The organism is Sphingomonas sp. PP-CC-1A-547 (assembly GCF_003610375.1).
Taxonomy (GTDB): domain Bacteria; phylum Pseudomonadota; class Alphaproteobacteria; order Sphingomonadales; family Sphingomonadaceae; genus Sphingomonas.
This window is the reverse complement of sequence record NZ_RAPZ01000011.1, coordinates 850,377-965,719: the sequence shown is the minus strand read 5'-3', so window position 1 is coordinate 965,719 and position 115,343 is coordinate 850,377. Positions and strand designations below refer to the sequence as shown.

Genomic DNA, 115,343 nt, shown 5'->3' with positions numbered 1-115,343 from the left:
CGGCTTGTCCAATAGTCGCCGGACAGGAACAGGTTCTCGTCGCGGTCCAGCCCCAACAGGGCATAGGCCTGCAATCCCTCGTCACGGCGGCGGAATATGATGGCGAATTCGCGCTGCACCTCCTCGAACTCCGCGGGGAATATCAGCGTCTGATTGGCCGCGTCGCCGAACGCGGCGCCCGCCCGCGGGCTTACGCGTAGATCGGCATGGTCGATATTGTTGATCTGTACGGGGTTCATCCGCTCCGGTCCTGTTGTTGCTTCACGCTTATCAGCGGGATGGCGACCGACAAAGGAAAAGGCCGCTGCACGGCACGGCGGCGGCCTTCTTAGTGGGGTCGGGAGTGGACCAAGATCCACTCCCGTCGTCATCAGAAACGATAGCGCGCGCCGAGATAATAGCGTGGCTTGAGTTCCTGCACATATACCAGGTTCGTCTCGGTGCGGGCATATTGGCGGAACGGCTCGCTGGTCAGGTTGACCGCTTCGAGCGAGACCGAGAACGCCTTCGTGACATCGTAGCTTATGCTGCCGTCCAACGTACCGAACGCGGCCGTGAACAGCGGGTTGCGATTGCCGCCCTGGTTCGTAGCCGCAAGATACTTGTCACGCCAGTTGTACGAGACGCGTGCCGAGATACCGCCCTTGTCGTAGATTGCCGTCAAGTTGGCGCTGTCGCCCAAACCGCTCAGCGCGAAGATGTTGACGTTCGGATCGGCATAGGGGTCCACGTTCACGTCTCCGCTCACCTTCGTGTACGAAACCGCGAAACCGAAGCCGGTCTGACCGAAGAAATTGGTCCAGGCGACTTCGAAGCCGTGAATATTGCCTTCCTTGTTGTTGACCGGCCCGCTGATTGCGAAGTTCACGAGCGGATCATTGGCGTCCCCGACGAGATCGACCGCAAGGGCGAGGGGATTGTAGACAGCATCGCTGATTTCACCCGTGGCGGGATTGAGCGCACCGCGGAAGGCCGCAGTCGTCGCCGCCTGGTTTCCGCCATTCTGTTGCAGAAGCGCGGCGTAGGCGAACAGGTTCCTATCCGTCTGGGTAATGCCGTTGTTTCTGAGAAACGCCTGCGCAATACCCGAACGCGACCCTGGCGCGCCTGAACCCGGGTCGCGCAGCCCGAACAGGTTACCGTTGGTTATCTGGTTGCCGACGAAGTTGCGCACGTTCTTGTTGAAGAAGCCGACCGAGACGAAACTCGTAGGCTTGTAATACCACTCCAGCGACACGTCGAAATTGTCCGAGATCAGCGGCAACAGCGCTGGATCCTGCCGCGTGGCGGGAGCCGGGGCCGCACCGAGTGCTGTCGGACGGTTTGGAGCGTTTGCCGTCACGGATGCGAACAAATTGCCGTAGTCTGCCCGGGCCAGCGTACGGCTGAACGAGGTGCGCGCCATGACGTTGTCGAGCACTTCGATATTGAAGTCGAGTGACGGCAGCAGGTTGTCGTACTTCGACTTCGCGATAACAGCGGCGCCTGGAGGTCCGCCGATCACGGTGAAGTCATTATCCGATTGCCAGGCCAAAGCCGTCGGTATCGACTGAAGACTGACCGACTTGACGCGGGTCCGTTCGTAGCGAACGCCGATCAGCGCGTTTGCACGGCGTCCGCCAATGTCACCGCCCCAAGCCATCTGGCCGTAGACCGCCAAGTTCTTCTCGCCCACGGTGTCGTCCGACGAACCCTGCAAAGCGTCGGGGCGGCCCAGCTTCGCATAATAGGGTGAGAAGATGTCCAGCAGTTCGACCGCATCCCCACGAAATGCGACCAGCGCCGATCCGGTCGAGTTCGGGTTATACTTGTCGAACTTGCAGGTCATGCAATAGGTTTTCACGAGATCGCCGGCGAGTTCCTGGACACGGCCAGTGTCCGTGATGCTCCAGTCGCCAAGAATCTGCTGGTTATTGGAACTGGCCGAGCGCGTCGTTGCATCCACATAGTTGCTGCCGACCACGAAACGGCTATCGTTGCCGAGATCCCAGCCCAGCTCGCCACTGAACTGGTTGACCCTCGATTCTTGCTTGGAGAAGATCCGACGCGCGACCTGCGTGCCCAAGTCGCCGATGTCGAGGATATTGTTGCAATTGCCGCCGCGGCCGCCGTTGGTCGCGTTGCAATCGTTGAGCGTTTCCGACTGCTGTGGGAAGCCGCTGCTGAAGTCGACTTTGTGCGTAGCACGAACCGGAGCGCCGATCGAGATCGTCGTCGCCGACGTGCCGTTCGCATTGTCCGGATTCGTGGTCGACTTCGAATGGTTTGCATCAAGCTTCAGCGACAGCACATCGGTGAAGTTCCACTTGAGGTTGCCGCCAACCGAGTACAATTCGGTCTTCGTGGCGAACCGCTGCTGCTCGTATCCCTTATCCGCCTGCTTAGCCTCGGCCAGGATGATCGCAGTCTGCATCTTCTTGTTGTCGTCGAAGGTAACGTCGCTGAACGGCCGCTGGAACCAGTTGGTCTGCTCGCTACGCTCGTCGCTCAACTTGTTGCGCGCATACAGGCCATCGATCGTGATCTCCAGCCGATCCGTAGGCTTGAACTGGATGTTGGCCTGACCGTTGATGCGCTCGCGGCGGTTCTCAGAGAACTGATAGCGGCTGTCGTTCGGGATTTGCACGTACTGCGTCGTAGGACGGTTCGTAATATTCGTCGTCGGCGTGATGTACGCACCCGCCGTATTCAAGAAATCAGCCAGCGGAACGATATTCCAATAGTTCGGGTTCGACTGGATCGATGTCGACTCGCGTAACTGATAGCTGCCGAAGACGTTGACGCCAAAGGTTTCGCTGGGGTTTTTCCAGTTGATCAGGCCAGATAGTTCGGGCGTGACCTTCTTCAGATTGGCCTCCGCATTCTCGACCGAGCTGTCGTACAGTGCCTTGGCGCCAATCGATCCCGACAGGCCGTCTTCGCGCGCGTCGAGCGGCCGGCGGGTGATGACGTTGATCGCAGCGCCGATGCCGCCCGTCGGAATGTTCGCCCGGCCGGTCTTGTAGACTTCCAATGTGGCGACGCCTTCGGACGCGAGATTCTGGAAGTCGAACGAGCGGCCGGTGCCGACCGCGAAGGCGTTGCCCGTGCTGGTATCAATGCTGGTCGACGCCAGCTGGCGGCCGTTCAGCGTCACGAGGTTGAAGCCGCCGCTGAAGCCGCGGACCGCGACCTGGGAGCCTTCGCCATTGGCGCGGGTGATCGACACGCCGGTGATCCGCTGCAGCGATTCCGCTAGGTTGGTGTCGGGAAACTTGCCGATATCCTCGGCCGAGATGGCGTCGACAACGCCCGCCGAATTACGCTTGATGTCGATCGCGCGATTGAGACTGGCGCGGATGCCGGTGACGACGATTTCGTTGGCCGGACCGGCCGCCGCGTCGTCGGGTGTGCTAGCCGCGGGCACCGTGTCGGGTACCGTCTGCTGCACGGTCGTCGTCCGAGTGCTCTGGCCGGTCGCAGCGGTGGTTGTCTGCGCGATCGCAGTGCTGGAAGCGGCCAGCCCGGTCACGACCGCGATGGTCGATACCGAATGCGCGAGCGTGCGCGAAAATTTCCTCATAAATCCTCCCCCATTCCCGGCCGCCCTAATCAGGCCGGATTGCACACGGTCGTTGCCGTGTATGATAGGGCTACCATCAGGGGAGCGAGTGTCAACTGCGCGAGGGAAGTAGACCCGTACGATCGTCAGAACTTGATCGACCGACGTCGCGAACAGCCCTTACGGAATACCATGATTTACAGGGGTTTACCTGATCAGATCACCGCCGCAGGATATGATGTCTCGATTCCATCAGTATTGAACGTAATGGAATCTGTCTCAGCTGTGATAAAATAAGCACTATTATGATAGTATGAAGACAGTGTGCGGACGGCGCAGTCTGGGAATCACGACTATGCCGAAGTGTTAGCTTTAAGGTCAGTCATTGTTACCCAATAACACCGACATCGCCACAGGATACCTTGGGGAATGTGAATAGACTTCATTGTGGGCAGATGGACTTGAAGCAGTTTCGTGGCTGGATTGCGGTCACGTGATCCCCCACCGTTAGCGATACGGATCGTTGCGGCACCGGCAATCCGTAGGGACTGCCACCACGCGATTGGACCGATTTGGCAAGGGGGCGTCTCGCTTGCCCATCAGTTGCGCTCGCAGCGGCTCCGCATTTGCGCGGGTTGGCGCCTATCGGAAGCACCGCGTTGCCCGAAACGACGGGCGTGCCGATCAACGAGGTCGCGCATGACGCAGGGAAGGGTGGTCCGGCGCCGGTTCGCCAGGAGAGCTCAAACCTCACGAAGGTCCGTTCCTGCAGCTTTCGACAGCGATCCGGCTCTGTTCGGTTGTCGCACGTTGGTCGCAGTCACCGCTCGGTTCGGCGAGGCGCGCCATCGCGGCGCGCCTCCCTTGGTTTACATCCGGAACGATACCGACGCGACGTACGTGCGGCCGTTCTTGTAGAACGCGGTCGGGCGATCGCGCGAGCCGCTATACTGCGTGTAGGTCGAGTCGAGCAGGTTCTGCGCGTTGACCGTCAGCGTGATCGCCTTGGTTAGGTTGAAGCCTGCCGAGAAGTCGAGCTGGCTGTACGGCGCGACCATGTCGATCGAGTTCAGGCGACCGATCGCGCGGAAATACGACGACCTGTAGTTATAGCTCAGGCGCGCCTGGAACGGTCCGTTCTCGTAATACGGGATCACGTTGACGGTGTGCTTCGACAGATAGGGCAGGTTCAGCCCCTCGTCGGTCGAGCTCTCGGCGTAGGAGTAGTTCGCCTGCAGGCCGAAGCCGTGCCAGATCTCACCCTGTGCCGAGACCAGCGCGCCGTTGACGTTCGCCTTGCCGCCGTTGAGCGGCTGAGACACGAGATAGGACGCGTTGGTCTGCGTCAGCTCGTTGAAGAACGTCTGGCGGCTGAGGCCGTTGAGGATGTAGTCCTTCACCTCGCGGCGGAACAGCTCGAGCGACAACAGCGTCCCCTCGCGCGGATAATATTCCGCCGACAGTTCGTAGTTGGTCGACTGGTACGGCTTCAGGTTCGGATTGCCGCCGCTCGCATCGAGCGTGATGTCGTTGCGACCGACCGAACCACCGAGCTGCTCATAGCGCGGGCGCGCGATCACCTTCGCGACGCTGCCGCGGAAGATAAGGTGCGTGCCCGCTTCATACGCGACGTTCAGGCTCGGCAGGAACTTCAGATAGTCGTTCTCGACCCGCTGCGGCACGATCGTCGGCAGGCTGCCGTCGGTGCCGGAGACCTGGTCGGCATAGTTCGACACGTTCTTGGTATAGACCAGACGACCACCGATGTTGCCGCGGAAGCCGCTCTGGTCGAAGTTCAGCTGGACGTAGTTCGCCGCGACCGTCTCGTCGACGATGTACGATGCGGTGGGCTTTGCGACGGGGATGTTGATCGAGTTCGCGAGGATGTCGATCACGGTCTGCTGCGACAGGTTGATGTACTTGGTCGCGTTGCCGGTGCCGCCGGTGCCGTCGAACGTGCCGTTCGGCGTCGTCATCGTGTCGACGCCGAGGCTCGCCAGCGTGTAGTTCGACGTGGAGTAGTTGTTGAAGCCGCTCGCGTTCAGGCGGTTGCGGTGATCGGTGAACTTGCCGCCGATCCGGATTTCCTTGAACGGCCCCGCCTCGAACGGAATGACCGCGTCATAGCCCGCGTAATAATCGCGATCGATCGTCTTGGAGAAATCGATGCCGCCCGCGCGCGCCGCATTCAGCTGCGTGCCGTTGACGATGACGGGAGCGCCGTCGATCGTCTGGAGCTGCGGGCTGTTGCTGCGACGATAGTTGGCAGGATTGGTCAGGTCGCCAACGTAATCGACGTTCGCGCTGTCCGAGGTGAAGCCGTAGCTGTACGGAAGGTCGGTCCGCACATCGAGCAGATATTCGGGATTGCGCCCGCCGATCGCCTTGCTCCAGCCGCCGGTCGCCGACACGGTCGCGCCGCCGGGACCTTCCCACTCGGCGACGAAGTTGAGGTTGTCGGTGGTCAGCTTGGTCTTGCGGATCAGCAGGTCGAGCTGCGCGCTCTGGCTGTTCGCCGAGGCCGCACCGAAGCTCGCATTGGTAACGACACCGTTCGCGACCGTCGCCGACTGGAGAACGTCGCCGCTCCATGCGCCGGGGATGACGTACATCGACTGGCTGCTGTTGTTGTAGTTGCCGTCGATATGCAGGCCGTTGAGCGTCAGCGTGATGTCGTCGGTCGGCTTGGCCTGAACCGTGCCGACATAGCTGATGCGCTTACGCTCCTGCGTGAAATACGCGTAGTTGATGCCGAACGGCGACACCGCGTTGGCGAGATCCTGGCGTGTGCCGCCGCTCACGGTCGCGCCCGGGTTCTTTAGGACGGGCTGGCCGCTCGCGTCGCGGATCAGCGCGTTGTTCGCATCCTTCTGGAAAAAGCGGTCGCCGGCATTCTCGAACCCGAAGAATTCGACGCCCGACCGCGTCAGGCTCTGCTTGTCGTAGGTGACGGCGCCGAGCACGCCGAACGTGCCGCCTTCGTTGTGCCAGCTATACAAACCCGAGGCACGGACGTTACCCTTGTCGGCGCGGTCGTTGTACGAATAGCCGCCCGATGCGAAGATCGAGTTGGCGGGCGTGTCGAGCGGACGGCGCGTACGGACGATGACCGTACCGCCGATGCTGCCTTCCTCGATGCGCGGCTCGGGCGACTTGTAGACTTCGAGGCGCTCGACGAGCTCAGGCGCGAGAAGCGAATAGTTGAAGGTACGGCTGGTCGGGTCATTGTCGTTGCCGCCCCAGTCCGCCGAAGCGACCGCGTGGCCGTCGAGCAGCATGCGGTTGAGCGCGGGGTCGGTGCCGTGGATCGCGACCTTCTCGCCCTCGCCGAAGCGACGATCGATGCTGACGCCTGGAACGTGCGAGAGGGATTCGGCGACGTTGCGGTCGGGGAACTTGCCGATCGCCTCGGCGCTGATGACGTCGACGATCGCGTTGGCGTTGCGCTTCACTGCGATCGCGCTGCGCAGGCTGCCGCGGATACCGGTGACGACGATGTCCGTATCGGCGCCGTCCGCTACGGGATCAGCCTGGGTCGTGGTGGCGACGGGGGCGGACGATGGCGCGGGCGCCGACTGGGCGAGAACGGGTTGCGCGAAAACTGGTACCAGACCGAATATCGCCGCACCGGATGCGAGCAAAACCTGCTTACGAAAAACCATCGTCAAAAGCCCCTTCCCATCGACGCCGCAGCGTCACCCTTCGACACGGTCCTGCCCGTATCGCTCGACTCACCTTACTGGCCGGACCTCTAAAGGGTACTGTCATCGCAGCGTGGTAATGGTAATATATAACCAATCTAATTCCTGACGCTATCGGAAAATTACAGTTCCGTGTCGGCCGATGCGTTTGCAAAGCCCGCAAAAATCTCATGATCGTTTTGGAGCTAGTCCGTCGACAAAATGCGAAGCTGGCCGAGACGACGCTACGATCTCAAGATGCCAACGATCTAGAATGCTACCAATCTATAGCATAGTGCAAGAGGCACCCATCGTCCGCATAGTCACGACCGACCGTCGAACTCAAAGACCGCCGGGCTAGTCATCCCGCACGTATAGGCAGCTTATGGAATCGCGCCTGTTCGGCTAGATCGATTGGTCCGAAATGCGACCATCCGTGATCTGCGTATGACGATGCGCTACGGATCGCGCGCGACCTGATGCCGAAAAATCCGGGTTCGGTCCGGGTTTGGGTTGGAAGGCAGGCGAGATCCAGCGTCGCTGACCGGCAATCTATGCCGAACGATCGCGCCCGCCGTTTGTCTCCGACACGTTCGCAGGCTCGCCGATCATGTGGAGGGCCGGCAGCAGCAAACTGGCGAGGCGTTCCATCGAAACACCTCGCCAGTTGGCGATCATCCGCGCGCGTGCGCTCGGTCGACCGAGCGTTCTAACGTCTTAGAAGTTGATCCTCACGCCGACGTTGCCGGCATAGGATCGCTGTTGCGAGGACAACACGCCGGTTCCGGTGGCGTAGAGGACCAGCGCGGAGGCCAGCGGCAGTTGGAGTCCGGCCTTGCCGACGAACGCGCTTTGCGAAGGTCGAGCGCCTGCGATCGTGAACGAGGGATCGGCCAGCGCGATAAAATCGACTCCGATGTCGCGGTCGCGGCGGAACTCGTGGAGGTAGCTCGCTTCGATCATTGGCCGCAGCGCAAGGCCGTTCCCGAACGGCACGCTGCCATCCATCCGCAACCCGACATTCACCGGTAGCGACGTCGTGGTCTGTTTGCCCGCCTGCAACGCCAGCACGCTGCCGCGCTCTGCGAACGCATCGGTGTAGAGACGCGCATATTCCACCGCGACGAACGGCGTCAGGTCGAACGACTGGACTGCGATGCGCTGACCGATTTCTCCGCGCAGGCGCAACTCTGCGGCGTCGTACCGTGCGATCTCGGTTTCGCTGGCGACGCTGCCGATCCCGCCCGCAGTCCGCGTCGTACGGATCGCATAATGGCCATAGCCCAGCGACCCGCGGACATACGTTCCCGTCGGCAGCGCATACGAGGTGTAGGCCGATACGTGATAGCTCGACGCCTTGCCCTTGGTCGCGCGCGCCGCGGTGTTGAAGCGGGTGTCGAGCCCGCCCGCGACGAAACCGGCACGCCACCCGGTCGCGACTTCACCGTCGAGTCCGATCAATCCGCCCCAGCTGTTGCTGCGGCGATCGACCGTACCGTCGCCGTCCCGGCCATCAGTCCATTCCCGACCACCCAGCGGCCCGCCCCAGAGGTGCATCTGGGTGTCGGTCAGGACCGCACGCTGCTGATCGGTCACGGCATCGCCGAATACCCGCCCGGCAAACAACGCTGCGCTGTTCGCGTCGGCAAGGCCTTCACCCGAGAGGGTGTCGAGCGCTGCAGTACCCGCCGCCGCCGAGCCCTGGCCCGTGGCATAGACCGTGTTGAGCAACGTTGCCGCGCCGGCACCGCTCGCCAACGGCACCGCGCTCGTCAGCGCCGCCGCGACACGTTGCTGGTTCGCGGTGACCCCGAGTGCGCGATAGTCGATATCGGTCCGGTTGAGGTTCAGGCTTGCCGCCGTCGTCGAATAGTCGAGCACGCCGCGCAGGTTGGAGGGCACGCCCATAACGCCCGCAAAGCTGCCCGACACTCCACCGGCTGCCGTGACCAGGGCAATGCGCGTGACCGGTAGCGTGCCGACCGAGCCCTGGACGCGCACCGTGCCGTCGAGCTTAGCCGCGCCGGATACGACCGTGCGGCTGGCAAGCGTAGGCGATACCGTCTGCACCAGCGTCGCGCCGCTGGCGAGCGTCAGCGGACCGTTGATCGTCAGCGTGCCCGGCGTGGTTCCCGTGCCCGGCACCAGCGTACCACCGATGTTGACCGTGACTGCGCCGGTGCTGCCGGTGCCACCGAAGACGGCGCCGGTGTTGACGGTCGTCGCCGAGACGATTGAGCCGGTGACGGCCAGCGCGCCGCCATTGACGATCGTCGGGCCGGCATAGATGTTCTTCCCTGTCAGGGTCAGGCTGCCGCTGCCATTCTTGGTCAGCCCGCCCGGTCCGCCGATATCGTTGCCCCAGCTGTCGGCGGCTGCATAGCCACCTTGCGCGGCGTCCATCGTCACTGCGACCTGGCCGTTGAACGCGCCATAGCCGTCGTTCGCGGCATAGAGGTTCAGCTGGCCCCATCCGTCCAGCGTGTTGCCGGTGAGCACGGGATAGCCCGAGGGGAGGGCGGTGGTCGCGAGGATCTCGGTCCGTTGCGCATCGGTCAGATACCCGAACCGCGTCAGCAGCAGCACTTGCGCCTGCACCGGCACGTCCGCGGCCGTCATCGCCTTGACCGGACCGACCGACGCGAAGCCGTAGGTCATCTCGGCAAGGTACGTCGCCTTGTTCTGCGCGACGTTGGCGTACGGATCGGCGGCGGTTGCGCCGGACGCGTTGGCAGCGGCGATGCATGCCGTCACGGTCGCGGTGCCGCAGGCGGACGCTAGATACGACTGGGTCTGGGTATAGGCCTGGTAGACAGCATACGCGCTGGCGTTGGCGGGGTTGGTCCAGTCGAGGCGATTGCCCTTCGCGTCATACAAGGCAGCGTAGATATTCGTCGCCGACAGCGCCGTCGCCTCGATCCGCGCACCCATGATGTCGAGCGGCGAATGCATCCCGGCGAGGATGCGATTGGTACCCAGGTCCGCCGCGCGCGCGAGCAATTCCTGCCCTTGCTGCGGGATCAGGAACGCCGTGCCCAGCGCCTGCAGCATGCCCGAATTGGTGTGCCCGCTCGGATAGGCGCCGTCTGCATAGGGGTTGGACGAGTTGATGATCTGAAGCATCGGGGTCGGTACGTTGACGTCGGTCGTCACGCGGTATGGCCGCGGCGAGGCACCGATGCCGGGAACATATTCGCCGACCTTGAACGTCGCCGCGGTGAACTTGCCGGCGGAATCGAACGTGCCGAAATTGGGTGCGGTAATCGGCTTGCCGCCATTTGCCGCGACCATGTCCGCCGTCACGACGAACCCGCGCACCCACTGCGTCGTGGAGGCGTAGGGTGCCGGCGTGGTGAAGCTCGATAAATACGACGGCACGATGATCGCGGCTGTGTCCGCCAGCGTCAGCGCACCGCGATTGGTGTTGACGTTGTAGTTGGCGAACCGCGGATCGAGCGGATCGATCGGTGGGTTTTCGCCCTGATACCGCGCGAACGTCCGCTTGGCGGGCTCGGTCGACGAACTCGCGCGCACCGTGTTGTTGATGAAGGCGACCGCGGCGGCCAACGGCGTGGCGGTACCGTTGCCGAACTTCTCGGCGCCCGGGCTGAAGCTGTTGCCGAGATTGATGTTGGCGACATAGTCCGCGAGCGTCGCGGTCGCATAGCTGGTCGGGGTCAGCGTGTTCGGCGCCGATCCGCTGGTCGAGGCACCGGCACCCGCCATGTAAAGATTGGTCAGCGCGCCTAGGCCATTCAGGATGCTGTACGCCTGATTGGTACGATCGTCGTGGATCGCCGCCAGGGTCTGGCTCGGCGTGCGCGCGTTGGTCATCGTGACGACGGTCTTGTAGTTCTGCACCATCACTTCGGGATGGTCGCGGATCAGGTTCACATAGCTGTCGAGCAGCTTCGGAACGATGCTGCCGATCGCCGGATTGCTCTCGTTGACGTAGTTGACCGGTGGCGATGTCGGGATCGTCTGCGTCGGGATCGTCTGCGCCGCGATCGACAGCGGCGTCAGCATCGTTGCCGACGCTGCACAGACCATGAATTTACTTAAAGACACACCATTTCCCTTACGCGTTTCGAAGCGGGGCATGGCATCCGGCGGCGACGGTTTTATGCGACTTATGTTGCAGGTGCGTCATAAAGACTGGGGTCGCGGAATGATCGCTTGGGCGGTCAGGTTGCTGGACGATAAGTCCGACATAATGCAAACTGTGTCAGAGCGAGGGCCGCCAGAGTGGGTGCTTGCGGTGCTCAGTTTATCTTCCGCAGTGCAGCGAAAAAACTGTCCGATGGGCATTGGACGTCCGCATCAGACCTTCCAGTCATGGCGGGATTGGCCACGCTAGGATGCCGCGTTGGACGTGCCGCGAACGCGTTACGCCCGTCTAACCAAGACCGTCTCGCCGTTCGACGAGGGGCATCGCACCCTCGTCGAACGGCGGAGCGCCATCAGGCGGCCTTCGCTGCCATCCGTGCGGCCAGCTTTTCTTCCTCGGTCCAGACCTTCCGCTCGCGCGGTGCCTTCGCCGGCTTGACCTGCTTGACCGGGCCGCCACCCAGCACGGGCGCGCGCTTGGTCGAATGGCGCGCCACTTCGCAGTGCCATTCGTGATCGTCCTGGACGGTCAGGGTCCGACCGATCTCGCGCTCGACGTCGTGCAGCCAAGCGCGCTGTTCGGCATCGCACAGCGTGATCGCGAACCCGCTGCGACCGGCGCGACCGGTGCGGCCGATCCGGTGGACATAGCTTTCCGGGAGGCTGGGCAGGTCGTGGTTGAACACGTGCGTCACGGTGTCGACGTCGATCCCGCGCGCGGCGATATCGGTCGCGACGAGCACCTGGACGGTACCGGCGCGGAAGGCGTCGAGCGCCCGCTCGCGCTGGCCCTGCGACTTGTTGCCATGGAGCGCTTCGGCGGTGATGCCCGCCTCGCCGATGAACGCGCAGACGTCGTTGGCGATGTTCTTCTGCAACGTGAAGACGACTGCCTGGCCCATGTCGGGGGTCTTGAGCAGTGCCAGCAACGCCGCTTTCTTGTCGGTCGCATCGAGGAACATCACCGACTGGTCGATCCGGTCGACGGTGGTCGACGGCGGGGCGATCTCGACCTTCGCCGGATCACGCAACAGGCTCTCGGCCAGCGCGGCGATCGACTTCGGCATGGTCGCCGAGAACAGCAACGTGTGGCGATCCGTCGGCAGCGTCGCGACGAGCCGCTCGATCGGCTTGGCAAAGCCCATGTCGAGCATCTGGTCGGCTTCGTCGAGCACCAGCGCCTCGAGCTGCGACAGGTCGCAGAGCCCTTGATCGACCAGATCGAGCAGGCGACCCGGTGCGGCGACGATGATGTCGACCCCGGCTTCGAGCGCCTTGACCTGATGGAACTGGCTGACGCCGCCGAAGATCGTCATCACGCTCGGCTTCAGATGGCGACCAAAGCTCTCGAACCCGGCGGCGATCTGCGACACGAGTTCACGCGTCGGCGCGAGTACCAGGATGCGCGCGCCGCCCTTGGGTGCAGGGCGGGGGTCGGCAGCGAGGCGATGCAGCAACGGCAGCGCGAAGGCGGCGGTCTTGCCCGTGCCGGTCTGCGCCATGCCGAGCATATCGCGCCCCTGCAGCAGCATCGGGATCGACTGCGCCTGGATCGGGGTAGGGTGGGCATAGCCTTCCTCAGCTAGCGCCTGCAGCAAAAAGGGCGCGAGGGAGAGATCGGCAAAGGTCATGGTCATGGTCACGCGGCGCCTCCAGCGCTGAGCTAAACTGCGCCTTGTAGGCAAGCATCTTGTGAGCGCGGGCTGGTAGGTGCGATGCTGCACTGCGTCAATGTCGAAAGCGAGACGCGGGTGTTGCGGTGAAGCCCGGCCCGAACCAGACCCGAGGCTTACCGGCCGGGTTGCTGATCCCGCCAGATCCAGCGCAACACGTCAGGCAGGATCGATCCGCCGTCGGCGTCCGAATGCGTGCCCTCGGTCCAGGCATGGTTGATGGCGTACCGCGGCCCCGCGTGCTTTTCCCCGTCCGCATGCGCATTGGCCCATTCGAGCGCTTTCAGCATCTGCTGGTTGGCAAGGAACCAGTTGCCGTGTTCGTTATCCAAGTCGTTGCGTCCGTCCTGAAGAAAGATGCGCAAGGGGCGGATCGCGCTTTTCCGGATCAGGCCGGGATAGGTATCCCCGCCATAAGCCTGCGGCGTACCGTCCGGACCGAGTTTCAGGCCGATCGAAGTATAGCTGCCGATGAAGCTTATCACGTTGCCGAACGCCTCCGGATGGCGCCATGCGACCGTCCACGCGGCGATCGCACCACTCGACGTGCCGCCGATCGCGCGCCGCTTCGGATCCGTCGAAAATCGCCATCGCCGCGCCACGGCGGGCAGCAACTCGTCCAGCGTCATCCGGGCATAGGCATCGGAAAGCGCGTCATACTCCTCCGACCGATGGTCCGGGTTCTGCATGCCGGGCGTATCCGGATACCGGGCGGAGACATTCCCCGGCGTGACGAACACGCCCAGCGTCTGCGGAATGGCCTTCTGCTCGATCAACGTATCGATAACCGCGGGAAGCCTCAGCGACCCTTCCGGGTTGACCGCGCGCTGGCCATCCTGGAACAGCAGCAGATTGGGTGGCTTAAACGTGTCGTAGCCTGCTGGCACATACACCCAATAGCGCCTGACCGTGCCAGGATAGACGCGGGAATGGAGTTCGAACGGACCCTCCATCCTGCCGTGCGCCAGCGAGGTTCGCACCTCGGCGTTAGCCGTCCGAACGGTAGCGACCGGCGTCGTACCCGACTCCAGCGCCAGCAACATCGTCGCCATGATTATCGTCCGCATCGTCGTACCCCATTGTCGTAGGGGGTGTATCACAGAGGAAACGACAAGATAGACGAGGTAATCGATAGCGTGCTCCGACCACCGCCGGGCTCGTTGGGGTAGCGTAGTGTCGGCAGCCGCGTCGCTCAGCTTGGCAAAGGCCGTCTTCCCGACCGACGCGGCGCTGAGGAACGCCAGTGCAGGCACCGCATCATCCCATCAATTTCCGTCGCCGCTACGTGCAGATCGGTGCACGTACGCCAATGACAGCCACGCGAGGTTCGTGGACATACTCGACGCGATGGTAGCGAACGGGATCACGACGGTCGTCGATCGAGCCCTCGCCTTCGACGACGCGCCGGGCATCTCGGCAAGGTGATGATCGCATTCCGACCTCGCTTAGCCGTTGAAATTACGCGATCCTGTCGGCAAAGGCTTGAGGCACGCGAACGACCGTGCCGTGGCGCGCGTTCTCGGGAAACCGGATGCGCGTGCTTTCGTCGGTCCAGTGGACGAAGTCCGTGGTCGAGGCGCCACCGAAGCGATGCTGCTCGTACACATCGTAATAGACCATGTAGCGGTCGCCGAGCCGTATCGCCGTCGGTCCCTCCGTCATCGGTTTGGTGAACGGCGCGCTGACCGGCCCGAACGGACCGGTCGGCGAGGCTGCGGACCGGCTGACCAGCCACCGCCGCGTTTCGGTGTCGTGCGTCTCGTCCTTGTAGATCAGCCGCAACCCGCCGTCGGCCAGCCTCAGCCAGGTAAAGTCGATCGAGTCGGTACCCGGATCGAACAACAACTTGGTCGGCGTGAACGTACGGAAATCCTTGGTGCGCGTATAATAAGGACGCAGCTTGATCCCCGCGAACTTTTCGCCCGCAGTCGCCCCGAAACGGCCATCGATGCTGCTCGACCACATGATGACGAAATCGCCCCGCGCGCGGTCGTAGATTGCCTCGGGCGCCCAACTGTTGCGGACGCCGACAAAGCCTTTCATCACCGGAATGGTCTGTTGCGGCGACCAGTGCAACAAGTCGCGCGACGTGGCGTGGCCTATGACGGGGCCGAACCAGTCGCTCGTCCAGACGAGATGCCAGAGCCCATCCGGTCCCTGCACCAGGTTGGGATCGCGCATCAGCCTGTTCTCACCGACCATCGGCGTCAGGAAGCCACGGCCATTGCCTAGCGCGCGAAAGACATACCCATCGTCGCTGCGGGCGAGCTTGAGCCCCTCGCGCCCCTCATCTTGGTCGGTGAAGTAGCTGAGCAGAAACACGTCGTCCGGCGCCGGACGTGCGGAGACGGGCAGGGCGGCACACCCGATCGCCGCACCGATACCGGCAAGGGCCGTACGCCGGTCGATGAAGTCCATGGTCGAATGCTCCGATACGGCGCACGCGCCCGAGTTCAGCGATCAGTCTGACAGTTGGATCGGTGATGTAAAGCACGCACCACTCGGAGTACTTCCCGGCGGGCAAGACCGCTATCTCCGATCACGCCCTCATTGCGTACTGGCGGCAATGTTCCAGATACCCCGCCTCATGGCTTCCGGCCAACGACACGACGCTTTCCCACAGCCAGTTCGGCGCATCGATCGCGCCGCGACGGTCCGCATCGAGCACGCTTGCCCATTCGTGACGCGTATCCGTATCCATCTGACGCGCGTGCGCCTTGCCGACCACGAAGGCGAGATACCGCGCCGCCTTGACGGCCTGTCCCGCGCTGAACTGCTCGACCTCCAGCTTCAGGTCCTGCGGCGACAGTTCGCGAACGAACAGCGACCGATCGAGCGCACGCGCCGCGACCATCCGGCTACCGAGGTGAGGAGACAGCGCGCGTGCAGCCTCGACGACGCGCGCCGCTTGGTCGGTCGGCATCTTGGCGCCTTTAGCGGCAGGCGCGATCGGTGTCGTCGCTTCCTTCAAGTCGATCAGCGCATAGTCCGATCGCCCCTTCGCGTTCTTCAGCCCGACCAGTGCCGCAAACCGCAGCAGCCCGAGCGAACTGCATCCCTTCATCCAGTAGGCGGCGTCGACCAGTCGGACGGTCCGGTCCCGGTCCTTCGCGTCGAGCGAGAGAACCAGGGCGGCGACCTCCGACTCGGTGACCAGTTCGGCAAGCGCATCGCGTTCGGATTGCTCCAGCGGCCAGAACTTGTCGCCGAGCGGGATCATCGGCTCCTGCGTCGCGAACCGCTCCTTGGCGAGATGCCGCCAGCGCCGTCCCAGTGCGCGGCGCTTGACGCTGCGGACCGCCTCGGGCTCGGGGCCGGCATCGTTGCTCGCGGGATCGGCCATCGCGCTGGCATAGCCGGTGACCATCTCCTCGATCATGTGCGCCGTCGTCACGCCGGGCAGGTCGGAGCCGCGCGCCGCGGTCGCGAGCGACAGGCCGAGCCGGATCAGGTCGTGCGCCGGGTTGCCGATCACCGCCTGGTCGAGGTCGCGGATCTGGATCGCGATCCGCCCGCCACCATCGTTGATCGGGCCGAGGTTACCGAGATGGCAGTCGCCGCAGATCCAAATCGCCGGCCCCTGCGGAACGCGTCGCGACGCGGGTGACTCGTCGAGCCATTCGTAGAACTTGGTCGTGTTGCCCCTGACATAGGCATGGGTCGAGCGCGCCATCTTCAGCTGGCGCTTGGCGGCCAGGATAGCTGGTCGCTCGGCCAGTGTCGGTTTTGTCATTTCGGTCCTTTGTGCCGCGACGGACGGTCCGTCGGGCAGAATATGCTCGTTACGCTCGGTGGACTTGCCGCGGCCAGCTCAACGGTAGCCGGCCGCAGATCGCTTACGAAAAGCCGACGACCGCATGCGGGACATAGGGTTCCTCCAGCCGCGCGATCTCGCGATCGGTAAGACCCAATTCGAGCGCCGCGATCGCATCGTCGAGATGCGCGGTCTTCGACGCACCGATGATCGGCGCGGATACCTCCGGTTTCGCCAGTACCCAGGCGAGTGCCACCTGTGCCCTCGGCACGTCGCGCTCCTTGGCGATCGTTGCGACCGTCTCCACTACCTTGCGGTCCGCCTCGACGGTATGCGCGTACAGCGTCTTGCCGAACTCGTCGGTCTGCGACCGCCCGGTGGTCTCGTCCCAGTCGCGCGTCAGGCGCCCGCGGGCGAGCGGGCTCCAGGGGATCACGCCGACCCCTTCGGCGTCGCACAGTGGCAGCATCTCGCGCTCTTCCTCGCGGTACAGCAGGTTCAGATAATCCTGCATGGTCGCGAACCGCGTCCAGCCATTCGCCTCGCTGACGTGCAGCATCGTCGCGAACTGCCATGCGAACATCGACGACGCACCGATATACCGCGCCTTGCCTGCCTTCACGACGTCGTGCAGCGCCTCCAGCGTTTCCTCGATCGGCACGTCGTAATCGAACCGGTGGATCTGGTAGAGATCGACATAGTCGGTGCCGAGCCGCGTGAGGCTGGCATCGATCTCGGCCATGATCGCCTTCCGGCTGAGACCGGCGCCGTTCGGGCCCGGCCGCATCCGCCCGTGCACCTTGGTCGCGATCACCACTTCGTCGCGGCGCGTGAAGTCCTTCAGCGCACGACCGACAATCTCTTCCGACGTGCCATCCGAATAGACGTTGGCGGTGTCAAAGAAGTTGATCCCGGCCTCGACCGCGGCGCGTAGGATCGGCCGGCTGGTTTCCTCGTCGAGCGTCCACGCGTGATTGCCCCGATCGGGGATGCCGTAGGTCATGCAGCCCAGGCAAAGCCGCGAAACGTCCAGGCCGGTGCTGCCGAGTTTGGTATAGTCCATGATTCGTCTACCTCAGAGGTTCACGTGCCGAACGAACGGCACCGCGATGCGGTCCGGTATGATCGGCGCGATTGCGGAAACGCAGCGTCGCGGATCCCGACGTACGCGGCAAACGCGCGAAGAATGCAACGATCATGGTCGTCCGTCGTTCGCCCTGCATCCCCAAACTACACCGAAGGACCGATATGTTCGGACACAAGAAGAAGGTGCGCTATGCCGTCGTCGGCGGTGGCCAGATCTCTCAGCAGGCGTTCATGCCGGGCATCGGTCGCACCGACAATTCGGAACTCGCGGCGCTGGTCACGGGCGATCCGGTCAAGGCGGACAAGCTGGCCAAGCTCTACGGTATCAAGGCATGGTCGTACGAGCAGTATGACGAGCTGCTCAAGTCGGGCGAGATCGACGCCGTCTATGTCGCGACGCCGAACTTCCTTCATCTGCAATACGCGGTTCCCGCGCTCGAAGCAGGCATTCACGTCCTGCTCGAAAAGCCGATGGCGTCCAGCGTCGCCGAAGCCGAACAGATCATCGCCGCGCAGAAGAAGGGCGGCGCCAAGCTGATGATCGCCTATCGCCTCCACAACGAACCGGGCACGGTCGAGATGATCACCCGCGCCCGCGATGGCGAGTTCGGCGAGTTGCGCAGCTTCGTCTCGGTGTTCGCGCAGAATGTCGCTGAGGCCAACTCGCGCGGTCACAACGGTTACTGGGGCGGTCCGGTGCCGGACATGGGGACGTACCCGCTCAACGCGGTGCGCAACCTGTTCGGGCAGGAGCCCATCGCCGTGCATGCGATCGGTACGAAGACCCCCGGGCGCGGCTTCAACTTCCACGACACCGTAGCCGTGACCCTGCGCTTCCCCGACGAACGCGTCGCCCAGTTCAGCGTGAGCTACGCCACCGCATCGGCCGAGTTCTTCGAGCTCGTCGGCACCAAGGCCAGCATCCACGCGTCGCCTGCCTTCATGTTCGGGCCGAAGATCGGCATTACCTATGTCGAGAAGACCAGCGCCGGCAGCAAGACGCACAGCTTCGATCCGGTCGAACAGTTCGGCAACGAGACGCAGTATTTCTCGAACTGCATCCTCGAGAATCTCCAGCCGGAAGCCGACGGCGAGGAAGGCCTGTTCGACATGCGTGTCCTGGCCGCGATCGAGCGGTCGCTCGACACCGGCGAGACCGTGACGCTCGAACCGGCTTCGCGAAGCCGCCATGTCGAACCGGACCAGGCGCTCAAGCTCAAGCCGGCGAAGGAACCCAGCGAGGACGAGATGATCAGCATCATCCCCCAATCGGCATGATCGACTCCGGCGTCCGTCTCCTTCGCCGCGATGACCAGCGGGGCAGGGGACGGATGCCGGACGGTTGCCGTGGTGCTTCGGCGAAGGTCGTTTCCCGGTGACAGAGCCGACCTGCGTGATCGGTACCGCCGGCTGGAGCATACCGGCCGCGGATCGGCCGAACTTCCCGGAAACGGGCACCGCGCTACAGCGTTACGCGGCCGTGATGCACGGGGTCGAAGTGAACTCGTCCTTCCACCGGCCACACCGGCAATCGACCTGGGCTCGATGGGCCACCAGCGTTCCCGACGATTTTCGGTTCACGGCAAAGATACCCAAGTCGATCAGTCACGATCTTCGCCTGCACGACGCCGCCGCGCCGCTCGATCGCTTTCTCGACGAGGTGTCCGGCCTGGGTGGCAAGCTTGCGCTCCTCCTCCTGCAACTACCGCCAAGCCTCGCCTTCGATCATGCGACGGTCACCCGCTTTCTTGCGGAGGTCGGCGAACGAACCGACACCAGCATCGTGTGTGAACCGCGCCACGCCAGCTGGTTCGAGCCCGATGTCGACAGCCTGTTAGCGACCCAGAAAGTGGCGCGGGTCGCTGCCGATCCCGCGCGCATCCCGGCGGCGGCACTTCCGGGTGGCTGGCGCGGGCTCACTTATTACCGGCTGCACGGATCGCCCGACATGTACCGAACCGCGTACGGGCGCGACCGCCTACGCGACTATGCGCGCCTGATTGCCGAGGACCGCGCAGCGGGGCGCCCGGCATGGTGCATGTTCGACAACACGGCCGCCTCCGCGGCGCTGGGTGATGCGCTTCAATTGACTGATCTGATGGCCGCATCGTCGGACGACAGGGTGGCTTAAAGCCCGATCTTCGCCAGCGCGGCGGACAATTCCGCATTCGATGCAGTGTCGTCCTTGGGAGAAAGCCGGTTCAGCACGGTCTGGACGCGCGTTTGTGCGACCTGGAGCGTCTTGTGCCGCACCTCACGCGTGGCGTTGGTCCGCCAGGATGCACTCTCGCCCAGCAACGCCGCCCATTTGGCCTCTTCCGCGGCCAAGATCGCCAGCGCTAGCCGCAACCCGTCTCGCCGGCCATGCGCATACTCGTCCGACATCAAGCGGTTTTCTCCCTGCGACCCGACACCATTCACCGTCGTCGCCAACAAATAGGCCGAGCGCCCGGTTAAGGGCCACCCGATACCAATGATCAGTCCGCCTTGATGCCGTAGCGCGCATACCGCCTGTCGACGCTGGGTAGAAGCCGCCGTGCAATTGCGAATTCCTTCGTCGCTTCGGGTCGCCGGTTCGATTTCGCCAACACGATTCCGCGCATGAAATGGCTTTCCGCCTGATTGGGTGTCGACGCCAGCACCGCGTCGAGATCGGCCAGCGCCTGCTCGTACTTTCCGAGCCGGTACCGGACCATCGCCCGGCTATCGAGCGGACCACTCGTGTCGGTGCTTAACTCGATCGCCCCGGTACAGTCTTTCAACGCGCTGTCGATCATGACCATGCGCGTTCCCTTGGCCCAGCATCGTGCGTTCATCAGCGACGGCGAACCCGGCTTGTCCGCGATCAGGCTGTCGAACAACACAAGTGCTGCGGTGACGTCGCCATACTCTCCGAGCAGGCCGGCCTTGGCTTCGCGAAACGCGTTGCGCATGCTGCCGCCCAGCGCGATGCGCTGATCGAGCAGCGCAAGCGCTCCGGGCATATCGCCGCCTTCGGCCTTCAGGTCGCTGAGCTGGCCGATCGCCTGTTGCGACGAAGGGTCCAGGGCACGCGCTGCTTCCGCGTCCTTGAGCGCCGCCGCCATGTCGCCCAACTCGTGCGACTCCGTCGAGCGCTGGAGATAGAGGTCGATCGTCGGGGCGATCGCGATCGCGTGCGTCAGGTCGGCGACGGCGCCACGTCGATCGCCCACGCCGCTTCTGAGTGATGCGCGGCTGGTATAGCCGCTGGCTTCGTCGGGATCGTCGGCGATCGACTTCGCGAAGATCGCCTCGATCGCCCTCAGTTGCGTGGCACCGGGCGGGTCGCTGGCGTTGATGTCCCAGCGACGCCGCGTGTCGGCCGAGGCGACGATACGTGGCGCGCGGGCCTTCGCGGTCGTCAGGGCATCGCGCTCCGCCGGAATACGGGCAACCGCGATCTCGCCGCCGACCGTGTCGATCCGCTCGTCGAGCGTGAACATACCGTTCGCCAGGCTGGCGCTGCGAACGATGTCGTACCCGGCGATGTTCGCCTTGAGATCGGGTTCTCCCTCCAGCGCGAAGGCGCGGCCACCGTCGGGAAGGCGCAACCGCAAGCGATAGCGCATGCCGTCGGGCTGGTTGACCAGAACGGGGACGGCTGCCCAGGTCGCCCTGCTGCGGTCGGGATCGAAATTGACCTGATCGATCAGCCTGTCGACCGTGCGCTTGCGGCGACGGTCGTCGGTCGTCCAGATCGTGCTGGTAGCGCCGCGTGCCTTCAGCGTGACCGCACCGGTGATCGGATCGGACGTGATCGACGTATCGACGAATTGCCCCTCGCCCAGGAAGCCCTGCAGGAACTGCCCGACGGCCTGGCGCTGCTCCTTCTCGCCCAACTGGGTCTTGGCCATCGTCAGCATCGCCGCCGGTCGCCCGTGGACGATCGCCGTCGCCTCGAACGCGCTTGGCAGGTCGACGCTGGCGGTTTCGTCCGCCTCGACGATCAGGTCGATCACCGGACGCGCATTCGCGTGCGTAGCGATTCTGAGCAGCACGGCACCGTCGGCGCGGATCGGCAGGACATAGCCGACGTCGGGCGTGTCGTGGATATCCGCAAGCCTCGAACCGGCGCCCGTCCCATCGAGCCACAAGGTCTGCCCGCCGATCGTCGCCTTCACGAAGACGTGGTTGAAAGCCGCCGCGCTCGGCAGCCTCTCGGCCACGAAGTCCCCCGATCCGACGGCGGCGAGGACCGGCTCGGCATCGATGCCCATCGCGCGCAGCATCGACAGCAACAGTACGGTCTTCGCCTTGCAGTCGCCGTAGCGAACCTCCCACGTCCGCGCGGGTTTCTGCGGAACATAGTTCCCGCCGTCCATCCCGACGGCAAGATAGCGGATTTTGTCCTGGACGAGTTCCAGCGCGCGTTCGGCCCTGCCGATCGGCGTTGCATCCGCCTTCATGATCGCGTCGACCTCGACCCTCAGCGGCGAGCCGGGCGCGATTGCGTTAACTTCCGCGCCATATAGCGGTGCGAAGGTCTTCGAGACGTCCGCCCAGTCGGCGAACGTAGCGAATTCGATCATCGGCGGATGCCGGAACCGACTTGGCGCATCCTGCGGCATCTCGACCGGCTTTGGCGCGGGCAGGGCCAAGTCGAGCACGGTGTATTGCCCGTCGCGGATCGGCACGGCCTTGACGCCGTCGGCCTCCAGCTTCCAGCGCGGTGGCGTCGCGGTCGGCCACGATATGCGCGCGCGGGCAAAGGCAACCCGCGCGGGGAGGGCGATCATCGGAACGACGTTCTGCACGCGCCCACCCAGCGCAGCGTCTTTCGATGTCGTCGACGCCCGCAGCCGCAGGATGTCGCCGACCTGAAGACCTTCAACCGCCAGCGTCGCCGTCAGGATACCGGTCAATTCGCGCTGTTCTAGCGCCTGTTCGCGCCGCAGGACGGTGAACTTCTGACCGTTCGCCAGCAGGTCGATCCGCTGGCTCCCGCGCCAGATCGCTAGTTCGTGGACGATGATGTCGCCCTTGTCCGGCGCCCAGGGCAAGGCGAGCGACGTCGCCTGCGCTAGCATCTCCGGCGACGTGATGTGCGACGCGACATCCATGTAGGACCACAGCCGCCCGTCCTCGATCCGTTGTTGCGTATCGAATATCACCAGCGCCGGCGTATCTGTGCTCGTCTTCGCCGCGTCCGGCAGCACGGCCGGAATGACCCAACTGGGCGCGGGCTGATACAAGGGAAGGTCGCCGGCCTGCGCCGCAGACGTCGCCATGCACCCCAGCGACACCGCTGCAACCACTATACTTCGCACAATTCGGCCCCCCGATAGTCCCCGCGATAACGATATCGGCAAATTCGTTCGCAAGCCCAGAGAAATCGGAGAATGCGGGACTTCCTTGCGCGGAGGACCCGAAACGATACCGGGCGCGGCAGCAAGGTCAGCCGCGTTCGGGCTCGGCCTCCATCTCGCGTTCCACAAGCCAGGTCGCGAACCGCGTCGCTTCCATCGGGCGGGCAAACCAGAAGCCCTGCGCCTCCTCGCAACCGAGCTGCGTCAGGATCGCGGCTGCCTCGCCGGTCTCGATCCCCTCGGCCACCACGCGGTAGCCGAGCTTGTGTGCCAGCCCGATCATCGTCTCGACGAGCACGAAGTCGGGCCCGGCCGCTTCGGTGAGGTTGCGCATGAAGGCCTGGTCGATCTTCACGATCCGCGCGGGCAGGCGCTGGAGATAGGCGAGGCTGCTGTGTCCCGTCCCGAAATCGTCGATGGCCAGGCAAATACCCGCTTCCGCCAGTTCGCGCAGCATCGCCAGCGCCTGGTCGGGCTGATCCATAATGGCGCTTTCGGTCAGCTCGATTTCCAGCCGCTCGGGCCGCAGATCGCGCTTGAACAAGGCAAGTTGGATCCGGTCGATCAGATCCGCCTCGCCGAGATTGGCGGCGGAGATGTTGATCGACAGGACCGGCGCGATCCCGGCTAGATTCCAGGCGGCCATCTGATCCATCGCCGCATCGATCACCCACTGCGTCGTCGCGCGCGCCAGCGACGTCTCCTCGATGATCGGGATGAACTCGGCGGGCGATACCTCGCCCAGTCGAGGGTGCCGCCAGCGCAGCAACGCTTCCGCGCCCAAGCACCGTCCCGTCGCGAGCTCGATCCTTGGCTGGTACACCAGTCGCAGCTGGTCGCCAGCCTCGAGTGCGGCGCCGAAATCCTGCAACAGGCCGTATTGGCGGCGGTGGGCGATATCGTTGGCGGGCGAATGCAGCGCGATCGCGCCATCGGCGTTGCGCGCGTCCTGTGCAGCGCTAGCCGCCCCCCTCAGCACGTCGTCGGCCGAAACGCTGCCGATGACGAAAGACCGGACGCCGATCGCTACGTTCGTGACGAAGCGTACCGACGACGTGGCATGCATCGTCTCGAAACTCGACCGGAGCAGCGAAACATAAGCCAGCTCCTCGACACCCGGCGGCGAGATGAACGCGAACTGCGCACTACCAACCTGGTATGCGACCCTACCGGGCCCCAGCGCCACGCGCAGCGCCTGCGACGCCTCCCGGATGAAATCGTCGACGCGAGCGACGCCCAACGCACGCACGATCCGGCTGATCTGATCGTCGCGCGCCATGTCGACCACCACCGCGAACCGGTGCTCGCCCGGATGGTCCCGCTCCAGATCCATGAGGTCGTCGCGGAACTGGTTCCGGGTCGGCATGCCGGTGACCGGATCGATCCGTCCGAAGGCGTGCTGCAGCTCGATCTGCGCCATCACCATCGCCGCCAGATCGACCAGCGCGGCAAGCTCGGCCTCGGTCGCCTTGCGCGGTTCGGTCCCCAATACGCAAAGCGATCCGAGGCCGTAGCCCTCGCTGGTGACCAACGGCGCGCCGGCATAGAAGCGCGTTCCGGCACGGCCAAGCACGCTGTCGGCGTAACAAGCGTCGGCCTGGAAATCCTCGATGACGAGCGGCTGAGTCGACTCGGCGACCTGCGCGCAGGGCGCCTTATCGCGCGGGATGCTGCGATGCTCGACGCCTACGCGCGACTTGAACCATTGCCGGTCGCGATCCGTCAGCGACACCGCAGCCACCGGCAATCCGAAGATCTGGCTGGCCATCCGGGTTATCCGATCGAATCCCTCGCTGGCCGGGGTATCGAGCAACTTCAGCTGGTACAGGGCGTCCAGCCGAGCCTCTTCGTGATGGTCGCGCACACGATTCCTTTCACGTTCCCCTCTATAATCAAAACCTTAATGGTTTAATCCATGACAGACTAGAGAAATGAAACCTAAGTTTATCTAACGCTACTCGGGCGGGGCCCTGTTAAGTCTGGACTAGCGCCGCCCGGCCCCTATTCTGTTGGCGGGGAGAGCGGGCATGCGATTTGCGAGACTGTGGGCGGCGCTAGCGATCGTCGTTGCGCCGGTTGCCGCGTTCGGGGGCGACACGCCACACGTCACGCTTGCCACGCCCAACATCTCGGACGGCGCGATCACGCGCTTTACGGTGCGGTTCAGCGACGCGATCGTCCCGCTCGGTGATCCGCGCGCCGCCTCGCCGCTGAAGGTCGATTGCGCAGTGTCGGGTGAAGGGCGCTGGGTCGATCAGCAGACCTATGTCTGGGACTTCGCGCAAGGCCTGCCCGGCGGAACGCGCTGCACGCTCGCGACGCGCGAAGGGCTCAAGAGCGCGGCGGGCTACGGCGTCGATGCGGAGAGCTTCACCGTCGATGCCGGCGGTCCGATCGCGCGCGCGGTACTGCCCGGCGAGGGTGATATCGAGGAGGACCAGGTGTTCCTGGTCGCCGCGAACATGCTTGCGACCCGTGAATCGATCGCCGCCAACGCCTATTGCGCGGTCGACGGGATCGGCGAGAAGATCGCGGTTGACGTGCTCGCGCCCGACTTGCCGGGCAAGCTGCTCGCCGGGTTGGGCAACAACTACTCGGTCACCAATTTCCTCGAAAGCGCCGGGCTGCCCAAGACGGTCCCCGCCGATACCGCATCGCGCCAGCGCGCGCTGGCCGGCATTACCGCGCTGAAATGCCGCCGCCCTCTGCCGCCCGGCCGCGACATGGCGCTGGTCTGGGGGAGCAACATCGCCAGTGCCGGGGGCAAGCTCGCCGGTGCCGACCAGCGGTTCGACTTCACCGTTCGGAAACCCTTCACCGCGCGGTTCGAATGTTCGCGCGTCAACACCGCGGCGGGATGCAGCCCGGTCGAGAAGGCGTATCTGCGGTTCTCCGCGCCCGTTCCGATGAGCGCTGCGACGCAGGTCCGCCTGACGCTCGCCGACGGCAAGTCGATCGCGCCCGTGTTCAGCCATGAAGAGAAAAACCGAGCGACGATAGAACAGGTCACGTTCGCCGCCCCGTTGCCGGTCGCGACGCGCGGGACGGTGGCGATCCCCGCCGATCTCAAGGACGAGAGCGGCCGTATCCTCGCCAACCGCGAACGCTTCCCGCTTGAGGTGAAGTTCGACGAGGCGCCGCCGCTCGTCAAGTTCGCGGCCGATTTCGGCATCCTCGAGGCGAAACAGGGCGGCGTGCTGCCTGTCACCGTGCGCAACGTCGAGCCGTCGTTGCAAGGCCAGACCGCGGGTATCGGCGGCCAGCGGCTGCGCGTGGGCGGCACCGACGGGGAGATCGCCGCGTGGCTACGGCGCGTCGAGGAGGCTGGCAAGACCGACTACCAGACGATCGAGCGCATGGGTGCCGAGCCGCTCCAGATCAACCATACCAGTGAGAAGCCGCTCCTGTTCGGGAGCGGGGGCGGCGGGGCTAGTGGCGGGGCGGGCGATCCGTTCAAGCTCGACCTGCCGGGCAAGGGCAAGGACTTCGAGGTCGTCGGCCTGCCGCTCGGCAAGCCTGGTTTCTACGTGGTCGAACTCGCCAGCCCGACGCTGGGCCGCGCGCTGCTCGGTCGCGACGTCCCGCGCTATGTCGCGAGCGCCGCGCTGGTCACCGATCTCGCCGTGCATTTCGAATGGGGTCGCGATCGCTCGCTCGCCTGGGTCACGCGTCTGTCGACGGGCAAGCCGGTGGCGAACGCGGTGGTGCAGGTCAGCGACAGCTGCACCGGCAAGCCGCTCGCGCGCGGCGCGACCGACAAAAGCGGCGGGCTGATGGTCGCGCGCGGGCTTCCCGAACCCGAGACCTATGGCAGTTGTAAAGGCGAGGGTTCGCCGCACCCGCTGATGATCTCGGCGCGTACCGACGACGATTTCAGCTTCACGCTGACCGACTGGGGCGAGGGCATCCGGCCGTTCGATTTCGACCTGTCCTATGGCTATTCGGCCGCCACCGACATCATCCACACCGTGTTCGATCGCGCCCTGGTCCGCCAGGGCGAGACGATCCACATGAAGCACATCCTGCGCCGCCCCGATGCGCGCGGCTTCTCGTTGGCGCCGGGCTTTACCGGCACGCTTCGGCTGTCGCATCGCGGCTCCGACACGCAGTTCGAGATGCCCGTGACGATCGGCGCGAACGGCACCGGCGAAACCGTCTGGACCGCCCCCAAAGGCGCGCCGATGGGGGATTACGACCTCGTTTTCGTCGTCGGCGACACCACCACCGAGTCCGAGCAGTCGTTCAAGGTCGACGAATATCGCCTGCCGACGATGCGCGCCAGCGTCACCGGCCCGAAGACCGCACTGATCAAGCCACGCACGGCACAACTCGATCTGTTTGCCGGCTATCTCTCGGGCGGCGGTGCCCCCGGCTTGCCGGTCGACGTCCGCATCGGCTGGTTCGCGCACAGTGCGACGCCTGTCGGCTACGACAAGTTCAGCTTCGGCGGCGAACCGATCAGCGAGGGCGTCAAGCCGCTCGACGGCGCGGGCGAGGATGCGAAGACGCCGTTGCCCCCGACTCAGATGCTGCCCGCGACGCTCGGCAGCGACGGCACGCGCCGGATGACGGTCGACATGCCGCAAACGCTGCCTGGCACGACCGATATGCAGGTCGAGATGGATTACCGCGATGCCAATGGCGAGACGCTGACCGCCTCGAAATCGATCCCGATCTACGCCTCGGGCGTGCAGCTCGGCGTCGCCACCGATGGCTGGATGATGCGCGCGGACGATCTGCGGCTGCGCTTCGTCGCGCTGGATACCGACGGCAAGCCGATCAAGGGACAGAAGCTGTCGGTCGCGCTCTACAGCCGCCAGATCCTGACCGCGCGGCGGCGGCTGATCGGCGGGTTCTACGCCTATGACAACCGGATGCGGACGACCAAGCTGTCGGCCTCGTGCAGCGCCACCACCGACGCGCAGGGCTTCGCGCAGTGCAAGGCGGATCCGGGCGTCTCGGGCGAAATCTACGCGGTCGTCACTACCACCGACGCCGACGGCAACGTCGCGCGTGCGGTGAAGTCGGTGTGGCTCGCGGGGAACGACGACTGGTGGTTCGGCGGCGACAATGGCGACCGGATGGACGTCGTCCCCGAGAAACTCACCTATGCGTCGGGCGAGACCGCGCGGTTCCAGGTACGGATGCCGTTCCGCTCTGCTACCGCGCTGGTCAGCGTCGAGCGCGAGGGCGTGCTGTCGAGCTTCGTGACCGAATTGTCGGGCAAGGATCCGGTGATCGAGGTGCCGATGGACGCGGCCTATGCGCCCGACGTCTATGTCTCTGTGCTGGTCGTGCGCGGTCGTGTCGAGAGCGGGTTCTGGAGCTGGGTCCACCGCATCGCGCGGACGCTCGGGCTGTCGGATACGCCCGAGGACGCAGCCGAGCCGACCGCGCTGGTCGATCTCGCCAAGCCCGCCTACCGCCTCGGCATCGCCAAGGTGAAGGTCGGTTGGGAAGGGCATACGCTCGCCGTTGCGGTCAAGGCGGACCGCGAACGCTATGCGCCGCGAGGGACTGCCAACGTCGCGATCCAGGTCCGGAAGCCCGATGGCAGCCCCGCGCGCGAGGCCGATGTCGCGTTCGCCGCGGTCGACCAAGCGTTGCTGCAACTCGCGCCCAACGACAGCTGGAACATCCTAGACGCGATGATGGGCGATCGCCCTCTATCGGTGCTGACCGCGACCGCGCAGATGCAGGTCGTCGGCAAGCGGCATTATGGCCGCAAGGCGCTTGAAGCGGGTGGCGGCGGTGGCGGCGGCGACCTGTCGGGGCTCAACCGCGAGAATTTCCAGCCGGTATTGCTTTGGAAGGGTCATGTCCCGCTCGATGCGCAAGGACGTGCGCGCGTTTCCGTGCCGCTGTCCGACGCGCTGTCGTCGTTCAAGCTCGTCGCGATCGCGACCGACGGCGCGCAGGCGTTCGGTACCGGCAGCACCGACATCCGTACCGCGCAGGATCTGTCGCTCTATGCCGGGATGCCGCCGCTGGTCCGTTCGGGCGATTTCTACGGTGCGCGCTTTACGCTGCGGAACGGATCGGACCGCGCGATGACGGTCACGGCGAACGTCGACGTCTTTCCACGGATTGCACAAGGCAAGCCGCTGACGGTCACCATTCCCGCCGGTGGGGCGGCACCGGTGGCGTGGAACCTCACTGCGCCTGCGGGCGTCGATACGCTGCGCTGGACGGTGCGTGCCAGCAGCAACGACGGCCGTGCGACCGATCAGGTCACGGTGACGCAGGACGTCATCCCGGCGGTGCCGACCGAGATCTGGGCGGCGACGCTCGCGCAGGTCGGCGAGACTACGCTGATCCCGATCGCGCCGCCGATGGGGGCGCTGCCGGGTCGTGGCAGCGTCGACATCCGCCTTGCCGATACGCTGGCGCCGTCGCTTGCCGGGGTCCGTGACTATATGAGCCGCTATCCGTTCAACTGTTTCGAACAGCGGCTGTCGCGGATCGTCGTGCTTGGCGACATGGCGGGCTGGGCGGCGCTGGCGGGCGAGATTCCGACCTATCAGGCGCCCGATGGGCTGCTCCGGTATTTCCCCGGCGACAGCCTGCAGGGGTCGGAGGCGCTGACCGCCTATGTCCTGTCGATGACGGGCGCGGCGAACCTGCCACTGCCGCCGGTCCAGCGCGCGCGGATGATCGAGGCGATGAAGGCGGTGCTCGACGGGCGCTTGCGGCATGAGGATTACGGCGATGTCCGCCTGACCAAGGTCGCGGCGCTAGCGGCCTTGGCGCGGCAGGGCGAAGCAACGGCAGCGATGCTCGGCCAGATCGGCATGACGCCCGCCGAGATGCCGACCGCGAGCCTCGCCGACTATATCACCGCTCTTACCGCGATCCCCGGCGCGTCGACCGAAGCCAAGGCGCAGGCCGAGGCGGTGTTGCGCACGCGGTTGGTGTTCGAGGGCACGCGGCTCGATCTGTCGGACTCGGCCAACGCGTCGTGGTGGCTGATGTCGTCGGCGGACGAGGCGGCGAACAAGGCCACCGCGGCGGTGCTCGGACGGCCGGGTTGGCAGGACGATGCACCGCGGCTGATGGTCGGCACGGCGCTGCGCCAGTCGCGCGGGCATTGGGATACGACCACCGCCAACGCCTGGGGTGCGATCGCTGCGCGGCGTTTCGCGCAAGTGTATCCGGCGCAGGCGGTCACGGGCACGACGATCCTGTCGTATGCGGGGCGTAGCGTCGCGCGCGGCTGGCCGCTGGCGGAACCGGCGCGGACGGTGTCGTTCCCGCTGGCCGCCGCCGGGCCGCTGCGGTTGGCGCAAGGCGGCGGGGCGGGGCCGTGGGCGACCGTGTCGATCTCGGCGGCGGTGCCGCTGCGGCAACCGCTGTTCGCGGGCTATCGCCTGACGCGGAAAGTCGACGTCGTGCAGGCGCGTACGGCAGACCGGCTGACGACGGGCGATGTGCTCCGCGTGACGCTGTCGGTCGAGGCGACCGCCGAGCGCAACTGGGTCGCGATCAGCGATCCGGTGCCCGCCGGCGCGACCGTTATCGGCGATCTTGGTGGTCAGTCGCAATTGCTCCAGCAAGGCGGCGGGGCAGATGGTGAGGGCGGCGGGCCGAGCTATGTCGAACGCGGACGCGATACGTGGCGCGCCTATTTCGCGTGGCTGCCCAAGGGGACCACCACCGTTTCGTACACGCTGCGACTCAACGGTGCCGGCCGGTTCCAGATGCCGCCTAGCCGGGTCGAGGCGATGTATTCGCCCGCAATTCGCGCCGCGGTGCCGAACCAGACGATGGTCGTCGCGGATCGATGAGGCAGCGCGCGGCGCTTGCCGGACTGCTGGTGCTGATCCTCGCCGCGGTGGGGTTCGACTGGGTGACGTTCCCGCCGGCCCTGCCGGGCTATGCGCAGGTTCGCGCTGCATGGAAGCCGTCGGAGGCGTGGCTGTACGATCGCCACGGCGTGCTGATCGACAGCGCGCGCGTCAATTTCGCGGCGCGGCGGCTGGCATGGGTACCGCTCGACCAGATCGCACCGGTCGTGCCCGCCACCGTCGTTGCGGCGGAGGACGCCCGCTTCCGCAGCCACGGCGGCGTCGACTGGCTGGCGATCCTCGGGTCGGTTGGCGCGCGCGCGAAGGGCGAGCGGGGCAGGGGTGCCAGCACGCTCTCGATGCAGGTCGCCGCGTTCCTGTTGCCGACGCTGGCGATGCCCGGCGCACGCGGTTGGCGCGACAAGCTCCGTCAGATGCGCGCGGCACGATCGCTGGAGATGACGTGGAGCAAGGACCAGATCCTCGAGGCGTACCTGAACCTCGCGCCGTTCCGCGGCGAGGCGCAGGGGATCGGTGCGGCGGCGCTGTCGCTGTTCGGCAAGACCCCCGCGGCGATGGCGCGCGACGATGCGCTGCTGCTGACCGCACTGCTACCCGATCCGCAGGCCGCCGCACCGCGCATCGCCGCGCGGGCCTGCCGATTGGGGGGCGCGGGCGACTGTACGCGGTTCGCGAGCGAGGCCGCGTCGATGCTTGGCCCGGTGCGGACGCTCGCGCTAGATCCGGGGCTCGCGCCGCATCTCGCCGATCGCCTGCTGACCAAGCCCGGCCTGCGGATTACGACCACGCTCGATGCCGCGCTCCAGCGCACCGTTGCCGCCGCGCTGCGTCGCCAGCTGCTCGGGCTTGGCGGATCGCGCGCGCGCGACGGTGCCGCGGTGGTGATCGACAATGCGAGCGGCGACGTCCTCGCCTATGTCGGCGGGATCGGCGGCGCCTCGACCGCGCCGGCGGTCGATGCCGCGAACGCCTATCGCCAGGCCGGGTCGACGCTGAAACCGTTCCTCTACGCGCAGGCGATCGAGCGAGGCTACCTGACCCCGGCGTCGGTGCTGGACGACTCCCCGGTGCAGCTCGATACTGCGTCGGGGCTCTACGTACCGCAGAATTACGATCGCGGGTTCAAGGGGCGCGTGTCGGTGCGTAGCGCGCTGGCGGGGTCGCTCAACGTGCCCGCAGTACGCACGCTGCTCCTGGTCGGGGTCGAACCGTTTCGCGATCGGCTATGGGATACGGGCTATCGTGGCCTGGTCGAGGACGGCGATTATTACGGCTTCAGCCTCGCGCTCGGATCGGCGGAGGTGACGTTGCTCGAACAGGCCGACGCATACCGGTCGCTTGCGAATGGCGGCCGCTGGTCCCCGCTAAGGCTCACCGCCGACGCGCCCCACTTTGCCGCTCGTCCGGTCACGACCCCTGCCGCCGCGTGGATCGTCGCCGACATGATGGCCGACCCCAACGCCCGCGCCGCCACCTTCGGCCTCGATTCGGCACTGCGCCTGCCGTTCTGGACCGCGGTGAAGACGGGCACCTCGAAGGGCATGCGCGACAATTGGTGCGTCGGGTTCTCACGCCGCTACACCGTCGCCGTCTGGGTCGGGAACGTCGAGGGCGATCCGATGCGTGCGGTCTCGGGCACCAGCGGCGCGGCGCCGGTGTGGCGCGACGTCATGCTCGCGCTCGGACGCGACGACCATCAAGGACCGCCGATGCCGGCTGGTGTCGAGCGTCGCCGGATCGCGTTCGCCGACGCGATCGAGCAGCCCCGCATCGAGTATTTCCTTCGCGGCACCGGCCAGTCGCTGATCGCCGCCGCCCCCGCCACTGCGCGCCGCGCCCGGATCGTCAACCCCGCCTCGGGTAGCGTCTACGCGATCGACCCGGACATCCCCGCCGACCGCCAGCGCCTCGCGATCGAGACCATTGGCGACGTCCGCGCGCATCATGTGTTCCTCGACAACCGCGACCTCGGCCCCGCCGCCCAGCAACTGCTGTTCTTCGCGCCTCCGGGCCGCCATCGATTGCGGCTCGTCGACGTAGCCGGTCGCGCCACGGACCAGGTGATCGTCACGATCCGCTAAGCGGAACCGTCCGTTTTCTCCGCCAGGCAAGCGAACGGCGGTTCAGGACGGCAAGGTCCACCTCATCGGCGAGCGCAGCTTCGGCCAGCGCGATGGCCCGGTCCAGCAGCGCGCGGTCGGCGTGCGCATAGGCGGGGCGGCCCGGTATGCGGTCATACCACCCGCCGTCGCACGCAGTGTCGAGGAAGATGCGCTGGAAGCAATGATCCGCCACGACCGGCCAGCGGCGTGTACGCGCCACCGCCGGCAAGCTCTCGCGGGTGAGTTTCAGCCATCGAGCTTCGGCGGCAGAACGGTCTTCGGACTCCATCCGGTCGGAACGATCGAAACCCGAGAAGGTCGCGCCGTCCTCTACCGGATCGATCGGTCACCGCTCGACGGCGGGGGAGGCTTTTCCGGTGCGGTCGACCGCGATCAGCGTCGGCGCGTCGGCAACGAACGTGTCGAGCACGCCGTCCGCGATCTTGATCGGTCCATCGAACCGCGTTGCGCCTGGGATGCTCTGGATCGCCGCTGCTTCGGCGGCCAGTCGCTTGGCATCCGCGAAATACCGCCCCGCGGAGCTGCTGCCGTGATCGGCCGCGTCGAGGCCGGCGGCGGTCAACTGGAGCGCACGCCCCCAGCGCTGCATCGCGTCCAGCCACGGCCGCGACTGCGCCGCGAAACCGGGGTCGATGGTCCCGGACCGGATGATGTCGGGCGCATTCGTGATCTCGTCGGCACGCGTAGTCAGGTCCGCGATCGCTTCACGCCGCGCCGTCTCATCGCCGCCGGCTAGCGCCTCCCGCACGCCGTCCAGTGCCGCCTTCAATCGCGGCGCCTGCTCCTGCCAGGGCTGGCTGCCGAAGGTCGGTGCCATGTGCTGCGTATCGAAGAACGTCAGCAGCGCGGCGGTGGCGCGCTCGTCGCCGCCCGCCAGTTCCCGCGCGGAGAAATGCCACGTCCGTTGCGCATCATACGCCTTGTCGTTCCAGCCGAACGCGGCGACGCCGGTCACCGCCGGGCGGCTGGGGGCCTCCTGGTTCATCGGGTTCGACAGGATGCCAGTCAGCTCGCCCGACAGCCCTGCCTCGCGCCGCGTATAGGGCGCCATCAGCAGCCGGCCGGTGGTCTGCGCATAGTCGTTGACCGGATAATTGTCCCACAGCAGCGTCTTGCGACCGAACGCCTTGGTCGCTGCCTTGGCGTCGGGGATCGAGATCGCCGGCGGCACGACGTCGGTACCGGTCCACTGCACGACGATCCGCGGATCGAGATGCTTGCGCAGAGCCGCCTTGTACGGGGTTTCCTTCGCGTCGTAATATTCGGTCGGCACCATGATTAGCGCACGCGCCGACGGGTCCTTGGCCGCGAGGTTCGCCTGCACCGCATTTAGCAATTGCGACTGCGCGATGCCCGCTGCCTCTGCGCCCGACGGACCGAACGCCGTCTTGTCCTTCTCGCAATTCCACTTGGTGTATTCGATGTCATCGAGCGCGACATAGAAACTGCCGACGCCGATCGATCGCATAGAGTCGAACTTGCGCTCCAGCGCCTGCACGTCCGCAGGGTCGGAGAAGCAGACCGAAGGCCCTGGCGAGACCGCGTAGACGAAGTCGACATGGTTCCGCCGCGCGGTCGTCGCGAGCGTCCCCAGCGCCTTCAGCGTCGCGGCGGGATACGCTTCCCGCCAGCGATCGCGCGCATACGGATCGTCCTTCGGGCTGTAGACATAGGTGTTCGCCTTGACCGTGGCGAGGAAGTCGAGATGCCTGGTGCGGTCCGCCATCGACCACGGCGCGCCGTAGAATCCCTCGATCGTGCCGCGGATCGGCATCGCCGGATGATCTTGGATCACCATGGCCGGGATCGCCGACCGCCGGGCAAGCTGGCGAAACGTCTGGGCGGCGTGGAACAGGCCGTCCGCATCGTGACCGGCCAGCGTGACGACGCCGCCCGATGCCGAAGCAAGGCTCGCGATCGTATAGCCCTCTGCATGGCTGTCGGCCACCGCGCGGCTGCGGGCGAGCGCATCGCGGACGATCGGTGCGGCGGCGGTCCCGAGCACGACATACGTCCCGTCGATGACCGAGGACAGGCGCCGGGCGGTGGTGATCGTCTCGACGCCCGATGCCGTGAGGATGCTGCGCACGAGCGCGATCGTGTCGGCATCGACGCCGGGTGCCGCGATCAGCGATACCGAACGCCGGAGCGCGATCGTCCCCGACCCGAGCTCGATCGAGGTCGGCGTCGGGAACAGCGCGGGCATCGTCACCGGACCAGCCGAAGCTGACCCCGATGCCAGACCCGCCAGGCTCGCGGCAACCATCAGCGAGGGCACGAGGCCGAACTTGCCAATCTGTCGCGTCATGCTCGTCTCCGGTATCATAATGGTATTATGAGCCCGGGGATACGGTAGCTGCGGGACGACCGCAACCCGTTCGGAAACCCCTCAGCGGCTAGCGAGCATCGTGGCCATCTTCGGCCGGACGGCGAGCCCGTCGAGCTTGTAGCTGACCATCACGCCGATGTGGTCGGACAGCATGGTCTTGTCGCCACTAAGGCCGAACGGCGCACTCAAGGCGACCGGTTTCACCGACAACGCATCCGACGCCCGGTACATCAGCCAGTCCTTCGCGCGACCGGTCGAGGTCGCGACGTCGGCGGCTTGCGTCACCAGGCATGTCGGGGTCGACCGGCACCGCTGCTCGCCGCCCGTCAGCGGCATCGAGCCTCCGAACATGTGCTGCGCGAAATACGCGCGGCGCGCGATGTCCTGCCCGACGTTGAAGTCGCCCGCGACCAGCAGCGTCTCATGCGGCCGTTCCATTGATCCGATGAAGGCGCTCAAAAGGTCGATCTGGCGCTTATACGCGTAGAGCGCACGGGGCTCGGACACACCGGTGGCGCCGTTCGAGTTCAGATGCGTGTCGATCACCGTGACGGGTCCGGCCAGTCCGGGCACCGCGATCATCGCCGCCATCGCGCCCTTGTTGGCGAGGCAGTCATAGCCGGCGCAGACGGGATAGCTGATCCGCCGCACCGCGAGGATCGGATAGTCCGAGAAGATCGCGAGTCCGCTGTCGACATGCTTGCCGACCTGTTCGCCGCGGAGCATGCTGCCGGCCGATACGAAGCTGCGGTCGGTCGGCGTCTCGGTCGTAGCGGCGGCGTCGGCGGACGCGCCGAACGCGATGTAGCGATAGCCCGCGGCGGCACCGATCGCCTTCGCGTCGGGCACGAACGCCTCCTGCAACGCGACGATCCTCGGCTGGTGCCCGGCGGCGCGCATCGCCTTGAGCTGTGCCGCGATCGCCGACAGCGACGCCGTGCGATCCTCCGCGATCGGCCAAGGCAAGCCGTGCACATTGTAGGTCATGACCGATACCGTCGACTCCGCCCCGCTTGCGGTTGCGGGCGACGCGGCCGCTGCAAGCAGGGCGAGGGAAGCGGCAAACCGACCGAGACGACGCGAAACCATTGGCGATCCAATTCCTGTATGTGCGTGGGTGACGCCACGGTCCGGTCGGAACCGCACCTGCCCAGGCTTATTTATGCGGGCATCAGCGCTTCAGCGGCGCGAACGAGAACAGCCCGCTTCGGTAGTTCATCACTACTGTCGTCGGCGTGATTCCGGCATGCGCGACGACCCGCGCCGCCGCCGCGCTCGGTTTGGAATGGCCGAGCCGCGGGTTGCCCGCAAAACCGATCCCGTCGTGGAGCAGGCTGAACCCGTGCCCGCCGCTACGGGCATGGACGACGCTGAGCGCATACGCACCCTCGCCCGGAACGCGCAGGCACAGCCGTGCCGGACCTGAGGCCGGAACCGGGATCACCGCGCGGCGGAACGTCTTTTCCTGCGCCACCAGCACATTGTCGTCGGCCAGGAACTCGCCCTCGACCGCGGGATAGACCTCGGCGCGCAGATTGCCCGCGCGGTCCTTCAGTCCCTCGACCGTGACGACGATCGCAGGGCCGGTCTCGTGCGGCCGGCACTGCGCCGCCGCGGTCCCCAGCGCAGGGGTCGACGCGATCTGCGTTGCGGCGAGGGCCAAGAGCGCGACGATCATTGATTATGCTCCGGATTGAGAAGTTCGACCGCGGTCAGCGCCGCTCCGAGAAGGAGGTGCGTGACGAGCCACAGCGCCGCTATCATCGTCAGCATCGCGGCGACGTTGGAGGCCTGCCCTACGGTGAATGCGACGAGGCCGGCAAAGACGATGTCCTTGTTCGGCAACAACGGCAGGCGCGAGACGAGCAGCCGCAACGTCGCCAGCACCAGCCACCAGGCGAGCGGTGCCGCGGGCAGCGCGACCGCCCAGAGCGCGGCGGCGAAGACCGTTGTCGCGACGATCCGCAACAGGTGGATGACCGCGATCCGGCCGAGCTCATCGCGCGGCAGCGTGAAGAGCCGCTTGCGCATGACGAGCGCGACGACCGACGGCAACGCGATGCTCGCGGCCGATACGATCATCACCTTGGCATCGGTGCCGAGGTTCAGCGCGACCAGCGACTGCCAGCTGACCGCGGCGAGCACCAGCGTACAGACATTGGCGACCACCGCGGACAAGATCGACACGTCCTTGATCGCGCCGAACGGGGTGCCGACCAGTGACGCGTGCCGCCGAGCCCAGGCATAGAAGTACAGTTCGCCCGAATAGCCCGCGATAATCTCGTTGCTGATCCGCTTGCGCAACAGCGCGAGGAAGCCGCGCGGCGGCAGGGTCCACAGGCGGCGATAGATCATCCACTCGCTTGCCGGCAGCGCGAGATAGCCGGCGGCGAACAGCAGCCAGAACAGCGGCGAGCGCGGCACCATCGCGATCACACCGCGGACATCGAGATAGCGCAGCTGCCACAATGCCGCGATCAGGATTGCCGCGGACAACAGAGGCGTCAGGCCGCGCGCGACGATTCCCTTGCGGACGTCGATCGTTTTCAGCGGGAGCTTGGGGGCGGGCAGGGCCGCCTGGTTGAGGGCGTTGCTCATGCCGCTCTGCGCCGTACGGCGACCGGGACGGCAATCTGATTTCCATGACGCAGCGATGCCGCGACGGCGGGGGAGCCGGGATGTGTCATGGGTTCTGGACGTCACCGCATCGCAGCAACCGCAGCTCGGAAAATTCGCCACAAAAAATAATCTTGGCGGACTGCGGTTCTGATCGCGCGGTGCCGTCTCCGGGGCATGTGTGTACCCAAGCTGCCCGGACCTGCATCGTGATCGCCTTGGCAAAGGCCGTGCGCCCGCCGACACCGGACCGGCGCCTCATCGTGTCGATCCACGACGTCTCGCCGGCATTCGCCGATCCCATCGAGCGGCTCGCCGAGATGATCGGCGCGATCCTGGGCGGGCCGCGGTTCGCGATGCTGGTCGTCCCCGATCACTGGGGCGCGGCGCCGCTCGACCGGACGCCGGCGTTCGCGCGCCGGTTGCGCGAATGGGCCGATGCGGGCGTCGAGATGTTCCTCCACGGCTGGTTCCACCGCGACACCAGCGCGCACAGCGGCACGGCCGCGTCGATGAAGGCGCGCTACATGACCGCGGGCGAGGGCGAGTTTCTCGGGCTCAGCGCGGACGAGGCCGAATACCGGATGCGCGCGGGACGCAAGATGGTCGAACAGGCGATCGGCGGACCCGTCGCGGGCTTCATCGCGCCGGCGTGGCTCTACGGTCCAGGCGCGATATCGGCGCTGAAGGCGTGCGATTTCGCGCTCGCGGAGGACCATTTCCGGGTCTGGCGCCCGGTGAACGACGCGGTCGTCGCGCGTGGTCCGGTCGTCACCTGGGCAAGCCGATCCCCCGCGCGCACCGCCAGCTCGCTCGCGGTCGCCGCCGCCGCGCGCACGCTCCCGGACTGGCTGCCGACGCTGCGGGTGGCCGTGCATCCGGGCGACGTCACGAAGGAGTCGCTGATGACGAGTATCGATCGGACCATCCGGTGTCTGGCGGGCCGCCGCACGGTTGCCCGCTACGCCGATCTGTTGCCGGGCGCAGCTATGTCGGAAGGGGAGGGCCGTCATGAAGATCGTTGATGTCTGCGCCTTCTACACGCCCAGCGGCGGCGGGGTCCGGACCTATGTCGACCGCAAGCTCGTCGCCTTTGCCGAGCGTGGCCACGAGATGGTGGTCGTCGCACCGGGCGAACGCGACGGCGAGGAACGTCGCGGGCCGAACGCGCGCATTCGCTGGGTGCGCTCGCCGCGGTTTCCCCTCGACCGATCCTACCGCTATTTCTCCGACCGATCGGCGTTGCACCGCGTGCTCGACGAGGAAGATCCTGACTTGGTCGAAGTCTCTTCGCCCTGGCGTAGCGCGTCGATGGTCGCGGACTGGAAGAGCGAACGCGGTGCAAGGGCCCGCCTCGCGCTGATCGCGCACGCGGACCCGCTGGCGGCCTATGCCTATCGCTGGTTCGGCGGCGTCGCCACGACGCAGACGATCGACCGCGCGTTCGACTGGTATTGGCGCCACTTACGCCGCCTCGACCAGCGCTTCGACATGATCGTCAGCGCAAGCGACAGCCTCAGCAACCGGTTGCGCGAGGGTGGCCTGAAAAAGGTGCTGACCGACCCGATGGGCGTCGAGCCCGGACAGTTCTCGCCGACGCTGCGCGACTTGACCGTACGTCGCGAGATGCTGGAGCTATGCGGCCTCCCCGAAGACGCGATGTTGCTGATCGGCGTCGGCCGCCACGCACCGGAAAAGCGCTGGCCTATGGTGGCGCAGGCCGCGACAATCGCCGGCGCGCAGGTGCCGGTAGGTCTGGTCATCGTCGGTGGCGGATCACGCCAGCGTCCCGTGATCGAGGCGATCGACGGCAATCCGCACGTCCGCCTGCTCGAACCGACCACCGACCGCGCGGCGCTTGCGCGGATGATGGCGAGCGCAGATGCCTTGATCCACGGCTGCGAGGCGGAAACCTTCTGCTTCGTCGCGGTCGAGGCGATCGCCTCGGGCCTACCACTGATCGCACCCGATCGCGGCGGCGCTGCCGACCTTGCGCGAAAATCCGGTGGCGTCCTGTATCGGTCCAGTGACGCGGTGGCGGCGTCGGAGGCGATCCTTTCGGTTGCACGCAACTGTCGTACGCCACGCGCGGTAGCCCCGGTCCGCACGATGGACGATCATTTCGACGCGCTGCTCGCGCTGTACGCGAACGACAATCTGGTGAGGAGAGAAGGATCTTGTCCATGACCGCGACCCATTTCGCCCTGCAACAGATACACGTTCCGGATCACGACCCAGCTTGGGAAGTCGAGCCGCCCGAGGCTGCGGTGCCGCTCTGCGATTTTCGCGGCGACGGACGCCTGATCGATGCGTTCGTCCACCCGCGCTCCGCCTGGAGCTGTCCGCTGTTCTACCTTGCCATTCCGGCGTATGCGGTCCTCGCCTTTGCTGCCGCGGCGATCCGCCTGTGCGACCGTGTCGGGATTGTACCGAACCACTCAGCGCGCTGACCTGACGCCGACGGTCTTATTTTTCAGGGCGACATCCCGAACGGGCAGGAGCAAGACGCTCTTCCAGCGACGATGAGCCTCGGAGGAATGCCGTAGACGACCCCGATACAGTGCAGCCCTCGGGTACGTCCCAAGGCCTGTCCGCCGTACTCGCTGCCAACCGTGGCCGGCTCGTCCGGTTCTTCACGGCGCGCACGGGCAGCGTCGCGGAGGCCGAGGACGTCGTGCAGGAAATCTGGCTCCACACGGCGCAGCCGTCGCTGGGACAGGCAACGGGACCGATCGCCAATCCGCTAGCGTATCTGCACCGCGTCGGCATGAACATCGTGCTCGACCGTGTCCGTGCGAATGGCCGTCGTCAGCGCCGAGACATTGGCTATGTCGACGCGACGACGTCGATCGTCGGTGTGGAGGCGGTCGACGATGCGCCCTCCGCATTCGACGCGGTCGCCAGCCGCGAGCGGTTCGATCGGCTGGCAGCCGCGCTGTCCGGCCCCCCCGAGGGAGCGATGCGCGTATTCCGCCGCCATCGTGTCGACGGCGTGTCCCACGCCGACATCGCCGCCGAACTCGGCATTTCGCGTAGTGCTGTCGAAAAACACATCGCCGTCGCTCTCCGACATTTGAGAAAGGCGTTGGATGAATGATTTAGGGGAAGGGCTGCGGTTCGATCCGCGCCGCGGCGTCTATCAAGCGGTCCGATATTCATCGGGAGAGGTTTGCAGCATTGGCGCGGGTCGCGTCGATCCTGACACAGGCGGGGGGCATCCGCCGGAAAGGGGGACGCATGACTGACACGCACGCTGCGACGGATAGCGCGGTCGAAGACGCTGCGACGTGGCATTCGCGTCTCGACGCGCCGGATATGGACTGGGACCGGTTCGGCGAGTGGCTGGCGGCCGACCCGGTCCATCGCGCGGCCTATGGTTCGATCGCGAGTCTCGATGCGGAGTTCGTCGCTGCCGCACCGGCGATCGCCGCATGCCTGCCGGCGAATGACGACAATGCGGACATTGCCGACCAAGACATCATACCCCGTGCAGTAGCGCGCGGTCGCCGGTGGCAGTGGGCGGCGCTCGGTTCCAGTGGAGCGCTTGCCGCGGGGCTGGCGTTTATGCTGGTCGCGCCGTCGGGCGACGATGCGGCACAGGCCTATGAAACGGGTCGCACCGAAACCCGGTCGGTGACGCTTGCCGATGGCAGTCGCATGCAGATTGATCGCGGCTCTCGCGTGTCAGTCAGTGGCGGCGGCAGTCCGGTGATCGAGATCGCACAAGGCGCGGCGAACTTTGCCGTCCGGCACGATCCTTCGCGCGTTCTGATGGTTCGCGCGGGCGGTTACGAAGTACGCGATCTGGGCACGACGTTCGATGTCGTCAGTGCGCGTGGACGGGTCGCCGTCACCGTCGCCGAGGGTATAGTGAGCGTCACGCCCGTCGGTGGCACGCCATCCGACGCAACGACGCTGCATGCGGGCCAGACCTTGGATATTACTCCGGCCAAACAGACTGCCGAACGGCGGAAGGTCGATCCTGCGCGCGTGTCCGACTGGACCGACGGCCGCCTCGACTATGACGGCGCACCATTGCCACTGGTTGCGGCGGATATCGCGCGGTATGCGGACAGCCCGTTGACCGTTGACGCATCGGCGGCGAACCTGCGCTTTTCCGGGGTATTGACGATTGGTGACGGATCGCGGCTCGTCGATCAGCTACAGGCAGTGTTGCCGATACGCGTTCGTCGGGTTGCTGGCGTCGTGCATCTGGGTGCCGCCGGCGGACGCTGAACGGGCTCCACCGGCCAGGCGTTCGATTACGATCCCTGCGGGACCATTACGGTCTGCGCTCGAGTCGCTTGCAAGCCAGACCGGGATCTCGATCGGAATGGCGGGCGGATTGCCGGATCTCGTCGTCAAGCGGGTCGACCATTCTGCCGACGTAGCGCAGGCCGTGCGCCGCATGTTGGCCGGAAGCCGGCTGCGCGCGGTGCAGGTCGATGCGACCACGTGGCGGATCGAGGCGATTCCGGCAAAACCACCGCGCGAGCCGGCGCGGCGCGGTGACGCCGCGGGGACGCTGGTGACCGGCGATATCGTCGTCATCGCCAGCAAGCGCGACGAACGGCTGTCCGATCTTCCCGCCTCGATCAGTATCGTCGGTGCACCTACCTTGGGACGGCTGGCGGGACGGCGTGGACTGACGGACGTCATGGCGACGACCGACGGGGCATTTTCTACGAACCTGGGTCCGGGCCGTGACCGGATTTTTCTCCGTGGGGTTGCCGACAGCGCGTTCAACGGCACCAGCCAGTCGCTCGTCAGCCTGTATCTGGACGATGCGCGGATCGGCTATTCGTCACCCGATCCCGACCTGCGGCTCGTCGATGTGGACCGGATCGAGATATTGCGCGGACCGCAGGGCACACTCTACGGCACCGGCGCGCTCGGCGGGGTCGTTCGTGTCGTGACCGCCGCGCCGGACCTGGATCGGCGCGCGGGCGGCGTCGGGATCGAAGGAACGGGAATCAACAACGGTGCAGTCGGTGGCGCGGTCGAGGGGATGCTCAACCTGCCGATCGTCACCGGTACGGTCGCGCTTCGCGCCTCGGGCTGGGTCGAGACGATGCCCGGCTGGATCGACGATACCGGGCGCGATCGGCGCGACGTTAACCGCACGCGGCGGGTCGGTGGCCGTGCCGCGCTGCGCTGGTCGATCGGCGAGGGGTGGTCGGCGACCCTGAGCGGCGTCGCCCAACGCATCGACGCGCGCGACAGCCAATATGCGACCAGTGGCCTGTCGCGCGCCACGCGGATCGCCGAGCCGCAGGACAATGATTTCACATCCGGCGCGCTGACGGTGCGGGGGCCGATCGGCAAGCTCGAGGCGCAGGCCACGACGGCCTATGTCGACCAAGAGTTCGGCAGCACCTATGATGCGAGCATCCTCGCATCGTCGCTCGGCGTGGCATCGCCGGTCGCCTATATCGAGGATCGCTCCGCGCGATTGCTGTCGCAGGAGGTCCGGCTGAGTGACCCGACCGCGCGCCATCCCTGGATCATCGGTGCGACCATCCTGCATTCGACCAGCCTTCTAAAGGGTCGCTTCACGTCGGTCGGCGACGATACCATCGACGCGCGACGCGACGAGGAGGACGTCACGGATCTCGCCGTGTTCACCGAGGGTACGCAGCGCCTCTCGAACGCGCTCGATTTCAAGCTCGGGCTGCGGGCCTTCTCGACGTCGAGCCATCTTGAACAACAGGCACCCGGCCGCGTTCGCGCCAACCGTATCGGCGTTACCCCCAGCGGAACGCTCAGCTGGCATCGCGACGATCTCGGCCTCGTCTGGCTTCGCTATGCCAGCGCCGTGCGTCCCGCGGGTATCAGCCGGACCGCCGATCCGACCAATCTCCGGATCCCCGGCGACGAACTCCAGAGCCTTGAACTCGGCTGGCGCATCCGCATCGCACGTGACCGCCTGGCCTTCCACGGTGCCGTGTTTGGTTCGGCGTGGCAGCATTTGCGCAGCGATACGGTCGGCCCCGACGGACTTCTCGGTACGGTCGATGCGGGCAACGCGGTCAACTACGGCGTCGAACTCGGTGGCGTCCTGAACATGTCCGCGATCACGATCGATTTCGGGACCACGCTGCAACGCGCCCGCCTGACGTCGCCGTCGTCGAACACCGGCCTCGATCGCGACGATCGGCGATTGCCGGTCGTTCCCGACATATCGTCTCGACTGACGGCATCGCGAACGCTCGTCGCGTTCGGCTCGCCCGCGTCGGTTTACGGTGTCGCGCGCTATACCGGTCGCACGCGACTTAGTTTCGATCCGTTGCTGGATCGTCCGGCGGGGAACTACGCGACGATCGACGCCGGCGCGACGATCGACCGCGGGCCGTGGCACTGGTCGATCGCCGTCGACAACCTGCTCGACAGCCGCGGCAACAGTTTCGGCTTCGGCAATCCGTTCACGCTGGCCACTAGGACGCAGACCGTTCCCATCCGGCCGAGGACCATAACCCTGCGCGCCACGATCGGGCTGTGAAGTCTCGAAAGCACGACCAACCACCCCAATTGCCGACCGAATCGCAGCTTGGTTTTCGGATTCCGACGTAACCTTTTCGCGCAGCAGACCGCTGCTTGTAAAAAAGGACGTCGCAATGACCTTCGAACATTCCCCCTCCATACCCTCCGAAAGGCACCAAGAGCTTCACGAGGCGTCGATCCATTCCTTCAGCGCGGTGCTCAGCCGGCGCCCGTTCGAGTTCGTCGACCTGGAAACGCATTTCGACGCCGAACTCGAAACCCTCTGGACCTACATGCGCCAACGCAGCCGGCCGAGCTTCAACCCTGGTTTGCTCGCCGAGTTCACCCAGTGGCAGAACGACATCGCAACCGCGCGGTCGTCGGCTACCATGCCGATCCGGTATGTCGTCCTCGGATCTCGTTTTCCCGGCGTGTTTTCCCTGGGCGGCGACCTCGATCTCTTCTCGGCGCACATCCGCAACGGCGATCGGGAGGCGCTCGTCCGCTACGGCCGTGCATGTGTCCATATCCTGCATCGCAACATGCTGAGCCTCGATCAACCGATCATCACGATCGGGTTGGTGGAAGGCGATGCGCTGGGGGGTGGGTTCGAGGCGCTGTTGTCGTTCAACGTTGTGATCGCCGAACGCGGCACGCATTTCGGCCTGCCCGAAACCAATTTCGGTCTCTTTCCCGGCATGGGCGCGCATTGCTTCCTGTCCCGGCGCCTGGGCGCGGCGCGGGCGGAACAGATGATCCTAAGCGGCCGGTCGTACACCGCCGAAGAACTGTACGAGCTCGGCATCGTCCACGCGCTCGCCGATCCCGGCATGGGCCGCGCCGAAGTCGAGCGCTACATTCGCCAAAACCGCCGTCGGCATAGCGGGCACTGCGCGATCTACGAGGCGTCGAGGTCGGTCAATCCGCTGCCGCTCGGCGAACTCGAAGCCGTCGTCGACCTCTGGGCCGATGCCGCCTTGCGGCTCAGCGAGGCCGACCTGAAACTGATGCGCCGCCTCGTCGGTGCGCAGACGCGGTTGCTGGACAAGGCCGCATAATCAAACGCTCAGGAGCGCCCCAGTGCCTTGACGTCGTCGCCGGCAAGCATGGTCGCGACCATGCTTGCCGGCATCGGATGCGCCAGCAGGAACCCTTGTACCGCATCGCACCGCGTGCGCCGCAGCTGCTCGAGTTGCGCGTGCGTTTCGACGCCCTCCGCTACCGTCCGCATGCCGAGTTTGGCCGCCAGTTCGATCACGGTCTGGACGATCGCCACCGAGGCCGGGCTTTGCTCGAGGTCGGCGATGAAGGAACGATCGATCTTCAAGGTCTGGAAGGGGAACTTGGTCAGGTAGCTGAGCGAGGAGTAACCCGTGCCGAAATCGTCGAGCGTCGTCCGCACGTTCAGCCGATTGATCGCATCCAGTGCCGCCAACGACGCCTCGATATCCTCGAGCAGGACGGATTCCGTCACCTCGAGTTCAAGCCGCTCCGCCGCGAAACCGCTCGCCGCAAGCGCACTCATGATGACCATCGGCAGGTTCGCCGATCGCAGCTGGATCGGCGACAGGTTGACGGCGATAGTCACGTCGGTGGGCCAGCCGCTTGCGATCCGACACGCCTCGCGGATCACCCAACTGCCAATCGCGACGATCAGGCCATTGTCCTCGGCGATCGGAATGAACTCGGCAGGAGAAATCGCGCCATGCCGCTGGTTGGTCCAGCGCAGCAACGTCTCGCAGGAGAGGATGCGGTCGCCGGTCAGGTCGAAGATCGGCTGGAAGACGAGATGGAACTCGCCACGTTCGAGCGCGCCCTGCATTTCCGCGCCGAGGTCGCGCGTCCGCTCGATCTTCTCGTCCATCAACGGTTCGTAGAAGCGCATCTGACCGCGGCCGCTGTCCTTCGCGCGGTAGAGGGCAAGGTCGGCGTTCTTCAGCAACGTGTCGGCATCGGTGCCATCGGGTGGCGCGATCGCGATGCCGAGCGATGCGCCGACGTGCAGCGTGCGCCCGTCGTGATGCACCGGCTGCTCGACCAAGTCGATGATACGCTGGCCGATCGCAGAGGCGTCCGACTGCTGGACCACTTCGCAAATCACCGCGAACTCGTCGCCGCCAAGCCGCGCGACGATCCCGGTCGTGCCGAAGGCGTCGTTCAGCCGCTGGGCCACGCCCGCGAGCAGCGCGTTGCCGGCCAGATGACCGAACGAGTCGTTGATTTCCTTGAACCGGTCGAGATCGAGCCAGTAGATCGCCAGCCGCGTTTCGCTGCGGCCGAGCGCCTGCAAGCGCGCCTCGAACTGTTCGCGGAACGCGGTCCGGTTGGCGACGCCGGTCAGATCGTCGCGACGCGCGATGGCGGCATGATGCTCCGCTAATGCCGCCTTCTCGCGCGAAACGAGTGTCGCCTTCAGGATGACGCCATAGGTCTGCAACGTGATGTCCATCATCGCGACGACGAACAGGACGATCACCAGCGCCAATGCCATCTTGAGCGGCTGCAGCGAGACGATCAGCCCCACCGTCAGCGGCAGCGACGCGAAGCACAGCTGTGACAGGGCGATCCACGGTCGACCGGCGTTGCGACCGGCGATTCCCGCCGCGTACCCGATCGTCGTGGTCACCGCGAGGAGCTGGAGTACGCCGTCGTCGGTATGCACCAGCGTGAGCAGGCCGAACGTACCGAGCAACGCCGAATACCCCAGCGCACCGGATCGATAGAGAAACTCCTGCCGCTTGGCCCAGCTTCCCTTCACGCGATCCGGTGCCGGCCGCCGTTGCCGCCCCAGGGCATCGCCGACCCTGATACCGGCGACGAGCGCGATCGCCACGGCACACGCGATCATCGCCAGGTTTCCGCTGACGTATGCGACGATCCCCATGATGCCGCTGCTGGTCAGTGCACCGATCACCAAGGATTGCGGGGACGCGTAAAGCGACTCCAGCAGCGTCGCACGTACCGAGGCCGCAATCGACTGGTCGGAATGCCGCAGTTGCCTGAGGCGGGAAATCAAGCCACTCATCCGACTATCCTTGGACGGCAAGGGTGTAAAAGAAACGAACAAAATAGCCGGCGTGTCTGTGATCCGTCGCATTTAGTCGGGCGATGCGAACGCGTTAACCAGTTAAGACGACCGCTCAAGCCTTTGCCGTCAGCGTTTTTCTTATGCAGTAACGCTCGACGTCGTCTTACAGCATTTCCAACGGTCCCGCCGTCTTCGGTCGTGGAAATGCGGCATCGAGCGCTGCTACGTCCTCTCTGGATAGCACGAGGTCCGCGGCTACACGGTTCTCCTGCACGTGCGCGACGTTCCCGGCTTTCGGGATCGCGATCACGTCGTCGTTTTGCAGAACCCAGGCCAGCGCGACCTGCGCGGGCGTCGCGCCGATGGTTTCTGCGATGCGAACGAGCGTCCGGTCCGACACGAGCCGGCCCTGCTCGACCGGACTGTACGCCATCACCGGCATGTGCGCTTGGCGAAGCCACGGCAGGAGGTCGTGTTCCGGGCCACGCCGCGTCAGGTTGTACAGGATCTGGTCGGTCGCACAGCCGCCGCCGCCGGCGGCCAGCAGTTCGTCCATGTCGTCCGTATCGAGATTGCTGACGCCCCAATGGCGGATCTTACCCGCCGTCTTGAGCCCCTCCATCGCCTCGACCGTCTCCGCAAGCGGTACCGATCCGCGCCAGTGCAGCAGGTACAGATCAATCCTGTCCGTTTTCAGCCGATCGAGGCTGGCGTCGCAGGCGTGTTCGAGGCGCTTGCGCGATGCGTTCTGGGGATAGGCTTTGCTGACCAGGAATATGTCGTCGCGAACGCCGTCAAGTGCTTCGGCAACAAGGATTTCGGAAGCACCGTCACCGTACATCTCGGCCGTGTCGATCAGCGTCATCCCGAGTTCGACCCCCGACCGTAAAGCCGCGATCTCCGCCTTACGCTCGCTCGCTCGCTCGCCCATCATCCAGGTGCCTTGCCCGAGGGCGGGAACCGTTTCCCCGCCCGGAAGCGTCACGGTCTTCATGGTCTATCCTTCGTACCGGTCCGGTCTTCCGACACTAGATCAGCCCCTCATGCGACATCGCTTTCTGCACCGCCGGACGTGCCTTCATCCACTCGCGCAACGCGACCAATTTCGCCGGCGCGTCGATCTGGTTCTTCGCCGCCCACAACAGCATCACGAACAGATAGCAGTCCGCCACGCTGACGGTGTCCCCGAACAGATAGTCGCCCTCCATCGTATCGGCGAGATAGCCCATCCGCTTGACGATCGTCTCGCTGGCTTTCGCCTTCTCCTCATCGCTCCCGCCCGAGAAGAACGGCTTGAAGCTCTTGTGGATCTCGGTCGAGATGAAGGCGAGCGCCATGAGCAGATGGGTATGCCCCATCGCTCCGCTCGGTTTCAGCGCGCTATCTTGATGCGCGATCCAGTCGAGGATTGCGATATTCTCCGTCAGCGTCTCGCCCGAGTCCAGGGTCAGGGCAGGGACGTATCCCTTCGGGTTGATCTTTGTATAGTCGATGCCGCTCTCGGTCCGCTTGGCCTTGAGATCGACCTTCTCATGCTCGAACGAAAGCCCGGCTTCGTGCAGCGCGATGTGATCTGCGAGGCTGCAAGCGCCGGGGGAATAATAGAGCTTCATCGATGGTCTCCGCGTTGATCTTCCTGAACGCGCAAGCACGCCGATAGCTGCGACGGTCACCCGATCTCCACTATTGCAGCATCGCCGCGCGCACCCATCTCCGGTCGATGAACGACAATTTGATCCGCCTCGGTCTCCTCGACGAGGACGACATCATTCTCGATGAGGCCGCGCTTTCGCTGGCGCTGCTCGATCATCCAGACACCGACCCAATACCCTATCGCGCTCTGATCGACGCCGTGGCGACACGTCTCGAGACGGTCGGCCGAGGCGCCGGTACCGCGGAAGAGCGTGCCGATGTCCTGTCGGAAGTGCTGGGCGAGGAGTTCGGCTTCGTCGGCGACCGGGAAACCTATGACGACCCCGCCAATGCCGACCTGATCCGTGTCATCGACCGGCGCCGCGGCCTGCCGGTAAGCCTGTCCATTCTCTACGTGGGTGCGGCACGCCGGATCGGGTGGACGGCCGACGCGCTGGATGTTCCCGGGCACGTACTGGTGATGGTCGGGGCCGAAGCCGCCCCCGTCATCGTCGATCCGTTTCGGGGCGGGATGCGCGTCGATCGTGAGGCGCTGACAGCCTTGGTGCTCGCGTCGAACAGCGGGCCTGCCGCCGCGGTTAACCACATCGCGACGATGCCGAACCGCGCAATCCTGGTGCGGCTGCTACTGAACCAGGCGACACGCGCCGAGCAGGCGGGGCATGGCCGACGCGCGCTGGAACTGTACACGCGGATGACTCTGATGGCGCCCGCCTACGGTCACGCATGGTGGGAGCGTGCGCGGCTGGAACTGGTCGACGGCGACGTGACAGCGGCGCGGGGCAGCTTGAGCGCGATGCTGGAGATCACCCGCGACCCCGAACTGCGGCGGCGGGTGACGGATACGCTGGGGTCTCTGCCTCCAGCCTAGCCCTCCTCTTTCGTGTCGGCCGACGGGGTCCGGACTAACAAAGCTTGGCGTCGGCGCGCTGTCGGCGCTAACCGCGCGGGAATGGCCGCGCCGTCGATCCTCGTTGTCCTTCATGATTTCGCGCTGGGTGGCACCGAACGCGTGGCCGTGCGTCTAGCCGAGGCGTGGGCGAAGCAGGGCGTCGCGGTCACGATCTTTGCTGGTTCGGATGCCGGGCCACTTCGCCCGTTGGCCGGCGAAGCGGTCGAGATCGTCGTTGCAGAGCCTTCGATCCCACGCGGATCGGGCTCGCGCAGGCGATTGGCGCAGGCCGCGCGCACGTTCGTCGATCAGCATCGGTTCGACGGCCTCTTCATCCCCGGTAATTTCCATTGGCCGGTCGCCGCCGCGCTGGCTGGATCGGGCATACCCGTGGTCGCGCAGGTCAGTGCAGCGCTCGACAAGCCGCAGCGCGGTCGGCTGCGGCAATGGGCGTTCGAGGTTCGGATGCGACACCTCCTCCGCGGGGTGCAGGCAGTGGTTGCGCTGTCGGACGTCGCGCGCGATCAGGCCGACCGGATCCTGCGCCGCCTCGTGACGACGACGATTGCGTTGCCCGCACTGAGCGACGACGCTGCGCCGCCATTGCCAATCCCCGAAACGAAGCCGCCGGTCATACTCGCCGCGGGGCGACTGGTCCCCGAAAAGGGGTTCGCGCGATTGATCGATGCCTTTGCACGACTGCCCGTTGGCGCAGCGCAGCTTGTCATCGTCGGGGACGGCCCGGAGGCGGAGGCATTGCGCCGGCAGAGCGAGACGCTCGGGCTCGCCGATCGGGTAAAGCTCGTAGGCTATGTCGCGGACATCCGGCCATGGCTCGATGCCGCGCGGCTGTTCGTGCTGGCGTCCGATTTCGAAGGCTATCCGGCGGTGCTGGTCGAAGCGTTGGCAGCGGGGCGGCCGGTGGTCGCGACCGACTGTACCCCGGCGACACGACTGCTCGATGCGCCGGGCGCGGGCATGGTCGTGCCGCTGGACGACAGCGAGGCGTTGGCGCGCGCGATTTCTGCGATGCTTGCGCAGTCTCCGCCGGATCCGGAGGCACTGGCGGCGTTGGTCGCGCATCATCGGATCGGCGCGGCTGCGGCTGCGTACCTCGATCTGTTTGCAGGATTGCGCCCGTGAGCACGCGCCAGATGCGGATCGCGTATGTGATCAATTCGGTCGAGGGCGGCGGGGCTGCGTCTCCCGTGCCCGCGGTGCTCGGCGTCTTGCGCGACGGCGGTGCCGAGGTGGCGGTGTTCGCGCTGACCGCACGCGACCGGCGCGGCGAGACCGCGATGCGGGCCGCCGGGCTAGACGTGCATGTCCGCGATGGCGGTGAGACCGATCACGCGGCCGCACTCCGCTGGCTCGACGCGACCCTCAAGGTCTGGGCTCCGACGCATCTCTGGACCTCGCTCACCCGCGCGACCCTGCTCGGGCAGATCGTCGGCCTGAAGCGAGATTGGCCGGTCGTCAGCTGGCAGCACGCCGCCTTCCTCAAGCCAGCCAACCGCGTTTTATTACGCGCGATGCAACGGCTGTCGCGGCTGTGGGTCGGCGACTCCACCGCGGTGACGCGACTGACCGCGGAACGACTTCACGTTCCCCCCGAGCGCCTAGTCCAATGGTCGATCTTCCGCGCGGATCCCGAAGCGCTCCAGGCGACGCCATGGCAGCCGGGCCAGTCCGTTCGGATCGGTAGCCTCGGCCGTCTGCACCGCGTGAAGGGCTATGACGTACTGGTCGAAGCGCTGGCGCTGCTCGATACGTCGACATCGTACGAGATGGTGATCGCGGGGGACGGCGCAGAACGGGACGCTCTCGAAACTCGCGCGAACACTCTCGGCATAAAGACGCTGCGGTTCGCAGGCTATTCGGCTGACCCCGCGGCATTCCTGGCAAGCTGCCATCTCTACGTCCAGCCATCGCGCTCCGAAGGCCTTTGCGTTGCTGCGCACGAGGCGATGCAGGCGGGCCTCCCCGTGATTGCTTCGGCGGTCGGCGAACTCCCCGGCAGCATCGTCGAAGGCGAGACCGGCTTTACCGTCCCACCGGGCGATCCGGTGGCGCTAGCCGCCGCGTTGTCGCGCGCGCTCGCCGACCCGGCGCAACTGACCCTGATGGGGCAAGCGGGTCGCGACCGCGTTCTCGCAACATTCGGGCCGGACCGGTTCGCCGCGACCGGCCTCGCTATCCTCGAACGGATGCGCGCCTTTTAGGACGCAGTTTCTTCGCCTCGCGTACTGCCTCGATCGAGAGTCCATGGAGCGACAATTCGGTGCGCTTCATATCGACCAGCGTCACCGGCCCCGCCGTCGACAGCGTGTGCAACCCCTCGACGAACGGCGCGGACGAGGCCGGCGGGACCATCGCGTCACCCACCTCGGCCTCGAACCGATCGGGCGTCAAGACCGTCATCGTCAGCGGGCGGATCGCGCCACCATAGGTCCGGCTGCAATCCTGCACCGGCAGCACGATCCGACCATCGATCACCAGCGGCATCCCGCCCGGTCGTGCGCTCGCGACATCGACCCGCACCGGGTTCATCGGGTGCGGCGTCCACGGTCCCGCCAGCCGGTCCGCATAGGCGACGTGCAGCGCGCTCATCTTGTCCGGCTCGCGGTCGGCCGACGTGTAGAACAGCCACCACCGCCCGCCGTGGAACACCGGCGTAGCATCGACCGCGACATGATCGAGTTCGATGATCTGCGCCGGCTCCCACCGGGTCGGGAAGTCGACCGCGCGGTACAGCGTCAGCCGGTTCGAGCGATGCGCCTCGGGCAGCATCCACGTCTCGCCTTCCGCCTCGAACACGAGTGGGTAGGACAAATGCCAGGCCTCGTTCAGCACCGGCTGACGGTCGACCAGGCGGAAGTCGGCGTCATAGACCAGCACTTCAATCGCGCCGATCCGGACACGGTAGTCGTAAGTCTCGACGAACACGTACAGCCGCCCGTCGCGCCATAGCCCGAACGGGTCGGCGAGAAACTGGAAGCTGCCCATCGGCGGCAGCCACATCAGGGGGAACCCCTGGATCGAGCCGCGCGCGACGATCGCTTCGGCAGTCGCCATCACGATCGCGGGGCGCCAGATATCCTTGCGTAGAGCCACGGTGGTCGATCGATCCCAAACGCCGCGCCCGACAGGGGCGCCGCGCGGGCCTTCTCGCGGCGGATCAGGCTACGCGCAACCCCTGCAATCCGGTTGCCGTCTCCAGTTCGCGCTCGGGCAGGACTGCCGGGACGGTATCGCCGAGCACGCTCATCACCGCGCGCGCCGCACGCACGGCGGAACGTTCCGCGGTCAGTTCGAAGCTGCGCTGGAACAGCGCGCGCTGGACCGGACGATAGCGGTCGTGCTGCGCCACGGCTCGGTCGAGCGCGGCACCAAGGTCGTCGGTGCCGGTGACGATTTCGCCCGCCTGCCAATGCGCATAGTTCGCATCGCCGTCCCACGCCGTCGCATGCGCATCAAGGAAGAGGCACGGCCGCGGCGTGTGGAGGAACTCGTACACCTGGCTGCTGACGTCGCCGAGATAGATGTCCGCCGCCGCCGTGTAGGTCATGTCGGTCGACGCGGCCGATCCGAGATCGACATGGATGTTCGGCGCATTGAGAAACCGCTGCTCGATCACGCCGGCGCGGTCGATTCGGAACTTGTCGATCGTCAGCACGAACTTGCGGTGGAACAGCATGACGTGCGGCGCGAAGATCAGATTGTAGCGATCGTCACGCAGGAAATGCTCAAGCACCGCGCGGCCCTGCTCGTACCAGGACGACAGATGCGGCGACGGATGCGGGTTGTAGAGCACGGTGGGTTTACCATTCGCCTGGAACGGCAGGCGCGGCGCGGGCTCGGGCATCAGGTCGAACTTGGGATAGCCGATCAGGCTCATCTTGTTGAACGGCACCCCGGCCTCGCGGTGGAGGCGCTGGCGAATCTTGCTGCCCGAGACGAGGACGTGATCGAACGTCGCGCTGTGCTTGTTGAAGCCGATCGCGCGGTCGCCCGCACCGTGGCGCGTATGGATGATCTTGAGATCGTCGAGGCCATAGCGCGTCTTGAGCAGTAACGAGGTCTTCTCGGCGACCACCAGCGCATCGAGCGACCGGAAGAAATCGAGATTGTCGCGGTAGATACCGATCTTGGTCACCGGCAGTGCCCATTCGAGCGCGCCGGATAGCGCACGCGTCAATGCGCTACGTAGGCCTAGTTCGACCAAGGGCACGGTAACGCCGAGCCGCGCGCACAGGCGCCGCACTTCGTCGGTCAGCCGTGCGTTGGTGGTCGCGACGACGATCTCCGCATCGGGATAGCCCTCCGCCATTGCCAGCGCGGTCGGGAGGGCGTGCGCGACCTGATGAACCTGGTCGTGATTGAACAGAAAACCGATCTTCATGGCCGGTAGACGTTCCCGGCGCAGGCTATCCTCACTAAATATTTTGTCATCTCGCCGATCGCGCGGAACTTTCCGTTCGTCGGCGCAACGCTGGGCGTCTAAGCGCTCGCGATGCGTTCGCTTCTCCACCGTATGACGACCCGGCAGGCGCACTCCGCCAAAGCTGGACCGGGACGCGGCGATCGGTCGGGGTTATGGCTGGTGCTGGCGAACCTCGGCCACTTGCTCGGTGGCAAGGCGGCGGCGGGCGTCATGAGCCTTGTCTACCTCGTGCTCGTGACGCACCGGCTGGGCGCGGCCGATTACGGCGTTCTGGTGCTGGTCAACGCGTACGCTGTCCTGATCGGCAGCGTCCTAGCGTTCTCCGGTTTCCACGGCGTGGTGCGGTATGGCGGGCTAGCGCTTGAGGCAGGCGATCGGGCCGGGTTCGCGCGGATCGTCCGGTTCATGGCGGTGATCGAACTCGGCTGCGGCGCTCTCGCGGTCATCGTGGCGGCGTTGCTGGTGCCGCTGATCGGACCACGGCTCGGTTGGTCGCCCGACACGATCCGGATTGCCATCCCATATTCGCTCGCGGTGATCGCGACGGTCCGTGCGACGCCGCAGGGCCTGCTCCAGATCGCAGACCGGTTCGACCTGATCGGTATCCATCAGGCGGTGTCGCCGCTGATCCGCCTTGTCGGCGCGCTCGGAGTCTGGTTCGCGGGCGGCGGGCTGATCGGCTTCATCACGGTCTGGCTGATCGCGGCCGTCGCCGAGGGGCTGGCGATGTGGGGCTTTGGCTGGGTGGCGTGGCGCAAACTCGCCGCGGGCGAGCGGCTGCGCGGACCGTGGCGCGGCACGGCGCGCGATACCGAGGGGCTCAAGCGCTTCATCCTCATCACCAACTTCGACATCACTGTCCGGGAACTCGCGCCGAACCTCGCGCCGCTGACGGTCGGCTGGCTGCTCGGGCCAGCGGCGGCAGGGTTGCTCGCACTGACGCAGCGCGCGACGTCGTTGCTCGCCCAGCCGACGGTGCTGCTGAGCCAGGCAAGCTACGCCGTGCTCGCGGCGCAAGTGGCGCGCGGCGATCTCAAGGCGTTGCGGCACACGGTCTGGCGGAGCGCTGGGCTCGCTCTCGCGGTGGCGCTGCCGATCGTGTTGGTCCTCGCTTTCGCAGGCGACCGGTTGCTGGTCACACTCGGTGGCGCAAGCTTCGAAGGCGGCACGGTCCTCCTGATCCTGATCGCTGGCGCGCGTGCCGCAGGGCTCGCAAGCGCACCATTAGCCTCGGGACTGACAGCACTCGGACTGCCGGGCCGATCGATGACCATCGGCCTCGTCACCAGCCTCGCGCTCTACCCGCTGCTGCCCGCGATGCTGTGGGCGTTCGGGACCGACGGGGCAGGGTGGCACGCGCTGTTCCAGAACGGCGTCGCGATCGTCGCGCTGGCGGTGATGTTCCGCCGCGATGCGAAGGCCGGCCCGGCGTGACCTTGGGCGGACTCCGTGCCGTGTTCCTCGCCGAGCGTGCGATGCTGCTGCGGCTGCTGGTCGCGCGACTGGGCAGCGTCGAGGAGGCGGAGGATGCGTTGCAGGATCTGTGGCTGAAGCTGGAGACGGTGACCGGCGGCCCGATCGCCGAACCGCTCGGCTACATCTGCCGGATGGCGAACAACATCGCGGTCGACCGCCGCCGTCGCGCGGCGCGGCGGGCGGACCGCGACACGGACTGGCTGGAAACGCAGGCGACCGCCGACGAGCATCCCGATGCCGAACGCGCGTTGATTGCCCGCGAACGGCTCGGGCGGGTCGAGGCGACGCTCGCCGGCCTGCCCGATCGCGTCGCGACCGCGTTCCGCCTCTACCGGTTCGAGGACCTGCCGCAGAAGGCGATCGCCGATCAGATGGGGATCACCGTCAGTGGCGTCGAGAAGCTGCTGCACCGCGCGTATCTGCGAATTCACTTGCAACGGAGCAATTCCGGTGCGGATATCCCGCAGGCAGGACGTCTCACTCATGAGGAGGACCAGCGCGATGGTCGATGAGTGGGGCAAGGACGGCGATTACGGCCCAGGTTACGGCGAACACGCCGCGGCCGAGGCGGTCGCGTGGCACCTCCGTTTGTCGACTGCCGATGGTGGCGCATGGACGGCATTCGCCGACTGGCTGGAGGCTGACCCGCAGCATGCACGTGCCTATGACGCGTTGGCGGTTGCGGACGCGGAACTGACCGACGCGCTGAGCCCGCCAGACTGGTCGCAGGCGATCCCCCCGGTCGCCGCCAATGACGACCGACCGACACCGCGGCGGCGCTGGGTGATGGGAGCCGTCGGCGGACTGGCGGTCGCGGGGATCGTCGGCGTCATGCTGCCGCTGGAAAACCCGTCAAAGACGGCGGCACGGATCATCGAGACACCCGCCGGGGTTCGCCGAAGCGTGACGCTCGCCGACGGCAGCCGTATCGACCTGAACGGCGGGACCAGGCTGGCGGTCGACGACGGTAATGCGCGGCTGGTCACGCTGGAACGCGGCGAGGCGATCTTCCGGGTCACGCACGACATCGCGCATCCGTTCGTCGTCCAGTCGGGGACGATGCGGTTGCAGGACGTCGGCACCGTCTTCAACGTCGCCCGCGTCGGCACGCATCTTGGCGTCCAGGTTGCCGAGGGTGCAGTGATGTTCCAGCCCGAACAGGAGCGCATCATGCTGACCGCCGGTGCGGCGCTGTCACACGTCGATGGCGGCGCGCCACGGATGTCGGGTATCGCGATCAACGACGTCGGCAGCTGGCGTAAAGGCCGGCTCGTGTTCCAGCAGACGCCGGTGCGCCTCGTCGCCGCAGCATTGGAACGCAGCACCGGTACGGTCGTGCGCGTCGATCCCGGACTGGCGGAAACGCGGTTCACCGGATCGATCGGCGTGACGGGCGGAGCCGACAGCCTGATCCCGCGCGCGGCAGCGCTGATCGGCGCTCGAGCGGAGCATGTTAATGGCCGCTGGCGTCTGGTCGGAGGCCATGCCGGTCCGTAATTTAAACCTGGCCGTATCGCTTGTCGCCGCCACCCTGATTACACCGTCGCTGTCTACGCCCGCTCGCGCAGCGGAGCGGCGGGCGATCGCCGTTGCGCCGGGGCCGCTCGATCGCGCGATCGCGGTGCTTGCGCAGCAGGCGGGCGTCGATATCGGCAGTGCGGAGCCTGGATTGTCGCGCGTCATGACGCGAGGGGCGAGGGGCCGACTGACCGCGGCCACAGCCCTCGACCAGATGCTCGCAGGCACCCCGTACACCGGGCAACGACTTGGCGGAGGCAGCTTTAGGATCGTTCGTCGCGCTGTCGTCCGGCAGCCAGTCGCATGCGAACGCCAACCGAAACCGAGACTCCCCCTGACGCCGCCGCCGGTCGAAGTGTCGCCCGAAATCATCGTCACCGCGACCAAGCGCGCGACATCGCGACTACGCTTTCCCGGAGCGCTCACGATCCTGCGACCGGCAAGCGCCGTGAACATCCGCAACGATGCCGCAAACGGCATGGACGACGCGATCGCCACGACGCCGATCCTCCAAAGCACGGCGCTGGGTGCTGGTCGCAACAAGCTGTTCATTCGCGGGGTCGCGGACAGCAGCTTCACCGGCCCCACGCAATCGACCGCCAACGTCTATTTCGGCGAGGTACCGGTCGCGTATAACGGTCCCGAACCCGGCCTCAACCTGTACGACGTCGATCAGGTCGAAGTCCTCGAAGGGCCGCAGGGCACGCTGTACGGCGCAGGCGCGATAGGGGGAATCGTCCGGCTGGTGCCGCACGCGGTCGATCTGTCGGGGGTGTCGGCCAATGTGTCGGGCGGCGTCAGCGCGACCAAGTCGGGCGATCCGGGCGGCGATATCGCCGGGATGGTCAACATCCCGATCGAGAAGGGCGTCGCTGGCGTACGCGCGGTCGGCTACCGGGTCGTCGAAGGCGGTTATATTGACGATATCCGCCGCAACCTCCGCAACGTCAACCGCGTGGAGACCACGGGCGGACGCCTCGACGTCCGTGTCGTTCCGGCGAGCGGGTGGACGGTCGACGCGGGCGTCGTGATCCAGAATTTGACCGCCCCCGACCTGCAATATGCCGAGCGCGGAATGGGATCGCTCTCCCGCGCGTCCATACTCGCGCAGCCGTTCAGCCAGCAATATTTTCTCGGGCGTGTCGTGGTCGACAGGCGTTGGGAGGACGGGCTGCACCTCGTCTCGGCGACCGGGTTCGTCCACCGCGATGCGGAGACCCGGTTCGACGCCACGCGGCCGATCCGTCCGAACGCGGCGATCGCCTATGACACGGACGAACGCAGCCGCTTGTTCTCGCACGAGACACGACTCTCCCGCGCAAAGCCGAACGGCGCGGGTTGGCTGGTCGGCGTCGCGCTCATTCACGCGCGCGACGCCTATGCACGCAAATACGGCGCGCCCGACAAGCTGCGCGACATCGTCGGCGTCACCAACCGGACGCTCGACGCAGCGGTGTTCGGCGAAGCGGGGATCGCGATCAGCCCGGCGTTGACGATCACCGCAGGTGCACGACTGACGCACCAGCGCACCGACGGTGATCCGATCGCCAGGCTCAAGACGACGACCTATATCCGCGGTCGCAGTTCCACCCGGCTCGATCCGACACTAGGCATATCGTGGCTGCTTACCCCGACGCTGGCGGCGTATGCGCGCTACCAATCGGGTTTTCGGACCGGAGGGATCACGGTGGCGCCGGAGGTGGGTCGCGTTGCCGATCTCGTCCCCGATACAATCCACGTCGGAGAGATCGGCGTGCGCAAGGAGCGCCATGGACCGCTCGGGCTTTCCGCATCGATCGGTGCTTCGCTGACCGACTGGCGGCATATCCAGGCAGATTTGGTCGACAAATCCGGCTTTCCGTTCACCACCAACCTCGGCAACAGCCATATCTATGGGCTTGAGGCGAGCGCCAACTGGATGCCGCTGTCCGGCTTGAAGATCGACATGGCGATGTTCCTCAACGAGACCCACGTCGCCGATCCCGATCCGGCATTCCGGCGGCAGGTCGGCGCGCGGCTGCCCAACACGCCGCCGTTCGCGGTATCGGGAAGCGTCGGCTATGAATGGTCGCTCAGCGCCGATACGCACGTCAGCGTCGACGCGGGTTGGCGCTACGTCGGCCGGTCGACCGTCGGGACGCAGGCCCCGCTAGACGTTTCACAGGGGGAATATGGCAGCACGCACCTTGGCGGAACGTGGACGCGGAATAGCATTCGTCTGACCGCCACCGTCGAGAACCTGTTCGACGTCAAGGGAGACCGATTTGCGGGCGGCAACCCGTTCGCGCTGGCGGCGCGTAACGAATACACGCCACTGCGCCCGCGCACGTTCCGGCTGGGCGGCGCGGTCGGCTGGTGATCGATCAGCGGATCGGCTGCAGCGATCCGCCTTGCAGGTAGGTGAGGGTGACCGGCACGACCGTCGTGCCCGATCCGACACGCACCTGGACGATCTTCGGATCGGGCTTGCGCGAGAACAGCATGTCGAACAGCGTGACATGCGGATTGCCCGACGCCCCGCCGCCGTCACTGCGGTCGGTCTTGTCGTTGGCGTTGATGTCGTGGCGTACGTCGACCGCATAGACGCCGGGCCGATCGACCGGCATGCAGATGGCGACCCGGCCTTCGCGCGGCGTGGGAACTTCGGTGCGCAACAGCGTCTTTTTCTTGTCGAAATAGGTCGAGGGCGCCCCCCCGAACGTGCGGACACGAACGGTTCCGGTCCTCGCCTTGAACCCCTCGACGATGACCAGCATCGCCGGATGGGTACTGCCCGCCGTGCATTTCGCCGCGTCGGGACCGATCGGTTTGAAGGCGGCATTGGGCGTCATCGACAACGCCGCGAGATACAGGGCAATCATGGTTCGTGGCTTTCGGTTCTTTCGGATCGGGGTTCAACGCGGGCGCGTCGTACCCGGATCGGTGGATGTGCCGCTCGTTACAGGACTACCGCATCTTCAATATCTTACGGCGGAAAGTTCGTATCGTCGGCAAGATCCTCGCGCATGCAGAACATGACGAATTTCTCACGGAACACGGTGGCGGCTTGAACGGTATTTCAGGTCTTCCTGTAGTGGTTTCAAGGATACCGCCATGCGCTTCATCACCCTTCTCGCTCTTCCGCTCCTCGCGATGACGGCGTCGCCCGTGCTGGCGAAGGGCTGTATCCGTGGCGCTGCTGCCGGCGGCGTCGGTGGGCATTTTGTTGGTAAGGGCCATGCCGTTGCTGGTGCCGCCATCGGCTGCGTAGTAGCGCATCACCACTACGCCAAGCAGGCACGCGCGCAGAAAGCCGCTGCTCACGCGCACGGCTGATGATCAAGGGTCGCGGACGGTATGCCGCCCGCGACCCTTCTCCGTAGTCAGCGGCTATAGCGTCCGATTAACGCGCGCTTCAGCATGCGATCCTCGAGCGAATAATATAATGCAATCCGGTCTCCTTCCGCGACGGTGGACGCGGCGAACGCTATATCTGTCGCCTCGCGGCTCAGCGCAGGTGGGGGCACGAGCAGCGGTTCCAACCCGCGCCCCGTGACCCGCGAGAGATCGGGACTGAAGCTGATCCAGCCGATCCGCCACCGCGCATCATGCGTCGCGCCGTTGTAGAACATTACCGGGTCGGTGCCCTCCGCCTGCCAGATCGGCCCGGTCGACAGGTGCCAATTGTCCCAACTGTCCTCGCGTATCCCGAACGGATCGGGCAGCACGGTCCACGGTCCCTTTGCAGTGGGTCCGCCCGCCATGCCGATCCGCGACGCGCCATCGGCCGCGTATTCGTAGAACAGCCGCCAGTCGCCAGCACTCGTCTGCACCAGCGTGGCTTCCTTGATGTTGCCCTCGCCCGGGGGCGCCTTGAGGACCAGATCCTCCTTGACCAGCGCCGTCAGGTCGCGGCCGGCGGCGAGGATCATGCAGCCCTGCGAGCGGTCCGCATCGACGCCGGTGTAGTAGATCAGATATTCGTGATCGTGCGTCATCAGGACGGTCGGGTCCTCGCACCCACCCATGTCCTCCGCGCCGGGGCCGGGGGTGATCGCAAGCCCCGGATCCATCGTGAACGACAAGCCGTCGCGACTTTCGCCGCGGGCGATGATCCCGGTCGGGTCGTGCGGTCCGAGCGGATGGGGAACGCCGCGAACAAGGATCCGGTACAGGTCGCCTTCCTTCCAGACGAACGGGCTCATCAGGTCCATGCCGTCGATCACCGAATTGGCCGAGATCGCGACGGCGTCGAGCTGCTCCACCGCGTAGGTGACCATCACGCGCCCTGCGCCACGGTCAGCGACAGCGCGCCGTCGATCGTTACTGTCGTGCCGGTGATATAGTCCGCGACGGGCGAGAGTAGGAACGTCACCAGCGATGCTACTTCGTCTGGTCGTCCGGCGCGCTTCCACGGGATCGCGGCCTCCTTGGCGGCGAGCTCCTGCGGATGATCGAGCGCGGACTGGTTCATCGGCGTCAGGATCATGCCCGGCGCGACACCGTTGACCGCGATGCCCTTCGGCGCGAGTTCCAGCGCCAGCGTTGCCGTCAGTTGCGACAGGCCGCCCTTCGCGGAGTCATAATCGACGCCGCCGGGTCGCGGTGCCCGTTCGTGGATCGAAGAGATGTTGACGATGCGGCCCTTAGTATCCTTGGCTTCGAGGGCGCGGACCATGCGGCGGCAGGTCAGGAACGGGCCGTAGAGGTCGGAGCGGATGACCCGGTCGAACTGCGCCAGTTCCATGTCCACCAGCATCACGCCGCTCATGTTGAGGCCTGCGGAGTTGACGAGCAGCGTGACCGTGCCAAACGCTGCTTCCGCCTGCGCGAACAAATGTTCGATCGCGGTTTCGTCGCCGACATCGGCCTGGACGGCGATGGCACGGTCGGTGCCACCGATCGCCGCGCATACCGCCTGCGCCGCCGCCGCGTCCTTGAAATAGGTGATGACGACGCGCGCGCCGGCCTCACCTAGAGCCTTGGCGCAAGCGGCGCCGATGCCGGATTCACCGCCGGTGACAATAGCGATTTGATCGTTGAAGATGGTCATCCTTCCCCAACAGGCGATGCCACCCCGAGTTGCAGGAAATGACGGGATGACGCGCTTTTCACCTCGCCGTCATGCGATCCGTAGTCCGCTAGTCAGCGCATCGAGTAGCGCATCCACCTTTGGGCTCAGTTGACGTCGTCGGGGCCAGACCAGATGCAGCGGAAGCCCCGCCGTCGCCAGTTCGGGAAGGACCTCGACCAGGTCGCCACGCGCGAGTTCGTCCTCGATCAACCAGGTCGCGAGTTGCGCGATACCGAACCCAGCCTTGACCGCTCCGACCTGAGCCTCCGCGCTGCCGAGGACGATGCGGCCCTCCATGGCCCGCTCGTCGATACCGCCAGAGCCGTCGGCGAAGCGCCACTTGATCGTGCTGCCGTCGCCGCGCCCGTAGAGGATGCAGTCGAACCGGGCGAGATCGTCCGCCGATGCGGGTGTCCCGCGCCGTGCGAGATAGGCGGGGGCGGCGCAGATTATGACGCGTTCGCTGCCGAGATAGCGATGGCCGAGATTGTCCGGCCAGGGCTCCGACGCGCCGATCCGGATCGCGACGTCGATGCCCTCCTCGACGATGTCGATCTTCCGATCGGTGAAGGTGATGCTCGGGCGTAAATTCGGATGGCGTTCGGCGAAGGCGAGCAACAGCGGCATCGCCTGCATCCGCCCGAACGCGATCGGCACGTCGACCTTCAGCCGCCCGACGATCTCCGACCGGTGCGCCGCGAGCACTGCTTCGGCGTCGGCGAGATCCTCGAGAACGCGGACGCAGGTCTCGTAGAAAGCGGCGCCGACGTCGGTCAGCGTCAGGCGACGGGTGGTCCGTTCGAACAGCCGGCTACCCAGCCGCGCCTCCAGCCTGGCAACGCTCTTGCTGACCGCGGAGTTGGTCAGGTTCAGCCGTACGCCGGCCGCGGTGAAGCTGCCAGCGTCAGCGGTACAGACAAAAGCTTCGATGCCCTTGAGGCGTTCGGAGGGAATCATGCGAGTCCATTCTGGAATTATTGTCCCGCCATACGCGAAAACATGCCGCAGGACGTCGCTTTTCGTCGCGCGTAGAGACGGCAGCTACAGGAGTTTGCCAATGTCGTCCCCCGTTCGTCCTCTCAATGTCGCGCCACCCAGCGCCAAGTCCGCAGGGCATGGCTTGGCCGTGCTGCTGCTGGCGATCTCCGCGTTCGTGATCGTCACGACCGAGTTCATCATCGTCGGCCTGCTCCCGAGCCTGTCGCGCGACCTCGGCATCTCGATCACCGTCGCGGGGCAGCTCGTGACGCTGTTCGCGTTCACCGTGATGCTCGCCGGCCCGTTCCTGACCGCGATGCTGTCGCATTTCGAGCGCAAGCGGCTGTTCGTCATGATCCTCATGATCTTCGCGGGCGCGAACGCACTCGCCGCGGCCGCGCCGGACATCTGGGTACTGGGCCTCGCCCGGTTCCTCCCGGCGCTCGCCTTGCCGGTGTTCTGGGGAACGGCGAGCGAAACCGCGGGCGAACTCGCCGGCCCTGAGAAGGCGGGCAAGGCCGTCGCCAACGTCTATCTCGGTATTTCCGGCGCGATGGTGCTCGGCATTCCGCTCGGGACGCTGGCATCGACGGCATTCGGCTGGCGCGGGACGTTCTGGGGATTATCGGGGCTGTCGCTGCTCATGGCGGTGCTGTTGCTCGTGGTGATGCCAACGCTGGCCCGCCCCGCGCGCGTCAAGCTGGCCGAACAGGCGCGCATCCTGAAGGACCCGTATTTCCTCGGCAACGTCGTGCTGTCGGTGATCGTCTTCACTGCGATGTTCACCGCCTATACCTATCTCGCCGACACGCTGGAGCAGATCGCGCACATTCCCGCGGGGCAGGTGGGCTGGTGGCTGATGGGCTTCGGCATCGTCGGTCTCGCTGGCAACTGGCTGGGCGGACAGTTCGTCGGTCGCGGGCCGTTGCTGGTGACGGCGATCACGTCGCTGGTGCTGGCAGTCGGCATGGCGGCGACGACGTTGGTCGCGGGTTCGCATGCCTGGCTCGCGGTGGCGCTGGCCGTCTGGGGCATCGCCAACACCGCGCTCTACCCGATCTGCCAGGTTCGCGTGATGCAGTCGGCGAGCCACGCGCAGGCGCTGGCCGGCACGCTCAACGTGTCGATGGCCAATGCCGGCATCGGTCTCGGCGCGATCATCGGCGGCTCGGTGATCCAGCATCTCGGGCTCGGTGCAGTCGGCTATGTCGCCGCCGCGATCGCGATCCTCGCGGTGCTCGTCACGCCGGTGATCAACCGGTTGAAGACCCGGAGCATCGCGTAACGATCGGTTTTTGTGCGGGAATAGCTCGTCCCGCATTGGCCCGGCAGCCCGCCTTCACGCGTTCGACCTTTCCGTCATCAGGAACCCAGCCATGCCCAAAGTCTTGACTACGACCGACTATGCAGAGCGCGATGCCAGCATCGTCATCAACAGCTACACGACGGTGCTGCGCCGTCCGCGGGTTCCGCACGAAGTCTTCGCGACCTATTGGCGAGACGTCCATGGCCCGCTGTGTTCGCGTATTCCGGGACTGGCTTGGTACGTCCAGAACCATTTGAACCGCGAGCAGGACGCGCATCTCTGGCCGGTGATCGACGGGATCGCGGCGTTTGCGGACTATGAACTCGACGGCGGGGTCGAGATCGGCTTTGCGTCGAAGGCGGACCAGGACGTCTTCAACGCCGCGAGCCACATCCTGTTCGCCGACGAACAGAACATGTTCGCCGCCACCGTCGCCTATGCGCTGCCTAACGGATCGCGCACATTGGTCGACCGGATCGCGGATCCGATCCCCAATGGCGACGACGGCTTCGACCGTATCCACGTTCATTTCGGCGCGGCGGGCGATGATGCGCACGCGTTCGGTACGTTCATGACCGAGTTTGCCCGGACGCTCGCCGCTGACCCTGCGGTGCTTAAACTGCGGCTGCACTTGCCGGACCGCTACGACAATGCCGAGCCCGCGCCGCCTGCACCCAATGTCGATCATCTCGTGCCGGCCGATCGTGCACTGATCGCGGTGATCGAATTGGCCTTCGAGAGCCCGCTCGCACGCCGCGCTTTCTTCGAGTCCGACATTTTCGTCGCCACGCAGGGCGCGCAGAAAGCGAACATCGCGCGTGTCCAGGCGTTCGCGGTCAGCGGCATCTACACCTATGTCCGCGACAAGCAGCTGACGACGGCAGGTCTGCGGGGAAGCCGTCAGGCGCAGTTGATCGAACGGCTCGGCGCCAACAATCAGGTCGCGGACGACGTGCGTCACCTGATGCATACGGGCTCGACCGAGTAGCGGATCAGGCGTGCGGGAGGTCGTCGTTGATCGGCGCGCCGATGGTGACGCGGAGGCCGGGATCGTTGTCGGCCTCCTCGATCGTGCCGGACAGCCGAGCGACCATGGACATGAGCATCCGCGACCCGAACCCGGTCCCGGAACTTGCCTTGCCGCGACCGCGGTCGGCGACGATCAGCCGGAAGCGGTTGCGATGCTGTTCGAGCGCGATCGTGATCGGTCCCGACCCACCGGCATAGGCATATTTGTTGGCGTTGATCACCAGCTCGGTCAGGATCAGCCCGACGCTGACCGCGCGATCGGTGGAGATCAGGATCGGCGCGAGTTCGAGTTCGATCTGGCCGCCCCATGACTTGTCCATTGTCGATTTGATCTCCGTGCAGAGGTCGCCGATGTACCGCGCGAGATCGACCGCCTGGACGTGCTCGTCCGAGTGCAGTCGGCGGTGGACCATCGCGACCGCAGAGAGACGTCGCTGCGCCTCCGCCAGATGCGCGGTCAGCACGTCGTCGCCGACCGCTCGCGCCTGAAGGCCGAGGAACGCGGACACGAGTTGCAGGCTGTTCTGGACGCGGTGATGGACCTCCTTGATGAGATAGTCCTTCTGTAGCAACAGGCTCTCATTGTCGGCGATCGTCGCGGTCAGCTCGCGGTTCACCTCGAACAGGCGACGGTTCTGGCGGGCATCGAACATCGTACGCTTGAGGCGCCCGGCCGCCTCGATCTCGAACAACGTCCACGGTACCGATCGGCCACGGACTGCCTCGCTCCAGCTTTCGAACGAGGCGCGCGGTGTCAACGGGATGTGAGGATCGACGCCCAGATCCTTGTGCGGGTTGCCGGCCCAGTTCATCACCTCGATCTGCTCGGCACGAAACCAGATCAGGATCGTCGGCTCGTCGGTCGACATCGTCACCGCGAGAACGCCGCTGGCGAGATCCTGGAAACCGGTGGCGGCGGGCAGTTGTTCCGACAACCGGTCGGTTGAGAAGGGCAGCGCCCGGCCGAGATCGATGACATGATCGGCGACCGCGCGGATGTCGTCGTGGCGCGGCGAGCGGCCGGCGACGAACAATTCGGTCCCGCGAACCGCCGCAAAACTGTCGGCACCGAGCATTCGGCACATGTCGTCGCCCGCTGTCGCGAAAAAGCCTGCGAGCGATATGTCGCTGCCGAGCCTAAGCACGACCGCATCCTCGGCGGTACGGAGGCGAATGCGCTCGCGGTAGAGCTCGGCATCCTCCTTCGCGCGGATCTGGCGGGCAAGGCTCCCGGCAAGTGCACGGCAGGCCATGCGGACATGCAGTGGCAGGAACTTCGGCGTCGGATGGTGGCAGGCGACAAGGCCCCACAGCGCGCCGTCGCGGACGATCGACACCGATGCCGACGCCGCGACGCCCATGTTGGCGAGATATTGCAGGTGGATCGGCGATACGCTGCGCAGCGCGAGATCGCTCATGTCGAGCGGCGTCGCACCGGCTGGACGGAGCAATGCCGGTTCATAGGCGATGTCGGGAATGATGCGGACACGGTTCCGAACGTACAGCGCGCGCGCCTGTTTCGGGATGTCGGACGCCGGGAAATGCTGGTTCAGGAAACTGCCGAGCGCCGGATCGCGGTCCTCGGCCAGAACGACCCCGGCATCATCGTCGAGAAAGCGGTACAGCATCACCCGGTCGAACCCGGTCAACTGGCGAAACGTCCTCGCGGCGCGTTCGCACAGTTCGCGTAAGCCGAACGCCTGTTCGAACGTCGCCGCGGCTTCCTCCATCTCCACCAGCACGTCGATCGGGGACGGCATCGCTATGGGGGCGGGCTCGAGTTCGACGACGATGGTGTTCGACACGCGGTGCGCAATGGCGTCGAACGGCGTTCCGGTGCCGACGATCCGCGCGAGCACGACCGTGCTGGCGTTGGGCTTGGCCGCGAGTTGCGCCGAGACAGGTTGGCCGAGCAGCTCGTCGAGGTTCGCGCCGAGCCAATGCGGCGCCAGCAACGTCTCGATGTCGCCCGCACCCGCCATGATCTTGAAGGTGCAGGCGTCGGCAACGAGGACGAGGCCGTGCGGCTGGATCGATCCTGGCCGGTGGATCGGTTCGCGGTCGCAGGCGGAAACGTCCGGGCCGTGCGATCGTGCACCGCCGTCTATCGCCTCGGGTAGGGAACCAGGCATGGCGGGTGCAATCCAGACGGAGGCGATCCGACACCGCAATGAGCCGTATCGTTACGCTAACGATACAGAAGCCGTCGGTGCGATCTTGTCAACGACCTGGATCAGGCGGAAGTAGTTATTGCGTTGTCGATACCGAACTAGCGCCAACGTCTTGAGTTTCTAGTATACGCCGGGATCGCTGGACTATCGTGCGAAGCAGGCGTCCATTGCCACGACCCGCGCCGCGCCGTCGGTATGCGTCGCGTCACCTGGATAATAGCGCATCGTTCCGCCCAGCTTCGACAGTTCGTCTCGTGTGAGCCAGCCCTGGATCTTGCCCTGTTGCACCGCCCAGCAATCCGCGGCGGCTTCGCCCGGACCGAAGATCTGGTGCGCGCATTCGTGTGTGTACCAGAAGAGTTGCTGTGCGCGCGGCAAGTCGAGGACGCGCGGGTGGAGGATGATGCGACCCTTGTACGCGGCGGCGATGTCGTTGATCGGCTGGATCATCGTGTCGACCGGTCCGCAGGTCGCGCGGTAGCCAGCGAGCAGGAGCGCGCCCGGCAATACCACCGTCTGCGCGGCCGAGGGTTGCGGGATAACTGCGAGGAACGCCGCGGCGGCGCCGGCGAGAAGATTTTTGAACATGACTATCCTGGCCCCGCGAGGCGCGAGGACGAGTAAGAGCAGATTTGGGGAAGCATTGGTGGGTCGAGCGTTCGGCGCGCGACCCGCGAGCGCCTACCGAAAGCGCTCGGTGTCCCGGTTCTTGATCCGCTGCGAGACGCGCTGGTCCTGTGCTTCCGCGGCAACAGCCGTCGCCATCGCGCAGGCAGCGCCGCGCTGGAATGCGGCGGTCGAGCGCGGTCTATCCGCCAAGGGTGCGCACGTGCCGGACCGCAGTCCCGCACCCACGAGATACCTCGTGTTCATGGTAAGTCTCCGCCGATGTCGTTCAATCGCGTCACCCAAGGCTCACGCCGGCAGCGGAGCGGGGGATGTTCCCGAACTCTTCGGTAGGTGCGATTTATGCGCATCCATGAGGGCTGCGGTTCGCGATGTAGTCGCGCAACCGGCCTAACCTATGTTGGTCGTACATGATAAACGTCGGTTATCTGATAAGGATGCACGTTGTACGAAACTTAACCTGCTTTATAGATCCAAGTCATAATTCATATCGTGATTCTTGTGAGTATTGCGGACTTTATGACTAATATTGAAAGCCTGGGCGCCAATTCGTACGCACGATCCACCGATCGTCGCGATGGTCAAAGCGAAGCGCTTGGCAGGGCGAACTCTGCCGAGCAGGTGCGCGATCGGATCCTGTGCTATCCCGGCACGGTCCGGATGCCGGCGAAAGGCATGGAGCTTTATATCGTTCGCGATTTTCTCACGCTCGACGAATGCGCCGCGGTGATCGCGCTCATCGAGGCCAATCGCGTGCCGTCGCCGGTCGTCGGCGATGCCCCGGTGTCCCCGCACCGTACCAGCGAGACGTGCTACCTCTATCCCGGACCGGCGCCCGTGACCGCGGTCGAGACCAAGCTCGACCTGCTGACGGGGCTCGAGCCGCGCTACGGCGAAGCGTTGCAGGGGCAGCGTTACGCGGTCGGGCAGGAGTTCAAGCCGCATCACGACTATTTCGATACCGAACAGCCTTATTGGCTGGATCAGGTGACGATGGGCGGCCAGCGAACGTGGTCGGCGATGACTTTTCTCAACGAGCCCGAGGCTGGAGGGCGCACGAACTACCCGACCGCGGGGGTGATGATCGCGCCGAAAGCGGGCAACCTCGTGATCTGGAACAACATGGACGAGTATGGCGCGCCGAACTCAGGGTCGCTCCACCAGGGAATGCCGGTCGAGCAGGGCGTGAAGTACGTTCTGACGAAATGGTACCGCGAACGGCCTTGGTGCCAGTGAAGTAGGCCCTCCTAATCCTCCCCCGCTAGGGGGAGGTGGCTGGCTTTTGCCAGACGGAGGGGGAGGAAAGGGTAACACCGGTTCCGTGTCCGCCCCTCCGTCACCTGCGGTGCCACCTCCCCCTGGGCGGGGGAGGATCAGCGAGATCCGCTACTTCCCCTCGACCGGCACGGCGAACACGCTCCGCAGCGGCTTGGTCTCGGGCAGGATGTAGACGATTCCGACGGTGCCGGTGAACAACGGCTTCACCACATCGTCGTAAAATCCCGGCGGCACATTCACGCAGCCATATGAAATCCGGTTATCGCTCGGTGTCGCCGATGCGAGCCGTCCGGCGCGATCGTCGACGCGGCGACCCTTGATCACGCGGTGCAGCGACAGCGCGGCATCATAGTCGATCCACAGGATATCCTGTTCGAAATCGCGCCCGAGCGAGGCCTGGAAGCGACCTGCCGGCGTGGTGCGCTCGGCGGGCGTAATGGTCGCGAGCTTGCGCTGGCCGATACCCGGCACGCTGACGTCCCCGCGTGCCATCCCGAGCAACGCCGGCGCCCGCCCGCGAAGATTGCCACTGCCATCGAACGCGAGCACGACCGCATTCACCTTGTCGATCACGACGAACGGCAGCGCGTGATTGTCGTGCGACGTCGACACCCAGTTCACCGTGTCGCGCACGTCGTCGGACGTCGCCACGCCGCCGAACCGGCCGGCATCGTCCGACGCCACAGTCGCGACAATAGCAGCCGGCGCGGGGGACGCCGCGATGCCCGGTACGGCGGCGGCGCTCGCAACGATTCCCCAGCCTAGCAGTGCCTGCCAGCGCGAAAACCAGCGAGCGGGCGCCGAGACGCCACGCCGCGCAGTCCCGATCATCTCAATGACGCGCCTGCTTCCGCGGATAATTGGGCACGGCTGGCGTGTTGGGCGGCGTAGGCTGCACGAACGGGCGTTCGACGACCGGTTGCACGACCTGCGGCGTTTCGGGCGTTTCTACGATCACGGTGCCCGGCCGTTCTGGCGTCGGATACGTTACGCCACCCTCCACGACCTCGATCGTCGGCGGCGTCGGTACGCGCACCGTCACCGGCGGAACATCAAGGAACGGCCGCGTAGCATTGGGCAGATTCGGAACAGGCGTGAGGGGCGGCGTCGGGGTGAGGGGCGGCGTGAGTACTGGCGGAGGCGTAGGGGTTGGTGTCGGCGTTGGTGCCGGTGCCGGTGCCGGAGCAGGCGCCGGTGCGGGCGCCGGTGCTGGAGCGGGCGCTGGTGCCGGAGCAGGCGCTGGTGCCGGAGCAGGCGCTGGAACCGGGGCAGGCGCTGGTGCTGGTGCGGGCGCCGGTGCGGGTGCCGGGGCAGGCGCTGGAGCAGGCGCTGGTGCCGGAGCGGGCGCTGGTGCCGGTGCCGGGGCAGGCGTTGGTGCCGGCGCTGGTGCCGGTGCAGGCGCTGGAGCCGGTGAAGGCGCTGGAGCTGGAGCTGGAGCTGGTGCCGGAGCAGGCGCTGGTGCCGGGGCAGGCGCTGGAGCCGGTGAAGGCGCTGGAGCTGGAGCTGGAGCTGGAGCTGGTGCCGGAGCAGGCGCTGGTGCCGGGGCAGGCGCCGGCGCTGGTGCCGGGGCGGCAGCCGTAATCGTCCCCGTCGTCCGGAACCCGGCGACGCAGCACGAACTCGCCAGCGCATATTGGTCCGCGTTCGCGCCGGTCAGCGTGTAGCCGCTGAAGCTGACGCCGATGCCCGTGCCCTCGCCGGTGCTGTCGAACGTCGCGGTCGCGTTCGGGCCGGCGACCAGCGATACGCCGGTCGGCGTGCCCGAGGTGCCGTTGGTGTTGAACCCGCTCAAGACCGCCGCATTCGTGCCGTCGGCGACCTTCTGCGCGGTCGGGAACAGCAGCATCCGCTGCGTGATCGCCGCGCCCTCGGTCAGGACGAACTCGGTCGAGAAGTCGGTCGGCGTGGTGTACGAGACCGGGTTGTAGTTGATCGACACCGGTGCCGCGGTGACCGTGGTCGGTGGCGACAGCGCGGAGAACACGATCGTGCCGCCGTTGACGCCCGGCCCGGTTCCGTCCGACCCAGCGATCAGCGTGAGGCCGACCGGCAGGCCGAGGCTCTGCGCCGGAATTGTCGTGCCGCGAGTCAGCGTGACCGCCGCGTCGATCATCACGTCATGCCCTGCGCACAAGGCGATGTTGCCGTCGGTCGTCGTGATCGCGTGGAACACCTGCACGTTGCGTCCGGCGTTGAGCAGGATGCTGCCGTTGGTCGTGGTCAGGTCCGCGTTGACGTTCACGTCGCGGCCACAGCAGGCGACGATGTTGCCGTTGGTGGCAGTGATCGGCGCGTTGATGTTGACGTCGCGAAACGCGTTCATCGTCAGCGTCGTCGGCACGCCCGACGCGGTCCAGGCTACCGCGTCGTTGACGAAAATGTCGCCGTTGCCCGTGGTGGTGTCGCCCGCCGCGGGGATCGTGCTGATCGTGATGCTGGTCGTCACGAGCTGTGCCGACAGCGTCGCGCCCGAGATGTTGCCGCCTGCGCCGATCACGTAATCCTGCGGATCGATCAGCCACATGCCCGTCGCGCCGGACCGCGCGAAGGTCGAGACCTTTGCGCTATCGGCGACGTTCACGGTCGCCGCCGACGTCTCGATGAAGCCGCCATTGCCGCCGACCGGTGCGCTTGCATCGAGCGTGCCGGCGAGGCTGACCGTGCCGGTCTTCATGTCGCCGAGCAGCAGGATCGTGCCGCCGCGGTTCTGCAACGTGCGCGCCTCGACGATGCCGGTGTTGTTGACCGCGGTGTGGAGCAGGTCGCCAGCGCCTTGCGCGGTCATCACGACCTTGCCGCCGTCGGCGCGGATCAGCCCGCCGTTACGCACCAGCGCGCCGACTGCGCCCTTGTCGACTGCGACGTTGAGCAGCCCGTCGCCCGCGACGTCGAGCGTGATCGCCTCGCCGCTCGCCAGCACGACCGTGCCGAAGTTCGCCTTGATCGTGCCGCTGTTGCCGACGTTTGCGCCCAGCAACGCGACGTAGCCGCCCTTCGCGGTGATCTTGCCATCGTTCTGGACCGAAGCGCCGCTCGTGCCCGCGAAACTGTTCTTGCCCGCGAGGAAATCGGCGTCGGAAATGTTCAGCGTCGATGCCACGAGGCCGCCGACGTTAACGTTGGCGGTCTGGCCGAACAGGATGCCGTTCGCATTGACCAGGAACACCTTCCCGTTCGCCGACAGATTGCCGAGGATGACCGACGGATCGGTGCCGAGCACGCGGTTCAATGCGACCGAACTGCTGTTGGGCTGGTCGAAGACGACGCTCTTGCCCTTGCCGATCGAAAAGGACTGCCAGTTGATCGCTGCGCGGTCGCTGGTCTGCGTCACGGTGAGCGACTTGGTGCCGGTCGCGATGCTCGCCTGGCCCGCGACGACTTCGCCGCCGGTCGGGAGCGTCTGCGCCTCGACCGGGCGCGCTGCCACCGTGCCCGCGAGGCTGAATCCGATCAGCCAGGCAAACCGCGCGAGGCCGGTGGTGCCGAACAAGCCGCCGCGCTTGGTGCGCGTGACGGTGGGAGCGGGGCGACGGGTGTTTCTGATCGACGAAGGGATGGGGGTCATGTGCGGTATCCTCGGTGGCGGTCGATGGCCGCTGAATTTCGGGGGGTGCTGGTGCGCTCAGAATGTCTTCGAGAGCTGGAACCAGGCGCGGCCCGACTTGTCGGGGGCGGACGTCGCATCGGCATCGCCGAGCTTGCGTGCATAGGTCGCCTTGGCGGCGATACCGTACGGTCCCGCCCAGCTCAGCCCAGCGCCGTACGCGCTGCGGTTCGCGTGGTTCGATCCGTCGAAATACGGGTCCTTGACGTAATCGACCTCGCCGACGTCGACGAACCCGAACAGCTGGAGCGCACCCGGCACGACCTGCGGCAAGGCCAGCCGTGCCTCGGCGGTGGCGACATAGCCTTGGTCGCCGTAAGCCTCGCCCTCTGGGTAGGCGCGGACGGCATAGGCGCCGCCCAGCTCCATCTTCTCGGAAATGTCGAGGTTGCTGAACGCGATCTGCCCGCGGGCAGAGGCGAACAGCGACAGCGGCCCGGCGATCGTCTGTAACCGCGCGAAGCTGAACTGGACCTTCCCGTAGCTGCCGTCGGTGCGCGCGGTCAGCGCGTCGACCGAGCGCTCATAGGCGCCGCGGATATCGAGATTGCCGACCGAATAACTCAGCGAATACGCGCTCCAGCCGCCGCCGAGCAGCGTGTCGTGCTCATCGCCGCTCAGCCCCGCGGTGACGACCTGCGCGCGGCGGAAAGTGGTGACGTCGACGATGCCGATCTTGTCCTCGAACCACTTCACGTCGCCGCCAAGCGTCACGTACAGATTGTTGTCGCGCGACCGGATCAGCGGATAGCTTGCATAAACGCTCGCGATGTCGGCATTGCCGCTGCCGTCGAGGCTGTCGAATTCCTTGCCCAGCGAGTATTCGAGATGCGCGAACGCGACGCCGAGCGTGACCTGCCCGATCGGCGCCTGGTACGATGCGCGACCGTAGGCGAGCCCGGAGAACGAGGTCAGCGCGCGCAGGCTCAGCACGTCGCCCGAGCCGGTCGGGTTGTTCCAGTTGACCACGCCGCCGACGCGGTAGGCGCCGGTGTAGCGGTTGCCGGCATTGTCGGCCTCGACACTGCCGGTGATGCTCTGGCCTGGGGTGATCGCGACCAGCAGGTCGGACGTACCGACCGCGGTGCCGGGGCTCAGCGTCGATGACACGCGCACGCCGGGCAGGTCCGACAACATCAGCAAGCGACGCTCGAGCGGCGCGACCGCGACAGGATCGCCGACGTCGAGCCCGGCGAGGATGCCGTTCGCGACGCTATCTGACAGTCGCGATTCATTCTTCACGCCGACCGCGCCGAAGCGTCCCTCGATGATGGCGATCGTCACTGCGCCGCTCCGTACGTCCTGTGCGGGCAGGTAGGCGTTCGCGACGAAATAGCCGCGGCTGGTGTAATAGGCGGTGATCCGCGCGGCGAGCGTCTTCAGGTCGGACAGGTCGAGCTCGCTGTTCGGCGTGAATTGTGATGCGGCGATCAGGTCGGCCTCGGGAAACAGCGTCGCACCGGTCACGCGCAGCGACCGGACGAGCGTCTTAGGGCCACCCGTGGCGGCAACGACGACCGGCGTCTTGCGCTCGAACCCGAAGTCTGGCGCGGGCGTCTCGTTCAGCGGTACTGGTGGGATCTGCTGGAGCTGTCCACCGGCCCCCACGGGAACCTGCGCCTGTGCAGATTGCGTCGAAATCAGCAAGGCAGCCGGGCTCACAGCCGCAAGCGCGGCCGCCCAAAGGGTCGACTTGTACATGAACACCTCGAAAGTCACCGCGGATGGAAGGCACGAGTCTCCCATCCGCAGCAGCGGGAGCCATGTTCAATGAATGTGGGGAGAGCGTCCGAAGCAAGGACGAAGCCTTCGAAGAAACTGGAGCGCGATTATGATCGGGTCTCAAGAATCTGTATGCAAACAGGCATCATTGGGCTGAAACGGTCCATTGCGACGTTCGCAACGCTTGGCCTATTCCACCATACTTGATCTATGTATGTTACCAAGATCAATTACAAGCTGAATATCTGATTAATTGTTCGTTAATTTACAATTATTGCAATCGAGTAGCAGTCTCCGGCGTGACTGGTCCTTGTGACGTCAGTCTATAGATGACGTTGACGTAAGGAGCAGGGAGATACTGCCTTTCGGGACGGCGGGCAGCGGTATGCTGTTGCTGGAAGTGGATAGGCTCCCACAGCCAAGGTCTCGTGAGCAGCATCCCATGCACCCGGGGGTCGGGTACGCTCGCTACCGACTGTTCGCGGCCGTGGCGCAATAGCGCGCCGCAGCTATCCTCGAACGTTCCGCTATCGCCTCACCACCGCGAGCAACACCAGCCGGTCGATCAGGAAGATCACGATCACCGACAGTCCCAGGATCGGGAACACTATCCCCGCGACGATGAGAATGGCGACAGCGCCCTTGATCCTCGTCGGGGAGACGCGCGCTGGCGCGGCAAGGCGACCCGCCGGGCGGCGTTTCCACCACATCACGACGCCGCTGATCACGAGCAACACGATCGCGAGGCAGGTCGCCAACATCACGAGTTGGTTCGCGAGCCCGAAGTAATTGCCCATGTGCAGTTGGACGCCGAGCTCGATCGCCTTCGCTGCCCAGCCGTAATCGGGGTAGCCGACCTCTCGGATTAAGCCGCCGGTCCAGCGATCGAAATACAGCGTGCGCTGCCCCTGCGGCTGATCGGGATAGGTGTAGGCGGTGTAGACGCCGGTCGCCCCACTCGGCAGGAACAGGCGATACGCACCCGCGACGTGGTGATCGCGCGTGACGGAGGTTGCGATCCGGTCGATCCCCGCAACCGCCGCATCGTCCCGCACCGCCATGGTCATCTCGTGGCCCGCATGACCGGCATGCTCCGCGGACGCCGTGGATGTCGGCATCGGCGCTTGCTCCATCGTCCACGGTGCTTCGCCGAGCGCGGTCTTCATCGGCACGCTCGCCGGCGCATTATGCGTCCGGTTCGATGCCGGGTAGCCGATGCCGAGCGCCGCCGTACCGCGCTTGAGCAGGTCGCCCTGGATCCCGGCCCAGGGGAGGCCGGTCAGCAGCAGGAACGCGATGAACGCGACGGACCAGACGCCGATCACCGCGTGCAGGTCGCGCCAGAACAGGCGTCCCCTCGCGCCGAGCCTGGGATAGAGGATACCGCCGAAGCCACCCCGACCACGTGGCCACCACAGGTACAGTCCGGTGACGATCAGGACGAGCGCCCAGCACGCAGCAAGCTCGACGATCCGATCGCCGACCGTGCCGAGCGTCAGCGATCCGTGCATCTCGTCGGCGAACCCTACCAGCGTGCGGCCATAGATCGTCGAGCCGAGCACGCGGCCCGTTCCCGGATCGACGGCCACGCGAAGCGGCTCGCCGTGATCGGGGGTGACGAATACGACCGCCGAGCGGTTGGGCGCGCTAGGAAGGTCGATCCGGGTTGCTGCCCCTGGATAAGCCTTCAGCGCGGCATCGATCATCCGCGACGGCGGCACCTGCGTTGCATGGACCGCGACGAATCGCTGCGCCGGATACAGCGCATCGTCGATCTCGTCGTTGAACAGATAGATCGAGCCCGTGACGGCCAGGATCAGCAGGAAAGGCGCGACGATCAGGCCGGCATAGAAATGCCAGCGCCACAGCGCGCGATAGGCTTTCGGATCGACCGAACCGGTGAATGCCATCTGGAAACCCCTGCTCAGAAATGCGTGGAAAGCGCGATTTCGACACTGCGTGGCGCGCCGATATAGACGTTGGTCGTCGGGTAGCCCGAATACTCGCCGTAGAACGCGTCGGTCAGGTTGCGGCCGCGGACCGACACCGATGCTTGCGGTGCGACCTGATAGCTGATCGACGCATCGATGGTCGTATGGCCGCGGACGAAATAGCTGTTGGCGGTGTCGGTGTAGAAGCCGGACACGTGCCGGACGAACCCGCCAAGCGTCACCGGTATGGCCTTGATCGTATAGAGCGCCGAACCGCTGACGGTGGTCGAGGGCGTGTTGATCGGTCGGTTGCCGGCGCGGTCGATGCGCGCGCCGGCGATCAGTTCGCTCAACTGGTCGTACTGCGCATCGGTATAGGCGGCACCCGCTGACACCGAGAGCGCGTCGGTGACCGCTGCGCCGATGTTGAGCTCGACGCCTTGCGACGATTGCTCCCCGCCTTGAATGGCTTGCTGCGGATTGTTCGGATCGCGCGTGAGGATGTTGGTCTGCTCGATCCGGTATGCCGCGCCGGTCATCGTCAGCCGCTTGGCGAACGCGGAGGCCTTGAAACCGACCTCGTATGAGCGGCCCTTCGTCAGCTTGTACGTCGTGTTGACGATCGACTGGAGCAGGATCGACGATACCGGCGTGACCGCCGTCGTGTACTGGCCGTACAAGGTGATACCGGGCGTAAGGTCGTAGGTGGTACCGATACGCCACGAGAACGGATCATAGGTCGGCGTGCCCCGCGTGACCGCGCCGTTCGCGTTGAGGTTGGTGATGACGCGGGTCAGGTCGATGTGATCGTACCGCGCGCCGCCGACCAGCAGCCAGCCTGGAGTCAGGTTGAGCGCATCCTCGGCGAACACCGACGCCGTCTTGAGCTTCGAGTCATAGACGACGTTGGTCGTCGAATACGCGGCATCGCTGGTCGGGAAGACGCCGACGATCGGCGCGAACGGATCGACGTTCGCGATCCGCACGGCGGCATTGCCACCGACCGGGCTTTGCTGGCGCGGGTTGACGAAGTTCGTGTCGTTATATTCGCCGCCCAGGCTGAACCGGTTGCGCAGTCCTGCGATCACGCTGTCGTTGGCGATCACGAGCCGCTCGTTCCAGAATTTGTGGTCGTGGTAGATGCGCTGGACCGACCGCGCGAAGCTGCCATTGGGGAAGGCGGCGGTGGGGGCGGTGAAGTTCTGATCGCCACTCAGCACGAAGTCGCGCTTGGCGTGATACCAGGTGAAGTCGTTCGCGACCGACCAGCCGCCGCCGATCGCATAATCGATCCGCGACCGCAGCGTCGTGTCGCGTGCGCCGGAATAGGCACCGTACGGATTGTAGTTGCGACGGCGCAGTGCCTTGTCGAGCACCATGCCGTTACCGCTCCGCAGCGCGTTGCTCGGATCGCGCGCAACGGCGGCGGAGACGAACGGCAGCCCTTGATAGCTGCTGTCGTACCGGTCTTCGTAATGGTCGACGGCGAAGAGCAGGCTCAAATCGGCCGATGGCTTGAACAGGATGCTGCCCGTCAGTCCGACCGAGCGCGTCGCATTGTCGTCGACGTCGTACAGGCTGTCGGAATGCATGTAGCTTGCGTCTGCGCGGACCGCGACGGTATCCGACAGTTTCAGGTTCACGCCGCTGGCCGCGGTCACCGTGTCGAAGCTCCCGACGCTCAACAAGCCGTCGAGGTGGTCGCCGTCGAACGTCGGCTTGCGCGTGACCTTGTTGATGACGCCGGCCAGTGCGCCTTCGCCGTAGAGCACCGAGGCTGGCCCCTTGATCACTTCGATCCGGTCGAAATGCCAGACGTTGGTATCGCGCTGGACCACGGTCGAGGTGGAGATACGGACGCCGTCCTGCAGGATCGAGACGGCGCCTCCCGAAAACCCGCGCAACGTCACGACCGCGGGGTTGCCGGGGACGTTGCCGGCAATTGCGCCGACGACGCTGTTGAAGGCCTCGCGCGCGGTGCGCAGGCCCTGCACCTGCATGTCCGCCTGTGTCAGCGTCTCGACGGTCGCGGGTGTCTCGCGGACCGACAGGCCTAGGCGACTGCCGGTATCAGATTTACGATCGAGCGTCAGCTGGTCGCGCTGGCCGGTGACGACGATCTCGGCCTTCTTGTCGATCGCGTCCTCCTTGTCGGACGCGTGGGCGGTCCCCGAGAACGGGGCGATCGATGCCGACGCGAAGACTATGGTTTTGAACATGTGAATCCCTGCTGTACCCGTCCGCACATCGTGGTGCGGATCGGATACCGTCATCCCCGCGGACTTGCCGCGCGTGTCGAAACCGGTCCGCCGACGTGGTGGACCAGCCAAAGCATCGTGATCGCGCCCGGTCCGAAGACCGACGGATCACGCGACGGGGAAGGGCGGGGGGCCTCGCAAGGGTGGCCGAAGATAGGCTTGCGCGGCGATCGGTACCGCGGTTCTCACGTGGCGGAGGAGACCGACGATGAACGCGATGGCGATCGCCAGCAGCACCGGATCGACCGCTGCCAGCGACGGCGCGCTCAGACCGGAAAAGGCGCAGGGCATCTCCCGCTCCTGATGATCGGACTTCCCCGAATGATGCGCCATGCCCGGCATCGTGATCGCCATCGCCATCATCGGCGCCATCACCGTCTGCGCGGGCGCGATGCCGCCGCAGATCTCGATCGTGACGCCCCCCCCGGAGACGACCGGCATGAACCCGGCCGGCACCAGGATCTTCATCGCCAGCGCGCACGCAAGCACCCACGCCGCCAGCTGGCGGTGGTTCAGGAGAAGGCGACGGAGTGCTGCCACGGCGCACGAGTACGCGCTCGCGGTGGCGCTGTCACGTGGACGAAACGTCCCGTTAAAAGCGTGGATCAGCCGCGTCTCAAACGCTTCCAGCCGAGCCAGATGCCGCTGACGGACGTCACCATGCCAACCAGCGAGAACAGCCAGATTAGCAGGTCCCACGCTGGCCGGTGCCGCGTCAGTATGGTCAGATCCCATTTGTGCAGCAGGTCGAACACCCAACGGTACGCCCGCCTGCGCCGATCGATCCTGGCCAGCACGTCGCCCGTCGAAGGGTCGATATACAGCCACGTCGCGGCGGGATCGTCGAAGCGCAATCGGAGCATCGGCAGGCGAGGGAGACCACCGGAATCGTACCAATATGCGTCGGGCTCGGTCAGCCGGTCGATCGCGACCGGCTGCGTGCCGGCAACAAGCATCCGTGCGGCGGCAGCGATCGCATTTGGCTTTGGCTGGGACGGGACGAGCGTCGCGGCGTCGAGGATTCGACGTCGACCATCCGGATACTCGAGCACCACGAGAGGTGTCGCCGCATAGTCGGTAATCCTTGCAAGGACGGCTCCCGCACCGACATGGCGCAACCGGTTGACAGGCACGGCCGGCATCACGCCAGCAGCAGCATAGGCCCGCACCGCCTGCGCATCCGGTTCCGTACTTCGGAACAAATGCCAGGGATCGACCGACAACCATCCGCTGAATATCCACGCGATCAGGAAACCGCCGCCGACCAGCCCCGCGACATGATGCCAGAGCATCCACCCGCGATACGGCGTCATCCGCCCACCCTTGAACCGGCGCGTTCCGATGCGCGCGCGGAGGATACCAATCCAGATGCCCGCGAGTGCCGCGGCGATACACGGCCCCGAAACCCACATGACGACCTGTCGCCAGGCGGCGTTGTCCTGGCGCAGGACGGTCGGATACAGCCAGTGCGGCACCGACCCCAGCCAGTTCCAGAACCGCTCGGTCCGGTCGGTCGACTGGACGATCCCGCCGGTGGAAGACGACACGTAGAGGTTGGTGCCGCCGTCGTCCTTCAATGTCGCTTTCCACAACGGACGATGTGGGTCGAAACCACCCGACACCGTCCACTGGTCCCGCATGATCCGCTCGACTTTCAGCACGCGTGCTCGCCCGAAACGGCTTGCGACGCGAACGGCATAAGCCGCGTCCACCGGAGCGAGATGGCTAGTCTTGCTTGCGGGAACGGTATGCCACCCGTCGTCCCAGCCCTGGCTTCGCCAGACCGGGACGCCGTCGCGCACCTCGAGCAACAGGTCTTGCGGCAATCGCCCCCCATCGAGCGGTGGCGGCACGGTCACGGCGGACCAGTCGATCGCCTCGGCTCTCGCCAGCGCTTCGGTTAGCGAGAGTGAAGGGTACGGCACGTACAGCATCACCAGGCCCGACCCGAACCACATTGCAAAGAACAAGCAACTGGCGATGCCGACCCATCGATGCACGAGGTACAGCCACCGGCGCGCGTGCCTGCCGGCGTTAGAAACCGGCACGAAGCGACACGTCCAAGGCGCGCGGCCGCCCCAGCACCCATTGCTGCGCGCCATAGCTGTTGATCGCATAATCCTCGTCGAACAGATTATAGACATGCACGTCGACCGCGACCCGCGGCGTCACCGCGTAGGACAGCGTCGCGTCGACCGTCGCATAGCCCGGAATGCGGAAAACATTGGCGTTGTCGGAGAATCTTCGCCCGACATAGCGCAGTCCGGCACGCGCCTGGACCGCCGGTGTCGCGGTCCAGCTCAGCCACAGGTTCGCCGTCGTCTCGGGGACGTCGGGTGGCGTGTTGCCGGCAAAACTCCTTTCGCCCGAGACGAAGTCGTCGAACTGCGCCTCCAACACACTGCCGTTGGCGTCGATGCCGAACCCTGCCGGCAACTCCAGCGACACCGCGGCCTCGATACCCTTCGCGGATCGCTGCCCGACCTGCTCGATCGGGCTCGTCGGGGTCAGTTGCGACAAAAGTCCCTTCTTGACGATGCGATAGGCGGCGATCGTCGCGGTGCCGCGGCCGCCCAGGAACACGGCCTTGGCGCCCGCCTCGACCTGGTCGCCCTTCGCGTTGCTGAACTGGACCTGCCCGGTGGCGTAGGTCGTCAGCGTCCCCAGCGGATCGACGCCCGTGGCATATTGCGCGTAGAACGAGACCGTCGGGACGGGCTGATAGACCGTCCCGACCCGCCATGTCGTGTTGCCGAGCCGCTTGTCGAGCGCGAAGCTTTCGGTCGGGACGGCGGCAGTCGAGTCGATCGTCCAGCGCCGTATCCGATCGCGCTCGTAGCGAATGCCGCCGACGATCGAGACATGCTCGCCAAGCTTCAACCGGTCCTCCGCGAAGATCGCATATTCGTTCGTCCGCGTGCGATACCGCGGTGCGATCCCCTGCGTGTCGACGATCACGCCAGGATCGAACACGAAAGGATCGACCACGGAGACCTGCGGGTCGGCGCCGAAATTGTGCGAATAGGTGAGCTTGACGAGGTTCACGTCGAAGCCCGCGACGACGTCGTTCGTCACGCCGTCCGCGATCCGCGTCTTGAGCGTCAGGCTACCCTGGTCGCCCCATTGCGTCTGATCGTGAACGATCCCGGTCATGTCGGTGCGATAGATGCCCCCGGGCGTGGCGCGCACGTCATTCGCGCCGTTGGGACAGAAGCCGTCCGCCGCCACCCAGCAATAGCTTTCGAGGTTGAGCCACGCGCGCTTGGAGGTGAGCCGGTACGCTTGATTGCTGACGGTGAGCGCCTCGCTCGGCTGCCAATCGATCTGGAGGCTGGTTCGGTTGTCGCGGTAGCGGACATGGCCGTCGCGCGTGTTGTAGTTGCGGTCGCGATTGTCGTGGTCGAGCCGTCCGTCGATCAGCGGCGTGCCGAAATAGCGCATCGGATTCTGGTCGCCGTAATCGTCGCGTACCGTGACGACGAGCCGATCGGTCGGTGCCCAGCGCAACGTCCCCGACAGCGCGTAGCTTCGTGATTGCCCGCGATCGACATATCCGTCCGACCGCCTGTAGCTGCCGTCGATGCGGTAGGAGAGATGCTCGTCGAGCGGTCCACCGGCACCGGCTGCGACGTGGAAACTGTCCTGCGATCCATAGCCGATCTCGCCGTCCACATCGGTGTGCCGCGTATTCGGATTGCGCATCAGCAAATTGACCGCGCCGCCGAGCGCACCTTGACCGTACAGGACGGAAGCCGGACCGCTGAGCACGTCGATCCGCTCGACCATCCACGGATCGCTCGGAAAGGTGATCGTGCCGGCCGCAGGAAAGAGGCGGATACCGTCGATCAGTTGCAGCACCGAACCCTGACCGCTGAACCCGCGCGCGGCGAGCGCCGTGCCACCATTGCCGAGATTGGCGACACTGGTGATGCCGGGCGCGCGGCTGGTCGCGTCGTTCACGGACACGTCGCCGCGCGCCCGGATGGTATTGCCGTCGATCGTCGACAGCGTCGCCGGCGTTTCGAGCGGCGACAGGTTCAGGCGGCTGCCGGTAGAATTCGGAACCGTGAGGTCGGCCTGATGGCGGCCGGTGACGAGTATATCGTCGGCGCTACCCGCCGAACGATCCTCCCCGGTCTGCGCGCTGGCCGGGGATGGTAGGAAGGTGACGAGCAAGGACGCGGCAAACGCGGCATACGGTGATGGAAACGACATATAAAAGCCCCCGAGGCGTCGGACGAACCGGCAGGGGCCTGTCACCGAGCACGAGGCTCGAACGTGCGCCGGTGAGCGCGCCGCGAGCGGATTGCCCGAGCACGTCCAAGCGAACGGGAGCAGCCGTACCCGACGGACGCCATCGCGACCGGCACGCCTGCCCATGCGGTCCCCACCGCACACATCGTCGCTCAGACGGAGTACCGTGCCTCGGCCATCCCCTGGACCAGGCAAGAGCGACCACACGCCGGCAGGTCTCCTGGCTCACGGGTCAACGCCCAATGCACAACCTTCCCAGACCGATCGGTCCAGTGGCTGGTGGCCGGGGACTTTGCCCGACCACGCACGTGCATCACGCTCGCCGCTTACAGTTGCAGGGACAGCCTCGGCATCAGGTGGTCGAAGCCACCCTCACCGCGTTCCCTATTAAGCTCCTCGCGGAGCACCGGTGCGATCATGCCGACCCATCCGAGAACAGGTCGACGGGCAAGGTGTAGCGTTACGTGAGGACGCGGGCAATCGACGATCGCGTAACGATCTTGGCGATCCGTCGACCTAACGTCGTCGCGTCGCGTCCAGGAACGCGGCAGTCCAGACGAGCGGGGCGTTCCAGTTGATCGCGACTTCGTTGACGGTGAACGCGCGGTAATCGTCGATCCAGCAGGTTTGCGGTGCGCAACCCTTCATCGGACCGGGTTCGTTCGCCGCCGCGGAGTTGGGGCCGCCGGAGAGGACGCCGGTGGGCGGCGCGGGATAGCGCTTGTCCGCCGCGGCCGCCCAGAAGCGGTGGTGCGGGTGCTGCATCGGGCGCGTGCCGATGCCGGTGACGTAGGACCGGTCGAGCGGATTGCGGCCGAGGATATAGTCGAGGCTCGCCACGACCGCATCGCGGTACGCGGGCTTGCGGTCGATCTGCCACGCGACGCCGAGAACGATCGCGCGGTTGAGGATCGAACTGCTCGATCCCCACGGGTAGTTGGTGCCGCCAAAGGGTATGCCGTAGCCGCTGCGCTTGCCTTCGGCGACGAAGCCGTCTGCGAGCGCGGTGATCCGGCTACGGAGATTGGCGCGATCATCGGCCGGAAGGTCGCTGGGGGCCGTCGCCAGCGTCAGCGCGCCTGCCAGCCTGAGCGAGCCCCAGCCAATATCCGCGCCGGGATCGGCGAAGATGCCGTCCTTGCGCAGGCGATCGAGGAAAGCCGGTTCGTTCGTCGTGGCATAGAGTTGCGCGGCGGCGAAGGTGAACTCGTCGCGGACATCCGGGTCGCCGTAGCCGCCACTGCCGGTGAAGTCCGAACTGGTGAGCAGGTTCGGGTGACGAAGTGCCGCAGCCCAGCCGCGCCGTGCCGCAGTGAGGCATTTGGTGGCGAAGGCGGGGTCGATCGTGCGCCAGATCCGCGCGCACTGCGCCGCGACGCCGACCATGTTGAGCGTCGCCGCGGTCGAGGGCGGATAGAGGAACCGCGTCTGGTGATCGTCGGCCGGCGCGGTCGGGATGCCCGTCCAATTCTCGTCGGCGATCTTGGTGTGGACCAGCCCGCTTGCGTCGATCGTCTCGAACCGGGTGATGGCCTTGCCAGCGACGCCCGCGTCCGGAGCAATGGCGAGCTTGGTGCCATCGGGAATCTGCATGGCGAGCAGGAAGCCGACTTCGACGCGCGCCTCGTCGAGCAGGTCGTCCTTGCCGTTGGTGCGTTCGGGCAGCGCGAGGCGGCCGTCGGCGAAGGCGTTGGCGTCACCGAACGCGGCCAGGCGCTCGTGGAGGTCGAGCAAGGTCCAGGTCGAGACACCGCCGTTGACAACATATTTGCCGTGGTCGCCGGCGTCGTACCAGCCGCCGGTCGCATCGAGCTTGTAGTTGCAGCCGGGCCATTTGACGCCCTTCTGATCGACGCCAGCGAAGCAGGTGGCGATGTCTGGCGCGTGGCCGGCGGGGCGGGCGAGGTTCTTGCGCTCGACGAACGCGGGCAGGATAGGGACGCCGCTGCGCTGCTGATAGAAGAACGCCATCGCCGCGGTCGCCACGCGCTCGAACGGACGGTCGGCGATCGCGAAGGGGTGGCTGGCGGTCGCGCCGACGTGCAGGCGATAGCCGGTGCCGGGCGTCCTGAAGCTGCCGAAGTCGATCCGGTGGACGCTTTCGCCCGATGCTCCGTCGGCGCCTACCGGTATCGTCTGTCCCGACGCGGCCGTCTTGCCGCTCGCATCGACGAGCGTCCAAGCGAGCGAACGGGCCTGCGTCGATGGCAGGACCGCCATCTTCGGACCGCGCGTCTCGAACCCCGCCTGGTCGATCCTGATCGGCGCAGGCGGGGCTTGCGTGGCAGCCGTCGTCAGCAGGACGGCGGCCGCGCCGAGCAGAAGCCGGCTCAATCGCCGCATTTGGTCATCGGTACCGGAGCGGAGTCGATCTTCACGTCGGAGATCGACAGGCCGAGCTTGCCGTCGGTGGCGATCACGAACGGTGCGGTGACGTGCGCCATGTCGATGCCGCGCTTGGCGAAGCATTGCAGCGGGACGATGACCTGCTGCCAGTCGCCCGACTTGCCCGCCGCGAGCGCCTTCGTGATCGGGACGGTGACCGCGTTACCGTCGTTGCTGACCATGCCGAGACCAATCGGTGCGCTGCCTGCGCGATCGACGCGGACGTCGACGACCAGGCTGAGCTCGCCGTTGCTCTCGCGCGTCAGGTCCAGCGGACCCGATGCCTCGACCCGCGTTTCGGCGGGGCCGCCGGTCCACACGAACGCGCGCGCGTCTTCCTGACGGCGGCGGTCGACCGCGGAGGCGGTGAGACGCTTGGTCGCGGTCGTCGCGTTGACGCCGAGCAACCGGACCTTCGACTGGCCCTGCTCGACCAGCGCGAGCGACCAACCTTCGGGAACGCGGCCCTTGCCGAAGATCGTGCCGTTCGACGATGCCGCCATGCCGGCGGGGCGGGTTTCGTCGAGCTTCGGTACGCTGCCCGGCTTGGCGTAGCTGAGCCCGTAGCCGAACGCGAACAGCGGGTCGTAGCCCGGGTCGGAGCGGTTGAGGACATACTGGTCGGGACGCTTCGGCCAAGAGAAGCTCAACTTGCCGCGAAAGTCGTTGGCGACGCTGCCGTCCTTCTTGCGGAACAGCACGTCGGCGACGCCGCCGCCCTCGCTGCCCGGCAGGAACGCCGCGACGAACGCATCGGAGGCGTTCAGTTCGGCGTTCACCCAGAGCGGGCGGCCCGACAGAAACACCGCGACGACGGGGACGCCCGCGGCCTTCAGCTTGCGCAGGAGGTCGAGGTCGGACTTGTCCTCGGGGCTGAATTCGAGGTTCGGGCGGTCGCCCTTGAACTCGGCATAGGGCTGTTCGCCGAACACGACGATCGCCGCATCGGGCTTCTTGGCGAAGCTGCCGTCCGCGGACAGCGTCGCGGTGCCGCCAGCGTCCTTGACCGCGGTGCTGATCCCCGACCAGATCGTCTCGGCATTGGGGAAGTTTGCGTTGGTGGTGCCGCCGCCCTGCCACGTCAGCGACCAGCCGCCGGCCTGTTGCGGGATGTTGTCCGCACCGCCGCCCGCGACGAGGATGTTGGCCGAGGGCTTGAGCGGGAGCAGACTGCCCTCGTTCTTGAGCAGCACCAGCGATTCAGCGGCTGCCCGGCGGGCGATCGCGCGGTGGTCGGCGGCACCGATCAGGTTCATCTTGCCAGCGAGCGCCCGCGACGACGGGCGACCGCGATCGAACGTCCCTGCGCGGATCTTCACGCGGAGGATGCGGCGGACCGCGTCGTCGAGCCGCGCGGCGGGGATCTCGCCCGACTGCGCCTGCTTCAGCGTGTTGGCGTAGAGCGTCTTCCACCCGCTGCCCGAATACATGAACATGTCGAGCCCGGCGTTGATCGCCGCGGCGCAACTCTCGTTCGAGCAGCCATCGACCTGGCCGTGGCCGTTCCAGTCGCCGACCACGAAGCCGTCGAAGTGGAGCCGATCCTTGAGCACGCCGGTCAGCAGACTCGTGTTGCCGTGCATCTTGGCGCCGTTCCAGCTCGAGAAGCTGGCCATCACCGACTGCGTGCCCGCCTCGATCGCAGCCGGATAGCCGCCGAGATGGATGTCGCGAAGGGTGGTCTCGGGGATACGCGCGTCGCCCTGGTCGCGCCCGCCGGTGCCGCCATCGCCGAGGAAGTGCTTGGTCGTCGCGATGACGTGGTCGGGGGCGAGGAACTCCTTGGTGCCGACTTTGCCCTGGACACCTTCGATCACCGCGCCGGCGTAATCAGCCTGGATCTGTGGCTCTTCGGAATAGCTCTCGTACGTCCGCCCCCAGCGATCGTCGCGGACGACCGCGAGCGTCGGCGCGAAGGTCCAGTCGATGCCGGCGGCGGCGGTCTCGATCGCGGTGACGTGGCCGATCTCGCGCATCAGGTCGCGATCACGCGCCGCACCGAGCCCGATATTGTGTGGGAAGAGCGTCGCACCGGGAATGTTGTTGTTGCCGTGGACCGCATCGGTGCCCCAGATCACCGGGATCGCGGGACGGCCGTCGCTGCGCGCCATCGACGCGTCGTAGAACTCGTCCGCGAGTTTCAGCCATTCGACCGGAGGTGCGAGATCGTTGCCGTGCGGGCCGGCATTGCCGCCATTGAGGATCGAGCCGAGCTTGTAGGTGCGCAAATCGGAGGGCTCGATGCTGGCAATATCGACCTGGATCAGCTGGCCGATCTTGTCCTCCACGGACATGCGTTTCATGATCGCGTCGATCCGCGCCTCGACCTTCGGATCGCGCGATGGGCGCGCGTTCGCGGTCGGCCAGATCTCGGGATGCGCGACGGGTGAAAGCGGCGCGGTCGGTGCCGCTACGGGCGTCGCCGCCGATTGCAGCAGAAGCGCGATCGTGAGGCTGGAAAAACTGGCCGACATCTCATTCTCCCCGGACGGTGCGCTGACGCGACCCTGTTCTCGTATCCTCGCTACCGGGTGAGGGCAGCGCGGTGCAAATCATTTGGCTATCGGTGCGCCCACATCTCGGGATGCGCGTCGATATAGCCCGACAACGCGGTCGTGATCCGCGCATCGTCGGCGGTCGACGGATGCGAATGGCATCCCGTGAACGCGAGCCCGGTGACGGGCACGAACGCGACATTGCGCTGCCCTTCCGCCTTCAAACGCGCGGCGACCTTGCCGACCTCCGCCGCGATCTCGCCCCCGGCCATGTCGGTCGCCCACAGGACGACATGCGCGTCCGGATCGCGGGCCCGGAGGCGTTTGACGAAGTCCACATACCGCCGCTCGTAATCGGCATGGAGCGCCTCGCGCGTCTTCCACGGCTCGCCGGGGTGTAGCGGCGTGGTGAAGTCGTTGGTGCCGAGCGCGATCACGAACAGACGCGGGTGCCACACCGCATCGACGTAGCGCGTCGCCTTGTCGAACAGCGTGAAGGGATAGGCGACGGGAAGCGTGTCGGCTGCCATGCCATTGTAATTGCGGACGATGCCGCGGCCGGAGATCGCGTTGACCTGATAGTCCGCGCCGTATCGCCTCGCAGCCAGCACCGGCATGGCTTGCGAGGTATCGGTCGTCGCCCACACCTCCGCTTCGGTGCAGTCGCGCTTGGTCGAGACGTTGCCATAGCCGACGGTGTGGGAATCGCCGATAAACTCGATCTGCCGCGCTCGGGCGGGGGCGGGCAACGGGCGCGTCCCGGACGCCGCGTAAAATCCGCCGAAGACGGTCGGTGCGGCCTGGCTCTCGCTGACGACGTCGACGCGTATTGCGTGGCGCCCGTCGGCGAGGCCGGTGACGCGGTAGAGGCCTGGCTTGGGCTTGAAGAGCGTCGTCGGGGAGGACCCGTCCACCGTGATACGCAGGATGACATCCCCGTCGCCGATATTCAGCAGGATGCCTGCGCCCCGAAAATTCGTCTCGAAATAGGTGCCCGGCCATTGGCGTCGATAGCCGTCCGGCGTCCGCTCGACCCGGCCGCCGATATGCATCGGAAGCGCGGCACCCGGCTTGCTCGATACCGCGGTGACGGTGATCGGCGTCGCCACCGCCGACGTCGACAACAACCCTGCACCCAGCAGGCCCAGAACCGTACGCATACCATGTGCTCCAGTTCGATCCGACAAGGCCGGGATCATAACGCCGCCATTGCTGCGGCATGCGCCCGGATCACGTTTTGCGTCGAGGCGTCGCTGTCGAACACGCCGTACCAACCCTGCGGCTCGTGCGGCGGGTCGCCCATATAGGCGAGGTCGCCGCGCTGGAACCGGTGATCGGCATGCGGCGTGCGAGCCTCGCCGTTCCACGCCCAGAAGTTCGAGCCCGCGAGCGGTCCGCCGGACTTGGCATCGGCTTCGATCGCCGCATAGATCTGGCGGTAGAAGCGATCCTTATACACCGTCGTGATGGTCGGATCATAGGCGGTCTTCCCGTCGCGCGGGTAACCGAACTCCTCGATCACCAGCGGCTTGCCGAGCGTCGTGGCGAGCCGGATATGCGCGTCGATATAGCCGGCGACCTTCGCCGCGCCCGCGTCATAGGTGCCGGCGAGATCACCTGCGTCCATCCAGGTCCAGTTGTTGGGCCAGATATGCGTCGTGAGGTAATCGATCGACGGTGAGCGGTGCGCGGCGAGTACGACGTCCTCGCGCTCGATCGAACCCTTCAGCCCCTCCGAACCGGTCGAGACGAGGTGGTTGGGATCGAGCGTCTTGATGTACCGCGCGGTCTCATCGATCCAGCGGTAGAAAGCGGGCAGGTTGGGTATGGCCACCGCGGGTCCGCCGGCCGGACGCGGCTCGTTCGCCAACTGCCACGCCATGATCGCCGGATCCGCGACGTAGGCGACGCCCGTCACGGTGTTCGTCCGCGAGACGACCGCGCGGATATAGTCGCGGTACATCGCCTGCGCCTGGCCGTTGGCGTAGAACGCGGCGTTCCAATCGGCGAACGCGGGCCACGGATGTGCGGGGTCGTTCATGTTGATGAACCTGCCGCCGTTGACCCACGACAAATAGGTCATCATTCCGCCTGACCACTCCCAGAAGTTGGTCAGGTAGATCACGCCGGTCATGTCGCGCTTCGCCATCTCGGCGAGCATCCAGTCGAGGCCCTTGAGCAGGTCTTCGTTGTAGGTCGCGGTCTTGTCGCGGAAGCCAGGCGTGATTGAGTTCTTCAGCGGCGACAATTCCGCCGAACCGAGGATGCGCAGGTTACGCACGCCGAGCGCCTTCAAGCGGTCGAGTTCGCGGCCGAGACGCGCGCGGTTGCCGTACGCGGTCTCCGCGCCGAGCCATGCGCCGTACCAGATGTTGGCGCCAGCATAGCGGTAGGGCTTGCCGCCGCGCCGGAAATGGGTTCCGTCGACCGTGACGAACGCCGGTGCTGCGGGTAATCCAGTCAGCCGACCGTTGTTCGTGCAGCCAGCGGCTAGGGCAACGCCCCCCAGCAACGCCGCACGTCGACCGATCATCGCGTCGTCCACGCCATCCCCCCTTTATACCGCCACCGCGTCGAGCGTCCCCGCCGGACGATTGATCGACCGGTCGGATTGCCCAGCACCAGAGCTCTCGTCTTTAGGTTTGCATGACGCAGCGCGCTACCGGGATTTATCATACTTGGAGCAGAACGCGTCGGACGCTGGCTTCCGGGACGGTGCACCTGCATTCCGTGCATCCCAATCGTACCAGAACGCGTTTGTCCTCTGCCGTCTCGCCAGCCGAGTTAGGTCGCCATCACTGCCGGAGTTGCTCATGTCCAAGACCATCATCGCCGACCTGTTTGCCGAGACGCTGCACCTGGCGGGTGTCGAGCGGATCTACGGTGTCGTTGGCGACAGCCTCAACGGCCTGACCGACAGTCTGCGGCGGCAGGGCAAGATCGAGTGGATCCACGTTCGCAACGAGGAGGCGGCTGCCTTTGCCGCAGGGGCGGAAGCGCAACTGACGGGCAAACTGGCGGTGTGCGCGGGATCCTGCGGTCCCGGTAACATGCACCTGATCAACGGGCTCTACGACTGCAACCGGACGCGCGTGCCGGTGTTGGCGATCGCGGCACAGGTGCCAAGCGGGGAAGTCGGCTCGAACTATTTCCAGGAGACGCGGCCGGAAGCGCTGTTCCGTGAATGCAGCGTCTATTGCGAGACGATCTCCGATGCCGACCAGATGCCGCGGACGCTGGAGACGGCGATCCGGGCGGCGGTCGGCCACCGCGGTGTTTCGGTCGTCGCGATGCCGGGCGACGTTGCGCTGCGGTCGACGACGGGTACGCTGGCACGGTCCAAAGGCGCACTCCTGCCGCCGCCATCGGTGACGATACCGGCGGAGGCGGATATCGCCGAACTCGCCGCGCTGTTGAACGGCGCCGAGAAGGTGACGATTCTGGCGGGGCGGGGGTGCCGCACCGCGCATGCCGAGCTCGTAACGCTCGCGGGAATCTTGCAGGCGCCGATCGTCCACGCGCTGGGCGGCAAGGAGTTCGTCGAATACGACAACCCCTATGACGTCGGCATGACCGGGCTGATCGGCTTTGCGAGCGGCTACGACGCGATGATGGCGTGCGACGTGCTGCTGATGCTCGGCACGGATTTCCCGTATCGGCAATTCTATCCGGAGAAGGCGAAGGTCGCGCAGATCGACCTGATCCCGGAAAATCTCGGCCGGCGGACGGCGATCGATATCGGGCTGGTCGGCGATGTCGGCGCTACTCTTGCGGCGCTGATTCCGCGAGTGAAGACCGGGCGCGATGGCAGCTTCCTCAAGTCCGCGATCGAGAATTACGCCGAGTCCCGCAAGGGGCTCGACGATCTTGCCAACGGGAAACCCGGCAGCGGCGTGATTCATCCGCAGCATGTCGCCCGCGTCCTCAGCGAGCAGGCGGCGGACGATGCGGTCTTCGCCTGCGATGTCGGCACGCCGACCGTGTGGGCTGCGCGCTACCTGAAGATGAACGGGCGGCGGCGGTTGATCGGATCGTTCAACCACGGATCGATGGCGAACGCGCTGCCGCAGGCGATCGGCGTACAGTCGGCGTACCTGGGGCGACAGGTCGTGACGTTGTCGGGCGATGGCGGGTTGGCGATGCTGATGGGCGAGTTGCTGACCGTGCGCCAACTCGGTCTGCCGGTGAAGATCATCGTCTTCAACAACGGCACGCTCGGGTTCGTCGAGATGGAGATGAAGGCTGCGGGCCTGGTCGAGACCGGCGTCGCGCTCGACAACCCGGACTTTGCGGCGATGGCGCGGGCGATCGGGATCCACGGCGTGCGCGTTACCGATCCGGGTGACGTCGAGGCGGGGATCCGGGACGTCCTCGCGCATCCGGGGCCGGCGTTGCTCGATGCCGTCACCGCGCGCACCGAATTGTCGATGCCGCCCAAGATCACGCTGGAGCAGATGAAGGGCTTCACGCTCTACATGGCGAAGGCGATCATCAGCGGGCGCGGCGACGAGGTGGTCGAGCTGGGCAAGACCAATGTCGGCTTGCTCAAACGTTTGTTCTGAGCGAGCCGAGATCGGTCAGTGCCGGGTCCGTCAGAGCGATAGACGGGCCCGCGCCGCGCGGTATTCACGTTCGAGACGATCGACGCGATCGGCAACGCTCTCGACCTCGGTGACCGCGCCGATACCCTGGCCAGAGCCCCATATGTCCTTCCACGCCTTGGGCTTTGAGCCGTTGCCGCCGCCGAAATCCATCGTCTTGAGGTCGCCCTCGGGAAGGTTGTCCGGGTCCATCCCCGCCGCCTGGATCGACGCGCGCAGGTAATTCCCGTGTACGCCGGTGAAGAGGTTGGAATAGATGATGTCGGACGCCTTCCCAGCGACGATGCCGTCCTTGTACGCCTGATCCGCGTTCGCCTCGGTGGTCGCGATGAACGGCGAACCGATATAACCGAAGTCCGCGCCCATCGCCTGGGCGGCGAGGACGGCGTCGCCAGTCGCGATCGAGCCCGACAGCGCGAGCGGCCCGTCGAACCACTGCCGGATTTCCTGGATGATCGCGAACGGTGACAGCCGACCGGCATGGCCGCCGGCGCCGGCCGCAACTGCGATCAGGCCGTCGGCGCCCTTTTCGATCGCTTTCCGCGCGAACCGGTCGTCGATCACGTCGTGGAGCGTGATGCCGCCCCAGCCATGCACCGCGGTGTTGAGATCCTCGCGCGCACCGAGCGAGGTGATGACGATCGGCACCTGCCACTTCGCGCACGTGGCGAGGTCGCTTTCGAGCCGGTCGTTGGATTTGTGGACGATCTGGTTGACCGCGAACGGTGCCGCCGGGCGGTCGGGATTGGCGCGGTTGTGTGCGCTGAGTTCCTCGGTGATCCGGTGGAGCCACTCGTCGAGCATCGCCTGCCGGCGCGCGTTCAGCGCCGGGAACGAGCCGACGATGCCGGCCTTGCACTGCGCGATCACCAAGTCTGGGCCGGAAATGATGAACAGCGGCGAGCCGATGACGGGCAGGCGCAGATTTTTTAGAATGGCGGGTACGGTCATGCCAGTTTTCTAGCGCAACCTATTCGCACGCGCCAGAGCCGCTTTTGCCCTCCACACCGTCTTCGTCGACGACCGCGTGGAGGGCAGGGTATCAGGCCATCTTGCCGATGACCTTGTCGAGCGTCAGCGGATATTCGCGGATACGAACGCCGCAGGCATTGTAGACCGCGTTGGCGATCGCCGCGCCGACGCCGCACAGGCCCAGTTCGCCGATGCCCTTGGCCTTCATCGGCGACGACTTTTCGTCGAGCTCGTCCATGAAGAACACGTCCTGCATCGGAATGTCGGCGTGCGCCGGCACATGATATTCGGCGAGGTCATGGTTGACGAAATAGCCGAACCGCGTGTCGACGATCGCGTCTTCCATGAGTGCCGCACCGACACCCATCGTCATCGCGCCGATCACCTGGCTGCGTGCCGATTTCGGATTGAGGATGCGACCCGCCGCGAATGCACCGCTCATCCGCCGGACGCGGATCTCGCCGGTTGCCGAGTCGACGCCCACTTCGACGAAATGCGCACCGAAGGTGGCCTGCGCGTACGTCTTGGTGAGGTCGCCGAACTCGATCGAGTCCTCTGCGGAGATGCCGGCATCGCCAGCAGCTTCCGACAGCGAGACGCTGCGGTTGCCCGACTTCACCTTGCCATCCTCGAACACGACATCGGTCGAGTTGAACCCGAGCTTCTGGGCGACTCGCTCGCGCAACGCCATGCACGCCGCATAGACGCCGGCGGTCGAGCTGTTGCCGCCCCACTGGCCGCCCGAGCCCGACGAGGCCGGGAAGCTGCTGTCGCCGAGCAGGACGATGACCTTGTCCATCGGTACGCCCATCATCTCGGCCGCGGTCTGCGCGATGATCGTGTAGCTGCCGGTGCCGATGTCGGTCATGTCGGTGGCGACGGTGACGACACCCTTCTTGTCGATCCCGACGCGTGCGCCCGACTTCATCGTGACGTTGTCGCGGAACGCCGACGCCATCCCCATGCCGACCAGCCAGCGGCCGTCGCGAACTTGCCCCGGGACGGGGTTGCGCTTGTTCCAGCCGAAGCGTTCGGCGCCGGTCTTCAAGCAACCGACGAGGTCACGCTGCGAGAACTGGCGCGACGGCTTTTCCGGATCGACCTGCGTATCGTTGATGATCCGCAGCTGGACCGGATCCATCTTCAACTTCTCGGCCAGCTCGTCCATCGCGGCTTCGAGCGCGAGCAGCCCAACGGCCTCGCCCGGCGCACGCATCGCGTTGCCCTCGGGGAGATCGAGCACGGCCAGACGGGTCGCGGTCATGCGGTTCGCACCGGCGTAGAGCAGGCGGGTCGCATTCGGCGCGGTCTCGGGACCACCACCGGGAAGATCGCCCGACCAACTCTCGTGCGCAATCGCCGTGATCTTACCGTCCTTCTGCGCACCGATGCGCAGGCGCTGGATCGTCGCCGGGCGATGCGTCGTGTTGTTCATCACCTGCGGCCGCGCGAGCGCGAGCTTCACCGGGCGTCCGCCGATCGCGCGCGAGCCGAGCGCCGCCATCACCGCGTCGCTACGGACCCACAGCTTCGAGCCGAAGCCGCCACCGACATAAGGCGACATCACGTGGATGCTTTCCTTCGGCAGGAGCAGCGTCTCGCTCATGTCGCCGACCGCCCAGTTGATCATCTGGTTCGACGTCCAGAGCGTGAGCTTGCCGTCCTTCCACGCCGCGGTGGTGGAGTGTGGCTCCATCATCATGTGGCTCTGGTCGGGCGTGGTGTAGCGCTCGTCGAGCTTGACCGGCGCCTTGGCGAACGCACCGGCGAAGTCGCCGACGGCGGTGTCGGGCGTGCCGCTCTTCGGCTTGGTCGCCGAGGATTGCGATGCGGCGAGATCGAACCGCCCCGCCGTGCGCGCGTAGTTGACGCGGAGCAGCTTGGCACCGGCGCGTGCCTGCTCGAACGTCTCGGCGACGACGACCGCGACAGCCTGGTCGTAATGCTGCACGTCCGGGCCAGCGAGCATCCGTGCGGTGTGGTTCTTTGCTTTGCCGAGCTTGCCGGCGTTCTGGTAGGTGACGACCGCGAGCACACCGGGGGCGGCCTTCGCGTCGGCGTCGTCGATGCTCTCGATCCGGCCCTTGGCGATCGCCGAGCCAACAATGTAGCCATAGGCGGCGTTCGGCGCAGCATCGTTGCGCTCATAGGCGTAGTGCGCGGTGCCGGTGGTCTTCAGCTTGCCGTCGACGCGATCGAGCGGCTTGCCGAGGACCTTCATCCGGTCGGTCGGATTCGCCGTGGCGGGGGTATCGAACTTCATGGGCGTCAGGCCTTCGCTTCTTCGAACACGGCGCCGATGGTTCGTTCGACCAACGGCAGCTTGAACGCGTTCTGTGATGTGGTGCGGGCGCCGGCGAGGACTGCCGATGCGGTCGCCTTGGCGCCATTCGGCATCTGTGCCTCGGCAGCTTCGACGCGCCATGGCTTGTGCGCGAGGCCACCGAAGGCGAGACGGCCGCGACCGCCGGGCTGAATCACCGCGGCAACCGAGATCAGCGCGAACGCGTAGGACGCACGATCACGCACCTTCTGGTAGATGTGCGTGCCGCCGATCGGCTTCGGCAAAGTGACGGCTGTGATCAGCTCACCTGCCGCGAGCGAGGTCTCGATGTTCGGCGTCGCGCCGGGGAGACGGTGGAAGTCCGCTATCGGGATCGCGCGCGTCTGGCCGGCAGCATTCACCGTCTCGACCGTCGCATCGAGCACGCGCATTGCCACGGCCATGTCGCTCGGGTGTGTCGCGATGCACGCGTCGCTCGTGCCCATCACGGCCAGGTTGCGGTTGAAGCCGCCGACCGCCGCGCAACCGCTGCCGGGCTGACGCTTGTTGCAGGGCTTGGTGGTGTCGTAGAAATATGGGCACCGCGTCCGCTGGAGGAGATTGCCCGCGGTCGTCGCCTTGTTGCGGAGCTGGCCCGACGCGCCGGACACCAGCGCCCGGCTGAGCACACCGTAATCCTTCCGCACGCGCGCATCGGCGGCGAGGTCGGTGTTGCGGACAAGCGCGCCGACACGGAGGCCGCCATCCGACGTTGGCGTGATCTTGTCGAGGCCTAGACCGTTGACGTCGATCAGATGCTGCGGCGTCTCGATCTGGAGTTTCATCAAGTCGAGCAGGTTGGTGCCGCCGGCGATGAACTTCGCGCCCGGCGTGCGGACCGCGGCGCTGGCGGCTTCCTTCGCCGAGGTGGCGCGCTCGTACGTGAAGGCCTTCATGCGCTGCGCTCCGTACCGGCGACGTCGTGGATCGCGTCGATGATGTTCGCATAGGCACCGCAGCGGCAGATGTTGCCGCTCATCCGCTCGCGCAACTCGTCGGTGGTGACGGTCGGCTGTGCCGCAATATCCCCAGTCACGTGACTGGGAATGCCCGCCTTGATCTCGCCGAGCGTCGCGACCGCCGAGCAGATCTGGCCGGGGGTGCAATAGCCGCACTGGTAACCGTCATGCTTGACGAACGCGGCCTGCATCGCGTGCAGCTTCTCGGGGGTGCCGAGGCCTTCGATCGTCGTGATCTCTTCGCCTTCGTGCATGACCGCAAGCGTCAGGCAGCTGTTGATGCGGCGACCCTCGACGATGACCGTGCACGCGCCGCACTGGCCGTGGTCGCAGCCCTTCTTGGTGCCGGTGAGCTTCAAATTCTCACGCAGCGCGTCCAGCAACGTGGTCCGCGTATCCACGTTGATCTTGGTCGTGCGACCATTGACCTTGAGCGTCACGGGCATCGTCGGCGGGGCCGACTGCGCTGTACCCTCCGTCTGCGCCTGTACTGCAGGTGCCGCCGCCAACGTAGCCGACGCGACACCGCCGGCGATCACGCCACGGCGCGACACCGGAAAACCTTCATCCTGATGCATATCAAATCCCTGTATCTGCTAGCGTAACGGGCGAGAGCGGGCAAAGTTGCGCTGCTCCGCAATTGGTTCCGTGAATTTTGCGTCATGAAAATCTGCGATAGGGTATTGAAATGCGGACAGTTTCTTCCAGCGTGTCGGTGCGACTGTATCATCTCGACGACAGCGGCGAGGGCGGGGCGGCAACCACGCTGTTCTATGGTCCGCTCGGGGAGGCCCTGACGATCGCAGCGCAGCAGGAAGAAGATGTGCGGGCGGGGCTGTATTTGGCCACGGAGAACGACGTCGTCGCGTATCTCGATCTGGAAGAGTAGCGCGCCCCCTCGATCCTCCCCCGCAAGGGGGAGGTGGCACCGAAGGTGACGGAGGGGGAGGACACGAAGCAGCGGTTTCCCTTTCCTCCCCCTCCGTCTGGCAAGGGCCAGCCACCTCCCCCTTGCGGGGGAGTATCAGCAGTGACCTTCAGGTCCCCGGCGTGAACCCGTCATCGCGGTCAGGCGGGGTCGGCGCATGCACCTCGCTGCAGATCGAGCGAAGCGCACCCTTCATCCCCTCCTCAAAGGTCGGATGGTAAATCGGCAGATCGAGCACCTCGGTCGCCGTCCAACCGCTCTGTATCGCCCACGCAATCAGGTGCGCGCTATGCTCGACCGCGGGCCCCGCCATAGTCGCGCCGGTCAGACGCCCGTCGCGGCGATCGGCGTAGAACCGGACCAACCCCGCATTGCATGCCTCGACCTTCGCCCGGCCCTGATCGTCATACGACGCGGTACCGATGACAGTGTCGGCATCGTCATCCTTGGCGATCTTGCCGATGACCGCGACGTTAGGATGCGTAAAGGTGATCGCGAACGGCACGGTACGCTTGCCCGGCGTCACCTCGGGATAGCTCGCCGCGTTCCGCCCCGCGATCATGCCCTCTGCCGATGCCTCGTGCAGTACCGCGCGGTCATGGTCCGCGTCGCCGGCGATGAAGATAGGCGCGGTGCCACACTGCATCGTCTCGCAGTCATAGTCCGGCATGCCGTGGTCATTGAGCGCAAGTCCGGTCGTTTCCAGTCCGATGCCCTTGATTCTTGGCGGACGCCCGGTCGCGACGAGCAGATAGTCGAAGCGCTGCTCACCCGATGCGGAACCACTCCAGGCCAGCTTGACGCCATCACCGTCAGGCTCGACCGTGAGTTCAACACCCAGCAGGATCGGCATCTCGCGCGACAAGATCGCGTGATACGCCTCGGCGACGTGGCGGTCCTTCAGTCCGCCAATCGTCTCGCCCGTGTCGAACACCATCGTGTCGACGCCAAGCCGTGCCATTGCCTGTGCCAATTCCAGCCCCAGCGCTCCCGCGCCGATGACGCCGAGCGAGTTCGGAAGGTCCTTTAGGTCAAAGATGCTCTCGTTGGTCAGCACTCGGTCGCGCACGCCGTCGAACATCTCGGGGCTCGCAGGGCTCGATCCGGTGGCGATCACCACGGACTTCGCGTGTACCTCGCTGCCGTCACTCAACGACAGGATCGTCGCACCCGCAAATTTGGCGCGTGCTTCGATCTTCACCTCCTCGGGCAGCTTGTCGATCGAGGTCTCGACGCCCGCGACGAACGCGTCGCGCTCCTTACGGACCCGCGCCATCACCGCGACACCATCGACCTTGCCCGACGCCTCTACCCCGAACACCGACGCGTGCTCGACCGCGTGCATCGCGTTACCGGCCGCAATCAACAGCTTGGAGGGCATACATCCCACGCTCGCGCAGGTCGTGCCGCCGAAGCCTTCGTCGATCAGCAGCGTCTTAGCGCCGTTGCGCCGCGCGCTGCGCTCGGCGGCGAGGCCGGCGGTTCCGGCACCGATGATTGCCACGTCGCAGGTCAGCTTGGTCATAAGTCTCTCCGTTGCCGGAGAATTCCGGGGGCCGCGACCGAGGAAACCTTCGATGCCGCCCAGCCGTTCCGCGGTGCAGCACATTCCTAGTCGAAGGACGCTTATGTTAACGCTCCACCATTTGAACTACTCGCGATCGATCCGCGTGCTGTGGCTGCTCGAAGAGCTCGGCATCGAATACGATCTCGTAAAATACGAGCGTGACGAGAATTTCCGCGCGCCGCCTGAACTGAAAGCAGTCCACCCGCTCGGCAAGGCGCCGGTGCTGGTCGACGATGCGCTTACGCTCGCCGAGAGCGCGCCGATCCTGTCGTACATCGACGAGCGTTACGGCGACCGCCGCTTCTCGCCGCCGATCGACAGCGATGCGGCCGCCGTGCATGACGAATGGCTGCAATATGTCGAAAGCTCGGCGTCGTTGCCGATCATGATGACGTCGCTCGGCAAGCGGATGGGCGGTCTGCCCGACGGCCTTGCTAAGTTCACCGGCCCCGAAGTGACCAAGACGCTCGACTATATTGGCGCGGGGGTCGGCGATGGCCCGTATCTGATGGGCGAGCAGTTGATGCTGGCCGATATCCAGATGTGCTACATCCTCGCGATCGCCGAGAGCGCCGGATTGCTCAAGGAGCACCCCGACGTCGCAGCGTATCTGGATCGCCTGCGCGCCCGTCCCGCGTTCATCGCCGCGACCGAGATTGGTGGCCCGCTGATGCCGGCCCGCCGCTAAACCCGCCGCGAGGGGGTAACGGTCGCGTTACCCCCCGAAGCTGCGTCCACCGAAGCCGCCGCCGAAGCCACCGCGCGAGATCACCGAACTGCGCGACTGTACGCGGGCAGGGGCTCTGGCGGTGGTTGGCGTGAAGGCGTCGGAGCCTACGCGGGTCCGGCCCGTCACATAGTCCCGGTTGATCCGGCCACCGGCGCCACCGTAATAATTGCCGTCGCGGTCGCGGTACATCGGTGCGCCGCGGTTGCCGAAGCCACCGTTGAGCGCCTGCCCGACCAGGAAGCCGGTCAACAGCGGCGTGAAGAAGCTTCCGCCATTGCCGTTGTTGCGTGGCTCGCACTGCGCGGCGCCGTATTGCTCCTCGCAGGTCTGTCGGTCCTGAAACCGTGGCGCAGTCTTCGCGGCATCGGCCTTGGCCTGCTCGAAGGCGGTATCGCACTGGACTGCCGACAACGCACCCGCCGCACGGCACTCCTGTACCGACGCATAGCTCTGTGCCTCGACGGGCTTGCCGCCGACATCGCCGTCGCACGCTGTCAACGAGATGCCCGATCCTGCGATCAGGCTGGTGAGAACGATCGATCTGGAACGCTTCATCGCTATGCCCTTCAGTTCGTCATGCAGGCGGCGTTGAGGATGCCGACGCACAGCGAGATGCTGCCCATATAGGTCGCCGCCGCGATTTCGCCGCGGACGATCCGGTCGTTGAAGTCGCGCATCACGAAATGCTGGACCACCAGGAACGTCACGATCTGAATGACGCCCGCGAGCAGCGCCCACACCGCGAACTCGAGCAGCGTGACGGTATGCGTCAACGCGGATGCGAGTGGCAGGACATAGCCGAGCAACGCCGCGCCGAGCGTGATTGCCGCGGCGGTGTTGCCTTCGCGGATCAGCGACTTCTCATGATACGGCGTCGCGACCTGATAGACCATCTTGAAGACGATCGTGAACGCGCCCGCCGCGACGAACGCGATCAGGAAGGCGAGCGCGCTGGCGCCGAAGCTGTATTGGTCGATCATGGCATTTCCCCCGGAGCCGTCTGCGCGCGACGCTAGGCCCTGAACTCGCCGAGTTCCAGTGCCACGCCAAGCATGATCTCGAACGAGACGTCGCCGGACTCGGTCTCCATGTCGATCGCGAGCAACAATTCGCGCCCATCGTCGCCCGGCAGGTCGCGGCTGAACAGCATGCAGGTCTGGAAGATCCGGCGATCGACGATCCCGTCGCGGTCGTCGTGCAGTTCCTCCCAGAACGTCACCGGCTCCTGCTCGCTCGCTTCGGGACCGAACCATGCGCGGCTATATTCGGGCAGCCCCTCGGCGGTAAAGGTGCGCGCCTTGAGCCGGCTTTTCCATGCCGGACGCTCGGCGGCGGACGAAGGATAGCTGCTGTCCCACGGTGCGAACAGCGTGACGTCCGTCACGTCCTGCCCGTCGCGGTCGTTCGACACCGCCTGGAACATGATATCGTCGTCGGTGTAGAACCGGTGGACGAAGCCGCCTTCGTTGAGGTCGATTAGCCCCTGCGCAACGATCACCAGCGTATCGCGGTCGAACGGAAACAGGAGTTCCGAGCCGAACCGGCGCCACGCCAGCGGATCAACCGTCACCGTGCGCCCCAACGTGACGTTGCGGACGACGGGCAGGGCGTTGCCGTCAAGCGCTGGCTTGCGGCCGAACAGGCGATCGAACATGCAATCCTCGCGTCTCTGTGGTTGGCGTGCCTCTTAGGCCAAAGCGCGCGGGCTCGCAAAGCGCAACGCCGTCATCCTGACGAAAGTCAGGACCCAGAGCCAACAGCGCCGCCCTCCGTGACCCTGGGTCCTGACTTTCGTCAGGATGACGGAAGTGGGGAGGGTGGCAGGCGCTCGCGAAAAGCCTATGTGTGCGGTCGAGCGACAAGCACGGGAGTTCTTGCATTGACCGACATCTGGACCGTCCGCAGCCTGAAGGCCGCGCTCGACACGTCCGAGCCTGCGAAAGCCGGCGAGTTTTCCGCGCGGATCCTGGAAGGCGCTGACCCGGTGCTGCTAGTGACGATGCACCACCACGGCGACCTCGAACTGTTCGTCAACGTCAGCGAGGCGCAGATCGCGTGCTCGACCTTGCTATGGCCCTGCGACGAACAGGAGGATCCTTTGGCGTTCAACACCTGCCTGCTGAAGTCGCAGAAGCTTGTGCCGCTGTCGAACTTCGGGATCGGTACGGTCGATGGCCGAGACTATTACGAGCTGTTCGGCGAACTTGCGACGTCGAGCCGGCTCGATACCGTAATCATCGAACTGCGCACACTTGCCGAGAATGCGATCGATGCGGCCACCGACCTGCGCCACGCGCAGATCCCCGCCGCCTGAACTGATACAAACGGAGAGACTGGCATGGCCATCTGGAGCAAGCTTTTCACCCTCGGTCGTGCCGGCGCGCACGAAGCGGGCGCGGCGGTCGTCGACGCGAACGCGCTGCGTATACTCGACCAGGAAATTCGCGATGCCGACAAGGCGCAGGGCAAGGCACGCGACGATCTCGCAGGGCTGGTAGCGCGTCGCCGCATCCTCGAAACCGAGGTCGAGAGCTTCCGCGCGCAGGCAACCAAGTACGAGGCTTCGGCGCGCATCGCGGTCGAGAAGGGCAACATGGATCTCGCGCGCCAGGTCGCGCAGCGGATCGCCGATCTCGAACAGGACATCGCGCTGAAGTCCCCGCAGGTCGAGGACATGCGCGCCGCCGAGGAACAGATCCACACCGCCGTCGCGCAGACCGACCGCAAGATCGAACAGCTCCGCCGCGAGGTCGAGGTCGTCAAGGTCAACGAGTCGGTGCAGAAGGCGCAGGCTTCGGTCGCGTCGGGCAGCATGGGCGCGGGCAACAAGCTCGGCTCGGCGGCAGACAGCCTCGCGCGCATTCGTGAGCGTCAGGCGATCCGTGGCGAGCGGATCAAGGCGGCAGGCGAGTTGGAAGACCGTCGCACCGGCGCTGACCTTGACGAGAAGCTCCGGCTTGCGGGCATCGGACCGGGGCAATCGTCCGCGGACGACGTGCTCGCGCGCCTGACCGCACCAAAGACGCCGGAACTGGGCCAGACGTTGCAGATCGAGCAGCGCGACGACTCCAAGACGTCGGACTCCTGATGCGCCGGATCGCGGTCGACCCGCGCGGCGACTGGCGCGAACGGGCCGACGCGATTGGGTTCGTCTATCATGACACGGATGGCGAACCCTATTGGGACGAGGGCGCGGCGTACGCCTTCACGCTGGCGGAGATCGAGGACGACCTCGAACCCGCCGCCGAACAGTTGCACGCGATGTGCCTCGATCTGGTCGACGAGGTGGTCCGCGATCAGCAGTTAATGGAACGCCTCGCGATCCCCCGCGAGCAGTGGAACTATGTCGCGGAGACGTGGCGGACGCGCCAGCCGTCGCTCTACGGGCGGTTCGATTTCGCCTATGATGGCACCGGACCGGCCAAGCTCTACGAGTATAATGCCGATACGCCGACGTCGGTGTTCGAATGCGCGACGTTCCAGTGGATGTGGCTTGAGGACCTGCTGGCGAGCGGTGCGTTGCCGGCGGGGACGGACCAGTTCAACAGCCTGTTCGACAAGCTGCGCGAGCGGTTCCGGGCGCTGTTCCCGAGCGGCGGTTTCGTCCATTTCGCCGCGGATGCGTCGGCGATCGAGGACCGTCAGACGGTGCGGTTCTTCGAGGATCTGGCCAGCCAAGTCGGGATCGAGCCGAAGTTCGTCGAGATGAAGGACATCGGCCTCGCAGCGGACGGACGCTTCGTCGATACCGATGGCTTCGAGGTGCAGGCGGCGTTCAAGCTGTACCCGTGGGAGTTCATGCTCCGCGAGCCCTACGCGCCGAACCTGTCGCGCGCCGACGTGCGCTGGATAGAGCCCGCGTGGAAGTCGATCCTGTCGAACAAGGGCATCCTGCCGCTGTTGTGGGAGCGGCATCCCGAGCATCCGAACCTGCTCCCCGCATTCTTCGACGACGATCCCGCTGCGAAGATCCTCGGGCCTAAGTACGTGCGCAAGCCTTTGTTCTCGCGCGAAGGCGCGAACGTCGAGGTGATCGGCGAGAGCGGCCACGACGTGCTCGATCAGGGCTATGGCGCGGAGGGCGCAATCCGCCAGGCCTATGCACCGCCGCCGGTGTTCGATGGCCGGCATCCGGTGATCGGCGCATGGATGGTCGGCAACGAAGCCGCCGGGATCGGCGTTCGGGAGGACGACACGGTCGTGACGCGCAATCTCGCGCGGTTCGTGCCGCATATCATCGAGGCGAATGATGACTGACGCGCGAGAGTTGCCCCCGTTGCCGCCGATGGAACGGCTGGTCGAACTGATGTTCGATGCCGCGCGGACCGGACGGGACGAGATGATCCCGGCGCTGCTGCAGGCGGGCGTCGATATCGAGGTGACCGACGCGAAGGGCTACACGCCGCTGGTGATCGCCAGCTACAATGGCCAGGCGGAGGCGACCGCAGCGCTCCTCGCGGCCGGTGCGCAGGTCGATGGCGCAGCGGATGCTCGCGGAAACACCGCGCTGATGGGCGTATGCTTCAAGGGCTATGCCGAGATCGCGGAGATTTTGCTCGATGCGGGCGCGGACGTGAACCGGCGTAACGGCGTCGGACAGACGGCGTTGATGATGGCGGCGCTGGTAAACAGGACGGCGATCATCGACCTGTTGCTGGAGCACGGCGCGGACCCGGCGATCGTCGATGCGGCAGGGAACACCGTACACTCGCTGGCGGTGTCGCAGGGGAACGCGATGTTGGCCAAGCGCTTCACAACGACCGGCTAGCCCCCTCAAGGTGTTCACCCGCGAAGGCGGGTGCCCAGTCTGGGCACCCGCCTTCGCGGGTGAACAAGCTTCTCTGCTTGGTTAATCATCGACCTCCCAGGCCGTTCCCGCATGCGTCTTCGGCAACACCGCCCCGACATGCGCCTCGCCCCGAGCTTCAGCCAGTCGCATTTGCCGCTCGCGCTCAGCATAACCCGCCCGCTGCGACTCATCGCGCGCATCGTGACACGCCGGGCAACTCACCCCCTCCATGTATAACGGCGACGACCGATCTGCGACGCTCACCGGCATTCGGCACGCATGGCACAGCACATGACTTCCCAAGACCATCCCATGTCCAACCGCAACCCGCTGATCGAACACGAAACATTCCCCCTCCCAAAGGCTCTCTGCCTCGGGCACGGTCTCCAGATACTTCAGGATACCGCCCTTCAGGTGATACACCTCGTCCAGCCCCTCGGCCTTAAGAAACGCAGTCGACTTCTCGCAGCGTATCCCCCCGGTACAGAACATCGCGATCTTCGGCGGCGGGCCGTCCCCGACCAGTTCGTCACGATGCTCGCGAAACCACGCCGGAAAATCCCGGAACGTCCGCGTCTGCGGATCGACGGCGCCGGCAAACGTCCCGACCGCGACCTCATAGTCGTTGCGCGTATCGATCACGATCGTCCCCGGCTCGGCGATCAGCGCGTTCCAGTCCTCGGGCTCGACGTAGTGGCCGACGCCCTCCAGCGGATCGATCGCGGGCTCGCCCATTGTCACGATCTCGCGCTTCAGCCGAACCTTCATCCGGTGAAACGGCATCGTCTCCGCGCGCGATTCCTTGACGTCGAGGTCGGCACATCCCGGCAGCGCGCGGATATGCGCGAGCACCGCATCGATGGCCTCTTCGGACCCGGCGATCGTCCCGTTGATCCCCTCCGCGGCGAGCAGCAGCGTCCCCTTCACGCCGTTAGAACAGCACGCAAGCGCGAGCGGCGGCTGGATCGCGGCGATGTCGGCGAACGGCGTGAAGCGGTACAGCGCCACGACGCGGATAGGCAGGGTTTCGGTCATCGGTTCATCGTACAGGGGGGGAAGGTGCGCTCCTTTAGCGCAAGTCGCCCGCCGCGTCAGCCTGCGGTGACGATCATCCCGTCGACCACCGCGACCGGCCAAGGCGTCAGTCGCGCTCCCCCGCACGGTCCACCAACGCACGCGCCGCTGTCGATCTCGAACAGAGCGGAGTGCCAACTGCACGCGATCAGGTCGCCACGCGGCGTGAGATAATCGTCGAGCACTTGCGCGAGCGGCAGGCCCATGTGCGGGCATCGATCGACATAGCCGAACACCGCGTCGTCGTTGCGCACTACGAAGCCGTGGAAGCGACCGGCGCGCATCTGGAGCACGAAGTTGCGCGCCTTGCCGTCCGCGATCGCATCAAGCGGCGCGAGCTTGATCCCGCCCGGTGTCGCGTTTAGCCGTTCGCCGTCGCTCATGCGCGGTCGGCATCCGGCTGCCGGTCGGGATGCGCGGCAGCGAAGGCGGGGAGGGCGCGGGCTTTGTCGGCTGCGGCCTTAAGGCGGGGGTAAGGCGAGAGATCGACCGCAAACCGTTCCGCGGAGTAGACCTGCGGGACGAGGTGGCAATCGGCGATCGTCGGTATCACGCCGAACGCGAAGCCATCACCATACCGCGAGATCTGCGTCTCCAGCGCAGCGAACCCATCGCCGATCCAACGCGCGATCCAGCGGTTTACCGCTGCCTCGTCGGCCCCGAACTCGGTCCGCAAGGCGTTCAGGATGCGAAGATTGTTCACCGGATGAATGTCGCACGCGATCGTCGCGGCCATCGCACGGACAATAGCCCGATCGTTGGCGCCAACTGGGAGCAGCGGTGGATCGGGATAGGTCTCGTCGATCCATTCGAGGATTGCGGGACTCTGAGTCAGAACCGCGTCATCAGTGTCCAGCGCCGGCACGAGCCCTTGCGGATTGAGCGCGCGATACCCCGGCTCGCGTTGCGCGCCTTTGCGAAGATCGTGCGTGACCTGCGCATACGCCACGCCCTTCAGGGCAAGCGCGATGCGGACGCGGTAGGCGGTGGTCGAGCGCCAATAGCCGTGCAGCGTCAGGCTCACTTCGGCAGGATCGCCTTGGGGAAATCCGACCAGACCGCGTCGTAATCAAGCTGCGAATGCTCGAGCGCATAGGCGGTCGGCTTGTACGGCCAGCAGCTCTCCAGCATGAACGCCATCGACCCGTCGATCTTGTGCGGCTTCAGGTCCGCCGCGCTCGCACCCTGCCAACTGGCGAGATCCGGCCCGTGGCCCGACATCAGATTGTGCAGCGAGATCCCCCCCGGCGCGAACCCCTCCGCCTTCGCATCGTACGCGCCGGTGATCAGCCCCATCGCTTCGGACATGACGTTGCGGTGGAACCACGGCGGCCGGAACGTGCCCTCCGCGACCATCCAGCGCGGCGGGAAGATCACGAAATCGGCGTTCGCGCGGCCAGGCACGTCGCTCGGCGAGGTCAGCAGCGTGAAGATCGACGGATCGGGATGGTCGAAGCTGACCGTGTTGATCGTGTTGAACCGCGACAGGTCGTAGCGCCACGGCGCGAGGTTGCCGTGCCATGCGACGACGTCGAGCGGCGAGTGGTCGAGCGTCGTGGTCCACAGCGAGCCCATGAACTTCTGGACGACCTCGACCGGTTCGTCGCGATCCTCGAACCAGGCGACCGGCGTCTCGAAATCGCGGGGGTTTGCCAGCCCGTTGGCGCCGATCGGGCCAAGATCGGGCAGGCGGAACAGCGCGCCGTGATTCTCCGCGACATAGCCGCGTGCCTCCCCATCGGGGAGTTCGGCGCGGAAGCGCACGCCGCGCGGCACGAGCGCGATCTGGCCAGGGACGATGTCGATCCGGCCGAGTTCGGTCAGCAACCGGAGTCGTCCGGCCTGCGGCACGAACAGCAGTTCGCCGTCCGCATCCATGAACACGCGCGTCGTCATGTCCGTGTTGGCGGCGTAGACGTGGAGCGCGACGCCTTCGAGATCGGCGGGATCGCGGTTGGCGAGCATCGTCGTCATGCCGTCGATCAAGTCGGTACCAGGGGCGGGCGCCTCGATCGGATCCCAGCGCAGGCGGTTGGGCGCGAGCGGCGCGTCGGTCGTGCCGGGCGCGAACCGCTTGGCGCCGGCATAGCGCTCGAACGGCGGATGCTCGGCGGTCGGGCGCATCCGGTAGAGCCAACTGCGGCGGTTCTCGTGGCGCGGTGCGGTGAAGGCGGTGCCAGAGAGTTGCTCAGTGTAGAGGCCGAACGCGGGGCGCTGCGGTGAATTGCGACCGATCGGCAGCGCGCCGGGGATCGCCTCGGTCGATACGTGGTTGCCGAAGCCGGGCTGATACGCCGTGTCTTCGGTCTGGCCGGCGGTCTCGCCTGCGGCATTGGTCGGCTGGTGGATTGTCATGGCTTCCTCTCCGTCACCTGTTCCGGTCAACACCCGAACCGCCGGCCGTTCAAACTCTTTTCCTGTCCCCTCTTCCTCGGGGAGAGGGAGGGAGACGCGCTATTGCGCGGCGGAAGGGTGAGGGCACGTGCTGGCGTTGCCCGTGCCCTCACCCTCGGCGCTTGCGCGCCTTTCCCTCTCCCCGAGGGAGAGGGCTTAGAACTTACGCATCGACCGTTATGACCCCGCGGCGGATCTGGTCGAGCTCGATGCTCTCGTACAGCGCCTGGAAATTGCCGTTGCCGAAGCCCTCATTCCCCTTGCGCTGAATGATCTCGAAAAAGATTGGCCCGAACATGTTCTCGGTAAAGATCTGCAGCAACAACCCCTCCTCGCCGACATTGCCATCGATCAGGATGCGGTTGCGGCGCAGGCGTTCGAGGTCGTGGCCGTGGTTCGGGACGCGCTTGTCGACCAGCTCGTAATAGGTCTCGATCGTGTCCTGCAGCTTGACGCCGCGGGCGCGCAGCTTCTCGACCGTCTCGAAGATATCGTCGGTGGTCAGCGCCAGATGCTGGATACCCTCGCCGTTGTAATCCTTGATGAATTCCTCGATCTGGCTCTTGTCGTCCTGGCTCTCATTGAGCGGGATGCGGATCGCGCGGTCGGGCGCGATCATCGCCTGGCTGAACAGCCCGGTCGCCTTGCCCTTGATGTCGAAATACTTCTGCTCCTCGAAGCCGAAGATCTGGCCATAGAACTCCGCCCAGGTCCGCATCTGGCCACGCTTCACATTGTGCGTGAGGTGGTCGAGCAAATCGAGGCCGACGTTGTTCTCGGCTTCCGCTTCGGCCGCGCCCGGAACCGCATTCCAGTCGTCGTACAGGCTGCCGGCAGCGCCGTGCTTGTCGACCAGATACAGCAGCGATCCGCCGATCCCTTCGAGTACATAGCTGCCCTCGCCGAGCGCGCCCATGCTGGCATCGGCTGCCTTGGCGCCGCGTGCGAGCGCCGCGTCGAACGCTTCCTTGGCGTCATGGACGCGGAACGCCATGCCGCTCGCCGACGGGCCATGATCCGCGCGGAACGCCGCTGCGTGGCCACCGTCTTCGCGGTTAAGCAGCAGGTTGATCCGGCCCTGCTTGTAGCGCGTGACGGCCTTGGTCGGGTGGGTCGAGGCGGCGACGAAGCCGAACTGCTCGAACTGCGCGGCCATCCGGTCGGGATCGGGCGAGGTGAATTCGGCGAACTCGAACCCGTCGAGACCCATCGGGTTTACGTCCATATGGTCCATGATCACATCCTGACAGTTGGTATCCGTTGTTACCAATCTGGCGGGTTGAACAACTGGTGTCAATCGTTACGATTTCGGTATGGCTGACCGCGCACTCGTCCTGGACGATTTCATCCCGTACCGCCTGTCGATCACCTCGAACCTCGTCAGTGAGGCGGTGGCGGATACGTACGAGGCGCTGTTCGGGTTGACGATCCCGGAGTGGCGGCTGGTCGCTGTGGTCGCCGAGGCTGATGGAATCACGCAGCAGCAGGTCGGCCAGCAGACCCGGATGGACAAGGTGACCGTCAGCCGCGCGGCGATTGCGCTGGTCGAACGCGGGCTGATGCAGCGGCATGCGAACCCGGAGGATCGCCGCTCGCACCTGCTGAGGCTGACCGACGACGGCCACACGCTCTATGCGTCAGTCGCACCGAAGGCGCTCGATCTGGAGCAGCGAATCTTCGCCGGGTTCTCAGGGGCGGAGGTCGAGCAGTTCGTGGCGATGCTGAGACGGATCGATGCGGTGACGATCGACCTCGTTCAAGACTCCCACGGTGGCATCGGCGACCAGAGGCCGCGCAGGTAATCGAGCAGCGCTGTGGTGCCCGACGAAACCGGCCCGCGCGCATGGACTGCATAAATTCCGACGTCCGCAGACCCGGCCAGTTCCGGCAGGATGCGGACGAGGCGGCCGCTCGAAAGGTCCGCGCTGACATCCCATAGCGAGCGTAGCGCGATGCCGACGCCGGCCAGCGTGAGTTCGCGCACCACCTCGCTGGAGTTGGTTGCGACATAGCTCGGTCGATCGATCGTCACGTCGCCATCGGGTCCGGCCAGGCGCCACGGCATCTGGCCTTTCGCTGCAAGCAGGCGGTGTTCCGTAAGATCGGCCGCGTCGCACGGCGCGCTGTAGCTCGGAGCAGCGCAGAGGACGCGACGGCTGTCGGCTAGGCGATGACCGGTCAGACTTGGCGGCACGGCTGGAGCTATCCGGATCGCGAGGTCCAGCCGATCGCCGATCACATCCGAGAATCCGTCCGACAGGTCGAGATCGAGTTCGATCGCCGGATAGGCGTCGAGGAACGGCTTGAGGTGCGGCGCGATGTGGAGGCGACCGAACGACGTAGGTGCGCTGACCCGTAGTGGTCCGGCCGGCGTATCCGTACGGTCCGACACGCGCGCCTCCGCGTCGCGGATCGCGGCGAGGATCTCGACCATGTCGCGGTGATACGCGGCGCCGCGTGCGGTGAGGTCCAGCCGGCGCGTCGTGCGGTTGAGTAACCGCACGCCCAGCCTGGCCTCCAGCCGCGCGATGCGTTTCGACACCATCGCTGGCGAGATACCCATGGAACGCCCCGCCGCGCTGAGGCTGGCGGTGCGGACAACTTCGGCGAAGAGGACGATGTCGGGATCCATTCGTTCTCCAGGCGATCAACAGCTTTCGGTTTATAGTGTCTAGTGGCGAAGGTGGCGCGCGTCTATCGTGCCGGCAGAGCATAGGAGAGCAGCATGGCCAAGATGATCGAAAAGGCAGGCCTGAAGGTCGCCGCATCGCTGGTGGACTTCATCGAGACGCAGGCGTTGCCTGGGACGGGTCTCGATGCAGCGCCGTTCTGGCGGGGCGTGTCCGATATTTACGCCCGCTTCGCCCCCGAGAATGCCAGACTGCTGACCGTCCGCGACGACCTCCAGGCTAAGATCGACGCCTGGCACGAAGCCGGCGCCGGCAAGCCGATCGAGCAGGCCCAGTACCAGGCGTTCCTGCGCGAGATCGGCTATCTGGTCGACGAGCCGGCGCCGTTCGCGGTCGCCCCGACCAACGTCGATGCGGAGGTTGCCTCGCTCGCCGGCGCGCAGTTGGTGGTGCCGATTCTCAACGCCCGCTTTCTGCTGAACGCGGCGAATGCAAGGTGGGGAAGCCTGTACGACGCACTCTACGGCACCGATGCAATTCCGGGCACGGCGTCCGGCAAGGGCTACGACGCCGCCCGAGGCGCGCAGGTAATTGCCTGGGCGAAGGCCTTCCTCGACGATGCCGTGCCGTTGGCGAACGGTTCGTGGACCGACTGGACCGGCGGCACGCCTGAGCTTGCCGATCCTAGCCAGCTCGTTGGCCATGCCAACGACAATATCCTCTTGCGTCACAACGGCCTGCACATAGAACTGGTAATCGACTCTCAGCATCCGATCGGCCGCGACGATCGCGCAAACCTGGCCGACGTTGTGCTCGAATCCGCGCTCAGCACGATCGCCGATCTCGAGGACTCGATCGCCGCCGTGGATGCCGACGACAAGGTCGCCGCCTACGCCAACTGGCTCGGGCTGATGAAGGGCGACCTGACCGCCAGCTTCGACAAGGGCGGCCGCACGGTTACGCGGGCGCTCGAACCGGACCGACAGTACACCGCCCTCGATGGCAGCGCGTTCACGCTCCCCGGCCGCAGCCTGATGTTCGTGCGCAACGTCGGACACCTGATGACCACGCCCGCGATCTTACTTGCCGACGGCAGCGAGGCACCCGAAGGCATCCTCGACGGCATCGTCACGTCGTTGATCGCGCTGCACGATCTGAAGGGCGCGGGCGCGATCCGCAACAGCCGCGCGGGCTCGATCTACATCGTCAAGCCGAAGATGCACGGCCCCGACGAAGCCGCCTTCACCAACCGGCTGTTCGATGCGATCGAGGATCTGCTCGGGCTCGCGCGCCACACGATCAAGGTCGGCGTGATGGACGAGGAGCGCCGCACCTCCGCCAATCTCGCCGCGTGTATAGCCGCGGTCAAGGACCGCGTGGTGTTCATCAACACCGGCTTCCTCGATCGCACCGGCGACGAGATGCACACCTCGATGCGTGCCGGCCCGATGATCCGCAAGGGCGACATGAAGGCCTCGTCGTGGATCAAGGCGTATGAGGATCGCAACGTCCAGATCGGGCTCGCCTGCGGGCTCAGCGGCAAGGCGCAGATCGGCAAGGGCATGTGGGCCGCGCCGGACCGGATGGCCGACATGCTCGAGCAGAAGATTGCGCATCCGATGACCGGCGCGAACACCGCTTGGGTGCCGTCGCCGACCGCCGCGACGCTCCACGCGACGCACTACCACCGCGTCGACGTGTTCGCGCGACAGGCGGAGCGGAAGGCGGAACCCGTCGCGTCGCTCGATGCTCTGCTGACGATCCCCGTCGCGGCCGGCCACAACTGGCAGCCGGACGAGGTGCGCGAGGAGCTGGAGAACAACGCGCAGGGGATCCTCGGCTATGTCGTACGCTGGGTCGACCAGGGCGTCGGCTGCTCGAAGGTGCCGGACATCCATGACATCGGCCTAATGGAGGATCGCGCGACGCTGCGGATCAGTTCGCAGCACATGGCGAACTGGCTGCTCCACGGTATCGCCACCCCCGACGAGGCGGATGCAGCGCTGCGACGAATGGCGGCGAAGGTCGATGCGCAGAATGCGGGCGATCCGCTCTACCGGCCGATGGCGGGCCATGAGGACGAGAGCCTCGCGTTCCAGGCCGCCAGCGCGCTCGTGTTCGATGGCCTGACGCAGCCGAGCGGTTATACCGAGCCGCTGCTCCACGCGTTCCGCGCGCGGGCCAAGGAAAGGGACGCCGCCTGATGCCACTCTATGCGATCGAGGGTAGACGACCGATGCTGGCCGACGACGTCTGGGTCGCGCCGTCCGCCGACGTGATCGGCGACGCGCGGCTGGGGGAGGGGGCTAGCGTCTGGTTCGGGGCGGTTATACGCGCGGACAATACGCCGATCTTCGTCGGCCCGCGGACCAACATCCAGGAGGGCGCGATGCTGCACTCCGATCCCGGCGCGCCGCTGACCATCGGCGAAGGCTGCACGATCGGCCATCACGCGATCCTTCACGGCTGCACGATTGGCAACAACGTCCTCGTCGGGATGGGCGCGACGATCCTCAACAACGCGGTGATCGGCGAGAATTGCCTGATCGGAGCGAACGCGCTCGTGACCGAGGGGAAGGTGTTTCCCGCGGGGAGCCTGATCGTCGGTTCGCCGGCCAAGGCGGTGCGCGAACTCTCCCCGGAAACGATCGTCGGACTGAAGATGTCGGCTGCAGCCTATGCGGCCAAGCAGCGCGTCTATGCCGAGGGCTTGAGGTTGGTCGAGGTATAGATCCTCCCCCTGGGCGGGGGAGGATCGTGAGGCGTTTTTAGAAGCTCAGCCGGCCACCGAGCGACAGCACGACGGCGGACGCATCGCGCAGTGCGCCCGAGGTCAGGATGTTCGTCTGTGCGGCGGTCCCGACATAGGCCGCCGTCCTGCGGTCGATCGTGGTGTTCTCGAAGTCGACGTATTGCGCGGCGGCATCAAGCGCGATGCGCGAGGTCAGCTGGTACGACCCACCCGCCGCATAGGTCCAGCGGTCGGCGTCGGGTACGCGGGCGTCGCGCAAGCCGTCCTGCGTCGGCGTCTTGGTGCGCTGGACACCCGCGCGGATCGTCGCCTTGGGGGTAACGGCGTAGTCGAAGCCGCCCGCGAGGCTCCAGCTGTCCTGGTAGTTTTCGGGGATCGCGGTGTTCAGCGGGGCGCCGAGATCGATCGTGTCGAACTTGCTCCAGTTATACGCGACGACCTGTGCGTTGAGCGTCAGCGCGTTGGTGGCACGGATGCGGCCAGCGACGATTACCTGGCCCGGCGTGTTGAAGCTCGCCTTGGCGCCGTCGATCGAGACGTTCGAGCTTGCCAGCGGGCCGACCAGCCCGGTGATGTTCAGGCTGCCCTTCAGATTGTGGCGGATGCTCGACTTGTAGCTGACGCCGACGGTCGCGAAGTCGTTGTGCAACTGAACGCCTGCGGTCCAGCCGAAGTCCCAGCCGTCACCCTTCAGTTCCTGGAAGCCGTCGGGCAGCGCCGCGGACAGGTTGGGAAGCGCGTTGTTGAGCGTCGCGTCGGTATATTCGACGTTCAGCGCACCACCGACGCGCAGCCAGTCGGTCACTGCAACGCCGATCGAGGGCTGAATGTCGATCGTCCGCAGCCGCGTCTTGTCCGCGCTGTAGCGTGCCCAGCTGTTGGCTTCGTAATTGGTGGTGAAGCTGAACGGCGACGTTACCGCCACGCCGATCGCGATCCGGTCGGTCAGCGGATAGGCGATCGCGCCCGACGGAACGACGCCCTTGTTGATCGGATCGCTC

Annotated in this window: 88 protein-coding genes and 1 riboswitch (2 of these 89 cut by a window edge); of the genes, 32 read left to right on the top strand and 56 right to left on the bottom strand. The window is 65.9% G+C overall.

All coding sequences use genetic code 11. The annotated features are described in order from the left end of the window. The 9 genes from C8J39_RS10565 to C8J39_RS10525 all read right to left on the bottom strand — a co-directional run. Positions 1–239, bottom strand: the 5' end (the start) of a protein-coding gene (locus C8J39_RS10565; protein ID WP_120300367.1) for a SapC family protein. It extends 481 nt beyond the left edge of the window; only the first 239 of its 720 coding nucleotides appear in the window; the start codon lies at positions 237–239; its stop codon lies beyond the left edge, outside the window. A gap of 131 nt (positions 240–370) precedes the next feature. Further along, complete coding sequence (locus C8J39_RS10560) at positions 371–3,562, bottom strand: TonB-dependent receptor (protein WP_120300366.1); 3,192 nt, start codon at positions 3,560–3,562, stop codon at positions 371–373. 848 nt (positions 3,563–4,410) lie between these two features. Continuing rightward, positions 4,411–7,203 (bottom strand): TonB-dependent receptor, encoded by a 2,793-nt coding sequence (locus C8J39_RS10555; protein WP_120300365.1) that lies wholly within the window; start codon positions 7,201–7,203, stop codon positions 4,411–4,413. 735 nt (positions 7,204–7,938) lie between these two features. Then, complete coding sequence (locus C8J39_RS10550; protein WP_165895181.1) at positions 7,939–11,289, bottom strand: autotransporter domain-containing protein; 3,351 nt, start codon at positions 11,287–11,289, stop codon at positions 7,939–7,941. A 392-nt stretch (positions 11,290–11,681) separates the two neighbouring features. Next, the gene (locus C8J39_RS10545; RefSeq protein WP_107953091.1) at positions 11,682–12,965 is read right to left on the bottom strand and encodes a DEAD/DEAH box helicase; all 1,284 of its coding nucleotides are present in this window, start codon (positions 12,963–12,965) and stop codon (positions 11,682–11,684) included. A gap of 152 nt (positions 12,966–13,117) precedes the next feature. Beyond that, on the bottom strand, positions 13,118–14,068 hold the full coding sequence (locus C8J39_RS10540; RefSeq protein ID WP_120300363.1) for an esterase family protein: 951 nt from the start codon (positions 14,066–14,068) through the stop codon (positions 13,118–13,120). 391 nt (positions 14,069–14,459) lie between these two features. After that, the gene (locus C8J39_RS10535; RefSeq protein ID WP_120300362.1) at positions 14,460–15,419 is read right to left on the bottom strand and encodes a glycoside hydrolase family 43 protein; all 960 of its coding nucleotides are present in this window, start codon (positions 15,417–15,419) and stop codon (positions 14,460–14,462) included. Positions 15,420–15,540: 121 nt separating this feature from the next. Beyond that, complete coding sequence (locus tag C8J39_RS10530) at positions 15,541–16,734, bottom strand: DUF2252 family protein (protein ID WP_120300361.1); 1,194 nt, start codon at positions 16,732–16,734, stop codon at positions 15,541–15,543. 103 nt (positions 16,735–16,837) lie between these two features. Further along, positions 16,838–17,818, bottom strand: a complete 981-nt coding sequence (locus C8J39_RS10525; protein WP_120300360.1) for an aldo/keto reductase — start codon at positions 17,816–17,818, stop codon at positions 16,838–16,840. 185 nt (positions 17,819–18,003) lie between these two features. On the opposite strand from C8J39_RS10525, the gene C8J39_RS10520 reads away from it, so the two are divergent. Beyond that, positions 18,004–19,119 carry a Gfo/Idh/MocA family protein gene (locus tag C8J39_RS10520; protein ID WP_120300359.1) on the top strand — a complete coding sequence of 372 codons (1,116 nt, stop codon included), beginning with the start codon at positions 18,004–18,006 and terminating at the stop codon, positions 19,117–19,119. A 115-nt stretch (positions 19,120–19,234) separates the two neighbouring features. Continuing rightward, on the top strand, positions 19,235–19,972 hold the full coding sequence (locus tag C8J39_RS10515; RefSeq protein ID WP_243649895.1) for a DUF72 domain-containing protein: 738 nt from the start codon (positions 19,235–19,237) through the stop codon (positions 19,970–19,972). Here C8J39_RS10515 and C8J39_RS10510 read toward each other — a convergent pair. From C8J39_RS10510 to C8J39_RS10500, 3 genes are all read right to left on the bottom strand, one after another. Next, positions 19,969–20,226, bottom strand: a complete 258-nt coding sequence (locus tag C8J39_RS10510; RefSeq protein WP_056059124.1) for a hypothetical protein — start codon at positions 20,224–20,226, stop codon at positions 19,969–19,971. The genes C8J39_RS10515 and C8J39_RS10510 overlap by 4 nt on opposite strands. A gap of 92 nt (positions 20,227–20,318) precedes the next feature. After that, positions 20,319–23,129 (bottom strand): DUF3857 domain-containing protein, encoded by a 2,811-nt coding sequence (locus C8J39_RS10505; RefSeq protein WP_310793815.1) that lies wholly within the window; start codon positions 23,127–23,129, stop codon positions 20,319–20,321. 127 nt (positions 23,130–23,256) lie between these two features. Then, positions 23,257–25,032, bottom strand: coding sequence for a bifunctional diguanylate cyclase/phosphodiesterase (locus tag C8J39_RS10500; protein WP_120300356.1), 1,776 nt, complete (start codon positions 25,030–25,032; stop codon positions 23,257–23,259). Between the two features lie 163 nt (positions 25,033–25,195). On the opposite strand from C8J39_RS10500, the gene C8J39_RS10495 reads away from it, so the two are divergent. Continuing rightward, the gene (locus C8J39_RS10495; RefSeq protein ID WP_120300355.1) at positions 25,196–30,952 is read left to right on the top strand and encodes an alpha-2-macroglobulin; all 5,757 of its coding nucleotides are present in this window, start codon (positions 25,196–25,198) and stop codon (positions 30,950–30,952) included. Further along, positions 30,949–33,054, top strand: a complete 2,106-nt coding sequence (gene pbpC, locus C8J39_RS10490) for a penicillin-binding protein 1C (protein WP_120300354.1) — start codon at positions 30,949–30,951, stop codon at positions 33,052–33,054. Before C8J39_RS10495 ends, pbpC begins: the two co-directional genes overlap by 4 nt. On the opposite strand, the gene C8J39_RS10485 is transcribed toward pbpC, so the two are convergent. The 5 genes from C8J39_RS10485 to C8J39_RS10465 form a co-directional block, all read right to left on the bottom strand. After that, complete coding sequence (locus C8J39_RS10485; protein WP_120300353.1) at positions 33,041–33,364, bottom strand: GCN5-related N-acetyltransferase; 324 nt, start codon at positions 33,362–33,364, stop codon at positions 33,041–33,043. The genes pbpC and C8J39_RS10485 overlap by 14 nt on opposite strands. A gap of 57 nt (positions 33,365–33,421) precedes the next feature. Next, entirely contained in the window at positions 33,422–35,404 is a 1,983-nt protein-coding gene (locus tag C8J39_RS10480) for a beta-N-acetylglucosaminidase domain-containing protein (RefSeq protein ID WP_120300546.1), read from the bottom strand. An 81-nt stretch (positions 35,405–35,485) separates the two neighbouring features. Further along, positions 35,486–36,412 carry an endonuclease/exonuclease/phosphatase family protein gene (locus C8J39_RS10475; RefSeq protein ID WP_165895180.1) on the bottom strand — a complete coding sequence of 309 codons (927 nt, stop codon included), beginning with the start codon at positions 36,410–36,412 and terminating at the stop codon, positions 35,486–35,488. A gap of 184 nt (positions 36,413–36,596) precedes the next feature. Then, positions 36,597–37,103 carry a DUF2141 domain-containing protein gene (locus C8J39_RS10470; protein WP_120300351.1) on the bottom strand — a complete coding sequence of 169 codons (507 nt, stop codon included), beginning with the start codon at positions 37,101–37,103 and terminating at the stop codon, positions 36,597–36,599. Then, the gene (locus tag C8J39_RS10465; protein ID WP_243649893.1) at positions 37,100–38,023 is read right to left on the bottom strand and encodes a hypothetical protein; all 924 of its coding nucleotides are present in this window, start codon (positions 38,021–38,023) and stop codon (positions 37,100–37,102) included. Before C8J39_RS10465 ends, C8J39_RS10470 begins: the two co-directional genes overlap by 4 nt. 236 nt (positions 38,024–38,259) lie before the next feature. Here C8J39_RS10465 and C8J39_RS10460 point away from each other — a divergent pair, with 236 nt between their 5' ends. The 7 genes from C8J39_RS10460 (at position 38,260) to C8J39_RS10430 (ending at position 45,579) form a co-directional block, all read left to right on the top strand. Then, positions 38,260–39,066: a DUF2334 domain-containing protein gene (locus tag C8J39_RS10460; RefSeq protein ID WP_404969334.1), complete on the top strand. Its 807-nt coding sequence runs from the start codon at positions 38,260–38,262 to the stop codon at positions 39,064–39,066. After that, a complete protein-coding gene (locus C8J39_RS10455; protein ID WP_120300350.1) occupies positions 39,053–40,228 on the top strand; it encodes a glycosyltransferase in 1,176 nt (391 codons plus the stop codon). The genes C8J39_RS10460 and C8J39_RS10455 overlap by 14 nt, the downstream gene beginning before the upstream one ends. Then, entirely contained in the window at positions 40,225–40,491 is a 267-nt protein-coding gene (locus tag C8J39_RS10450) for a hypothetical protein (protein ID WP_120300349.1), read from the top strand. Before C8J39_RS10455 ends, C8J39_RS10450 begins: the two co-directional genes overlap by 4 nt. 110 nt (positions 40,492–40,601) lie before the next feature. Beyond that, positions 40,602–41,138 (top strand): RNA polymerase sigma factor, encoded by a 537-nt coding sequence (locus tag C8J39_RS10445; RefSeq protein WP_243649888.1) that lies wholly within the window; start codon positions 40,602–40,604, stop codon positions 41,136–41,138. Positions 41,139–41,278: 140 nt separating this feature from the next. Then, the gene (locus tag C8J39_RS10440) at positions 41,279–42,277 is read left to right on the top strand and encodes a FecR domain-containing protein (protein WP_132833415.1); all 999 of its coding nucleotides are present in this window, start codon (positions 41,279–41,281) and stop codon (positions 42,275–42,277) included. Between the two features lie 97 nt (positions 42,278–42,374). After that, a complete protein-coding gene (locus C8J39_RS10435; RefSeq protein WP_120300347.1) occupies positions 42,375–44,540 on the top strand; it encodes a TonB-dependent receptor in 2,166 nt (721 codons plus the stop codon). 115 nt (positions 44,541–44,655) lie between these two features. Beyond that, entirely contained in the window at positions 44,656–45,579 is a 924-nt protein-coding gene (locus C8J39_RS10430; protein ID WP_120300346.1) for a crotonase/enoyl-CoA hydratase family protein, read from the top strand. Between the two features lie 8 nt (positions 45,580–45,587). Here the strand turns inward: C8J39_RS10430 and C8J39_RS10425 are convergent, their stop codons facing one another. The 3 genes from C8J39_RS10425 to C8J39_RS10415 all read right to left on the bottom strand — a co-directional run bounded on the left by C8J39_RS10425 (position 45,588) and on the right by C8J39_RS10415 (position 49,162). Then, on the bottom strand, positions 45,588–47,546 hold the full coding sequence (locus C8J39_RS10425) for a bifunctional diguanylate cyclase/phosphodiesterase (protein WP_165895179.1): 1,959 nt from the start codon (positions 47,544–47,546) through the stop codon (positions 45,588–45,590). 166 nt (positions 47,547–47,712) lie between these two features. Further along, the gene (locus tag C8J39_RS10420; RefSeq protein ID WP_120300344.1) at positions 47,713–48,543 is read right to left on the bottom strand and encodes an aldo/keto reductase; all 831 of its coding nucleotides are present in this window, start codon (positions 48,541–48,543) and stop codon (positions 47,713–47,715) included. Between the two features lie 34 nt (positions 48,544–48,577). Continuing rightward, the gene (locus C8J39_RS10415) at positions 48,578–49,162 is read right to left on the bottom strand and encodes a glutathione S-transferase family protein (protein WP_120300343.1); all 585 of its coding nucleotides are present in this window, start codon (positions 49,160–49,162) and stop codon (positions 48,578–48,580) included. A gap of 107 nt (positions 49,163–49,269) precedes the next feature. Between C8J39_RS10415 and C8J39_RS10410 the strand changes: the two genes are divergently transcribed. From C8J39_RS10410 to C8J39_RS10400, 3 genes are all read left to right on the top strand, one after another. Continuing rightward, on the top strand, positions 49,270–50,073 hold the full coding sequence (locus C8J39_RS10410; RefSeq protein WP_120300342.1) for a SirB1 family protein: 804 nt from the start codon (positions 49,270–49,272) through the stop codon (positions 50,071–50,073). Positions 50,074–50,154: 81 nt separating this feature from the next. Beyond that, the gene (locus tag C8J39_RS10405) at positions 50,155–51,237 is read left to right on the top strand and encodes a glycosyltransferase (RefSeq protein WP_120300341.1); all 1,083 of its coding nucleotides are present in this window, start codon (positions 50,155–50,157) and stop codon (positions 51,235–51,237) included. Next, a complete protein-coding gene (locus tag C8J39_RS10400) occupies positions 51,234–52,316 on the top strand; it encodes a glycosyltransferase (RefSeq protein ID WP_243649886.1) in 1,083 nt (360 codons plus the stop codon). Before C8J39_RS10405 ends, C8J39_RS10400 begins: the two co-directional genes overlap by 4 nt. Here C8J39_RS10400 and C8J39_RS10395 read toward each other — a convergent pair. Together C8J39_RS10395 and C8J39_RS10390 are read right to left on the bottom strand one after the other, a co-directional pair. Continuing rightward, positions 52,288–53,208, bottom strand: a complete 921-nt coding sequence (locus tag C8J39_RS10395; protein ID WP_120300340.1) for a formyl transferase — start codon at positions 53,206–53,208, stop codon at positions 52,288–52,290. The two genes, C8J39_RS10400 and C8J39_RS10395, sit on opposite strands and share 29 nt — an antisense overlap. 64 nt (positions 53,209–53,272) lie before the next feature. Continuing rightward, positions 53,273–54,496 carry a hypothetical protein gene (locus C8J39_RS10390; protein ID WP_243649884.1) on the bottom strand — a complete coding sequence of 408 codons (1,224 nt, stop codon included), beginning with the start codon at positions 54,494–54,496 and terminating at the stop codon, positions 53,273–53,275. 111 nt (positions 54,497–54,607) lie between these two features. Between C8J39_RS10390 and C8J39_RS10385 the strand changes: the two genes are divergently transcribed. From C8J39_RS10385 to C8J39_RS10370, 4 genes are read left to right on the top strand one after another with little or no spacing between them, the layout of a single operon-like run. Next, positions 54,608–55,972 (top strand): lipopolysaccharide biosynthesis protein, encoded by a 1,365-nt coding sequence (locus C8J39_RS10385; protein ID WP_243649882.1) that lies wholly within the window; start codon positions 54,608–54,610, stop codon positions 55,970–55,972. Beyond that, complete coding sequence (locus C8J39_RS10380; RefSeq protein ID WP_243649880.1) at positions 55,969–56,526, top strand: RNA polymerase sigma factor; 558 nt, start codon at positions 55,969–55,971, stop codon at positions 56,524–56,526. Before C8J39_RS10385 ends, C8J39_RS10380 begins: the two co-directional genes overlap by 4 nt. After that, the gene (locus C8J39_RS10375) at positions 56,516–57,511 is read left to right on the top strand and encodes a FecR domain-containing protein (RefSeq protein ID WP_165895178.1); all 996 of its coding nucleotides are present in this window, start codon (positions 56,516–56,518) and stop codon (positions 57,509–57,511) included. Before C8J39_RS10380 ends, C8J39_RS10375 begins: the two co-directional genes overlap by 11 nt. Then, positions 57,471–59,891, top strand: a complete 2,421-nt coding sequence (locus C8J39_RS10370; protein WP_165895177.1) for a TonB-dependent receptor — start codon at positions 57,471–57,473, stop codon at positions 59,889–59,891. The genes C8J39_RS10375 and C8J39_RS10370 overlap by 41 nt, the downstream gene beginning before the upstream one ends. Before the next feature lie 4 nt (positions 59,892–59,895). Here C8J39_RS10370 and C8J39_RS10365 read toward each other — a convergent pair whose 3' ends face one another. Then, the gene (locus tag C8J39_RS10365; protein ID WP_243649872.1) at positions 59,896–60,393 is read right to left on the bottom strand and encodes a DUF2141 domain-containing protein; all 498 of its coding nucleotides are present in this window, start codon (positions 60,391–60,393) and stop codon (positions 59,896–59,898) included. A 232-nt stretch (positions 60,394–60,625) separates the two neighbouring features. On the opposite strand from C8J39_RS10365, the gene C8J39_RS10360 reads away from it, so the two are divergent. Continuing rightward, positions 60,626–60,847, top strand: a complete 222-nt coding sequence (locus C8J39_RS10360) for a hypothetical protein (RefSeq protein WP_120300337.1) — start codon at positions 60,626–60,628, stop codon at positions 60,845–60,847. Between the two features lie 47 nt (positions 60,848–60,894). Here the strand turns inward: C8J39_RS10360 and C8J39_RS10355 are convergent, their stop codons facing one another. The 3 genes from C8J39_RS10355 to C8J39_RS10345 all read right to left on the bottom strand — a co-directional run bounded on the left by C8J39_RS10355 (position 60,895) and on the right by C8J39_RS10345 (position 63,542). Then, positions 60,895–61,791, bottom strand: coding sequence for a glycosidase (locus C8J39_RS10355; RefSeq protein ID WP_120300539.1), 897 nt, complete (start codon positions 61,789–61,791; stop codon positions 60,895–60,897). Then, positions 61,791–62,564, bottom strand: a complete 774-nt coding sequence (locus tag C8J39_RS10350) for an SDR family NAD(P)-dependent oxidoreductase (protein ID WP_120300336.1) — start codon at positions 62,562–62,564, stop codon at positions 61,791–61,793. Before C8J39_RS10350 ends, C8J39_RS10355 begins: the two co-directional genes overlap by 1 nt. Positions 62,565–62,633: 69 nt before the next feature. After that, positions 62,634–63,542 (bottom strand): LysR family transcriptional regulator, encoded by a 909-nt coding sequence (locus C8J39_RS10345; protein ID WP_120300335.1) that lies wholly within the window; start codon positions 63,540–63,542, stop codon positions 62,634–62,636. A gap of 100 nt (positions 63,543–63,642) precedes the next feature. On the opposite strand from C8J39_RS10345, the gene C8J39_RS10340 reads away from it, so the two are divergent. After that, entirely contained in the window at positions 63,643–64,848 is a 1,206-nt protein-coding gene (locus C8J39_RS10340) for an MFS transporter (protein ID WP_120300334.1), read from the top strand. Positions 64,849–64,939: 91 nt separating this feature from the next. Next, positions 64,940–65,857, top strand: coding sequence for a hypothetical protein (locus tag C8J39_RS10335; protein ID WP_120300333.1), 918 nt, complete (start codon positions 64,940–64,942; stop codon positions 65,855–65,857). Between the two features lie 4 nt (positions 65,858–65,861). Here the strand turns inward: C8J39_RS10335 and C8J39_RS10330 are convergent, their stop codons facing one another. The 3 genes from C8J39_RS10330 to C8J39_RS10320 all read right to left on the bottom strand — a co-directional run bounded on the left by C8J39_RS10330 (position 65,862) and on the right by C8J39_RS10320 (position 68,942). Continuing rightward, positions 65,862–68,030 (bottom strand): histidine kinase dimerization/phosphoacceptor domain -containing protein, encoded by a 2,169-nt coding sequence (locus C8J39_RS10330; RefSeq protein WP_120300332.1) that lies wholly within the window; start codon positions 68,028–68,030, stop codon positions 65,862–65,864. A 183-nt stretch (positions 68,031–68,213) separates the two neighbouring features. After that, the gene (locus tag C8J39_RS10325) at positions 68,214–68,657 is read right to left on the bottom strand and encodes a hypothetical protein (protein ID WP_120300331.1); all 444 of its coding nucleotides are present in this window, start codon (positions 68,655–68,657) and stop codon (positions 68,214–68,216) included. A 93-nt stretch (positions 68,658–68,750) separates the two neighbouring features. Next, on the bottom strand, positions 68,751–68,942 hold the full coding sequence (locus C8J39_RS10320; RefSeq protein ID WP_120300330.1) for a hypothetical protein: 192 nt from the start codon (positions 68,940–68,942) through the stop codon (positions 68,751–68,753). A 273-nt stretch (positions 68,943–69,215) separates the two neighbouring features. Here C8J39_RS10320 and C8J39_RS10315 point away from each other — a divergent pair, with 273 nt between their 5' ends. Then, positions 69,216–69,932 (top strand): 2OG-Fe(II) oxygenase, encoded by a 717-nt coding sequence (locus tag C8J39_RS10315; RefSeq protein ID WP_120300329.1) that lies wholly within the window; start codon positions 69,216–69,218, stop codon positions 69,930–69,932. A gap of 150 nt (positions 69,933–70,082) precedes the next feature. Here the strand turns inward: C8J39_RS10315 and C8J39_RS10310 are convergent, their stop codons facing one another. The 12 genes from C8J39_RS10310 to C8J39_RS10255 form a co-directional block, all read right to left on the bottom strand. Next, on the bottom strand, positions 70,083–70,805 hold the full coding sequence (locus tag C8J39_RS10310; RefSeq protein ID WP_243649869.1) for a L,D-transpeptidase: 723 nt from the start codon (positions 70,803–70,805) through the stop codon (positions 70,083–70,085). A 1-nt stretch (position 70,806) separates the two neighbouring features. Then, complete coding sequence (locus C8J39_RS10305; RefSeq protein WP_183037973.1) at positions 70,807–73,539, bottom strand: filamentous hemagglutinin N-terminal domain-containing protein; 2,733 nt, start codon at positions 73,537–73,539, stop codon at positions 70,807–70,809. Between the two features lie 57 nt (positions 73,540–73,596). Beyond that, positions 73,597–75,279: a ShlB/FhaC/HecB family hemolysin secretion/activation protein gene (locus C8J39_RS10300; protein ID WP_120300537.1), complete on the bottom strand. Its 1,683-nt coding sequence runs from the start codon at positions 75,277–75,279 to the stop codon at positions 73,597–73,599. 548 nt (positions 75,280–75,827) lie between these two features. Next, positions 75,828–77,210, bottom strand: coding sequence for a PepSY domain-containing protein (locus C8J39_RS10295; protein ID WP_120300328.1), 1,383 nt, complete (start codon positions 77,208–77,210; stop codon positions 75,828–75,830). 14 nt (positions 77,211–77,224) lie between these two features. Then, positions 77,225–79,450, bottom strand: coding sequence for a TonB-dependent siderophore receptor (locus C8J39_RS10290; RefSeq protein ID WP_120300327.1), 2,226 nt, complete (start codon positions 79,448–79,450; stop codon positions 77,225–77,227). Between the two features lie 147 nt (positions 79,451–79,597). Next, entirely contained in the window at positions 79,598–80,029 is a 432-nt protein-coding gene (locus tag C8J39_RS10285; protein WP_243649868.1) for a DUF2946 family protein, read from the bottom strand. Between the two features lie 65 nt (positions 80,030–80,094). Next, positions 80,095–81,459, bottom strand: a complete 1,365-nt coding sequence (locus C8J39_RS10280; RefSeq protein WP_243649865.1) for a hypothetical protein — start codon at positions 81,457–81,459, stop codon at positions 80,095–80,097. A 64-nt stretch (positions 81,460–81,523) separates the two neighbouring features. Next, on the bottom strand, positions 81,524–83,704 hold the full coding sequence (locus C8J39_RS10275) for a TonB-dependent siderophore receptor (RefSeq protein WP_120300325.1): 2,181 nt from the start codon (positions 83,702–83,704) through the stop codon (positions 81,524–81,526). A 231-nt stretch (positions 83,705–83,935) separates the two neighbouring features. Beyond that, positions 83,936–84,169: riboswitch (cobalamin riboswitch) on the bottom strand. Positions 84,170–84,259: 90 nt separating this feature from the next. Then, positions 84,260–86,077 (bottom strand): glycoside hydrolase family 9 protein, encoded by a 1,818-nt coding sequence (locus C8J39_RS10270; protein WP_243649863.1) that lies wholly within the window; start codon positions 86,075–86,077, stop codon positions 84,260–84,262. Then, the gene (locus tag C8J39_RS10265) at positions 86,074–88,602 is read right to left on the bottom strand and encodes an exo 1,3/1,4-beta-D-glucan glucohydrolase (protein WP_120300323.1); all 2,529 of its coding nucleotides are present in this window, start codon (positions 88,600–88,602) and stop codon (positions 86,074–86,076) included. The genes C8J39_RS10270 and C8J39_RS10265 overlap by 4 nt, the downstream gene beginning before the upstream one ends. Before the next feature lie 86 nt (positions 88,603–88,688). Then, a complete protein-coding gene (locus tag C8J39_RS10260) occupies positions 88,689–89,783 on the bottom strand; it encodes an SGNH/GDSL hydrolase family protein (protein WP_120300322.1) in 1,095 nt (364 codons plus the stop codon). A 35-nt stretch (positions 89,784–89,818) separates the two neighbouring features. Next, positions 89,819–91,168 (bottom strand): mannanase, encoded by a 1,350-nt coding sequence (locus tag C8J39_RS10255; protein ID WP_207896947.1) that lies wholly within the window; start codon positions 91,166–91,168, stop codon positions 89,819–89,821. Between the two features lie 268 nt (positions 91,169–91,436). Between C8J39_RS10255 and poxB the strand changes: the two genes are divergently transcribed. Beyond that, on the top strand, positions 91,437–93,185 hold the full coding sequence (poxB, locus tag C8J39_RS10250; protein WP_120300321.1) for a ubiquinone-dependent pyruvate dehydrogenase: 1,749 nt from the start codon (positions 91,437–91,439) through the stop codon (positions 93,183–93,185). Between the two features lie 30 nt (positions 93,186–93,215). On the opposite strand, the gene C8J39_RS10245 is transcribed toward poxB, so the two are convergent. The 4 genes from C8J39_RS10245 to paoA all read right to left on the bottom strand — a co-directional run bounded on the left by C8J39_RS10245 (position 93,216) and on the right by paoA (position 98,056). Next, entirely contained in the window at positions 93,216–94,175 is a 960-nt protein-coding gene (locus C8J39_RS10245; protein ID WP_120300320.1) for a nitronate monooxygenase family protein, read from the bottom strand. A gap of 91 nt (positions 94,176–94,266) precedes the next feature. Continuing rightward, positions 94,267–96,459 (bottom strand): aldehyde oxidoreductase molybdenum-binding subunit PaoC, encoded by a 2,193-nt coding sequence (paoC, locus tag C8J39_RS10240; RefSeq protein ID WP_120300319.1) that lies wholly within the window; start codon positions 96,457–96,459, stop codon positions 94,267–94,269. A gap of 5 nt (positions 96,460–96,464) precedes the next feature. Continuing rightward, positions 96,465–97,415 carry a xanthine dehydrogenase family protein subunit M gene (locus C8J39_RS10235; RefSeq protein ID WP_120300318.1) on the bottom strand — a complete coding sequence of 317 codons (951 nt, stop codon included), beginning with the start codon at positions 97,413–97,415 and terminating at the stop codon, positions 96,465–96,467. Next, a complete protein-coding gene (gene paoA, locus C8J39_RS10230) occupies positions 97,412–98,056 on the bottom strand; it encodes an aldehyde dehydrogenase iron-sulfur subunit PaoA (protein WP_120300317.1) in 645 nt (214 codons plus the stop codon). Before paoA ends, C8J39_RS10235 begins: the two co-directional genes overlap by 4 nt. A 110-nt stretch (positions 98,057–98,166) precedes the next feature. Here paoA and C8J39_RS10225 point away from each other — a divergent pair, with 110 nt between their 5' ends. Further along, positions 98,167–98,367 (top strand): hypothetical protein, encoded by a 201-nt coding sequence (locus C8J39_RS10225; protein WP_120300316.1) that lies wholly within the window; start codon positions 98,167–98,169, stop codon positions 98,365–98,367. A 148-nt stretch (positions 98,368–98,515) separates the two neighbouring features. On the opposite strand, the gene C8J39_RS10220 is transcribed toward C8J39_RS10225, so the two are convergent. Beyond that, positions 98,516–99,931, bottom strand: coding sequence for a dihydrolipoyl dehydrogenase (locus tag C8J39_RS10220; RefSeq protein WP_120300315.1), 1,416 nt, complete (start codon positions 99,929–99,931; stop codon positions 98,516–98,518). A gap of 103 nt (positions 99,932–100,034) precedes the next feature. Here C8J39_RS10220 and C8J39_RS10215 point away from each other — a divergent pair, with 103 nt between their 5' ends. After that, the gene (locus tag C8J39_RS10215; protein ID WP_120300314.1) at positions 100,035–100,661 is read left to right on the top strand and encodes a glutathione S-transferase family protein; all 627 of its coding nucleotides are present in this window, start codon (positions 100,035–100,037) and stop codon (positions 100,659–100,661) included. Positions 100,662–100,688: 27 nt separating this feature from the next. On the opposite strand, the gene C8J39_RS10210 is transcribed toward C8J39_RS10215, so the two are convergent. The 3 genes from C8J39_RS10210 to C8J39_RS10200 are packed head-to-tail and all read right to left on the bottom strand — an operon-like array spanning position 100,689 to position 102,357. After that, positions 100,689–101,258: a DUF1190 domain-containing protein gene (locus tag C8J39_RS10210; protein WP_107953207.1), complete on the bottom strand. Its 570-nt coding sequence runs from the start codon at positions 101,256–101,258 to the stop codon at positions 100,689–100,691. An 11-nt stretch (positions 101,259–101,269) separates the two neighbouring features. Continuing rightward, the gene (locus tag C8J39_RS10205) at positions 101,270–101,683 is read right to left on the bottom strand and encodes a DUF350 domain-containing protein (RefSeq protein ID WP_120300313.1); all 414 of its coding nucleotides are present in this window, start codon (positions 101,681–101,683) and stop codon (positions 101,270–101,272) included. Between the two features lie 32 nt (positions 101,684–101,715). Beyond that, positions 101,716–102,357, bottom strand: coding sequence for a DUF2491 family protein (locus C8J39_RS10200; RefSeq protein ID WP_056481639.1), 642 nt, complete (start codon positions 102,355–102,357; stop codon positions 101,716–101,718). A 225-nt stretch (positions 102,358–102,582) separates the two neighbouring features. On the opposite strand from C8J39_RS10200, the gene C8J39_RS10195 reads away from it, so the two are divergent. The 4 genes from C8J39_RS10195 to C8J39_RS10180 are packed head-to-tail and all read left to right on the top strand — an operon-like array spanning position 102,583 to position 105,471. Next, positions 102,583–103,017, top strand: coding sequence for a YjfI family protein (locus tag C8J39_RS10195; RefSeq protein ID WP_120300312.1), 435 nt, complete (start codon positions 102,583–102,585; stop codon positions 103,015–103,017). A gap of 24 nt (positions 103,018–103,041) precedes the next feature. After that, a complete protein-coding gene (locus C8J39_RS10190) occupies positions 103,042–103,791 on the top strand; it encodes a PspA/IM30 family protein (protein ID WP_056058968.1) in 750 nt (249 codons plus the stop codon). After that, complete coding sequence (locus C8J39_RS10185; RefSeq protein ID WP_120300311.1) at positions 103,791–104,960, top strand: glutathionylspermidine synthase family protein; 1,170 nt, start codon at positions 103,791–103,793, stop codon at positions 104,958–104,960. The genes C8J39_RS10190 and C8J39_RS10185 overlap by 1 nt, the downstream gene beginning before the upstream one ends. Then, positions 104,950–105,471, top strand: a complete 522-nt coding sequence (locus C8J39_RS10180; RefSeq protein WP_310793814.1) for an ankyrin repeat domain-containing protein — start codon at positions 104,950–104,952, stop codon at positions 105,469–105,471. The genes C8J39_RS10185 and C8J39_RS10180 overlap by 11 nt, the downstream gene beginning before the upstream one ends. An 81-nt stretch (positions 105,472–105,552) precedes the next feature. Here the strand turns inward: C8J39_RS10180 and C8J39_RS10175 are convergent, their stop codons facing one another. From C8J39_RS10175 to hppD, 5 genes are all read right to left on the bottom strand, one after another. Continuing rightward, a complete protein-coding gene (locus C8J39_RS10175; RefSeq protein WP_120300310.1) occupies positions 105,553–106,527 on the bottom strand; it encodes a rhodanese-related sulfurtransferase in 975 nt (324 codons plus the stop codon). 56 nt (positions 106,528–106,583) lie between these two features. Next, entirely contained in the window at positions 106,584–106,949 is a 366-nt protein-coding gene (locus C8J39_RS10170) for a Rieske (2Fe-2S) protein (RefSeq protein WP_120300309.1), read from the bottom strand. Next, positions 106,946–107,590 carry a maleylacetoacetate isomerase gene (gene maiA, locus C8J39_RS10165; RefSeq protein ID WP_207896946.1) on the bottom strand — a complete coding sequence of 215 codons (645 nt, stop codon included), beginning with the start codon at positions 107,588–107,590 and terminating at the stop codon, positions 106,946–106,948. The genes C8J39_RS10170 and maiA overlap by 4 nt, the downstream gene beginning before the upstream one ends. Then, positions 107,587–108,921, bottom strand: a complete 1,335-nt coding sequence (hmgA, locus tag C8J39_RS10160; protein WP_120300308.1) for a homogentisate 1,2-dioxygenase — start codon at positions 108,919–108,921, stop codon at positions 107,587–107,589. The genes maiA and hmgA overlap by 4 nt, the downstream gene beginning before the upstream one ends. 202 nt (positions 108,922–109,123) lie before the next feature. Continuing rightward, the gene (gene hppD, locus C8J39_RS10155; protein WP_120300307.1) at positions 109,124–110,194 is read right to left on the bottom strand and encodes a 4-hydroxyphenylpyruvate dioxygenase; all 1,071 of its coding nucleotides are present in this window, start codon (positions 110,192–110,194) and stop codon (positions 109,124–109,126) included. 79 nt (positions 110,195–110,273) lie between these two features. Between hppD and C8J39_RS10150 the strand changes: the two genes are divergently transcribed. Further along, complete coding sequence (locus tag C8J39_RS10150) at positions 110,274–110,762, top strand: MarR family winged helix-turn-helix transcriptional regulator (protein WP_165895175.1); 489 nt, start codon at positions 110,274–110,276, stop codon at positions 110,760–110,762. On the opposite strand, the gene C8J39_RS10145 is transcribed toward C8J39_RS10150, so the two are convergent. Continuing rightward, positions 110,717–111,592, bottom strand: a complete 876-nt coding sequence (locus C8J39_RS10145; protein WP_120300306.1) for a LysR family transcriptional regulator — start codon at positions 111,590–111,592, stop codon at positions 110,717–110,719. The genes C8J39_RS10150 and C8J39_RS10145 overlap by 46 nt on opposite strands. Before the next feature lie 93 nt (positions 111,593–111,685). On the opposite strand from C8J39_RS10145, the gene C8J39_RS10140 reads away from it, so the two are divergent. Beyond that, complete coding sequence (locus C8J39_RS10140; RefSeq protein WP_243649861.1) at positions 111,686–113,794, top strand: malate synthase G; 2,109 nt, start codon at positions 111,686–111,688, stop codon at positions 113,792–113,794. Next, positions 113,794–114,321, top strand: coding sequence for a gamma carbonic anhydrase family protein (locus tag C8J39_RS10135; RefSeq protein WP_120300305.1), 528 nt, complete (start codon positions 113,794–113,796; stop codon positions 114,319–114,321). Before C8J39_RS10140 ends, C8J39_RS10135 begins: the two co-directional genes overlap by 1 nt. Positions 114,322–114,358: 37 nt before the next feature. Here C8J39_RS10135 and C8J39_RS10130 read toward each other — a convergent pair whose 3' ends face one another. Beyond that, positions 114,359–115,343: the 3' portion of an OmpP1/FadL family transporter gene (locus tag C8J39_RS10130; protein WP_120300304.1), read on the bottom strand. It continues 350 nt past the right edge of the window; the window shows 985 of its 1,335 coding nt (coding positions 351–1,335); its start codon lies off the right edge, out of view; the stop codon is at positions 114,359–114,361.

Bases quoted from the DNA above. Each gene is read 5' to 3' on its own strand.
- C8J39_RS10560 (WP_120300366.1), bottom strand. From the start codon at position 3,562: ATGAGGAAATTTTCGCGCACGCTCGCGCATTCGGTATCGACCATCGCG.
- C8J39_RS10555 (WP_120300365.1), bottom strand. From the start codon at position 7,203: ATGGTTTTTCGTAAGCAGGTTTTGCTCGCATCCGGTGCGGCGATATTC.
- C8J39_RS10545 (WP_107953091.1), bottom strand. From the start codon at position 12,965: ATGACCATGACCTTTGCCGATCTCTCCCTCGCGCCCTTTTTGCTGCAG.
- C8J39_RS10540 (WP_120300363.1), bottom strand. From the start codon at position 14,068: ATGCGGACGATAATCATGGCGACGATGTTGCTGGCGCTGGAGTCGGGT.
- C8J39_RS10535 (WP_120300362.1), bottom strand. From the start codon at position 15,419: ATGGACTTCATCGACCGGCGTACGGCCCTTGCCGGTATCGGTGCGGCG.
- C8J39_RS10530 (WP_120300361.1), bottom strand. From the start codon at position 16,734: ATGACAAAACCGACACTGGCCGAGCGACCAGCTATCCTGGCCGCCAAG.
- C8J39_RS10525 (WP_120300360.1), bottom strand. From the start codon at position 17,818: ATGGACTATACCAAACTCGGCAGCACCGGCCTGGACGTTTCGCGGCTT.
- C8J39_RS10520 (WP_120300359.1), top strand. From the start codon at position 18,004: ATGTTCGGACACAAGAAGAAGGTGCGCTATGCCGTCGTCGGCGGTGGC.
- C8J39_RS10510 (WP_056059124.1), bottom strand. From the start codon at position 20,226: ATGTCGGACGAGTATGCGCATGGCCGGCGAGACGGGTTGCGGCTAGCG.
- C8J39_RS10495 (WP_120300355.1), top strand. From the start codon at position 25,196: ATGCGATTTGCGAGACTGTGGGCGGCGCTAGCGATCGTCGTTGCGCCG.
- pbpC (WP_120300354.1), top strand. From the start codon at position 30,949: ATGAGGCAGCGCGCGGCGCTTGCCGGACTGCTGGTGCTGATCCTCGCC.
- C8J39_RS10485 (WP_120300353.1), bottom strand. From the start codon at position 33,364: ATGGAGTCCGAAGACCGTTCTGCCGCCGAAGCTCGATGGCTGAAACTC.
- C8J39_RS10480 (WP_120300546.1), bottom strand. From the start codon at position 35,404: ATGACGCGACAGATTGGCAAGTTCGGCCTCGTGCCCTCGCTGATGGTT.
- C8J39_RS10475 (WP_165895180.1), bottom strand. From the start codon at position 36,412: ATGACCTACAATGTGCACGGCTTGCCTTGGCCGATCGCGGAGGATCGC.
- C8J39_RS10470 (WP_120300351.1), bottom strand. From the start codon at position 37,103: ATGATCGTCGCGCTCTTGGCCCTCGCCGCAACGCAGATCGCGTCGACC.
- C8J39_RS10465 (WP_243649893.1), bottom strand. From the start codon at position 38,023: ATGAGCAACGCCCTCAACCAGGCGGCCCTGCCCGCCCCCAAGCTCCCG.
- C8J39_RS10455 (WP_120300350.1), top strand. From the start codon at position 39,053: ATGAAGATCGTTGATGTCTGCGCCTTCTACACGCCCAGCGGCGGCGGG.
- C8J39_RS10450 (WP_120300349.1), top strand. From the start codon at position 40,225: ATGACCGCGACCCATTTCGCCCTGCAACAGATACACGTTCCGGATCAC.
- C8J39_RS10440 (WP_132833415.1), top strand. From the start codon at position 41,279: ATGACTGACACGCACGCTGCGACGGATAGCGCGGTCGAAGACGCTGCG.
- C8J39_RS10435 (WP_120300347.1), top strand. From the start codon at position 42,375: ATGGCGGGCGGATTGCCGGATCTCGTCGTCAAGCGGGTCGACCATTCT.
- C8J39_RS10430 (WP_120300346.1), top strand. From the start codon at position 44,656: ATGACCTTCGAACATTCCCCCTCCATACCCTCCGAAAGGCACCAAGAG.
- C8J39_RS10425 (WP_165895179.1), bottom strand. From the start codon at position 47,546: ATGAGTGGCTTGATTTCCCGCCTCAGGCAACTGCGGCATTCCGACCAG.
- C8J39_RS10420 (WP_120300344.1), bottom strand. From the start codon at position 48,543: ATGAAGACCGTGACGCTTCCGGGCGGGGAAACGGTTCCCGCCCTCGGG.
- C8J39_RS10415 (WP_120300343.1), bottom strand. From the start codon at position 49,162: ATGAAGCTCTATTATTCCCCCGGCGCTTGCAGCCTCGCAGATCACATC.
- C8J39_RS10410 (WP_120300342.1), top strand. From the start codon at position 49,270: ATGAACGACAATTTGATCCGCCTCGGTCTCCTCGACGAGGACGACATC.
- C8J39_RS10405 (WP_120300341.1), top strand. From the start codon at position 50,155: ATGGCCGCGCCGTCGATCCTCGTTGTCCTTCATGATTTCGCGCTGGGT.
- C8J39_RS10390 (WP_243649884.1), bottom strand. From the start codon at position 54,496: ATGAAGATCGGTTTTCTGTTCAATCACGACCAGGTTCATCAGGTCGCG.
- C8J39_RS10385 (WP_243649882.1), top strand. From the start codon at position 54,608: ATGCGTTCGCTTCTCCACCGTATGACGACCCGGCAGGCGCACTCCGCC.
- C8J39_RS10375 (WP_165895178.1), top strand. From the start codon at position 56,516: ATGGTCGATGAGTGGGGCAAGGACGGCGATTACGGCCCAGGTTACGGC.
- C8J39_RS10370 (WP_165895177.1), top strand. From the start codon at position 57,471: ATGGCCGCTGGCGTCTGGTCGGAGGCCATGCCGGTCCGTAATTTAAAC.
- C8J39_RS10365 (WP_243649872.1), bottom strand. From the start codon at position 60,393: ATGATTGCCCTGTATCTCGCGGCGTTGTCGATGACGCCCAATGCCGCC.
- C8J39_RS10360 (WP_120300337.1), top strand. From the start codon at position 60,626: ATGCGCTTCATCACCCTTCTCGCTCTTCCGCTCCTCGCGATGACGGCG.
- C8J39_RS10355 (WP_120300539.1), bottom strand. From the start codon at position 61,791: ATGGTCACCTACGCGGTGGAGCAGCTCGACGCCGTCGCGATCTCGGCC.
- C8J39_RS10350 (WP_120300336.1), bottom strand. From the start codon at position 62,564: ATGACCATCTTCAACGATCAAATCGCTATTGTCACCGGCGGTGAATCC.
- C8J39_RS10345 (WP_120300335.1), bottom strand. From the start codon at position 63,542: ATGATTCCCTCCGAACGCCTCAAGGGCATCGAAGCTTTTGTCTGTACC.
- C8J39_RS10340 (WP_120300334.1), top strand. From the start codon at position 63,643: ATGTCGTCCCCCGTTCGTCCTCTCAATGTCGCGCCACCCAGCGCCAAG.
- C8J39_RS10335 (WP_120300333.1), top strand. From the start codon at position 64,940: ATGCCCAAAGTCTTGACTACGACCGACTATGCAGAGCGCGATGCCAGC.
- C8J39_RS10330 (WP_120300332.1), bottom strand. From the start codon at position 68,030: ATGCCTGGTTCCCTACCCGAGGCGATAGACGGCGGTGCACGATCGCAC.
- C8J39_RS10325 (WP_120300331.1), bottom strand. From the start codon at position 68,657: ATGTTCAAAAATCTTCTCGCCGGCGCCGCCGCGGCGTTCCTCGCAGTT.
- C8J39_RS10320 (WP_120300330.1), bottom strand. From the start codon at position 68,942: ATGAACACGAGGTATCTCGTGGGTGCGGGACTGCGGTCCGGCACGTGC.
- C8J39_RS10315 (WP_120300329.1), top strand. From the start codon at position 69,216: ATGACTAATATTGAAAGCCTGGGCGCCAATTCGTACGCACGATCCACC.
- C8J39_RS10310 (WP_243649869.1), bottom strand. From the start codon at position 70,805: ATGATCGGGACTGCGCGGCGTGGCGTCTCGGCGCCCGCTCGCTGGTTT.
- C8J39_RS10305 (WP_183037973.1), bottom strand. From the start codon at position 73,539: ATGACCCCCATCCCTTCGTCGATCAGAAACACCCGTCGCCCCGCTCCC.
- C8J39_RS10300 (WP_120300537.1), bottom strand. From the start codon at position 75,279: ATGTACAAGTCGACCCTTTGGGCGGCCGCGCTTGCGGCTGTGAGCCCG.
- C8J39_RS10295 (WP_120300328.1), bottom strand. From the start codon at position 77,210: ATGGCATTCACCGGTTCGGTCGATCCGAAAGCCTATCGCGCGCTGTGG.
- C8J39_RS10290 (WP_120300327.1), bottom strand. From the start codon at position 79,450: ATGTTCAAAACCATAGTCTTCGCGTCGGCATCGATCGCCCCGTTCTCG.
- C8J39_RS10275 (WP_120300325.1), bottom strand. From the start codon at position 83,704: ATGTCGTTTCCATCACCGTATGCCGCGTTTGCCGCGTCCTTGCTCGTC.
- C8J39_RS10265 (WP_120300323.1), bottom strand. From the start codon at position 88,602: ATGTCGGCCAGTTTTTCCAGCCTCACGATCGCGCTTCTGCTGCAATCG.
- C8J39_RS10260 (WP_120300322.1), bottom strand. From the start codon at position 89,783: ATGCGTACGGTTCTGGGCCTGCTGGGTGCAGGGTTGTTGTCGACGTCG.
- poxB (WP_120300321.1), top strand. From the start codon at position 91,437: ATGTCCAAGACCATCATCGCCGACCTGTTTGCCGAGACGCTGCACCTG.
- C8J39_RS10245 (WP_120300320.1), bottom strand. From the start codon at position 94,175: ATGACCGTACCCGCCATTCTAAAAAATCTGCGCCTGCCCGTCATCGGC.
- paoC (WP_120300319.1), bottom strand. From the start codon at position 96,459: ATGAAGTTCGATACCCCCGCCACGGCGAATCCGACCGACCGGATGAAG.
- C8J39_RS10235 (WP_120300318.1), bottom strand. From the start codon at position 97,415: ATGAAGGCCTTCACGTACGAGCGCGCCACCTCGGCGAAGGAAGCCGCC.
- paoA (WP_120300317.1), bottom strand. From the start codon at position 98,056: ATGCATCAGGATGAAGGTTTTCCGGTGTCGCGCCGTGGCGTGATCGCC.
- C8J39_RS10225 (WP_120300316.1), top strand. From the start codon at position 98,167: ATGCGGACAGTTTCTTCCAGCGTGTCGGTGCGACTGTATCATCTCGAC.
- C8J39_RS10220 (WP_120300315.1), bottom strand. From the start codon at position 99,931: ATGACCAAGCTGACCTGCGACGTGGCAATCATCGGTGCCGGAACCGCC.
- C8J39_RS10215 (WP_120300314.1), top strand. From the start codon at position 100,035: ATGTTAACGCTCCACCATTTGAACTACTCGCGATCGATCCGCGTGCTG.
- C8J39_RS10210 (WP_107953207.1), bottom strand. From the start codon at position 101,258: ATGAAGCGTTCCAGATCGATCGTTCTCACCAGCCTGATCGCAGGATCG.
- C8J39_RS10205 (WP_120300313.1), bottom strand. From the start codon at position 101,683: ATGATCGACCAATACAGCTTCGGCGCCAGCGCGCTCGCCTTCCTGATC.
- C8J39_RS10200 (WP_056481639.1), bottom strand. From the start codon at position 102,357: ATGTTCGATCGCCTGTTCGGCCGCAAGCCAGCGCTTGACGGCAACGCC.
- C8J39_RS10190 (WP_056058968.1), top strand. From the start codon at position 103,042: ATGGCCATCTGGAGCAAGCTTTTCACCCTCGGTCGTGCCGGCGCGCAC.
- C8J39_RS10185 (WP_120300311.1), top strand. From the start codon at position 103,791: ATGCGCCGGATCGCGGTCGACCCGCGCGGCGACTGGCGCGAACGGGCC.
- C8J39_RS10180 (WP_310793814.1), top strand. From the start codon at position 104,950: ATGATGACTGACGCGCGAGAGTTGCCCCCGTTGCCGCCGATGGAACGG.
- C8J39_RS10175 (WP_120300310.1), bottom strand. From the start codon at position 106,527: ATGACCGAAACCCTGCCTATCCGCGTCGTGGCGCTGTACCGCTTCACG.
- C8J39_RS10170 (WP_120300309.1), bottom strand. From the start codon at position 106,949: ATGAGCGACGGCGAACGGCTAAACGCGACACCGGGCGGGATCAAGCTC.
- hmgA (WP_120300308.1), bottom strand. From the start codon at position 108,921: ATGACAATCCACCAGCCGACCAATGCCGCAGGCGAGACCGCCGGCCAG.
- hppD (WP_120300307.1), bottom strand. From the start codon at position 110,194: ATGGACCATATGGACGTAAACCCGATGGGTCTCGACGGGTTCGAGTTC.
- C8J39_RS10150 (WP_165895175.1), top strand. From the start codon at position 110,274: ATGGCTGACCGCGCACTCGTCCTGGACGATTTCATCCCGTACCGCCTG.
- C8J39_RS10145 (WP_120300306.1), bottom strand. From the start codon at position 111,592: ATGGATCCCGACATCGTCCTCTTCGCCGAAGTTGTCCGCACCGCCAGC.
- C8J39_RS10140 (WP_243649861.1), top strand. From the start codon at position 111,686: ATGGCCAAGATGATCGAAAAGGCAGGCCTGAAGGTCGCCGCATCGCTG.
- C8J39_RS10135 (WP_120300305.1), top strand. From the start codon at position 113,794: ATGCCACTCTATGCGATCGAGGGTAGACGACCGATGCTGGCCGACGAC.